The 115,343-nt window shown below is 72.1% G+C and carries 87 protein-coding genes, 3 tRNA genes and 7 pseudogenes (1 of these 97 running past the window's edge); 47 read left to right on the top strand and 50 right to left on the bottom strand.

What is annotated here, in order from left to right; all coding sequences use genetic code 11:
- A protein-coding gene (gene dusB / locus ABZ861_RS18515; protein ID WP_361631292.1) for a tRNA dihydrouridine synthase DusB crosses the window boundary here: on the top strand, positions 1-717 show its 3' portion. 435 nt of this gene lie to the left of the window's left edge; the window shows 717 of its 1,152 coding nt (coding positions 436-1,152); its start codon lies off the left edge, out of view; the stop codon is at positions 715-717.
- A gap of 209 nt (positions 718-926) precedes the next feature.
- Here dusB and ABZ861_RS18510 read toward each other — a convergent pair whose 3' ends face one another.
- Positions 927-2,510, bottom strand: a complete 1,584-nt coding sequence (locus ABZ861_RS18510; protein ID WP_361631290.1) for a CDP-alcohol phosphatidyltransferase — start codon at positions 2,508-2,510, stop codon at positions 927-929.
- A 1,138-nt stretch (positions 2,511-3,648) separates the two neighbouring features.
- Here ABZ861_RS18510 and ppdK point away from each other — a divergent pair.
- Together ppdK and ABZ861_RS18500 are read left to right on the top strand one after the other, a co-directional pair.
- Positions 3,649-6,396: a pyruvate, phosphate dikinase gene (ppdK, locus tag ABZ861_RS18505; protein WP_361631288.1), complete on the top strand. Its 2,748-nt coding sequence runs from the start codon at positions 3,649-3,651 to the stop codon at positions 6,394-6,396.
- Positions 6,397-6,768: 372 nt separating this feature from the next.
- Positions 6,769-7,695: an oxidoreductase gene (locus ABZ861_RS18500; protein WP_361631286.1), complete on the top strand. Its 927-nt coding sequence runs from the start codon at positions 6,769-6,771 to the stop codon at positions 7,693-7,695.
- A 192-nt stretch (positions 7,696-7,887) separates the two neighbouring features.
- Here the strand turns inward: ABZ861_RS18500 and ABZ861_RS18495 are convergent, their stop codons facing one another.
- On the bottom strand, positions 7,888-8,517 hold the full coding sequence (locus ABZ861_RS18495; protein ID WP_361631284.1) for a class F sortase: 630 nt from the start codon (positions 8,515-8,517) through the stop codon (positions 7,888-7,890).
- A gap of 114 nt (positions 8,518-8,631) precedes the next feature.
- Complete coding sequence (locus tag ABZ861_RS18490; RefSeq protein ID WP_361631282.1) at positions 8,632-9,219, bottom strand: hypothetical protein; 588 nt, start codon at positions 9,217-9,219, stop codon at positions 8,632-8,634.
- A gap of 487 nt (positions 9,220-9,706) precedes the next feature.
- Between ABZ861_RS18490 and ABZ861_RS18485 the strand changes: the two genes are divergently transcribed.
- From ABZ861_RS18485 to ABZ861_RS18470, 4 genes are all read left to right on the top strand, one after another.
- A complete protein-coding gene (locus tag ABZ861_RS18485; protein WP_361631280.1) occupies positions 9,707-11,041 on the top strand; it encodes a deoxyguanosinetriphosphate triphosphohydrolase in 1,335 nt (444 codons plus the stop codon).
- A 257-nt stretch (positions 11,042-11,298) separates the two neighbouring features.
- Positions 11,299-12,564 carry an FAD-dependent oxidoreductase gene (locus tag ABZ861_RS18480; protein WP_361631278.1) on the top strand — a complete coding sequence of 422 codons (1,266 nt, stop codon included), beginning with the start codon at positions 11,299-11,301 and terminating at the stop codon, positions 12,562-12,564.
- Positions 12,565-12,665: 101 nt separating this feature from the next.
- Positions 12,666-14,582, top strand: coding sequence for a DNA primase (gene dnaG, locus ABZ861_RS18475; protein ID WP_361631276.1), 1,917 nt, complete (start codon positions 12,666-12,668; stop codon positions 14,580-14,582).
- Positions 14,583-14,875: 293 nt separating this feature from the next.
- Positions 14,876-16,159, top strand: a complete 1,284-nt coding sequence (locus tag ABZ861_RS18470; RefSeq protein WP_361631274.1) for an RNA polymerase sigma factor — start codon at positions 14,876-14,878, stop codon at positions 16,157-16,159.
- Between the two features lie 91 nt (positions 16,160-16,250).
- Here the strand turns inward: ABZ861_RS18470 and ABZ861_RS18465 are convergent, their stop codons facing one another.
- The 4 genes from ABZ861_RS18465 to ABZ861_RS18450 all read right to left on the bottom strand — a co-directional run bounded on the left by ABZ861_RS18465 (position 16,251) and on the right by ABZ861_RS18450 (position 22,861).
- Positions 16,251-18,179, bottom strand: coding sequence for an ABC transporter ATP-binding protein (locus ABZ861_RS18465; RefSeq protein ID WP_361631272.1), 1,929 nt, complete (start codon positions 18,177-18,179; stop codon positions 16,251-16,253).
- The gene (locus ABZ861_RS18460; protein WP_361631270.1) at positions 18,179-19,912 is read right to left on the bottom strand and encodes an ABC transporter ATP-binding protein; all 1,734 of its coding nucleotides are present in this window, start codon (positions 19,910-19,912) and stop codon (positions 18,179-18,181) included. Before ABZ861_RS18460 ends, ABZ861_RS18465 begins: the two co-directional genes overlap by 1 nt.
- Positions 19,913-20,396: 484 nt before the next feature.
- Entirely contained in the window at positions 20,397-21,851 is a 1,455-nt protein-coding gene (locus tag ABZ861_RS18455) for an FGGY family carbohydrate kinase (protein WP_361631268.1), read from the bottom strand.
- 704 nt (positions 21,852-22,555) lie between these two features.
- The gene (locus ABZ861_RS18450; protein ID WP_361631493.1) at positions 22,556-22,861 is read right to left on the bottom strand and encodes a YtxH domain-containing protein; all 306 of its coding nucleotides are present in this window, start codon (positions 22,859-22,861) and stop codon (positions 22,556-22,558) included.
- A 143-nt stretch (positions 22,862-23,004) separates the two neighbouring features.
- On the opposite strand from ABZ861_RS18450, the gene ABZ861_RS18445 reads away from it, so the two are divergent.
- The 8 genes from ABZ861_RS18445 (at position 23,005) to ABZ861_RS18410 (ending at position 39,339) form a co-directional block, all read left to right on the top strand.
- Positions 23,005-23,077, top strand: a tRNA-Asn gene (locus tag ABZ861_RS18445).
- A gap of 5 nt (positions 23,078-23,082) precedes the next feature.
- A tRNA-Asn gene (locus ABZ861_RS18440) sits at positions 23,083-23,155 on the top strand.
- Between the two features lie 289 nt (positions 23,156-23,444).
- Positions 23,445-23,518, top strand: a tRNA-Ile gene (locus ABZ861_RS18435).
- 942 nt (positions 23,519-24,460) lie between these two features.
- The gene (rph, locus tag ABZ861_RS18430; protein WP_361631266.1) at positions 24,461-27,058 is read left to right on the top strand and encodes a rifamycin-inactivating phosphotransferase; all 2,598 of its coding nucleotides are present in this window, start codon (positions 24,461-24,463) and stop codon (positions 27,056-27,058) included.
- Between the two features lie 292 nt (positions 27,059-27,350).
- On the top strand, positions 27,351-27,812 hold the full coding sequence (locus tag ABZ861_RS18425) for an RDD family protein (protein WP_361631264.1): 462 nt from the start codon (positions 27,351-27,353) through the stop codon (positions 27,810-27,812).
- A 370-nt stretch (positions 27,813-28,182) separates the two neighbouring features.
- On the top strand, positions 28,183-31,743 hold the full coding sequence (locus tag ABZ861_RS18420) for a LamG-like jellyroll fold domain-containing protein (protein ID WP_361631261.1): 3,561 nt from the start codon (positions 28,183-28,185) through the stop codon (positions 31,741-31,743).
- A 77-nt stretch (positions 31,744-31,820) separates the two neighbouring features.
- Positions 31,821-38,774 (top strand): polymorphic toxin-type HINT domain-containing protein, encoded by a 6,954-nt coding sequence (locus ABZ861_RS18415; RefSeq protein ID WP_361631258.1) that lies wholly within the window; start codon positions 31,821-31,823, stop codon positions 38,772-38,774.
- Between the two features lie 118 nt (positions 38,775-38,892).
- The gene (locus ABZ861_RS18410; protein ID WP_361631255.1) at positions 38,893-39,339 is read left to right on the top strand and encodes a hypothetical protein; all 447 of its coding nucleotides are present in this window, start codon (positions 38,893-38,895) and stop codon (positions 39,337-39,339) included.
- Between the two features lie 87 nt (positions 39,340-39,426).
- Here ABZ861_RS18410 and ABZ861_RS18405 read toward each other — a convergent pair.
- From ABZ861_RS18405 to ABZ861_RS18380, 6 genes and pseudogenes are all read right to left on the bottom strand, one after another.
- Positions 39,427-40,733 (bottom strand): annotated as a pseudogene (locus tag ABZ861_RS18405) (site-specific integrase).
- Positions 40,733-42,274, bottom strand: coding sequence for a replication initiator (locus ABZ861_RS18400; protein ID WP_361631252.1), 1,542 nt, complete (start codon positions 42,272-42,274; stop codon positions 40,733-40,735). Before ABZ861_RS18400 ends, ABZ861_RS18405 begins: the two are co-directional and overlap by 1 nt.
- Positions 42,275-42,427: 153 nt before the next feature.
- Positions 42,428-43,171, bottom strand: coding sequence for a DUF2637 domain-containing protein (locus tag ABZ861_RS18395; protein WP_361631249.1), 744 nt, complete (start codon positions 43,169-43,171; stop codon positions 42,428-42,430).
- 37 nt (positions 43,172-43,208) lie between these two features.
- On the bottom strand, positions 43,209-44,606 hold the full coding sequence (locus ABZ861_RS18390) for a cell division protein FtsK (protein WP_361631246.1): 1,398 nt from the start codon (positions 44,604-44,606) through the stop codon (positions 43,209-43,211).
- A gap of 1 nt (position 44,607) precedes the next feature.
- Positions 44,608-44,796 (bottom strand): hypothetical protein, encoded by a 189-nt coding sequence (locus ABZ861_RS18385; RefSeq protein ID WP_361631243.1) that lies wholly within the window; start codon positions 44,794-44,796, stop codon positions 44,608-44,610.
- A complete protein-coding gene (locus ABZ861_RS18380; protein WP_361631240.1) occupies positions 44,793-45,146 on the bottom strand; it encodes a hypothetical protein in 354 nt (117 codons plus the stop codon). Before ABZ861_RS18380 ends, ABZ861_RS18385 begins: the two co-directional genes overlap by 4 nt.
- 176 nt (positions 45,147-45,322) lie before the next feature.
- On the opposite strand from ABZ861_RS18380, the pseudogene ABZ861_RS18375 reads away from it, so the two are divergent.
- The 8 genes and pseudogenes from ABZ861_RS18375 to ABZ861_RS18340 all read left to right on the top strand — a co-directional run.
- Positions 45,323-45,535, top strand: a pseudogene (locus ABZ861_RS18375) (winged helix-turn-helix domain-containing protein); the annotation flags it as partial.
- A gap of 83 nt (positions 45,536-45,618) precedes the next feature.
- Positions 45,619-45,795, top strand: a pseudogene (locus ABZ861_RS18370) (hypothetical protein); the annotation flags it as partial.
- 24 nt (positions 45,796-45,819) lie between these two features.
- Positions 45,820-46,194 (top strand): hypothetical protein, encoded by a 375-nt coding sequence (locus ABZ861_RS18365; RefSeq protein WP_361631491.1) that lies wholly within the window; start codon positions 45,820-45,822, stop codon positions 46,192-46,194.
- 557 nt (positions 46,195-46,751) lie between these two features.
- Complete coding sequence (locus ABZ861_RS18360) at positions 46,752-47,999, top strand: helix-turn-helix transcriptional regulator (RefSeq protein ID WP_361631237.1); 1,248 nt, start codon at positions 46,752-46,754, stop codon at positions 47,997-47,999.
- A 157-nt stretch (positions 48,000-48,156) separates the two neighbouring features.
- Entirely contained in the window at positions 48,157-48,495 is a 339-nt protein-coding gene (locus tag ABZ861_RS18355) for a hypothetical protein (RefSeq protein WP_361631234.1), read from the top strand.
- Positions 48,488-48,775, top strand: a complete 288-nt coding sequence (locus tag ABZ861_RS18350) for a hypothetical protein (RefSeq protein WP_361631231.1) — start codon at positions 48,488-48,490, stop codon at positions 48,773-48,775. Before ABZ861_RS18355 ends, ABZ861_RS18350 begins: the two co-directional genes overlap by 8 nt.
- 180 nt (positions 48,776-48,955) lie before the next feature.
- Positions 48,956-49,420, top strand: coding sequence for a YwqJ-related putative deaminase (locus ABZ861_RS18345; RefSeq protein WP_361631228.1), 465 nt, complete (start codon positions 48,956-48,958; stop codon positions 49,418-49,420).
- Positions 49,398-49,838 carry a hypothetical protein gene (locus ABZ861_RS18340; RefSeq protein ID WP_361631505.1) on the top strand — a complete coding sequence of 147 codons (441 nt, stop codon included), beginning with the start codon at positions 49,398-49,400 and terminating at the stop codon, positions 49,836-49,838. Before ABZ861_RS18345 ends, ABZ861_RS18340 begins: the two co-directional genes overlap by 23 nt.
- Before the next feature lie 91 nt (positions 49,839-49,929).
- Here ABZ861_RS18340 and ABZ861_RS18335 read toward each other — a convergent pair.
- From ABZ861_RS18335 to ABZ861_RS18320, 4 genes and pseudogenes are all read right to left on the bottom strand, one after another.
- Positions 49,930-50,399, bottom strand: a pseudogene (locus tag ABZ861_RS18335) (site-specific integrase); the annotation flags it as partial.
- Positions 50,380-50,874, bottom strand: a pseudogene (locus ABZ861_RS18330) (GNAT family N-acetyltransferase). The pseudogenes ABZ861_RS18330 and ABZ861_RS18335, both read right to left, overlap by 20 nt.
- A 136-nt stretch (positions 50,875-51,010) precedes the next feature.
- Positions 51,011-51,715 carry a Clp protease N-terminal domain-containing protein gene (locus ABZ861_RS18325; protein ID WP_361631225.1) on the bottom strand — a complete coding sequence of 235 codons (705 nt, stop codon included), beginning with the start codon at positions 51,713-51,715 and terminating at the stop codon, positions 51,011-51,013.
- Positions 51,716-51,846: 131 nt separating this feature from the next.
- On the bottom strand, positions 51,847-52,245 hold the full coding sequence (locus ABZ861_RS18320; protein WP_361631222.1) for a hypothetical protein: 399 nt from the start codon (positions 52,243-52,245) through the stop codon (positions 51,847-51,849).
- Between the two features lie 241 nt (positions 52,246-52,486).
- Here ABZ861_RS18320 and ABZ861_RS18315 point away from each other — a divergent pair, with 241 nt between their 5' ends.
- The 4 genes from ABZ861_RS18315 (at position 52,487) to ABZ861_RS18300 (ending at position 55,172) form a co-directional block, all read left to right on the top strand.
- A complete protein-coding gene (locus tag ABZ861_RS18315; RefSeq protein WP_361631219.1) occupies positions 52,487-53,215 on the top strand; it encodes an ATP-binding protein in 729 nt (242 codons plus the stop codon).
- Positions 53,216-53,339: 124 nt separating this feature from the next.
- Entirely contained in the window at positions 53,340-53,909 is a 570-nt protein-coding gene (gene sigK / locus ABZ861_RS18310) for an ECF RNA polymerase sigma factor SigK (protein ID WP_361631216.1), read from the top strand.
- Positions 53,906-54,673 (top strand): anti-sigma factor, encoded by a 768-nt coding sequence (locus ABZ861_RS18305; RefSeq protein ID WP_361631213.1) that lies wholly within the window; start codon positions 53,906-53,908, stop codon positions 54,671-54,673. The genes sigK and ABZ861_RS18305 overlap by 4 nt, the downstream gene beginning before the upstream one ends.
- A gap of 247 nt (positions 54,674-54,920) precedes the next feature.
- Positions 54,921-55,172, top strand: coding sequence for a chaplin (locus tag ABZ861_RS18300; RefSeq protein ID WP_361631210.1), 252 nt, complete (start codon positions 54,921-54,923; stop codon positions 55,170-55,172).
- Positions 55,173-55,523: 351 nt separating this feature from the next.
- Here the strand turns inward: ABZ861_RS18300 and ABZ861_RS18295 are convergent, their stop codons facing one another.
- From ABZ861_RS18295 to ABZ861_RS18285, 3 genes are all read right to left on the bottom strand, one after another.
- Positions 55,524-55,706, bottom strand: coding sequence for a hypothetical protein (locus ABZ861_RS18295; protein WP_361631207.1), 183 nt, complete (start codon positions 55,704-55,706; stop codon positions 55,524-55,526).
- A gap of 153 nt (positions 55,707-55,859) precedes the next feature.
- Positions 55,860-56,897: a rod shape-determining protein gene (locus ABZ861_RS18290; RefSeq protein WP_361631204.1), complete on the bottom strand. Its 1,038-nt coding sequence runs from the start codon at positions 56,895-56,897 to the stop codon at positions 55,860-55,862.
- 407 nt (positions 56,898-57,304) lie between these two features.
- Positions 57,305-58,789: an acyl-CoA synthetase gene (locus tag ABZ861_RS18285; protein WP_361631201.1), complete on the bottom strand. Its 1,485-nt coding sequence runs from the start codon at positions 58,787-58,789 to the stop codon at positions 57,305-57,307.
- Between the two features lie 555 nt (positions 58,790-59,344).
- Between ABZ861_RS18285 and ABZ861_RS18280 the strand changes: the two genes are divergently transcribed.
- Entirely contained in the window at positions 59,345-60,235 is an 891-nt protein-coding gene (locus tag ABZ861_RS18280; protein WP_361631198.1) for a hypothetical protein, read from the top strand.
- A 150-nt stretch (positions 60,236-60,385) separates the two neighbouring features.
- Here the strand turns inward: ABZ861_RS18280 and ABZ861_RS18275 are convergent, their stop codons facing one another.
- Positions 60,386-61,033 carry a hypothetical protein gene (locus ABZ861_RS18275; RefSeq protein WP_361631195.1) on the bottom strand — a complete coding sequence of 216 codons (648 nt, stop codon included), beginning with the start codon at positions 61,031-61,033 and terminating at the stop codon, positions 60,386-60,388.
- Positions 61,034-61,355: 322 nt separating this feature from the next.
- On the opposite strand from ABZ861_RS18275, the gene ABZ861_RS18270 reads away from it, so the two are divergent.
- Positions 61,356-62,129 carry an IclR family transcriptional regulator gene (locus ABZ861_RS18270; RefSeq protein WP_361631192.1) on the top strand — a complete coding sequence of 258 codons (774 nt, stop codon included), beginning with the start codon at positions 61,356-61,358 and terminating at the stop codon, positions 62,127-62,129.
- The gene (locus ABZ861_RS18265) at positions 62,126-62,983 is read left to right on the top strand and encodes an SMP-30/gluconolactonase/LRE family protein (protein ID WP_361631189.1); all 858 of its coding nucleotides are present in this window, start codon (positions 62,126-62,128) and stop codon (positions 62,981-62,983) included. Before ABZ861_RS18270 ends, ABZ861_RS18265 begins: the two co-directional genes overlap by 4 nt.
- Positions 62,984-63,032: 49 nt before the next feature.
- Here the strand turns inward: ABZ861_RS18265 and ABZ861_RS18260 are convergent, their stop codons facing one another.
- The 14 genes from ABZ861_RS18260 to ABZ861_RS18195 all read right to left on the bottom strand — a co-directional run bounded on the left by ABZ861_RS18260 (position 63,033) and on the right by ABZ861_RS18195 (position 83,297).
- Positions 63,033-64,439 carry an FAD-dependent monooxygenase gene (locus ABZ861_RS18260; RefSeq protein ID WP_361631186.1) on the bottom strand — a complete coding sequence of 469 codons (1,407 nt, stop codon included), beginning with the start codon at positions 64,437-64,439 and terminating at the stop codon, positions 63,033-63,035.
- Positions 64,440-64,491: 52 nt separating this feature from the next.
- The gene (locus tag ABZ861_RS18255; protein ID WP_361631183.1) at positions 64,492-65,724 is read right to left on the bottom strand and encodes an MAB_1171c family putative transporter; all 1,233 of its coding nucleotides are present in this window, start codon (positions 65,722-65,724) and stop codon (positions 64,492-64,494) included.
- A 61-nt stretch (positions 65,725-65,785) separates the two neighbouring features.
- Positions 65,786-67,105, bottom strand: a complete 1,320-nt coding sequence (locus ABZ861_RS18250; protein ID WP_361631180.1) for an MAB_1171c family putative transporter — start codon at positions 67,103-67,105, stop codon at positions 65,786-65,788.
- On the bottom strand, positions 67,102-67,611 hold the full coding sequence (locus ABZ861_RS18245) for a toxin (RefSeq protein WP_361631177.1): 510 nt from the start codon (positions 67,609-67,611) through the stop codon (positions 67,102-67,104). The genes ABZ861_RS18250 and ABZ861_RS18245 overlap by 4 nt, the downstream gene beginning before the upstream one ends.
- Before the next feature lie 541 nt (positions 67,612-68,152).
- The gene (locus ABZ861_RS18240; protein ID WP_361631175.1) at positions 68,153-71,104 is read right to left on the bottom strand and encodes a beta-galactosidase; all 2,952 of its coding nucleotides are present in this window, start codon (positions 71,102-71,104) and stop codon (positions 68,153-68,155) included.
- Between the two features lie 214 nt (positions 71,105-71,318).
- Positions 71,319-73,499, bottom strand: a complete 2,181-nt coding sequence (locus ABZ861_RS18235) for an aminotransferase class I/II-fold pyridoxal phosphate-dependent enzyme (RefSeq protein WP_361631172.1) — start codon at positions 73,497-73,499, stop codon at positions 71,319-71,321.
- A gap of 91 nt (positions 73,500-73,590) precedes the next feature.
- On the bottom strand, positions 73,591-74,832 hold the full coding sequence (gene mmsB / locus ABZ861_RS18230) for a multiple monosaccharide ABC transporter permease (RefSeq protein WP_361631169.1): 1,242 nt from the start codon (positions 74,830-74,832) through the stop codon (positions 73,591-73,593).
- Positions 74,829-76,379: a multiple monosaccharide ABC transporter ATP-binding protein gene (gene mmsA, locus ABZ861_RS18225; protein ID WP_361631166.1), complete on the bottom strand. Its 1,551-nt coding sequence runs from the start codon at positions 76,377-76,379 to the stop codon at positions 74,829-74,831. The genes mmsB and mmsA overlap by 4 nt, the downstream gene beginning before the upstream one ends.
- 39 nt (positions 76,380-76,418) lie before the next feature.
- Entirely contained in the window at positions 76,419-77,528 is a 1,110-nt protein-coding gene (gene chvE / locus ABZ861_RS18220) for a multiple monosaccharide ABC transporter substrate-binding protein (RefSeq protein ID WP_361631163.1), read from the bottom strand.
- Positions 77,529-77,811: 283 nt separating this feature from the next.
- Complete coding sequence (locus ABZ861_RS18215) at positions 77,812-78,789, bottom strand: hypothetical protein (RefSeq protein ID WP_361631160.1); 978 nt, start codon at positions 78,787-78,789, stop codon at positions 77,812-77,814.
- 182 nt (positions 78,790-78,971) lie between these two features.
- Positions 78,972-79,988: an alcohol dehydrogenase catalytic domain-containing protein gene (locus ABZ861_RS18210; RefSeq protein WP_361631157.1), complete on the bottom strand. Its 1,017-nt coding sequence runs from the start codon at positions 79,986-79,988 to the stop codon at positions 78,972-78,974.
- Positions 79,985-81,148, bottom strand: a complete 1,164-nt coding sequence (locus ABZ861_RS18205; protein ID WP_361631154.1) for a mandelate racemase/muconate lactonizing enzyme family protein — start codon at positions 81,146-81,148, stop codon at positions 79,985-79,987. The genes ABZ861_RS18210 and ABZ861_RS18205 overlap by 4 nt, the downstream gene beginning before the upstream one ends.
- 660 nt (positions 81,149-81,808) lie before the next feature.
- Complete coding sequence (locus tag ABZ861_RS18200) at positions 81,809-82,216, bottom strand: hypothetical protein (protein WP_361631151.1); 408 nt, start codon at positions 82,214-82,216, stop codon at positions 81,809-81,811.
- Between the two features lie 637 nt (positions 82,217-82,853).
- Positions 82,854-83,297, bottom strand: a complete 444-nt coding sequence (locus ABZ861_RS18195) for a MarR family transcriptional regulator (protein ID WP_361631148.1) — start codon at positions 83,295-83,297, stop codon at positions 82,854-82,856.
- 200 nt (positions 83,298-83,497) lie between these two features.
- On the opposite strand from ABZ861_RS18195, the gene ABZ861_RS18190 reads away from it, so the two are divergent.
- The 5 genes from ABZ861_RS18190 (at position 83,498) to ABZ861_RS18170 (ending at position 88,288) form a co-directional block, all read left to right on the top strand.
- Positions 83,498-84,520 (top strand): NADP-dependent oxidoreductase, encoded by a 1,023-nt coding sequence (locus ABZ861_RS18190; RefSeq protein WP_361631145.1) that lies wholly within the window; start codon positions 83,498-83,500, stop codon positions 84,518-84,520.
- Between the two features lie 502 nt (positions 84,521-85,022).
- Entirely contained in the window at positions 85,023-85,706 is a 684-nt protein-coding gene (locus ABZ861_RS18185) for an HIT domain-containing protein (RefSeq protein WP_361631142.1), read from the top strand.
- A 19-nt stretch (positions 85,707-85,725) separates the two neighbouring features.
- Positions 85,726-86,415: a (d)CMP kinase gene (locus ABZ861_RS18180; RefSeq protein ID WP_361631139.1), complete on the top strand. Its 690-nt coding sequence runs from the start codon at positions 85,726-85,728 to the stop codon at positions 86,413-86,415.
- Positions 86,412-87,524 carry a thiamine-phosphate kinase gene (gene thiL, locus ABZ861_RS18175; protein ID WP_361631136.1) on the top strand — a complete coding sequence of 371 codons (1,113 nt, stop codon included), beginning with the start codon at positions 86,412-86,414 and terminating at the stop codon, positions 87,522-87,524. Before ABZ861_RS18180 ends, thiL begins: the two co-directional genes overlap by 4 nt.
- Positions 87,521-88,288, top strand: a complete 768-nt coding sequence (locus ABZ861_RS18170) for a hypothetical protein (RefSeq protein ID WP_361631133.1) — start codon at positions 87,521-87,523, stop codon at positions 88,286-88,288. The genes thiL and ABZ861_RS18170 overlap by 4 nt, the downstream gene beginning before the upstream one ends.
- A 15-nt stretch (positions 88,289-88,303) precedes the next feature.
- On the opposite strand, the gene ABZ861_RS18165 is transcribed toward ABZ861_RS18170, so the two are convergent.
- Positions 88,304-88,846, bottom strand: coding sequence for an HIT domain-containing protein (locus ABZ861_RS18165; RefSeq protein WP_361631130.1), 543 nt, complete (start codon positions 88,844-88,846; stop codon positions 88,304-88,306).
- 330 nt (positions 88,847-89,176) lie between these two features.
- On the opposite strand from ABZ861_RS18165, the gene ABZ861_RS18160 reads away from it, so the two are divergent.
- Complete coding sequence (locus ABZ861_RS18160) at positions 89,177-90,004, top strand: EI24 domain-containing protein (protein ID WP_361631127.1); 828 nt, start codon at positions 89,177-89,179, stop codon at positions 90,002-90,004.
- Between the two features lie 264 nt (positions 90,005-90,268).
- On the opposite strand, the gene ABZ861_RS18155 is transcribed toward ABZ861_RS18160, so the two are convergent.
- Positions 90,269-91,150, bottom strand: coding sequence for an SGNH/GDSL hydrolase family protein (locus tag ABZ861_RS18155; RefSeq protein ID WP_361631124.1), 882 nt, complete (start codon positions 91,148-91,150; stop codon positions 90,269-90,271).
- 255 nt (positions 91,151-91,405) lie between these two features.
- Here ABZ861_RS18155 and ABZ861_RS18150 point away from each other — a divergent pair, with 255 nt between their 5' ends.
- A complete protein-coding gene (locus ABZ861_RS18150) occupies positions 91,406-91,900 on the top strand; it encodes a DUF3145 domain-containing protein (protein WP_361631121.1) in 495 nt (164 codons plus the stop codon).
- Between the two features lie 252 nt (positions 91,901-92,152).
- On the opposite strand, the gene ABZ861_RS18145 is transcribed toward ABZ861_RS18150, so the two are convergent.
- From ABZ861_RS18145 to ABZ861_RS18120, 6 genes are all read right to left on the bottom strand, one after another.
- On the bottom strand, positions 92,153-93,424 hold the full coding sequence (locus ABZ861_RS18145; RefSeq protein ID WP_361631118.1) for a beta-ketoacyl-[acyl-carrier-protein] synthase family protein: 1,272 nt from the start codon (positions 93,422-93,424) through the stop codon (positions 92,153-92,155).
- Positions 93,425-93,510: 86 nt separating this feature from the next.
- Positions 93,511-93,759, bottom strand: coding sequence for an acyl carrier protein (locus ABZ861_RS18140; protein WP_030341284.1), 249 nt, complete (start codon positions 93,757-93,759; stop codon positions 93,511-93,513).
- Positions 93,760-93,859: 100 nt separating this feature from the next.
- The gene (locus ABZ861_RS18135; RefSeq protein ID WP_361631115.1) at positions 93,860-94,891 is read right to left on the bottom strand and encodes a ketoacyl-ACP synthase III; all 1,032 of its coding nucleotides are present in this window, start codon (positions 94,889-94,891) and stop codon (positions 93,860-93,862) included.
- Between the two features lie 22 nt (positions 94,892-94,913).
- A complete protein-coding gene (locus ABZ861_RS18130) occupies positions 94,914-95,831 on the bottom strand; it encodes an ACP S-malonyltransferase (RefSeq protein ID WP_361631113.1) in 918 nt (305 codons plus the stop codon).
- Between the two features lie 89 nt (positions 95,832-95,920).
- Complete coding sequence (fasR, locus tag ABZ861_RS18125) at positions 95,921-97,126, bottom strand: fatty acid biosynthesis transcriptional regulator FasR (RefSeq protein ID WP_361631110.1); 1,206 nt, start codon at positions 97,124-97,126, stop codon at positions 95,921-95,923.
- Positions 97,127-97,579: 453 nt separating this feature from the next.
- Positions 97,580-98,203 (bottom strand): DJ-1/PfpI family protein, encoded by a 624-nt coding sequence (locus ABZ861_RS18120; protein WP_361631107.1) that lies wholly within the window; start codon positions 98,201-98,203, stop codon positions 97,580-97,582.
- Between the two features lie 88 nt (positions 98,204-98,291).
- Here ABZ861_RS18120 and ABZ861_RS18115 point away from each other — a divergent pair, with 88 nt between their 5' ends.
- Together ABZ861_RS18115 and ABZ861_RS18110 are read left to right on the top strand one after the other, a co-directional pair.
- A complete protein-coding gene (locus ABZ861_RS18115; protein ID WP_361631104.1) occupies positions 98,292-99,629 on the top strand; it encodes a PLP-dependent aminotransferase family protein in 1,338 nt (445 codons plus the stop codon).
- Positions 99,630-99,864: 235 nt separating this feature from the next.
- Positions 99,865-100,536: a pirin family protein gene (locus tag ABZ861_RS18110; RefSeq protein WP_361631101.1), complete on the top strand. Its 672-nt coding sequence runs from the start codon at positions 99,865-99,867 to the stop codon at positions 100,534-100,536.
- A gap of 37 nt (positions 100,537-100,573) precedes the next feature.
- Here ABZ861_RS18110 and ABZ861_RS18105 read toward each other — a convergent pair whose 3' ends face one another.
- Together ABZ861_RS18105 and ABZ861_RS18100 are read right to left on the bottom strand one after the other, a co-directional pair.
- Positions 100,574-101,449 carry a serine hydrolase domain-containing protein gene (locus ABZ861_RS18105; RefSeq protein ID WP_361631098.1) on the bottom strand — a complete coding sequence of 292 codons (876 nt, stop codon included), beginning with the start codon at positions 101,447-101,449 and terminating at the stop codon, positions 100,574-100,576.
- 19 nt (positions 101,450-101,468) lie between these two features.
- Positions 101,469-101,936 carry a GNAT family N-acetyltransferase gene (locus tag ABZ861_RS18100; protein WP_361631095.1) on the bottom strand — a complete coding sequence of 156 codons (468 nt, stop codon included), beginning with the start codon at positions 101,934-101,936 and terminating at the stop codon, positions 101,469-101,471.
- 234 nt (positions 101,937-102,170) lie between these two features.
- Between ABZ861_RS18100 and ABZ861_RS18095 the strand changes: the two genes are divergently transcribed.
- Both ABZ861_RS18095 and ABZ861_RS18090 read left to right on the top strand, forming a co-directional pair.
- Positions 102,171-102,677 (top strand): MerR family transcriptional regulator, encoded by a 507-nt coding sequence (locus tag ABZ861_RS18095; protein WP_361631092.1) that lies wholly within the window; start codon positions 102,171-102,173, stop codon positions 102,675-102,677.
- Positions 102,674-103,690, top strand: a complete 1,017-nt coding sequence (locus ABZ861_RS18090) for an aldo/keto reductase (protein ID WP_361631089.1) — start codon at positions 102,674-102,676, stop codon at positions 103,688-103,690. Before ABZ861_RS18095 ends, ABZ861_RS18090 begins: the two co-directional genes overlap by 4 nt.
- A 27-nt stretch (positions 103,691-103,717) precedes the next feature.
- On the opposite strand, the gene ABZ861_RS18085 is transcribed toward ABZ861_RS18090, so the two are convergent.
- The 3 genes from ABZ861_RS18085 to ABZ861_RS18075 all read right to left on the bottom strand — a co-directional run bounded on the left by ABZ861_RS18085 (position 103,718) and on the right by ABZ861_RS18075 (position 106,783).
- A complete protein-coding gene (locus tag ABZ861_RS18085) occupies positions 103,718-104,602 on the bottom strand; it encodes a DUF4429 domain-containing protein (RefSeq protein ID WP_361631086.1) in 885 nt (294 codons plus the stop codon).
- A gap of 67 nt (positions 104,603-104,669) precedes the next feature.
- Positions 104,670-105,887, bottom strand: a complete 1,218-nt coding sequence (locus ABZ861_RS18080; protein ID WP_361631083.1) for an alpha/beta hydrolase — start codon at positions 105,885-105,887, stop codon at positions 104,670-104,672.
- 227 nt (positions 105,888-106,114) lie between these two features.
- Positions 106,115-106,783: a TetR family transcriptional regulator gene (locus ABZ861_RS18075; protein WP_361631080.1), complete on the bottom strand. Its 669-nt coding sequence runs from the start codon at positions 106,781-106,783 to the stop codon at positions 106,115-106,117.
- Positions 106,784-106,922: 139 nt separating this feature from the next.
- Here ABZ861_RS18075 and ABZ861_RS18070 point away from each other — a divergent pair, with 139 nt between their 5' ends.
- Together ABZ861_RS18070 and ABZ861_RS18065 are read left to right on the top strand one after the other, a co-directional pair.
- Positions 106,923-108,539 (top strand): MFS transporter, encoded by a 1,617-nt coding sequence (locus ABZ861_RS18070; RefSeq protein ID WP_361631077.1) that lies wholly within the window; start codon positions 106,923-106,925, stop codon positions 108,537-108,539.
- Positions 108,540-108,820: 281 nt separating this feature from the next.
- The gene (locus ABZ861_RS18065; protein WP_361631489.1) at positions 108,821-109,129 is read left to right on the top strand and encodes a small hydrophobic protein; all 309 of its coding nucleotides are present in this window, start codon (positions 108,821-108,823) and stop codon (positions 109,127-109,129) included.
- 159 nt (positions 109,130-109,288) lie between these two features.
- Here the strand turns inward: ABZ861_RS18065 and ABZ861_RS18060 are convergent.
- A pseudogene (locus ABZ861_RS18060) lies at positions 109,289-110,005 on the bottom strand (potassium channel family protein); the annotation flags it as partial.
- A gap of 198 nt (positions 110,006-110,203) precedes the next feature.
- Positions 110,204-112,951: a pyruvate dehydrogenase (acetyl-transferring), homodimeric type gene (gene aceE, locus ABZ861_RS18055; RefSeq protein WP_361631074.1), complete on the bottom strand. Its 2,748-nt coding sequence runs from the start codon at positions 112,949-112,951 to the stop codon at positions 110,204-110,206.
- Positions 112,952-113,377: 426 nt separating this feature from the next.
- Here aceE and ABZ861_RS18050 point away from each other — a divergent pair, with 426 nt between their 5' ends.
- The 4 genes and pseudogenes from ABZ861_RS18050 to ABZ861_RS18035 form a co-directional block, all read left to right on the top strand.
- The gene (locus tag ABZ861_RS18050; protein ID WP_361631071.1) at positions 113,378-113,815 is read left to right on the top strand and encodes a DUF3052 domain-containing protein; all 438 of its coding nucleotides are present in this window, start codon (positions 113,378-113,380) and stop codon (positions 113,813-113,815) included.
- 182 nt (positions 113,816-113,997) lie between these two features.
- Positions 113,998-114,465, top strand: a complete 468-nt coding sequence (locus ABZ861_RS18045) for a peroxiredoxin (RefSeq protein WP_361631068.1) — start codon at positions 113,998-114,000, stop codon at positions 114,463-114,465.
- Positions 114,466-114,636: 171 nt separating this feature from the next.
- A complete protein-coding gene (locus ABZ861_RS18040) occupies positions 114,637-115,212 on the top strand; it encodes a TerD family protein (protein ID WP_361631065.1) in 576 nt (191 codons plus the stop codon).
- 38 nt (positions 115,213-115,250) lie between these two features.
- A pseudogene (locus tag ABZ861_RS18035) lies at positions 115,251-115,343 on the top strand (1-acyl-sn-glycerol-3-phosphate acyltransferase); the annotation flags it as partial.

The raw sequence follows: 115,343 nt of genomic DNA, 5'->3' as shown, positions 1-115,343 counted from the left end.
CCGGTGACCATCAAGATGCGCAAGGGCATCGACGACGACCACCTCACCTACCTCGACGCCGGACGGATCGCCGTCGAGGAGGGCGTCACCGCCATCGCGCTGCACGGCCGCACCGCCGCACAGCACTACGGCGGCGCCGCGGACTGGGAGGCCGTCGCGCGGCTGAAGGAGCACGTCCCGGAGATCCCGGTGCTCGGCAACGGCGACATCTGGTCCGCCGAGGACGCGCTGCGGATGGTGCGCGAGACCGGCTGCGACGGCGTGGTCGTCGGCCGCGGCTGCCTGGGCCGCCCGTGGCTGTTCGCCGACCTGGTCGCCGCCTTCGAAGGCCGCTGCGAGGCCGGCGAGGCCCGCACGCGGCCCGCCCTGCGCGAGGTGGCCGACGTCATGGTCCGGCACGCCGCCCTGCTGGGGGAGTGGATCGGCGACGAGGCGCGCGGCGTGATCGACTTCCGCAAGCACGTCGCCTGGTACCTCAAGGGCTTCGCCGTCGGCTCCGAGATGCGCAAGCGGCTCGCGGTCACCTCCTCGCTGGAGGCGCTGCGCGCCGGCCTGGACGAGCTGGACCTGGACCAACCGTGGCCGGCCGGCGCGGACGGCCCGCGCGGCCGCACCTCCGGCAACAACCGGGTGGTGCTGCCGGACGGCTGGCTGAAGGACCCCTACGACTGCGAGGGCGTCGGCGAGGACGCGGAGCTGGACACCTCCGGCGGCTGACCGGCGCGCTCGCCTCGGTCGCCTTCCATGGCGACTCCGCCGCGGTCGCCGTTCACCGAGGTCGTCGCTCGCCGCGGCCGGTCCTCATCGCGGTCGCCTTCCCTCGCGACCCGCCGAGGTCGCCGCTCGCCGCGGCCGGTCCTCGTCGCGGGCGCGTCCCCTCGCGACTCGGCCGCAGTCGCGGCTCGCCGCGGCCGCCTCGGGCGCGCTCAGTCCTTGGTGGGGTGCGGCGTGGAGCCGTACGCCGTCAGGAAGCGGTCGCGGAAGGCGCTCATCTTCCACACCGGGGCGCTGTGGGCGGGCCGCAGTCCCTCGGTCCAGCCCCAGCCGGAGATCCGGTCCAGCACCTTCGGGTCCTTGGCGACGATCGAGACCGGCACGTCACGGCTGGCGTGGTCGCCGCTGACCCGGGCGATGGGCTGATGGTCGCCGAGGAAGACGAGCACGGTGTCAGCGGTGCCGTAGCGCTCCAGCCACTGGGTCAGGACGGTCACCGAGTACTGCACCGACTTGCCGTACTCCTCCCGGGAGCGGGTCGGGTCGGTGATGATGTCCTGCGGCCGGGTGCCCGCCGCCTCGATGCCCTGGAAGACCGAGCCGTCGCCGAGCCCGTCCCAGCCCACCGTCTTGGGGATCGGCGCCCAGGGCTGGTGGCTGGAGGTGAGGATGACGAACGACGTCAGCGGCTTGTCGTGCTTCTTGCCGTGCGCCAGCCGCTGGAACGCCTGAAGGGCGTACTGGTCCGGCATCGTGGACCAACTGAACTTCGGGCCCCGGTAGCCCATCTGGAAGGCGTTGTAGACCTTGTCCAGGCCGTACCACTTCGCCTCCGGCCAGCCCTTCTGCACGCCCGGCATGACGCCGACCGTGTCCCACGCGCCGGTCTTGCGGAACGCCTCGGTCAGCGTGAGGTGGTCGCCCGAGGTCACCGTGCGGTAGCGGTTCTGGTTGTCGACCCACAGGCCCGACATGAACGTGGAGTGTCCGAGCCAGCTCCCCCCGCCGTACGTCGCCGAGGTCAGCCAGCCGCTCTTGGCGCGGAAGCCCGCCTTCGCCAGCGCCCGGCTGCTCGCGTCCAGGGTCCGGTCCACGCCCGGCGCCATGATCGGGTCCTCGATCGCGCTGCGGCCGTAGCTCTCGATGAACGTGAAGACCATGTCCTTGCCGCGCAGGTCGGGCACCAACTGGCTGCCCGGGGTGCCGCCGAAGGCGTCCGCCCTCGCCGTCCGCGCGAACGCCCGCTCGTCGCGGATCGTCGACCGCAGGGCGTGCGCGTGGTACTTGAGCATGACCACCGTGTGCTCGGCGGCCACCGGGACGCCGTGGAACACCTGGAGGTTCAGCGTCGAGCAGGTCATCCACAGCGCGCTGACCAGCAGCAGGCCGCGGGTCGCGCGGGACTTGTCCCGGCCGAGGAAGTTCCCCACGCGCACCGTCGCCAGCGCCAGCACGGCCGGCACCGCCAGCACGAGCAGGACGGCGACGGCGGCGGCGAGCAACGCGACCGTGCCGCCGAGGGCGTCGGCGAGGTAGGACCGGGCGTCGTCCAGGAGCTGCCAGTCCAGGATCACGTTGAAGCTGCGCCCGAGGTACTGGTTGAACTCGACGTCGGTCACGTTCAGCACGGTCAGCACGCCGAGGGCCACGCCGCCGAGCACCGCGGCGACCGCCCGCGGCCGGCGCGGCAGCGCGATCAGCACGGCCGCCCCGAGCAGCGCCTCCACGGGAAGCCGCGCGAACGCCGCGAGATGCATCTGCCCCCGCTTGTTCGGCAGCAGCAGCGCGATCAGCACGACGCCCAGCGCCAGCGCGGTGACGGAGAGGGAGACCGCCCGCGCGGGCCCGGGATGCTCCGCCCGCCAGCGCCGCCACGCGCCGCGCAGGACGCCGGGACGGACGGCGCGAAGGGCGCGGCGCGCGCGAGGGGTGCGTGGGGGGCGAGAGGCGGGTGGGGCGCCTGTCGCCGGGGCGGTCGCAGCCGATTCTGTGAGCGGCTTCGCTTCCGGGTCCCGTACCGGCACCGGCTCCGGCTTCGGCTTCGGCGTGGGCTCCGCGCTCTCCTCGGTCTCGGTCTCCGGCGCCGTGAGCGTGTCCGCCGTCGCTTCCGCGGGCCTCGCTTCCGCGGACCGCTCCGCCGCCGGGCCTCCTCGGGGCGCCGCGTCCGGCTCGTCGGAGGCCGGCGCCCCGGTCGGACCCGTGCCGGGACGCGTGCCCGTGTCCGTACCCGGTGACTGGCGTGTGCTCGTGTGCTGCTGGGGCACCCCGGAGGTCCTTCCGTGCGCGGTGTCGCGGTACGGCGGGCCGCGCGCGAAGGCGGGGCGGGCCCGGGGAGGCGAGCCCGCCCGGCCCGCCGCCGTCCCGTACGGGCGCCCGGCCGGCTCTGTTCACAGCGCCGGGCAAACACCCGGCAAACCGCCGTCGCGCGCCAGCCCCTCCAAGGACCGCACCGCCTCGCGCCCGCCCTCCGCACTGCCTCGCCCCCGCCGCCCGCACCCGGTCCACGGCGCCGCCCGCACCGGTCCGCCGCGCCCCTCGCACCCGGCCCCCTCGCCGTCCGCATGGTGAAAACCGAGCGCGTGTGGCAGCGTGATTCTCACCACCCTTGATACGGGTAGCGCTCAGATGAGCGAATCAGGGGTACCTGCACTTCTCAAAGAGTGGCACTCAGTGCCACCCTTTGATCGTTCATCGATCGAACTCACCCGTGTCTACAGGTGCTCATGTGAGCGATCCAGGCGGCTCGAAGGGGCCCTTCTGTTCAAGAAGTGAACACGCAAGGCCCTGACGGCCAGCCTTGTTGTGACTTTCGATCCGGTGGCGGACGACCGGTTACGGACGCATGACGCGCGAGTGGACGTACCGGCAAGCCTTCGATCTGGGTATGTTCCTGCCCGTCAGGGCAGCCACCGCGTCCTCGAGGAGTCGAGACCCGTGTCGGAAAACAAAGATCTCCAGGTAGCCGATCGCGGCGACGGCGTTGAGGACGTGAAGTTCGTCTACGACTTCACCGAGGGCAACAAGGACCTCAAGGACCTCCTCGGCGGCAAGGGCGCGAACCTGGCCGAGATGACCAACCTGGGCCTCCCGGTCCCTCCGGGCTTCACCATCACCACCGAGGCCTGCAAGGTCTACCTCGACAGCGGCGAGGAGCCCGCGGCACTGCGTGACGAGGTGAGTGCGCACCTCGACGCCCTGGAGCGGACCATGGGCAAGAAGCTGGGCCAGGCCGACGACCCCCTCCTGGTGTCGGTGCGCTCCGGCGCCAAGTTCTCCATGCCCGGCATGATGGACACCGTCCTGAACATCGGCCTGTCCGACGCCTCCGTGCAGGGCCTCGCCAAGCAGGCGGGCGACGACCGCTTCGCGTGGGACTCCTACCGTCGGCTCATCCAGATGTTCGGCAAGACGGTCCTCGGCGTCGACGGCGAGCTGTTCGAGGACGCCCTCGACAAGGCCAAGGAGGCCAAGAAGGTCGCGGTCGACACCGAACTGGAGGCCGCCGACCTCAAGAAGCTGGTCACCGCCTTCAAGAAGATCGTCAAGCGGGAGGCCGACCGGGACTTCCCGCAGGACCCGCGCGAGCAGATGGACCTCGCCATCAAGGCGGTCTTCGACTCATGGAACGGCGACCGCGCCAAGCTCTACCGCCGCCAGGAGCGCATCCCGCACGACCTGGGCACCGCCGTCAACGTCTGCTCGATGGTCTTCGGCAACCTCGGCCCCGACTCCGGCACCGGCGTCGCCTTCACCCGCGACCCCGCCTCCGGCCACCAGGGCGTCTACGGCGACTACCTCCAGAACGCGCAGGGCGAGGACGTGGTCGCGGGCATCCGCAACACCGTCGCGCTGGCCGAGCTGGAGCGCATCGACAAGACGTCGTACGACCAGCTCATGCAGATCATGGCGACGCTGGAGAACCACTACCTGGACCTGTGCGACATCGAGTTCACCATCGAGCGCGGCCAGCTCTGGATGCTCCAGACCCGGGTCGGCAAGCGCACCGCCGGGGCCGCCTTCCGGATCGCCACCCAGCTCGTCGACCAGGGCCTGATCGACGAGGCGGAGGCCCTCCAGCGGGTGACCGGCGCCCAGCTCGCCCAGCTCATGTTCCCCCGCTTCGACGAGGGCGCGAAGATCGAGCAGGTCGGCCGGGGCATCGCCGCGTCGCCGGGCGCCGCGGTCGGCAAGGCGGTCTTCGACTCGTACACCGCCGTCAAGTGGTCCCGGTCCGGCGAGAAGGTCATCCTGGTCCGCCGCGAGACCAACCCCGACGACCTGGACGGCATGATCGCCGCCGAGGGCATCCTCACCTCGCGCGGCGGCAAGACCTCCCACGCGGCCGTGGTCGCCCGCGGCATGGGCAAGACCTGCGTCTGCGGCGCGGAGGAGCTGGAGGTCGACACCAAGCGCCGCCGGATGATCGTGCCGGGCGGGCACATCGTCGAGGAAGGCGACGTCATCTCCCTCGACGGCTCCTCGGGCAAGGTCTACCTGGGCGAGGTGCCGGTCGTCCCCTCCCCGGTCGTGGAGTACTTCGAGGGCCGGATGCACGCGGGCGCCGACGACGCCGACGAGCTGGTCGAGGCCGTGCACCGCATCATGGCCTTCGCCGACCGCAAGCGCCGGCTGCGGGTGCGCGCCAACGCCGACAACGCCGAGGACGCGCTGCGCGCCCGCCGCTTCGGCGCCCAGGGCATCGGCCTGTGCCGCACCGAGCACATGTTCCTCGGCGACCGGCGCGAGCTGGTGGAGCGGCTGATCCTGGCCGACACCGAGGCCGAGCGCGAGAAGTCCCTCAAGCAGCTCCTGCCGTTGCAGAAGAAGGACTTCGTCGAGCTGTTCGAGGCGATGGACGGCCTGCCGGTCACCGTCCGCCTGCTCGACCCGCCGCTGCACGAGTTCCTGCCCGACATCACCGAGCTGTCGGTGCGGGTGGCGCTGGCCGAGTCCCGCCAGGAGCCGCACGAGAACGAGCTGCGTCTGCTCCAGGCCGTGCACCGGCTGCACGAGCAGAACCCGATGCTGGGTCTGCGCGGCGTGCGCCTGGGCCTGGTGATCCCCGGCCTGTTCACCATGCAGGTGCGGGCCATCGCGGAGGCCGCGGCCGAGCGCAGCGCCGCCAAGGGCGACCCGCGCGCCGAGATCATGATCCCGCTGGTCGGCACGGTCCAGGAGCTGGAGATCGTCCGCGAGGAGGCCGACCAGGTCATCGCGGAGGTCGAGGCGGCCACCGGCGTCCGGCTGAAGCTGGCGATCGGCACCATGATCGAGCTGCCGCGCGCCGCGCTCACCGCGGCCCAGATCGCCGAGGCGGCCCAGTTCTTCTCCTTCGGCACCAACGACCTGACCCAGACGGTGTGGGGCTTCAGCCGGGACGACGTGGAGGCCAGCTTCTTCACCGCCTACCTGGAGAAGGGCATCTTCGGCGTCAGCCCGTTCGAGACGATCGACAAGGACGGCGTCGGCTCCCTGGTGAAGGCCGCCGCCCAGGCGGGCCGCGCCACCCGCCCCGACCTCAAGCTCGGCGTCTGCGGCGAGCACGGCGGCGACCCGGAGTCCGTCCACTTCTTCCACGAGGTGGGCCTGGACTACGTCTCCTGCTCCCCGTTCCGCATCCCGGTGGCCCGCCTGGAGGCCGGCCGCGCCGCCTCCCAGGCGGAGGGCAGCGACCACCGGTAGAGCCCCGGAGTCCTCGTCGCGGTCCCCGACCCTCAAGACCGATCGCGACGAGGACTCCGGTCCACGAAAGGGAAGGGGCGCGCCCTGTGAGGGGGCGACGCCCCTTCCGCCGTGCGCGGCGCCGCGCCGTGGGCCGCCCGCTCGGCGGAAAGGGGCAGAGCCCGCCCAGTGCTGTGACCGGAAGGTTCACCGGCTTGCGACGCCCGGCACGACGCCTCGCCGCGTCGTCGCACCGCCCGCGTACGTCCAGTACGCGGGCAGTGCTCCGCCTTGCGAGGCGCCGCACCGGACGCCGCGAGCCTTCCGGCGAAGCTGTCCGGCCACAGCACTAGGCTGGGGCCAAGGCGGATCCGACGGAAGGCGGCCTCGGGCATGGGCGAGTGGAACACGCGGGACGTCCCCGCCCTCACGGGGCGCGTCGCCGTCGTCACCGGAGCGAACAGCGGCCTCGGATACGTCACCGCACGGGAGTTGGCCCGCAAGGGCGCCCACGTGCTGCTCGCCTGCCGCAGCGAGGCCCGGGGGAAGGCGGCGCAGGACCGGCTCGCCGCCGAAGTCCCCGGCGCCGAGGCCCGCTTCGCCCGCCTCGACCTCGCCGACCTGTCCTCGGTACGGGAGTTCGCGGACGCCTACCCGTACGACCGGCTCGACCTGCTGGTGAACAACGCGGGCGTGATGGCCCCGCCGTACGGGACGACCGCGGACGGGTTCGAGACCCAGTTCGGCGTCAACCACCTCGGGCCCTTCGCGCTCACCGGGCGGCTGCTGCCCGCGCTGCTCGCCACCCCCGGGGCGCGCGCGGTGACCGTGTCCAGCGTGCTGCACGCGCTGGCCAACATCGACCCCGGCGACCTCAACAGCGAGCACGGATACCGCCGTTGGACCGCCTACGGCCGGTCCAAGACCGCCAACCTGCTCTTCACCCGCGAGCTGTCCCGGCGGCTGGCGGCGGCCGGGTCGGACGTCGTGGCCGCCGCCGCCCACCCCGGATACGCCTCGACCAACCTCCAGACCGCGGGACCGCGCGCCGAGGGCCGCCGGGGCGCCGAGCGGGCCATGACGCTGGCCAACCGGGTCTTCGCCCAGTCCGCCGAGGCCGGCGCCCTGCCCACCCTGTACGCCGCCACCGCGCCCGGGGTGCGCCCCGACTCCTTCACCGGCCCGTCCTTCGCGATGTGGCGCGGCGCCCCGGCCCCCTCCTGGCGCGCCCCCTGGACCCGCGACGACCGCGCGGCCGCCCGGCTCTGGTCGCTCTCCGAGGACCTGACCGGAGTCCGCTACGACGCGCTGCCGGGCTGAGGGGCGCCCGGCTTCCCGCAGTCCGGCGCGGAGACCGACTTTCCGGGGTCCCGTGCGGGGACCGGCGCCCCGGGGGCCCGCGTGGGACCGGCGTCCCGGAGTGCCGGTCAGCGGCCGCCGGTCGGCCCCCGTGGGTCAGCGGCCGCCGGTCGGCCCCCGTGGGTCAGCGGCCGCCGGGCGGCCGTCCGCGGGTCAGCGGCTGCCGGTCAGGTGGGCGAAGACGACCACGTTGCCCTGGTAGCCGGTCGTCTTGGAGTAGCCGCCGCCGCAGGTGATCACCCGCAGCTCGGGGCGCCGGGCGGCGCCGTAGACCTTCTCGTCGGGGAAGTCCTTCGCCTCGTACGCCTCCACCGCGTCCACGGTGAACACCGCGACGCCGCCGTCACGGCGGTCCACCTCGACGAGGGCGCCCCTCTTCAGCGCGCCGAGGTTGTAGAAGACCGCGGGGCCTTTGGCGTCGTCGACGTGGCCCGCGACGATCGCGGTGCCCGTCTCGCCCGGCACGGTCCCGGCCTCGTACCAGCCGGCGAGGTTCTTCTCCCCGGCCGGCGGGGCGTTCAGGCTCCCTGAGCCGGACAGGGCCAGGCCGGTCAGCGGGGCGTTCACCCGGATCGAGGGGATGCGGATGCGGGTGGGCGGCGACGGCGGCAGAGCGGGGGCGCTGAGCCGCTCCTCGGCGGGGTCGGGCGAGCCCTCGGCCACCGAGGGCTGCGGCGGGGCGTGGACGATCCCGGCGCCGTGCAGCAGCCACACGCCGGAGAACAGCGCGGCCGCGGTGACGGCCGCTATCGCGGAGTTCTCGATCCTTCGCTTCCTTCGCACGCGAACCCCTCTCGGACACGGCGCCCCGTGCCCCCCTCCGGGTCGCGTGGGGCGTCGATGCCCGGAGGGGGGAGGGACGTGCGGTACCGGCTGACGGACAGCGGAGAGCGTCCGTCAGATCCCGTCGCCTCTCGCCCGGCGATGCAGGAGCCAGGTACCGCCCGCGGCGGCGACGGCGAGAGCCGCCACACCGGCCGCGGTCTGCGCGGGGTCGGCGCCCAGCGCGCCGCCGACCCCCGTCTTGACGCTTCCACGGGGCTGCGTCTGCCCCTGCTCCGCGGCGAGCGTGACGACCAGGTCGCCCGTGACCCGGCGTCCGCCCTCGGCGCACTCCGCGACGATCTCGTACGTGCCCGGCTGCGCGCCCTCCGGCACCCGGAACTGGCCGATCGCGTCGCCCTCGTGCGTGCTGGGCGCCAGCGTGAAGGGCCCCGCGCCGACCGCGCTCGCGTCGCCCGCCGCCGCGCTCTTGTCACCGCAGACCTTGGTGTTCACGCTCACCTGGCCGCCCGGCGCCACCGAGGAGGGGTACACCTCCAGGCCGCTCACCGCCGTGCCCTCTCGGGCCTCGGCGCCCCGGAGGCGCGTCGTCACGGGCGCGGCGTCCGCACCGTAGGCGGGCACGGTCACACCGCTGACGGCGACGACGGCGAGCGCGGCGCCGGTCACGGTCCCGGCCGCCAGACGAGCGGTACGTCGCATCGGTGCTCCTCCGAGCTGTGCGGTGGGGACACGGCCCGCGGCACTCGCTTGTGCCGCCGTCGTCGCGTCCCTGCCTCTCCGAGGAAAGCGGCAGCCGCCCCCGCCCGCTCTCTGAGACATCGTCAGGAATACGGAGAACGGGTGTCGCCGCGGCCCGGCGAGGAGGCCGCCGCGGAGGCGTTTGAGCAGGTCATCGGGGGTCGCTTGACGGAACGTCGGAAACTGCGCGAAGACCGCGCGACGCGGGGGTGAACGGGTGATCAGGGGCGCCCGAAGGGCGCCGGGCGTACCCCGGGGAGGGCGCCGGGCGTACCCCGGGGAGATCCAGGAGAGCCCCGGGGGCCGGAGGCGGCGGGGATCGCCCAGGGGCGGCCGGGGTCGGAGGCGGCCAGCGCCGCCGCCCACCGCGGGGGAGCCTCACCCCGAAACAGGCGCGTCACCCCTCACCGCCACCCCCGCTGTCACCCCCTGCGCTTACTGTCGAAGCATGGACGGCACGGAAGCAACCGCCCCCGGGGCGGCACGGCTGCACGAGAACCACCTCCCGCCCGACGGCTACCAGGTGTCGGCGGTCGAGCGGTGGGTCGCCGAGCCGGACAAGCGGCCGGGCCGCACCGCCTTCCAGCGCGACCGCGCGCGCGTGCTGCACTCCGCGGCCCTGCGCCGGCTGGCCGGCAAGACGCAGGTGGTCACGCCGGGCGAGCGCAGCCAGGTGTGGGACGCCAGTCCCCGGACCCGGCTCACCCACTCGCTGGAGTGCGCCCAGGTGGGCCGGGAGCTGGGCGCCGCGCTGGGCTGCGACCCGGACCTGGTGGAGGCGGCCTGCCTCTCGCACGATCTGGGCCACCCGCCCTTCGGGCACAACGGCGAGCAGGCGCTGAACGAGTTCGCCCGCGACTGCGGCGGCTTCGAGGGCAACGCCCAGTCGCTGCGCCTGCTGACCCGCATCGAGCCCAAGCGGTTCGTCTCCGGCGGCCCCACCGGCGAGCCGGTCAGCGTCGGCCTCAACCTCACCCGCGCCGCGCTCGACGCCGCCACGAAGTACCCGTGGCCGCGCGGCGCCCACCCCGCCGATCCGGCGTCCGGCAAGTTCGGCGTCTACGAGGACGACCGGCCGGTGTTCGACTGGCTGCGCGAGGACGCGCCCCGCGACCGGGCCTGCTTCGAGGCGCAGGTCATGGACTGGGCGGACGACGTGGCGTACTCGGTGCACGACGTGGAGGACGGCCTGCACGCCGGGCACATCGACCCCAACTGCCTCCAGGCCGACCCGGAGCGCGAGGCGGTGTTCGCGGTGGCCGTCGGCCGCTACGTCCCCTCCGGCACCGACCCGGAGGAGCTGGCCGCGGCCCTCGACCGCCTCCTGGAGCAGGAGTGGTGGCCGCACGGCTACGACGGCTCCGCCGTCGCCCAGGCCCGCCTGAAGGACGCCGCCAGCCAGCTCATCGGCCGCTTCTGCCTGGCCGCCGAGGGCGCGACACGGGAGGCGTACGGCGCGGGCCGGCTGACCCGGTACGCCGCCGAGCTGGTCGTCCCGCGCACGGCCCGCATGGAGTGCGCCGTCCTGAAGGCGGTCGCCGACCGCTACGTCATGCAGCGCGCCGAGCAGGAGCTGCTGCGCGCCGACCAGCGGATCGTGGTCGCCGAGCTGGCCGAGGCGCTCACCGCCCGCGCGCCGGAGGGCCTGGACCCCCAGTTCCGCGCCCTGTTCCACCACGCGGCGGACGACCGCGCCCGCAAGCGGGTGATCGTCGACCAGGTCGCCTCCCTCACCGACGCCTCGGCCCGCTCGCTTCACGCCCGCCTGACGGGGAACGCGTGACTCCGCAGCATCCCGCAGCATCCCGCAGCACCCAGCAAGCAGCACCCAGCAGCACCCCGCACAGCGCTGACAGCGCCCTCACCGGCGCACGTGATACCCGTAGAGCCGTGATACCCGTGGGACGCGGGTGACCTCGACGGGCCCCGCCCAGGGCCACGGGGTGACCCTCCGTGGCCTGATCGGGCCACTCCCTCTTCCCGCATCACGCTCCGTGCGGGACGCTCGCATATGGCGGCACCGTAACGAGGAGGCATCAAGTGGTCGACGCGGATCAGACATTCGTCATCGTCGGAGGCGGACTGACCGGAGCGAAGGCGGCCGAGACCCTCCGCGCGGAGGGCTTCAGCGGCCGCGTCATCCTCATCTGCGACGAGCGGGACCACCCCTACGAGCGGCCGCCGCTCTCCAAGGGCCTCCTCCTCGGCAAGGAGGAGCGCGACACGGTCTTCGTGCACGAGCCCGCGTGGTACGCCCAGAACGACGTCGAGCTGCACCTCGGCCAGACCGTCGACGCGATCGACCGCGCCGCGAAGACCGTCCACTTCGGCGACGACGGCACCGTGGTGCGCTACGACAGGCTGCTGCTGGCCACCGGCGCCGAGCCGCGCCGCCTGGACGTCCCCGGCACCGACCTGGCCGGGGTGCACCACCTGCGCCGCCTCGCCCACGCCGAGCGCCTGAAGAACGTCCTGACGCACCTCGGCCGGGACAACGGCCACCTGGTGATCGCGGGCGCCGGCTGGATCGGCCTGGAGGTCGCGGCGGCGGCCCGCCAGTACGGCGCGGAGGTCACCGTCGTCGAGGCGTCCCCCACCCCGCTGCACGGCGTGCTCGGACCCGAGCTGGGCGAGGTCTTCGCCGAGCTGCACCGCGAGCACGGCGTCCGCTTCCACTTCGGCGCGCGGCTGACCGAGATCGTCGGCCAGGACGGCATGGTGCTCGCCGCCCGCACCGACGACGGCGAGGAGCACCTCTGCCACGACGTGCTCGCCGCGATCGGGGCGGCCCCGCGCACCGCGCTGGCCGAGGCGGCGGGCCTGGAGCTGGCCGACCGGGCGGCCGGCGGCGGCATCGCGGTCGACGAGCGGCTGACCACCTCCGACCCCGACGTCTTCGCCGCCGGCGACGTCGCCGCCTTCCCGCTGGCCCTGTTCGACTCCCGGCTGCGCGTCGAGCACTGGGCCAACGCGCTCAACGGCGGCCCGGCCGCGGCCCGCGCGATGCTCGGCCGGGACGACGTCTACGACCGCGTGCCCTACTTCTTCTCCGACCAGTACGACCTGGGCATGGAGTACAGCGGCTGGGCGCCGCCGGGCTCGTATGACGGGGTGGTGATCCGCGGGGACGCCGGGAAGCGCGAGTTCATCGCGTTCTGGCTGAAGGAGGGCCGGGTCCTGGCCGGGATGAACGTCAACGTGTGGGACGTCGCCGAGCCTGTCCAGCACCTGATCCGCAGCAGGGCGCGGGTGGACGCCGAGGCGCTGGCCGACCCCCGCGTGCCGCTGGACGCGCTGACCGCCTGACCGCCTGACCGCCTGACCGGCGCCCGCTGACCGCCCCGGTCGCGGGCGCCCGCCGCGGCGACGGCTCCCGGACTGTCGGCGGGGCCCCGTAGAATCGCCTCGTGGCAGGACGGATCAACGACGAGGACGTGAAGGCGGTACGGGACGCGGTCCCGATCGACGCCGTGGTGTCCGAGTACCTCCAGCTACGCAACGCGGGCGGCGGCAACCTGAAGGGGCTGTGCCCGTTCCACGACGAGAAGTCCCCGTCCTTCCAGGTCAGCCCGAGCAAGGGACTCTTCCACTGCTTCGGCTGCCAAGAGGGCGGCGACACCATCACGTTCGTGATGAAGATCGACCACCTCTCCTTTTCGGAGGTCGTCGAGCGCCTGGCCGCCCAGGCCGGCATCACCCTGCGCTACGAGGAGGGCGGGTACAACCCCTCCCACCAGCGCGGCGAGCGCATCCGCCTGGTGGAGGCGCACAAGCTGGCCGCCGACTGGTACGCCGAACAGCTCGCGCAGTCCGCCGAGGCCGAGACGGGCCGGGTCTTCCTCGCCGAGCGCGGCTTCGACCACGGCGCCGCGGTGCACTTCGGCGTCGGCTACAGCCCGCAGGGCTGGGACCACCTCACCCGCTTCCTGCGCGGCAAGGGCTTCAGCGACAAGGAGCTGGTCCTCTCCGGTCTCGCCCAGGAGGGCCGGCGCGGCCCCATCGACCGCTTCCGCGGCCGGCTGATGTGGCCGATCCGCGACATCGGCGGCGAGGTGGTGGGCTTCGGCGCCCGCAAGCTGTACGAAGCGGACAACGGCCCGAAGTACCTCAACACCCCCGAGACGCCGATCTACCGCAAGTCCCAGGTGCTGTACGGCATCGACCTGGCCAAGAAGGAGATCGCCAAGGTCTCCCGCGCGGTCGTCGTCGAGGGCTACACCGACGTCATGGCCTGCCACCTGGCGGGCGTGACCACCGCCATCGCGACCTGCGGCACGGCTTTCGGCGGCGAGCACATCAAGATCCTGCGCCGGCTGCTGATGGACAACGGCTCGGCCCGGGTGATCTTCACCTTCGACGGCGACGCGGCCGGTCAGAAGGCCGCGCTGCGGGCCTTCGAGGACGACCAGAAGTTCGCCGCCGAGACCTACATCGCCATCGCCCCCGACGGCATGGACCCCTGCGAGCTGCGGCTGGCTAAGGGCGACGAGGCCGTGGCCGACCTGACCGAGCCGCGCACCCCGCTCTTCGAGTTCGCGCTCCGCCAGATCGTCGCCCGCTACGACCTGAACACCCCGGCGGGCCGCGCCGCCGCCCTGGACGAGGCGGCGCCCGTGGTCGCCCGGATCAAGAACAGCGGCGCCCAGCACGAGGTCGCCGTGCAGCTCGCCGGAATGCTCGGCATCCTGGACACCCAGTTCGTGGTCAAGCGGGTGGCCCAACTGGCCCGCTGGGCGCGCGAGCGCGGCGGCCGGGGCCCGGCACCCGACCGCCAGCCGCCGCGCGGCCCGCAGCAGCCGTACGCCGCGGCGGGGCCCGCCGGCCACCGCGGCCCGGCGCTCACCCTGCGCAACCCGGTCTACGCCACCGAGCGCGAGCTGCTGAAGCTCGCCCTCCAGCGCCCCGAACTGGTCTCCCCGGCCTTCGACGCCTACGGCGTGGACGAGTTCACCGCGGCCCCCTACGCCGCCGTGCGCCAGGCCGTCCAGGAGGCGGGCGGCGCCGAGGACGGCGTCGCCGACCCCCAGGAGTACCTGGTCCGGGTCCGTGAGGCCGCACCCGACGACGCGGTCCGCGCGATGGTCACCGAACTCGCGGTCGAGGCGATCCTGCTCCGCCGGGAGGTCGACGAGGCGTACGCGGGCGCCCAGCTCGTCACCGTCCGCCGCCGCGCCGTCGAACGCCGCATCCGCGACGTCCAGAGCACCCTCACCCGCCTGGCCGCAGGCGGCGACCCGGCCCAACTGGCCTCGGTGCAGAACGAGTTGTGGATCCTCCAGCAGTACGACCAAGCGCTGCGGGAGCGGGGCGCGGGCGCGCTGTGACCGGCCGCCGGGGGATGTGACCGCCGCCCGGGAAGCAGGCGAGCCGCGTAATCGTCCGGTCACGGTGCGGACTCAGAAAGTCGCCGCACGACCCTCGTGGCCGTGTTGTGTCGTACGCCACACTGGGGGCGGTGCCTGAGTCCTCGGAACGCGGCCGATCCGTCCCCCCACGGGTCCCCCACCCCCGCGATCCGGTCATCGCGTACGGGACGGACGGCGGGGAGGCCGCCGGATCCGTCCCCCGAGTACCGCTGCCGCGCGTTCAGCAGCGATCATCCTGGAGGTCGCCCCCCGTGCAGACCCGGACGCTCAGCCAGACCGAGATCCCCCCCGGCCGCGCCCTCTCCGCGGCCGTCCCTCCGCAGGACCGGGCAGCGCACCACCCCGAGGCCGGGCCGGCGTCCGAGCCGGAGGCCCCCCCGACCGACGCGCCGCAGCAGGACGACCCCGAGAGCGCGGACGGCGCCCAGAGCCCCGACGCCCCCGACGCTCCCGACGCCACGGGGAGCCCCGACAGCGCGGACGGCCCCGGGAGCGCGGAAGACCCCGAGAGCGGGGAAGAACCCGACGGCCCCGGCGAGGCGTCCGGGCCGACCGGACTGGCCGAAGCGGCCGGACGGGCCGGAGCGGCCGGGCCCGCGGCGCCCGCCCGTACCGAGAGCGGCGGCCCCTCCTCCGACCTGTTCCGGCAGTACCTGCGCGAGATCGGCCGGATCGCGCTGCTCACCGCCGCCGAGGAGGTCGACTTGGCCCGGCGGGTCGAGGCGGGCCTGTTCGCCGAGGAGAAGCTGGGCACCACGCCCGACCTGGACAGCAGCCTGGCCGGCGACCTGGACCGGCTGGTGGTCCTGGGCCGGGTGGCCAAGCGCCGGCTGATCGAGGCCAACCTGCGGCTGGTGGTGTCCGTGGCCAAGCGGTACGTCGGCCGCGGCCTGACCATGCTCGACCTCGTCCAGGAGGGCAACCTGGGCCTGATCCGGGCCGTCGAGAAGTTCGACTACGCCCGCGGCTACAAGTTCTCCACCTACGCCACCTGGTGGATCCGCCAGGCCATGTCCCGCGCCCTGGCCGACCAGGCCCGCACCATCCGCGTGCCGGTGCACGTCGTGGAGCTGATCAACCGGGTGGTGCGGGTGCAGCGGCGGCTGCTCCAGGAGCAGGGCCACGAGCCCAGCGCCGCCGAGGTCGCCGCCCAGCTCGACCTCGCGCCCGAGCGCGTCGGCGAGGTGCTGCGCCTGGCCCAGGAGCCGGTCTCGCTGCACGCCCCGGTCGGCGAGGAGGACGACGTCGCCCTCGGCGACCTCATCGAGGACGGCGATGCGGCCAGTCCCGTGGAGTCGGCGGCGTTCCTGCTGCTGCGCGAGCACCTGGAGGCGGTGCTGTCCACGCTGGGGGAGCGGGAGCGCAAGGTGGTGCAGCTCCGCTACGGGCTCGACGACGGGCGCCCGCGCACCCTGGAGGAGATAGGGCGGCTGTTCGGCGTGACCCGCGAGCGGATCCGGCAGATCGAGTCCAAGACCCTCAACAAGCTGCGCGACCACGCCTTCGCCGACCAGCTCCGCGGCTACCTGGACTGACGCGCCGAGGGCCGCCCGCCCCGGCGCACCGGGAACGGACGGCCCTCCTGAGCGCGCCGCGGCGGCCGCCCCTTACGGCGCGGCCGGCGGGTCAGTCGACCTCGGCCACCGCCTGCGCGAACTGCGCCTTGTACAGCCGCGCGTAGGCCCCGTCGGCCTCCAGCAGCTCGTCGTGGGCGCCCTGCTCGACGATGGCGCCGTTCTCCATCACCAGGATGGTGTCCGCGTCCCGGATCGTGGAGAGCCGGTGCGCGATGACGAACGACGTCCGGCCGTGCTGGAGCTTGGCCATCGCCTTCTGGATCAGCACCTCGGTGCGGGTGTCCACCGAACTGGTCGCCTCGTCCAGGACGAGGATCACCGGGTCGGACAGGAACGCCCGCGCGATGGTGATGAGCTGCTTCTCGCCCGCGCTGACCCCGGCGCCGTCGTCGTCGATCACCGTGTCATAGCCGTCGGGCAGCGTGCGCACGAACCGGTCGGCGTGCGCGGCCCGCGCCGCCTCCTCGATCTCCCCGCGGGCGACCTCCCGGGAGGCGCCGTAGGCGATGTTCTCCGCGATCGTGCCGCCGAACAGCCAGGTGTCCTGGAGCACCATGCCGATCCCGGAGCGCAGCTCGTCGCGCGACATGCGCGCGACGTCCACGCCGTCCAGCGTGATGCGCCCGCCGGTGACCTCGTAGAACCGCATCAGCAGGTTGACCAGCGTGGTCTTGCCCGCGCCCGTCGGGCCGACGATCGCGACCTTGTGACCGGGCTCGACCGCGAGCGACAGATCGTCGATGAGCGGCTTGTCCGGGTCGTAGCGGAACGACACGTGCTCCAGCGCGACCCGTCCGCGCAGCTCGTCCGGCCGCAGGCCCGGCGAGGGGTCCGCCTCCTGCTCCGGGGCGTCCAGCAGTTCGAAGACCCGCTCGGCGGAGGCGACGCCGGACTGCACCAGGTTCGCCATCGAGGCCACCTGGGTCAGCGGCATCGAGAACTGCCGCGAGTACTGGATGAACGCCTGCACGTCGCCGATGGACAGCGCGCCGGAGGCGACCCGCAGCCCGCCGACGACCGCCACCAGCACGTAGTTCAGGTTCGACACGCACATCATCAGCGGCTGCATGATCCCGCTGTTGAACTGCGCCTTGAACCCGGCCTCGTACAGCGCGTCGTTCTGCTCGGCGAACTGCCGGGCGGACTCCTGCTGCCGGCCGAACACCTTCACCAGGGTGTGCCCGGTGTACATCTCCTCGATGTGCGCGTTGAGCGCGCCCGTGGTGCGCCACTGCTGCACGAAGTGCGGCTGCGACCGCTTGCCCACCCGGGTCGCCACCAGGAACGACAGCGGCACGGTCACCAGCGCCGCCAGCGCCAGGATCCAGGAGACGTAGAACATCACGATCAGCACGCCGACGATGGTCAGCACCGAGTTGATGAGCTGGCCCATCGACTGCTGGAGCGTCTGCCCGATGTTGTCGATGTCGTTGGTGGCGCGGGAGAGCACCTCGCCGCGCCGGCGCTGGTCGAAGTACGACAGCGGCAGCCGCGACAGCTTCGTCTGCACGTCCTCGCGCATCCGGAACATGGTCCGGTTCACCGACCGGTTCACCAGCCGGGTGGCGACCGCCATCAGCAGACCGGCCGCCAGGAACGTGCCGAGCGCGAGCAGCAGGACGTGGCCGACGGCGGTGAAGTCGATGCCCTTGCCGGGGGTGAAGTCCGTGCCCCGCAGCACGTCGGCGACCGCGCCCTTGCCGTGCGCGCGCAGCGACGTAAGGACCTGCTGCCGACTAGCCCCGGCCGGCGTCCTGCGTCCGATGAGACCGGCGAAGATCAGGTCGGTGGCCTTGCCGAGGATCTTCGGCCCGAGCACGCTGAGCGTGACGCTCGCCACCACGCACAGCACCAGCGTGTAGATCGTGACCCGCTCGGGCCCGAACCGGGCGAGGAGCCGCCTGCCCGACTTCTTGAAGTCCATCGAGCGGTTGTCGGGCCCGCCCCCGGACATCATGCGCCCCATGGGCCCGGCCATCAGGCAGCCTCCGCTTCCGTGAGCTGGGAGAGCACGATCTCCCGGTAGGTCTCGTTGTCCGCCATCAGCTCGTGGTGGGCGCCCGTGCCGACGACGCGCCCCTCGTCCAGGACGACGATCCGGTCCGCGTCCCGGATGGTCGCCACCCGCTGGGCGACGATGACGACGGTCGCCTCGGCGGTCTCCCGGGCCAGCGCCGCGCGCAGGGCGGCGTCGGTGGCGTAGTCGAGGGCGGAGAAGGAGTCGTCGAAGAGATAGATCTCCGGCCGCTGCACCAGCGTGCGGGCGATGGCCAGGCGCTGGCGCTGCCCGCCGGACACATTGGCGCCGCCCTGGGCGATCGACGCGTCCAGGCCGCCGTCCAGCTCCCGCACGAAGCCCGCGGCCTGCGCCACCTCCAGCGCGTGCCACAGCTCCTCGTCGGTGGCGTCCGGGTTGCCGTAGCGCAGGTTCGTCGCGACCGTCCCGGCGAACAGGTACGGCTTCTGCGGGACCATGCCGACCGTGCGGGCCAGCAGCACCGGGTCCAGGGTCCTTACGTCCACGCCGTCGACGAGGATCTCGCCGTCGGTCGCGTCGAACAGCCGGGCGACCAGCCCGAGCAGGGTGGACTTGCCGCTGCCGGTGGAGCCGATCACGGCGGTCACCTCGCCGGGACGGGCCGCGAGGTCCACGGTGCGCAGCACCGGCTCCTCGGCGCCCGGATAGCGGAAACCCGCCCGGCGCAGCTCCAGCCGTCCGTGGCTGGGCAGCTCGACGACGGGCGCGAGCGGCGGGACGACGCTGGACTCGGTGCCCAGCACCTCCTGGATGCGCTCGGCGCACACCTCGGCGCGCGGCACCATCATGAACATGAACGTGGCCATCATCACGGACATCACGATCTGCATCAGATACGCGAGGAACGCCGTCAGGTCGCCGATCTGCATCCCGCCGCTGTCGATGCGGTGGGCGCCGAACCACACCACCGCGATGGAGGACACGTTCACCACCGTCATCACGATCGGGAACATCAGCGCCAGCAGCCGGCCGGTGGCCAGGGCCATGTCGGTCAGGTCCCCGTTGGCCTCGCGGAAGCGCCGCTCCTCGTACTCGTCGCGGACGAAGGCGCGGATCACGCGGTTGCCGCTGATCTGCTCGCGCAGCACCCGGTTCACCGTGTCGAGGCGCCCCTGCATGGACCGGAACAGCGGCCGCAGGCGGCGCACGATCAGCGTCACGCAGACGCCGAGCACCGGCACGACGGCGACCAGCACCCCGGACAGCGGCACGTCCAGGCCGAGGGCCAGGACCACCCCGCCCACGCACATGATCGGCGCCGACACCATCAGGGTGAAGGTCATCAGGACCAGCATCTGGACCTGCTGGACGTCGTTCGTGGTCCGCGTGATGAGCGAGGGCGCCCCGAACTGGCCGACCTCGCGCGCCGAGAAGGACTGCACCCGGTCGAAGACGGCGGCCCGCACGTCCCGGCCGAGCGCGGAGGCGGTCCGGGCGCCGAAGTACACGGCGCCGATGTTGCACACCACCTGCACCAGCGAGATGCCGATCATCACGGCGCCGAACGTCAGGATGTAGTCCGTGTCGCCCTTCACCACGCCCTGGTCGATGATGTGGGCGTTCAGGGTGGGCAGGTAGAGCGTGGCGCAGGTCTGCAGGAGTTGCAGGAGCACCAGTAGGACTATGGGTTTCTTGTAGGGCCTGAGACAGGTCCGCAGGAGTCTTATGAGCACGCTGGGTCTCTCGGTCGGCGGTGGGGGAAGGCGTCGCTGTCCCCTGGCCCCTATCGTCCGACACGCTGCCTGTGTTACCCCAACGGGTTTACCGTATCGCCGCCTGCCGACAGATGTCCGACGTCCGCCGACCGACGGGCGCTGTCAGGCGGTGGACGGCGGATCTGCCGCCGAGGCGGCGGGACGTAGGGACGCAGGGCTTCCCGCCCAGGGGCCGCGACCTCGGGACGGAGGGCCTGCCGCCGAAGGGGCTGTGGCCTTACGGCCGGGGGCGCGCCAGCAGGGGCCGGGGGCTGTGACCTCGCGTCCCGGAGGCGCGACATCGGGGCCCGGAAGCTGTGACCTTACGGCTCTGGGGCGGGACATCAGGGCCGGGGGACTGTGGCCTCACGGCTTCGGGGGCCGCGAACCCGTCGGGTCCGGCTCGGGTTCCCGGCCGTGCGGGTCGCGCCGGTCGTGCGGGTCGTGCGGCGTCCAGCCCGCGTCATCCGGAGAACGCCCCGGGATGCGCCTGTTCGCGTACCGCCGCGTACTGCTGGCGTACCGCCTGGCCCACCGCCAGTTCCTCGCCCGGCTCCAGCACCTGGGCCGCCGCGCCCTGCCAGGCCGGCGGGTTGCGCGGGTCGAGGCCGCCCTGGGAGGCGCCGAGCGCCCAGGCGGCCTGCCGGGCGGCGCCGATCGCGGCGTAGTCCGCGGGCTGCGGCACGACGACCTGCGCGCCGAACAGCGCGGGCGCCGCCGCCCGTACGGCCGGAAGCCCGGCCGCCGCCCCCAGCAGGAAGATCCGCCGCACCTCCACGCCCCGCCCGCGCAGCACGTCCAGCGCGTCCGCGAGCCCGCACAGCATGCCCTCGAACGCGGCCCGCGCCAGGTGCTCCGGCCTCATCGACTCGCGCCGCAGCCCGGCCAGCGTCCCGGCGGTGTGCGGCAGGTTCGGCGTCCGCTCGCCCTCCAGATAGGGCAGCAGCACCAGCCCGTGCGCGCCCGGCGTGGACTTCATCGCCAGGTCCGACAGGCTCTCCAGGTCGGGCTGGCCCAGCAGCTCGGCGGCGCCGCGCAGCGCCCGGACCGCGTTCAGCGTGGTGACCACCGGCAGGTGCATGCCGGTGGCGTCGGCGAGCGAGGTGATCATCCCGCTCTGGTCCACCAGCGCCTCGGGATGGACGGCCATCACCGAACCGGAGGCGCCCAGCGAGACCACCGCGTCCCCCAGGCCGATGCCGAGGCCGAAGGCGGCGGCCATCGTCTCGCCGGTGCCGGCGGAGATCAGCAGCCCCTCCGGCGTCGTGCCGGCCGCCTCCGCCGGGCCGATCACCTCGGGCAGCACGGCTTGCCGCCCGAGGGCCAGTTCGACGAGGTCGGGCCGGTAGGCGCCGGTCGCCGCCGACCAGTAGCCGGTGCCGGAGGCGCCGCCCCGGTCGGTGGTCCGGCGCACCGGACGGCCGAGCAACTGCCACACCAGCCAGTCGTGCGCCTGGAGCAGCAGGGAGACGCGCCGGGCGGCGTCGGGCTCGTTCTTCGCGAGCCAGCGCAGCTTGGTCACCGGCTGAGCGGCCTGCGGCACGCAGCCGACCGCCTGCGCCCACGCCTCCCGGCCGCCGAGCGCGTCGATCAGATCGGCCGCGGCGGCCTGGGCCCGCCGGTCCCCGCCGACCAGCGCGGGCCGGACGGTGGCGCCCTGGGCGTCCAGCGGGACCAGCGCGTTCTGCTGGGCGGAGACGCCGATGGCCTGCACGCCCTCCAGCAGCCCGCCGCCCGCGGCCTCCCCGAGCGAAAGCAGCCACGCCTGCGGATCGACGTCGGCGGGCCGGCCGCCGCCCTCGGGGCCGTCCACCGGATGTGGCGCGTACCCCTGCCGGAGCACGGCTCCGCTGTCCGTGTCGCAGACCACGATGCGAGTGAAATCAGGTGAGCTGTCCAACCCGGCGACTATCCCCATGGCCGAAATTCTGCCGCACGCCACGGGGTGGGCGTGCAGGGTCTCCGCGCATGGCGTGGCAAGCGGGTGGCGGGGACTGGATCGCGGCCGGATCCGAGGGCCGGGCGGGGCGGGGCGCGGGGGTCGCTGGGGGTTAGGGCGTGGGTGTCGCCGGGGGTGAGGCGTGGGTGTCGCTGGGGGTAGGGCGTGGGCGCCGCTGGGGACAGGGCGTGGGTGTCGCCAGGGGGTAGGCGTGGGCGTCGCCAAGGGGTAGGCGTGGACGTCGCCGGGGGCGGCGTGGGGCCGACTGGGAGCGGCCGGAGCGGTTGACGGGTAGCCCGGAGCGGCTGATGGAGCGGTTGACGGGCTGCCGGAGGGGCTGCCGGAGCGGTTGGCGAGCTGCCTGGAGCGGCGGAAGGAGCGACTGGCGGGTTGCCCGGAGGTGCTGATGGAGCGGTTGACGGGCTGCCTGGAGCGGCGGAAGGAGCGACTGGCGGGCTGCCTGGAACGGCGGACGGGCCGTCCGAGAACAGCGGACGGCCGCCCGGAGCGATCCGTGGATCGCCGCGAGCGGCCGAAGCGGTGCCGGGTGCGGTGTCGGATGCGGCCTGCGCGGCACCGCGTGCGGTCTTCCCGGTGTGCCGCGAGCGGCACGGCGAAGGCAGCGCAGCGAACGGCGTACCGGCGTGGCGTCCGGCTACCGGGGCCGATGCCCCGGTTCCGGATTACCGCGGGCCGGTGCCCCAGTCGTCCGGGCCGCCGCCGTTCGTCCGGCGCTCGCGCAGCGCGCGCACGCGCTGGGCCACCGAGTCCGGCATCCGGTCGCCGACCTTCTCGCTCACCGCGTGGACGGCCTTGCCCGCGAACTGACGGCCCTGCTGCGCCGCCGTCTCCGCGGTGTTGCGCACCGCGGGGTTCTGCGCCACCTGACGCGCGGACTTCCTGAGCTGCTCGTAGCGCTCACGTCCCGCCTTGGAGCCCAGTACGTAACCCACAGCCAGCCCTGCGATGAACACGAGCCGGTAGCGCATGGTGGCCACCTTTCCTTGCCTCTACGTCGGAGCGGGGGAACCGATTGGCGGAGCACCCCCCTGCTTGCGCTAATGTATGTGTCGCAGCGAGCGCACGCCCCCTGGCGCATACCCAGGCAGGTGCGTTCGATGCGACGAGGCATTCCTCCGTAGCTCAATTGGCAGAGCAGCCGGCTGTTAACCGGCAGGTTACTGGTTCGAGTCCAGTCGGGGGAGCTCGGTCCTCCGTAGCTCAATTGGCAGAGCAGCCGGCTGTTAACCGGCAGGTTACTGGTTCGAGTCCAGTCGGGGGAGCATGCTGAACGAGGGCCCTGCGGGGCCCTTTTTCATGCCCGGACCACAGGTGTGCGCAAGGCGCGGCGAGGGCCGGGTGCGGGGCGGATTCGCGGCCGCGTTCCTGACGGAGGCGCTGATCGGGCCGCGTGCGCCGACCCCGGCCCGCCGGTGCGGAACCGCCGGGGCCGCCACGGAGTCCTCAAGGTCAGGCGGGCCGCGGAGAAGACGACCATGGCGAAGCAGGAGATCGTATGAGCGGCTATGCTGCGGCAGACGGCGCGCACACTTGTACGCGGCGCGCCGCAACGGGGCGGTAGCTCAGCCGGTTAGAGCAGCGGACTCATAATCCGTCGGTCCTGGGTTCGAGTCCCAGCCGCCCCACACCAGAAGAATCGTCGCAAACTGCGAAAAAGATCGGCCTCACGCTAACACCGGTGTGGCGTTCGCCCTACGGACGCCACACCGCGGCGCTGAAGCGACTTCCGTCAAGCTTCGCCCAAGGCCGATTAACGAAGTCCGGCCGACGTCTCCCGCACGGCCCAGCATCGGGCCCCCGCCACCCAGATGGGGCGTCGCGGACGGGATGACTCACCACGCGTCCGAGCAGTCCGCCCTTGCCCCGGGTGGACAGGTACGTCGTCTTGTCCCTAGTCCATTTGGCCCCACGGTGACTGCGCCCAGCCCGGAGGAGCCGCGCCACGGCTGTGAAGGCCGCGTCGCTGACCAGAACTTGAGGCACCGTGCCCTTGACCAGCGGGAACGCGGCCGCAGTTGACGGCTGCCCGGGATGCGCCGACGACGCGTAGGACCGCGTGCTCGTCCCTCGTCCCTCCGGACCATCTGATCCAGTGCCAGCGGGACGGTGCCGCGACGACGAAAGGAAAAGGCGCGACGGCGAAAGGAAAAGGCAAGAAGCTCACGCTCCTCGCCACTTTCAAGGTATAGCGCGTCGGGGGGCTTGCGGCAAGGCCCCGGTCGGGGCGCAGAATCGTCGGCCGAGGCCGCGACCTGCGGAAACGGGCGACGACGTGCACGTGTGGCGCCGTCGACGTCGACGTACCGGGGACGCGGTGACGCGGTGACGGCAGAAAGAGTGGCGGAGGACCGGCGGTGCGGGCGTGGGCGCTCGGGGCGGAGGCGCGAGTGTGCTCGCCTCCGCCAGAGGGTCCCCGCCCCGAGTGGGCCGGTCCGCTCGGCGGAGGAAGGGCGAGGGCGACGAGAGGTGAGGACGTGCACCACAAGGAGTGCGACACGGCGGGAGGCGCCGGGGACGCGATCGGCCGACGCGGTGCGACGGAGCACGGCTGTCCCGGAGGCACGGCGATGAGCGGGCCGTATATCCGAGATATCCGGGACGTCGACGAGACGCAGGGCGCGGTCGTCGGCGGCAAGGGCGCGCACCTGGGCGGGCTGTCGCGGATCGAGGGCGTCCGCGTGCCGCCCGGCTTCTGCGTGACGACGGACGCCTTCCGGCGGATCATGGCGCAAGCGCCGTCAGTCGGAGATCGGCTCGATCAGCTCTCGCGCCTCGGTCCGGACGACCGGGAGGCGATCCGCACGCTCAGCGCGGAGATCCGCCGGACCGTCGAAGGAATCGCGGTCCCCGGCGATCTCGCGGCCGCGATCACCGGCGCGCTCGCCCGGCTCGGCGAACAGGCCGGCTACGCCGTGCGATCCAGCGCGACGGCGGAGGACCTGCCGACGGCCTCCTTCGCCGGTCAGCAGGACACGTACCTGAACGTCGTGGGGCCCGCGGCGGTCCTCCGGCACGTCAGCCGGTGCTGGGCCTCGCTGTTCACCGAGCGGGCCGTGAGCTACCGCCAGCGCAACGGCATCGACCACCGGACGGTCCGCATGGCCGTGGTCGTGCAGCGGATGGTCGTCCCGCACGCGGCCGGCGTCCTGTTCACGGCCGACCCCGTCACGGGCGACCGGACGGTCGCCGCCGTCGACGCGGGCTTCGGCCTCGGCGAGGCGCTGGTCTCCGGCCTGGTGAACCCGGACGTCTTCAGAGTGCGGCACGGCGAGGTCGTCGCCAAGGCGGTCGCCGCCAAGCAGCGCGCCGTGCGCGCCGCGCCGGACGGCGGTACGCGCGTCGTGGCGATCGACGCGGAGCGGCAGCGGCAGCCGGCGCTGACGGATGCGCAGGTCGTACGCCTCGTGCGGCTCGGACGGCGGATCGAGGCGCACTTCGGGCGCCCGCAGGACATCGAATGGTGCCTGGCCGACGACGGCTTCCACATCGTGCAGAGCCGGCCGATCACGACACTGTTCCCCGTCCCGGAGACCGGCGACCGGGAGAACCACGTCTACCTCTCCGTGGGCCATCAGCAGATGATGACCGACCCCATGAAGCCCCTGGGGCTCTCCGTGTGGCAGATGACGGCCCTGGCCCCGATGCACGAGGCCGGCGGGAGGCTGTTCGTCGACGTCACCCGGCGCCTGGCCTCGCCCGCGAGCCGCGCCGCCCTCCTGGACGCGTGGGGGAGGGGCGATCCGCTGACCAGGGACGCGCTGGAGACCGTACTCGACCGCGACGGCTTCGTCCCCTCGCTCCCGGACCCGGAACCCGGCGGACCGCCGCCGGGCGCCGTGCCCGCCCCGATCGCGACGGATCCGGCGGTCGTCGCCGCGCTGATCGAGCGCAGCCGGGCGTCCGTCGCCGCCCTGCGGAGCGGCATCCGCACGAAGACCGGACCGGCGCTGTTCGCGTTCCTGCTGGAGGCGTTCGAGGAGCACAAGCGGGTCCTCAGCGATCCGCTGAGCATGCGGGCGATCATGGCGGGGATGGAGGCCACGTGGTGGCTCAACGACAAGCTGCTGGCGTGGCTGGACGAGAAGAACGCCGCCGACACGCTCACGCTGTCCGCCCCCGGCAACGTCACGTCGGAGATGGGACTGGCGCTGCTCGACGTCGCGGACGTGATCCGCCCGCACCCGCGGGTGGTGACGTTCCTTCAGGGAGTCGAGAGCGACGACTTCCTGGACGAGCTGGCGAAGCTCCCGGGCGGCGCCGCGGCGCGCGACGCCATCGACGCCTACCTCGACCGGTACGGCATGCGCTGCGTCGGCGAGATCGACCTCACGAGGCCGCGTTGGCGCGAACGCCCCAGCACTCTCGTCCCGGTGATCCTCGACCACGTCAGGAACTTCGCGCCCGGCGCGGCCGAGCGGCGCTTCGCGCGAGGACGGCAGGAGGCGCGGAAGAAGGAACAGGACGTGCTGTCGCGCCTGCGGGCCCTGCCGGACGGCGACCGGAAGGCCGACGAGACCAAGCGGATGATCGACCGGGTCCGCACCTTCGTCGGGTACCGGGAGTACCCGAAATACGGCATCGTCACTCGCTACCTCGTCTACAAGCAGGCCCTGTTGGCGGAGGCCGAGCGCCTCGTGCGCGCAGGCGTGCTGCCGGAGAAGGAGGACGTCTTCTACCTCACGTTCCAGGAGTTCCACGACGCCGTGCGCGCGAACGAGGTGGACGACCGGCTCGTCCAGCGGCGCAAGGAGGCGTTCCAGTCGTACCGCGCGCTCACCCCGCCCCGGGTCCTCACCTCGGACGGCGAGGCGGTCGCCGGGGCCTACCGGCGCGAGGACGTGCCGCCCGGCGCCCTGGTCGGCCTGCCGGTCTCCGGCGGGACCGTCGAGGGCCGGGCACGCGTCGTCCTCGACATGGCCGGGGCCGCTCTCGAGGCGGGCGACATCCTGGTCACGACCTACACGGACCCGAGCTGGTCGCCGCTGTTCGTCGGCGTCGCGGGCCTGGTCACCGAGGTGGGCGGCCTGATGACCCACGGCGCGGTGATCGCCCGCGAGTACGGCCTGCCGGCCGTCGTCGGCACGGAGCACGCCACCCGGCTGATCCGCGACGGTCAGCGGATCCGCGTGCACGGGACGGAGGGGTACGTCGAGATCCTCGCCTGACCGACCCCCTCCACCTGAACTGGGCATCTACCGGGAGTTCGTCTAAGTTGCCATGTCCCTGGTCATGTCGGCCGGTCTTCTTCGGAGCATGGGGATGCGAATGAACAGTGAGTCAGCGGTGCAGCGTGAGGGCGTGGAGGCGGTTGCTCCGATGGTCGCCCGAGCCATGGGGCCTGCGTGGCGCCGCGAGTATCTCGCTGGGATGGATCCGTTGCGCGGGGCGAGACCCGACGGGGCTTCCGTGGAGTACGTCCTCGACGGTGCGCCAGCGGAGGGGACGAGCGGTGGTCCTGTGCTGGTGCTCGCGTCCTGCGGGCGGCGGGTCGCGGCGCGGCTCGTGGACACCGTGATCGCGTCCGTGTTCGCGCTCTTCGGCTTCATGGCGGCGGCCGCGTCAACTGACGGGGTGGCGTTGTTGTTGGCGGTTCCGGTGGGGTTCGCCGCCGGGGGCCTGGTCTACTTCGTTCCTCTGGTGCACTGGTGGGGGACGACCGTGGGGAAGCGGCTGTTCGGGCTGCGGGTCGTCCGGCTGTGGTCGGACGGGACGCTCCCGCCGTCCTGGAAGGACGCGTTCATCAGGGAGTTCGACATGGGCGCCTTTCTCTCGCTCCCGGTCCTCAACCTCCTGGTCGCGGCGATCGGGTTGGCGCAGATGTCGAAGAACTGGGGCTCGTACCACCAGAGCAAGTACGACCGGGCGGCGCGCACGGTCGTCGTGCGGTGGCCCGCACGAGCGGTGGGGAGCGCTGAGTGACCCGGTCGTCCGAGGCGTCTTAACTGATGGAACGTCATATTTGACGTTCGGTGGCCCCCGCCCTCGCCTCCGCTCCCGCCCAAGTGATGGGGAAGTCCGTTTGGTCAAGCCCTAGTTGAACAGCCGTGACCGGTACATGCGAGACCTTGAGCACTTCTGAAGACTTGGTCGTCTCTTTGCTTCACTTGATCTCTCCATGTGCAACTCTTCCGGTTTTCTTTACCGAATTCATGTGTTCTATGGGTCGATTTGGCCGCTTGGCGGCTGCGGTATGTCGTTGACGCCTGCGCCCGACTGGGTTTTGATCACCCGGCTGTAATGAACATGTGAACACGGGGTGAGGTTCGTGGGGTGGGGTGGAGTGCGTCGTGTGGTCATCGCAGCGGCGCTTCTCACGCAACTGCTGGGCGCCGCGGGAACGCAGGCGGTCGCCGCGACCGCTTCGACGTCCGAGCGAGCTGCCGTCGACGACGGGAGCGACGACCTGTCGCCCGAGGCCGCGGCGTCCCAGAAGGCTGCGGCTTCGGGCGCGCCCGTGGAGGTGAGTGCGGAGACGACGCCCACGCAGCTCGTCACCGCACAGCCGGACGGCGCCTTCACCGTCGCGTTCGATCCGGCGCCGGTGCGGGTGAAGCGGCCGTCCGGGTGGGCGCCCGTCGACACCGACCTGCAGACGGGCCCTGACGGGGGCGTCGTGCCGAAGGCCGCCGCCGCCGACGTCTCGTTCTCCGGCGGCGGATCGCAGGACCGGCCTCTGGCGACCATCACGGAGGGAGGCAGGGTCTACAGCGTCAGCTCGCCCTGGAAGCTGCCTGCCCCCACGCTGGCCGGCCCTACTGCGACCTACTCGAATGTCATGCCCGCTACAGACCTGACAGTGCGTGCCACACCGGACGGCTTCAGCGAGAATCTGGTGGTCAAGTCGCGTGAGGCGGCTCAGAACCCGGACCTCGCCAGCATCCGCTTCCCCGTCTCCGTCACGGGCGTCACCGCACGCGACACCGGCGCGGGCGGAGCGGCTTTCGTGGACGACGGAGGTCGCCCGGTCTTCACCACGGGTACCGCGTTGATGTACGACTCCGCGGCGGCCTCGGCCCCCACAGCGGCGCTGACACGCGGCACCCTTCGCGCCGCCTCCGCACCCATCGTCGCGAACACGGACGGGCCGGCGCCCGGCGCGCACACCGCCACGATGGACGTGACGGTCTCGGACGACGATCTCACGCTGAAGCCCGACCAGTCCTTCCTCCGTGACCCCGACACCGAGTACCCCGTGGTCCTGGACCCGCAGACGACCAGCGCATCGCTCTCCGGCTGGACGACGGTGTGGACCAGTTCGCCGTCCACGTCCTTCTGGAAGACATCGCACGCGCTCGGCGTCGGCTACGACGCCTGGGTCGACAACAAGAAGGCACGCTCGCTGTACCAGTTCGACACGCACACCCTGGGCGGCAAGAAGATCCTCTCGGCGACCTTCACCGCACTGGAGGAGTGGTCGGCCAACTGCACGGCCAAGCCCGTGGAGTTGTGGCGCACCGGGGCGATCTCCTCGTCGACCACGTGGTCCGCCCAGCCCGCTTGGTCCTCGCGCGTCGACACGGTGACGACAGCCAAGGGCTACTCGACCTCCTGCCCCGGAGGGAACGTGTCCTTCGACGCGACCAGTGCGGTCGGCTACACCGCCGGCCAGTCCGCGTCGACGACCACGCTCGGTCTACGTGCTGCCGACGAAAGCGACGAGATCGCCTGGAAGCAGTTCGCCTCGCCGTCCGACCACAAACCCACCCTGTCCGTGACCTTCGTGTCCAAGCCCAGCGACCCCACCAGCGTGAAGATGTCGAACCCGAGCCTGGCGTGCGCCACGACGTACGGCGCCGCCGTGGTGATCCGGTCCACCGCGCCGACCCTCGCCGCGGCGCCGAGGTCCGCCGACGGCTCTCAGTCGACACTGCGGCCTGACTTCGAGGTCTACAAGTACGACCCCGACGCCGCCGACCCGCGCGTCGCCTCCGGCAGTCCCTCGGCGTACACGACGTCCGGCACGACCGGAACCTGGACGACGTCCGCCCTCGCCAACGGCCAGACCTACTGGTTCCGCGCGCGCAGCGAGTACAAGTACTCGTTCAACGGCACTACCGCGTCCATGTACTCGGGGTGGTCCGCGGGGTGCTGGTTCCGGATCGACACCTCGCGCCCCGTGCAACCGGACGTCGATTCGACGGCCTACCCCGAGTGCGCCAGTCCCGACACTCCCGACGTCTGCGCGGCGGCCGGAGGAGTCGGCGCCCCCGGCTCGTTCACTCTCAAGGCCAACGGCGCCGGCGATGTCGTGAAGTACACCTACCAGTTGAACGACGACGAGGTTCGGACGAAGACGTTCAGCACTCCCACGTCGAGCTACACGACGCCTCTTGCGCCCGACGTGCGAGGTCTGAACACGCTGACCGTCGACACCTGGGACGCGGCAGGCAACGAGTCGACCAGCTATACCTACTTCTTCAAGGTCGCGCCCGGCGCCGGACCAGTCGACCGGTGGACGTTGGACGAGGGAACGGGAGCCACGGCGGCCGACGGCGTCGGCGGCAAGGACGCGACCCTGCACGGACCGATCGCCTGGACCGGCCGGGCTCGTCTGGGCGACGCCTTGCAGGGAGACGGCGCCTCGGCCTACGCGAGCACGGCCTCGTCCGCTCTGGACACCAGTAAGAGCTTCACCGTCTCCGCCTGGGTCCGTCTGAACTCCCTGGCCGCCAACAGCACCTTCGTGGCTCAGGAAGGCGTCAACGCGGACGGCTTCCAGCTCTACTACTCGACCCAGTTCGGCTGGGTGTTCAACCGCCACGCCACGGACGTCACGTCGCCGGCGATCGTCAGAGCGCAGTCGTCCGCCACGCCGGTCGCCGGTGTGTGGACCCACCTGCTCGGCGTCTACGACGCCCAGGCGCAGCAGATCCGGCTCTACGTCAACGGTGTGAACGACGAGACCCTGAACGCGTCGTTCACCACGCCGTGGAAGGCCGGCGGCCCCGTCGACATCGCCCGTCGCCTGTACCAAGGCGGATTCGGCGAATACGCGAACGGAACCATCGACGACATCGTCCTCTGGAACCGCATCCTGTCGCCCGAAGAGGTCGCCGACCTCCAGGCGATGACCGACCCGAGCACCGGGCACGCACGCCCCGCGTTGTCCGCCGAGTGGAGCATGGACGAGACCTCGGGGTCCAGCGCCTCGGACTCCTCCGGCTACGGCCACACCGCTGCCGTGACCGCCGGAGGAACCTGGACCGCCGACGCCGACGGCGGCAAGGGCGCGGTGCTCTCCCTGAACGGGACGTCAACGGCCAACGCCACGGCGACCGGTCCGATCGTCGACTCGCAGGGCGACTTCACCGTGGCGGCCTGGGCCAAGCTCGACGCCGCCGCCCTGTCCGACACCACGGTGGCCCACCACATGCGGATCGCCGCCCAGTCCGGCGCCGTCCGAGACTCCTGGGGCCTGTGGTACGACCAGGCGGCCGGATCCAGCCAGGGCATGTGGGTGTTCGGCCGCACCACCGCGGACACCACCAGCGGATCCGTCGTCGAAGTCCCCGCCGGACTCGCGTCCGCGCAACTGGTCGACCCCGGCGCCTGGACCCTGCTGACCGGCGTCTACGACGGCGCTCACCACCAGTTGTTCCTCTACGTCAACGGCGTCCGCCAAGGGGCGCAAGGAGACACCGACACCGACGACGACACCGGCGACGGCGTCGTCTTCACCAGCCCCTGGCAGGCCACCGGCGCCTTCACCATCGGCCGGGGCCGCATCAGCACCGGCGCCTACGGCGATTACGCACACGGCCTCGTGGACGACGTGCGGGTGTGGACCGGAGTGATGTCCGACACCGCCGTCGACCAGATGTACGTCACCGAAGTGCCCATCCCGCTGTGACGCGGCCCCGCCGGAACGGCGGCCCCGCCACACACGCAGCGGACCCCTACGCATCCCACACGATCAGGAGAGCAGTCATGGATGGGCTACGGCGGACACGCCTGTGGGTCGTCGCCGTCACCACCGGCGCCCTGGTGGCCACCGGGCTGGGCACGGCCCCCGCCGTCTGGGCCGCCCAGCGGCACGGACACCGCACGGTCGACGTGCCAGAGGTCAAGGACGGCGCCGCCGTCCCCTTCCGGGCGAAGCAGTCCGCCCGGAAGGACCCGGCCAAGGCGGCTGCCGCCCTTACGGCTGCGGCCGGGAACAGACCCCCCGCCTGGCCGACCGCCGCCACAGCCACCCTGCCCGTCGCAGGCGAGGCGTCGCCGGCGAAGACCACAGCGGTGGGCAAGCTGCCCGTCCGGGTGAGCGCCGTTTCGAAGAACGACGCCCCCGCCCAGGTGACAGTCCGGGTGGCCGACCACAGCACCGCCACGACGCTCGGCGTCGACGGAGCCGTCCTGTCGATCGCCCGTGCCGACAAGCGCAGAGGCGCAGGCAAGGCCCGTCTCACCCTGGACTACTCCGGCTTCGCCGACGCCTTCGGCGGTGACTACGCCTCCCGGCTCACCCTCGTGCGCGTCCCCGCCTGCGCACTCACCACACCAGCCGCCGAGAAGTGCCGGACCGCGACTCCGGTCGCCGCCACGAACGACGTCGACCACCACACCCTCACGACCGTCGCCCCGGTCTCCGCCTCCGCCGCCACGGCATTCGCCGCGACGGCCGCCGCCAAGTCGGGCGCCGGCTCGTACCAGGCGACCTCGCTGAGCCCGTCGGCCGCCTGGAACGCCGGCGGCTCCAGCGGTGACTTCACCTGGTCCTACCCGCTCACAGCACCCCCGTCCAACGGCGGCCCGACCCCCAACCTGGCGCTCACCTACGACGCGCAGAGCGTCGACGGCCGACTGCCGTCCACGAACAACCAGCCGTCCTGGGTCGGCGAGGGCTTCGACCTCTCCACCTCCTACATCGAGCGCTCCTACGACTCCTGCGACGACGACGGCCAGACGGGCAAGTACGACGAGTGCTGGGCGAACGACAACGCCACCCTCGTCCTCGGCGGCAAGTCCAGCCCCCTGATCAAGGACAGCAAGACCGGCGCCTGGCACCCCAAGACCGATGACGGCGAGCGCGTCGTCCGCTCCACCGGCGCCGTGAACGGCGACAACGACGGCGAGTACTGGACCGTCACCACCCAGGACGGCACCCAGTACGTCTTCGGCAAGAACCACCTGCCCGGCTGGACCACCGGAGCCGCCGTCACCAACTCCGTGTGGACCACGCCGGTCTTCGGCGACGACTCCAAGGAACCGGGCTACGACCAGGGAACGTCCTTCTCCAGCCGTGCCCTCACGCAGGCTTGGCGCTGGAACCTCGACTACGTGGTGGACCCGCACGGCAACGCGATGTCGTACTGGTACGCCAAGGAGACCAACTACTACGCCAAGAACGGCGCCACCACGGTCAACGGCGCCGCCTACGACCGCGGCGGCTACCTCAGCCGCATCGACTACGGCATCACCTCCGCCACGGTCTTCGGCGCCGCCCCCGAACAAGTCGCCTTCACCACCGCCGAACGCTGCCTGGTGACGAGCACCGAGCAGTGCTCCTCCCTCACCTCCAGCACCGCCCCGCACTGGCCGGACGTGCCCTTCGACCAACTCTGCGACTCGGGCAAGGTCTGCAAGTCCACCGGCCCCACGTTCTTCTCCCGCAGGCGCCTCACCGGCGTCACCACCCGGATCTGGGACGCGAGCCTGGCCACACCGGCCTACCGGGACGTGGACGCCTGGGCGCTCGACCAGTCCTTCCCCGACCCCGGCGACGGCACGTCGGCCGGTCTGTGGCTGAAGTCCATCACCCGCACCGGCAAGAACGGGACCCCGGTCACCATGCCGCCCGTCGCCTTCGGCGGCGTCCAGCTCTACAACCGCGTCGACACCACGCACGACGACATCGCCGCGCTGGTCAAGTGGCGGGTGCGCACCGTCACTTCGGAGACCGGTTCCGTACTCACCGTCAACTACTCCGCCCCGCAGTGCGTCGCCGGCACGTCCATGCCGAGCAGCCCCGACTCCGACACGATGCGCTGCTTCCCCGCGTACTGGCAGCCGCCCTTCACCTCCGCCCCGCAACTGGACTGGTTCCACAAGTACGTCATCACCCAGATCACCGAGTCGGACCCCACCGGCGGCGCTCCCCTGGTGGAGACGGACTACACCTACAACGGCGCTCCGGCCTGGCACTACGACACCGACGACGTCACGTCGCCGGACAAGCGCAAGACGTGGTCCGTCTGGCGCGGCTACGGCAGCGTCACCACGACCACGGGCAACGACCAGTCCACCCGCACGAAGAACGTCTCGACGTACTTCCGCGGCATGGACGGGGACAAGCAGTCCGACGGCGCCACACGCAGCGTCAAGGTGACCGACTCCCACAACGTCCAGGTCACCGACTCCGACCCGCTGGCCGGAACGGTCCGCGAGGCCGTCTCCTACGACGGCGCCGCCGAAGTCTCCGGCGTCATCACCGACCCCTGGACGCACCAGACCGGCAGCGACGGAACCCGCGCTTCCTACTACACCCGGTCGGGAACCGTTCACCACCGCACCGACCTGTCCGCCGGCGGCACCCGCGACACCACCGTCAGCACGACCTACGACGACACCACCGGCGCCGCACTCGCGGTCGACGACTCCGGGGACGCGGCGGTCACGGGCGACGAGCAGTGCACGCGCACTGCTTTCGCCAACGACACCGCCGACTGGCTGATGGCCTTTCCGGTACGGGTCGAGACCGTCGACGTGAGCTGCGGCGCCTCCGCCAGCCGGCCCGACGACGTGATCTCCGACGTCCGGACCCTCTACGACAACCAGACCTACGGCGCCGCGCCGACACAGGGCGACGAGACCTCCACCCAGCGGCTCACGTCGTACAGCAACGGCAACCCGGTCTACCAGACCGTCTCCACGAGCCACTACGACAGCCAAGGCCGCGTCGACTCCGTCAAGGACGCCAACTCCGCCGACGTCAGCACCACCAAGTACACCCCTGCCACCGGTGGTCCGCTGACCAGCACCGTCACCACGGATGCCGCCAAGTACGCCACCACGACCAACTTCGACCCCGGTCGAGGCACAGCCACCTCGGTCGTCGACCCCAACGGCAAGCGCACGGAGTACGCCTACGACGGACTCGGCCGTGCCACCAGCCTGTGGCTGCCGAACCGCAACAAGGCATCCGGTCAGACCCCGAACCTCGTCTACCAGTACTCGATCTCCAAGACCGCGGCATCCGTGGTCTCCACCGGCAAGCTCAACAACGACGGCGCCACGTACGACACCGCCTACGCCCTCTACGACGCGCTGCTGCGCGCCCGGCAGACCCAGACGCCCGCCCCGGGCGGGGGCCGGGTCATCGCCGAGACGAAGTACGACAGCCGCGGCCTGGCCGTCGAAGCCGACGCCGACTACACCGATGCCAAGAACCCGTCCGGCTCTCTGGAAACCATCACCTCGGCCGTTCCCTCGCAGACCCTGACCGCATACGACGGCGCCGGCCGCCCCACCGCCGCCGACTTCTCCGCAGGCGGCGTGAAGCGGTGGACGACTTCCACCGCCTACGGCGGGGACCGCACCACCGTCACGCCGCCTCAGGGCGGCATCGCCACCACGACGCTGGCGGACACCCTCGGCCGGACCACCGAAGTCCGCCAGTACGACAGCGGGACCCCGACCGGCCCGTACACGTCGGTCAAGTACGCCTACGACGCCAAGAGCCGTCTGAAGGAGATATCCGACGACGACGGCGACAAGTGGTCCTACGACTACGACCTCATGGGCCGGCGGACCAGCTCCACGGATCCCGACACCGGCAAGACCACCACCTCCTACGACGCACTCGATCAGGTCGCCTCCACCACGTCCGCCGTCGGCACCGCCGACGAGAAGACCCTGAGCTACTCCTACGACGCGCTCGGGCGTCAGACGGCCAGGTACGACGGCGCCACCCAGGACGCCGCCCACCAGCTCGCCAAGTGGACCTACGACTCGATCGCCAAGGGACAGCCCACGTCCACGATCCGCTATGTGGGCGGCAGCACGGGCAAGGCGTACATCAGCCAGGTAGGCGCCTATGACAGCCTCTACCGGCCCACGCTCACCCGCGTCACCATCCCGTCCGTCACCGGCGAAGAGGCTTTGGCCGGCTCGTACACCTCAACCGTCGGCTACAACCTCGACGGCACCGTCCAGGTCGCCTCGGACCCCGCCGTCGGCGGACTGCCCGGCGAATCCCTGGAGTACGGCTACAACGACCTGAGCATGCCCACGACGCTGAAGGGCGCGACGGGCTACGTGCAGAACACGAGCTACACCAAGCTCAGCGACATCGGGCAGGTCATCCTCGGAGTCTCCGGCTCCGACACCGCCAAGTGGCTGCAGATCACCAACACCTACGAAGACGGCACCCGCCGCCTGCAACGCGAACTCGTCACCGACGACGCCCAGGCCGCCCCCGTCCAGGACAGCTCCTATACCTACGACGACTCCGGCAACCCCACCAAGGTCGCCACGCACGCCGACGCCACGGACGACGTCCAGTGCTACCGCTACGACGGACACGACCGCCTCACCGAGGCATGGACCCCCACCGGCGGCTGCGCGTCCGACCCGTCGACGGCCGTCCTGGGCGGCCCGGCCCCGTACTGGCAGAGCTTCGCCTACGACCACCTGGGCAACCGCACCACGCAGGTCGACCACGCCACGACCAGCGGCGGCGACGACAGCACCACGTCCTTCGCCTACGCGAACGCCGGCGCTCAGCAGGCCCACGCCCTCACCTCCTCGACCACGGTCACCGGTGACAAGGAAGTCCAGAACGCCTACACCTACGACGCGTCCGGCAACACCCGCACCCGCACCTACGACGACAAGACCCAGACTCTCGACTGGGACGACGAGAATCACCTGGCCAAGGTCGCCAACGCCGACGGCACATCGGCCTCGTACCTGTACGACGCCGACGGCAACCGTCTCCTCGCCCGCGACGACTCCGGGACCACGCTCTACCTCGGCGACACCGAAGTCCGCCTCGCGAAGGGCGCGAGCACGACGAGCGGGACTCGCTACTACTCGTGGGGCGGCCAGACGATCGCGGTCCGCACGAGCACCGGTGGCCTTCAGTGGCAGGTCACGGACGCACACGACACGGCCGAGACCGGAGTCGACGCCACTACGCAGGCGATCACCCGCCGCCGTCTCGACCCCTTCGGCAACCCCCGCGGCGGCCAGCCCGACTCCAGCGCCTGGCTGGGGAGCAAGGGCTTCGTCAACGGCGTCCGGGACACCGGCACCGGCCTCACCCACCTCGGGGCGCGCGAGTACGACCCTGCCATCGGCCGTTTCATCTCCGTGGACCCCGTCCTGGAACTGACCGACTCCCAGCAGATCGACGGATACACCTACGCGGCCGACAACCCCGTCGCCGGAAGCGACCCGGCAGGGCTCTGGCTGGACGACGGAACCGGGCACAACGAGCCGCGCACCGACGGCGGCCCCGCCGGACCGGCCAGCCCCACCCCCGGCATCCCCGGGGGCGGACCGGGCAAGGGAGGCTGCTACTACTCCTGCGGAGGCAACAGCGGCGGCGGCGGTGGCGGCGGCCACGGCGGAGGCTCCCACGGCGGCGGAGGCCATCACCATAGCTGCGGCTGGTCGTTCTCCTGCCATGTCTCCGACTTCGGGCACAAGGGCTGGAACTTCGTCAAACAGCACCCGGTGATCGCCTCGGTCGTCGCCACCGCCGTGGTCGTGGGCGTGGTCGCCTGCATCGTGGCCTGCGCGGCCGTCCTCGTAGCCGGAGCAAGCGGGTTCACCGCGGGCGCCGAGGCCGGCAGCCTCACAGCCGCGGTCACCGGCGCCGCGGCAGGCGTGATCGGAGAGGGCGGCGCAGTCGTAGCGGGAGCCTCGGGCATCGCCGCAGCCGGCGCCGCGGCAGTCTCCAAGGGAACGAAGACAGCGGCCGCGTCCGAGGCCGCGGCCGGCGCCGGGGCGAAGACGGCCAGCACGGCCGCCGAGGACACCGCGTCCTCCGGCGCCGCGAAGAGCGGCGACCGCGCCGAGACCGCCGAACCCAAATCCGGCGCCAGGGGCTGCGAACACAGCTTCCTGCCGTCGACCAAGGTCCTCATGGCCGACGGACATGAGAAGAAGATCAAGGACATCAAGGCGGGGGACGAGGTCCGGGCCACCGACCCGGTGTCCGGCAAGAGCACGTCCCGCACCGTCGAGAAACTGATCACCACAGAGCACGACAAGGACTTCGTCACTCTCACCGTCCGGGACGGCGCCAAGTCCCCGAAGATCGTCGCCACTGTCACGCACCCCTTCTGGGTCACGTCCCAGCGAGCCTGGCTCGACGCGGGCGACCTCCAGCCCGGCATGCACCTCCGCACCCCCTCGGGCACGGAAGCCACCGTCACCCACATAGTCATATGGCACCACCCGCACCTGACACACGACCTGACGGTCGCTGTGACGCACACGTACTATGTGCTGGCGGGGCAGACGCCGGTTCTGGTTCACAATTGTGGTGAGTCCGATGTCACGACGGTTTATCGAAAGCAGGACACTTCGATTCCGGAAACCCAGAGGCTGTCTGTTGATGCGGACGGCAATGTCTCGCACGCAGGGTCGGGATCGCTGTACCTCAACATGACTGGCGATATTAGTCATTCGCTTGGATTCAAGGGTGATCAGCTAGTCGCCTTCGACGTGCCCACCTCCTATGTTCGCGAGCTTTCGGAAGCCTCCCTGCCTCAACGTATGCCACGCGGATGGACGGGGATGAAGCGCGAATGGAATCGGGCTCTCAAAATGGCCCCGGACCAGTCTGATGGGCCTGGGCTCTTTGGTCTTCGTGATCACCATATTCCTGGGCTACTGGATGCCATCATTCCGGGATCGGGCCGGATCGTTGGATAGGACGGATTTGATGAGTCGTTACGATCTTGCAAGTGAGGGGCGTCGCCTGGGGCGGCGCCCGTCGGAAGGCCCGATCGCCCTGCTTGGGTTGTTGGTGGTCACACCCGTGGCGGACGGGGTGGAGTACGCCCAGCGTCTTAGGGACTTGATTGCCGCAGCTGTGGAGATCTCCGGGTCTGTCGACTTTGAGAGTGACGACGTTTCGGAGCAAACTCTTCCGTCCTGGTTCCTTGCGCTTTCTGGTGGTGCGGTTGGAGATGTTCCGGGAGACCCGATTGGGAGTGCAGGGAAGCGTGGATATCTAGTGGCCAGAGACGACCGGCCGTGGGATTCGGGGGATTGGATCTACTGCTTCGATCCCGATCTCCGGTCGTGGTCTTGGTGGGACGCTACCGTCGATGAGAATGGGAAAGTTTACGTTTGGGTCGACACGAAGGGCGAGGCTCATATTCCCTGCGAAGAGCTCTGGTGGGCGATTTTCGTGTCAGGGGCAGTAAGTGTTGATCCGTTGACGCTTGAATTCGCCTCAGTGTGGAGTGGGCAACGGAGCATTGGCCTCGCGTAGTAGGCTCATCCGGAATTGAGGGAGCCCCGCCGGGATCGGTTCCGGCGGGGCTCCCAGGGTGTCTGACGGCAGTAGTTGACGGCAACGTCAGCGGACTGGGGTTGCGCAGAGGGGTGGTTCGTTGCCCTCGTCGGGCTTGCCGGTGATCTCGGCGGGGCTGCGGAGGGCGTGGCCGAGGAGGTCGATGGCGTCGCGCTGGAGGCGGAGCCGGACGTGGGCGTAGACGGTGGAGGTGACGCCGATGTGGGCGTGCCCCAACAGCTCCTTGATCAGCACGAGTTCCACCCCCTGCTCCAGGAGGAGGGTGGCCGCCGAGTGTCGAAGATCATGGAAACGGATGCGGCGGAGCCTGGCCTGGCGGAGCAGGGTGTTGAAGTGTCGGGTGAGGGTTGCCCCTTCGATCGGGGCGCAGTCGGGGCGGGTGAACACGTAGCCGTTGTCCTTCCAGTCCGTCCCTGCTGCCTCGCGTTCCTTGAGTTGTCGGTCGCGGTGCTGTTCGAGGGAGCGCAGGCATGGCGTCGGCAGGGCGATGCGCCGTTCGGAGCTCTTGGTCTTGGTCGGTAGGGCGGTCAGGCCGCAGGAGTTGGTGCGCTGGAGGGTACGTCGGATGCTGGCGGTTCCGCCGGCGAGGTCGAGGTCTTCCCAGCGCAGTCCGAGGAGTTCGCCCTTGCGGAGGCCGGTGTGCAGAGCGAGCTCGAACAGCGCCTGCAATCGGTGCCGGCTGGTGACAGCCAGGAACTTGCGCGCTTCGTCGACGGTGAGGGGTTCGAAGCGTCGGGGCCGGGGCGTGCCGGTGCGGACGTTGCGGGCGACGTTGCGCGGGATCTCCTCCTCGCGCACCGCGTGCTCCAGGGCGGACTTGAGCACGGAGTGCACGTAGGCGAGGGTCAGGGGCGAGAGCCGCTTGGAGCAGCACTTTCCGGCGGCGCAGCAGAGGGGTTGGTTGCGGGCAGCGTCGAGGCCGCGGGTGCAGCACTGGCAGGTGGTGCGGAGCTGGTTGAGCCAGGTGCGGACGTCCTTGGCGGTGAGCTTGGCGAGCTTCTTCCGTCCGAGGCCGGGGATGAGGTAGAGCCGGGCGACGGCGGTGTAGCGGGTGTGGGTGTTCTCGCGGAGGTGGTGGACGGCGACGTTCTGAAGCCAGTAAGTCAGGTACGCGGCCAGGCTGCCCTGCGCGGACGGAACGGGGAGGCCGCGGTTGCTGGCGGCGATCTTCTCGGTGAGCTTGGCCAGCGCTTCCTTGCGGGTGGGGCCGTAGACGCGAACGCGGCGACGGGTGTTGCCGGGGCGAGGACGTATCCGGCGGCTTCCCAGCGGCTGTCCTTGCGCTGGTAGACGGTTCCGTCGCCGTTGGCCCGGGTGCGGTGGGAGGCGGGGGTGTCGCGGGGCGTGGTCATCATGCGGCTTCCTGGTCGAGGCGGGTGCGGATGAAGTCGGCGAGCGCGTGTGCGGGGATGCGGCGGGCGCGGCCGAGGGTGATCGAGGCGAGCTGGTGGGTGCGGAGGAGGTCGTAGACGGTGGAGCGGCCAAGTTGGAGGCGGGCCATGACCTGTGGGAGGAGTGCGGCGCCGGGGCTGTAGCCGGTGCCGAGGTAGGCCCAGTGGCCGGCGACGAGGGTGGTGTCCGGGTCGTGCTCGGGCAGGCCGGCGTGGGCGCGGGCCTGTTCGGTGCGCCAGGCGCGGCGGGCGTCGCGCAGCGCGCCGAGGGTGGTGGAGTAGGAGCGGGACTTGGTGGAGAAGTGGCCCCGGAAGCCGAGCATGTGCGCCCACTTCCAGAGCTTCAGGTGGGCGAACTCCGGCAGATTGCCCAGCTCCCAGCAAGTGCGGATCATCTGCCGCACGTGCCGCGCAACGCCGAGGCGGGGCAGGGGCCGGGCCTGTCCGGTGCCGTCGCACGCGGTACAGGGGAGCGGGGTGCCGTGGGGGAGGACGGTGGCGCCGCGTCCCTGGCAGGGGCGGCAGAACAGGGCGCGGTCGAGGGTGCTGGAGGCGTCGGCGGATTTGGTGGCGTACTTTGCCACGTAGGCTGCCACGGCCTGGTCGGTGAATTCGGCATCAGCGCCGAAGGTCGTGATCTCGCGTACGTCGAGCTGTTCGCCCCAGGAGAGTTCGCGTTCCCCGACCGCGTCCGACTCGACCGTGACGCGGACCCGCGAGGCCGCGGCCCTGATGGCGTCGGTGAGCACGGCGATGGTGGCGTACGGCGGCGGGGGCTGGCTGGTGCCGTCCGGGCCGTCGAGTCGGACGACGGCGTGGAAGTGGACCAGGCCGCGCTGCTGGTACTCGGCGACCTTGGCGAAGGAGATCCGCAGGACCGCGTGGGCGGATTTCTGGGTCATGCCGAGTCGGGCGGCGAGTTCGCGGCGCAGGTAGGTGGTGAAGCGGGCCCACAGGGCGGAGGCGTGGGCGTTAAAGAGGACCGCGCCCGCGTAGTCGTACGTCGCGGGGTTCAGGGGCGTCCCGATCAGGGCGTCCGCGGGTTCGTGGAGCTTGCGGCAGTGGCAGGGCCGGATGTCACCGCCGGGGGTGGTGGGGCGGTTGTGGACCGGGCCGAAGGACGGCGGGGTGAGAGTGACGAAGACACGGGGGTGGGTGCGGACGGTGTCAGGCACGTTCTTGCCGCCGGACAGGCCGGCGCGGATGAGGTGGTAGGTGTCGGCGGCGTAGAGGCGGGAGCAGGCCGGGCAGCGGGAGGAACGGCGGTTGCCGCATGCGGTGAGCAGGCTGCCCGTGGGCTCCTCGGAGGTGGTGTAGGAACGCAGTACCTCGTCCGTCGTGGTGTCGACGGTGGTGGTGCGACCGGTCAGGCGGATGGGGTCGGTGCAGCCGCCGAGGCGTTCGATCTGCTGCTGTGCGCGGTCGAAGTCCGGGTGGTTGACGAGGCGGAGCAGGTCCCGCACGGCGGGGCTTGCCACGTGGCGCAGGTCCAGGGTGACCATTCGGGGCGTGTCCCTTCTGTCAGGTGGGTGGCCCCCGAGCAGCAACCAGCCAGGCAGAAAGGCGTGTTGGTGCTGATGGGGGTATGACGAACCAGGCCCATGGACGGGCGTGGGGTTCAGGGAGGGGTGATGCGGACCGCGTGGGCGCGGGGCTCAGAGCTGAGCGAGCGCGGCGGTGGCCACCGGAAGGGCAACGCCCACGCGAGTCCCCAACTGGGCCGCTGTGATCGGCGCTTCGTGATCGGCGCGGTAGGTGTCCGCGATGCGCCGAGCCGCGTCCAGCAGGGCGGCCGGCAGGGCCGGGCCGGAGGCTGACCGGGCCGTCCTGGCGACGGTGGCGGGAAGAGCGGCGGCCGGAGCCAGTGCGGGCTGCGGTTCCTTGGCCCGGGCGGCGACCACGTCCGGGATGAGTGTCGGGAGCTTGATCGCGGATGCCTCGTCGGGCACCGGCTCGGAGACAGAAGCGGGAGTGTCCTCCAGGTGCTGGGCGGGGTGGGTGAGGGTGTGGAACTGGGCGAGGAAGGCGGGTCCGACGTGGCCCCAGCCGAGCTGCAGGAGCGGGGCGACGGTGTCCAGGCAGGCCCGTCCGTAGCGTCCGGTCAGCAGCGGTTCGGCGGTGTTCAGGGTGAGGGTGAGCAGGCCGCACAGGTGCAGCAGCCGGGTACCGGCCCGCAACTCCGCCTTGGACGTGCCGCGCAGTGCCAGCAACCGCAGGGCGACCAGGAGTCCGACGACGGACAGGTCCACCATGGGGGCGATCAGCGGCGCGATCGGACGGGGGACACCGAGGCGCAGGGCGAGCGCCCAGACGTTGCCGAAGGAGAAGACGAAGGCCAGGGCCGCGATGACCGCCATGACCACGGTCACGGTGCGCCGGGTGAACCGTTCCTCCGCCATGGTCTCAACCTCCTTTCGACGTACGGGGTGTTCGGGGCTACTTGGCGAGCGGAACAGGGGTGTCGTCGGGTGCAGTACGGCCAGCGGTGTCGAGCAGGGCGTCCAGGAGGAGGGCGGGGTCGGCGGTCAGGTGTGAGGTGTCCTCGGCGATACGGGCGGCATCGGCGTCGGAGACGTAGGGGGTGCGGATGCGGGTGTAGCCGGGTCGGCCCTGCATCGCCATCACCGTGACTCCGACGTAGGCGGGGTCCTGCAAGGTCACCGGGCTGGCGTCCGGCCAGTTGCGGATGTCGTCCCCCAGCGCGGCCACCGCGGCTTCCACGGTCTTCTGCGCGAAGGAGAGCCCGATGGGGCACACGTCGCGGATGAAGGTGGGGATGGCGTCGCCGGTGGTCTTCTGGCTGATCAGGATCACCAGGATGCCGACGCTGCGGCCCTTCTTGACCAGGTCCTCCACCAGCCGGGCATTTTCCGCCGTCAACGCGGCCAAACGTTTCGTCTCAGCGTCGCTGCCCTTGTACTCGCGGAAGAACGTATGCGCCTCATCGATGATCAGGACCGTGAGCGGCCACTCCGGAGAGGGGCCGACGTGCCACAGGTTCTTCACGCCCAGCACGTCCCGGATGGTCGCCGAGCGCCGCTTACGCAGCTCCACCAGGCGCTTGAACAGAGCGTTCGCTTCGTCGAGGTCGTCACCGCAGAACGCGAACATCCGCTTGACCAGGTCGGCGTAGTCGCCCTCCGAGGCCCGCGACACTTTCCCGTCCGCCGTCGCGATCTGAACGGACGGGGACGGCGCGAAGTCGCAGACGAACTTGTTGACCCCCGAGGTCTTGCCCGCACCCGGGACGCCAGCCACCGTCACCCCGGGCAGGTTCGCCAGGGACACGAACACCCGGGCGGCGTAATCGTCCACGCCCAGCTCCCAGCGCGTCAGGTCCGTGAGTGGCCGGCCGGTGGGCCGGTGCGTGGTCGACATGGTCAACGGGTCGGAGCGCACACCCCGGATCACCACCTTGCCGGGGCCGTCCGGCAGCACGGAGACCCGTGTGCACCGCCAGGCGTCGGCCAGGAACCGCGCCGACTTCTGGTACTCCTCCAGTCCGACCTGCGGCAGCGTGCGCGCCCGGACGATCACCCCGAACTGGTCGGGTTTGACCTTGATCTTCGGAGTCAGCACCCGGGGTGCGGGGGTGGGGCCGTCCTTCTGTGCGGTGATCTGTGCGAGCAGGCTCGGGGTCTTGTCGGTGACCGTCAGCCCGGCCATCCGCGCGAGGCGAACCCAGCCCCAGCGGACCCGGACGGCCTGCCGCATGCTGACCCGCGTGCCCCGGTCGGCCTGTACGTAGCGCACCACCGTGCACAGCAGCCACACACTGATCAGCACGACCACCGCCAGCAGTGCATCCGGCGCGTACTCCGTCACGGCTTCCATGTCACGCCCCCTCTTCGCGTATCAGGCGGAGCATGTGGCCCAGGTCGAGGCGGGCCGCGTGCTCTGGGCTCAGGCCGAGCAGATCGAGCACCGCCGCCGAGGCGGCGAACGTGACCTTGCCCTCGGTCCCCGGCAGGGGCCGGAGCGGGTACAACTCCCTCTCCGGCACGGAGTTTTCGAAGCGGATCACTGTGCCGCCTCCACCGTCACCAGCTCCAGGCGGGCGGCCCGGTAGGCGACGCCGTCGGAGAGCTGCCCGTTGAAGATCCGCGCCCACGGGGTCGCGAACAGCTCGACCGGCCGCACCATCGCCCCGGGCTTGAGTCCGGCGGCGAGGCCCGTCTCAGGGACCGTGATCTTCAGGACCTCGGCCCGGCCGTCCTCCATGAGCATCACGGTCACCGTGTACAGCGACGCTCCGGTCTCCCGGTCGGTGGCGACCTCCCCGGTCTGCTGGTCCTTGATCTTCAGCACAGGGACGGTGCCCGCGATGCACACCGCCGACGGCAGCAGGGCAACACGAATACGGGTCATGACCATGCCATCACATCCTCGTTCGATGGAGCCGCTTGATCGGCTCGATATGGAGCGAGGAGATGATCGCTCAACTTGCAAGATCGATTAGGTCGTGACTTCGATCAGGTTGGTAGGTGGTCAGGTGGGGAACCCGGGGATGTGCCCGTATCGCTACGGCTTGCTGGCGATACCGCGGGATCATGACTCTGCCCTTGGACGAGGACCCCCGGCCGCCGTACCTCCAGGCCGCCGAGGCGCTGCGGGACGCGATCCTCAGCGGCGAGTTCCGCCCCGGCGAGCGTCTGCCCTCGGCCAACGTGCTGCGCGACCGGTTCGGGGTCTCCAGCTCCACCGTCCAGAACGCCCTGCGCGTGCTCAAGCAGGAAGGCCTGGTGTACTCCCAGCTCGGTCGCGGCAGCTACGTCAGCACCTCCGTCGGCGGGAGCGTCGAGGAAGCCGATGGCGATCACGAGGACGCCGACACCGAAGGGCCGGACTGGCCAATCGACGTCATCCGCAACGAAGACGCCCGACCGCCATACGCCCAAGTCGCCGACATCCTCCGCCGAGAGATCCTGGAAGGCACCTACCCTCCGGGCTCCCAGCTCCCCCCCCCGCCCGGGAGATCCAAGAGCGGTTCAAAGTCGCCAACTCCACCGCGCAGAACGCCTATCGAAGCCTCAAGCAAGCGGGACTGGTGTACGCGGTCAAGGGGCGTGGTGTCTTCGTCCGCCAGGAACCGGAGCCGGGCAAGTACCACGGGCCGATCACGAACTACCTGCTGCGGGATGAGATCGATCGCGAGGCGCGCGCAGCCGCCACCGAGTTCGCCGACCTCAGCGACGAGGAGCTGCTGGCGCGGGAAGCGGAGCTAGACCGGCGATGGGACGTGGTTCGGGAGGAGCATCAGCGACTCTTCAGCGAGCGCCGCAAGGTCAAGCGGGAGAAGAGCCGACGCGGACTGTTCCTGCCACCCCTCCAGGACGACGGCGCCGAACAGGGCGTATCGCCGAGCGAGAAACTGAAGGCCGCACTGGCCGAATCGAAGAGGCGTCGGCAGCAGCGCCCCTGACCATCGGCCCGGCAGCTCGATCGGTGGGTGAGCTGTTCAGAGTTTCTTTACTTGATCAAGGCGGCCCGCTGTCGCGGGCCGCGCGCGCTCCGGCCCTGTGGGGCCGCCGCCCGCTCCTGTCTCCGCCCCGCTTGCCGTCGGCCCCGCCGGTCCGGGCGCGCAACAGCCGTACAGCGAACCACCTGGGGCTCTGCCCCAGACCCCGGCCCTCCCTCCGAGGGGCAGGGGGACCGCGTGCGAGTGCGGCTTCGTCGTGGTGTGGGGTTTGAGGGCGCGGGAGGGGGTCCCTCGCCGCCCGGTCACCGGAGGCGTACCAGGAACCCCCGGGGGCCGCCAAGGCCGAGCGCACGCGTCACGAAGTGAGCCTTGGCGGCCCCCGGGGAACCCTGGCACGGCGAAGCTGCCCGACCGACGAGGGACCCCCTCCCGCTCCGACCGTGATCCTGCCGGAGCCCGGCCCGCCACGTGCTGGGGTACCCCTGTGGGAGGGTGTCCGCCGGATCACCCCCGGGTGATGTGTCGGCCGGGCGTACCGTGGAGTGGGAGGTGGTGAGTTGATGATTACGGAGCTGGCCGACAACGTCCGCAAGTACCGGCGTCGGGCCGGGATGAGCCAGGAGGAACTAGCCCATGCCGCAGATGTTTCCCCGGGTACGGTACGCAAGGCCGAGCAGGGTGGCACTCTCCGCATGGAGACCCTGCACACGCTCGCCCGTGCGTTTGGAGTGACCACGGCCGCCTTGATGGTGTCCGATGCCCCGGAGCCCGTCGGGCGGCCCGAGGAGCCGAACCTCGTCAACCTGATCCAGCTCCGCGCCGCCCTCACTCCAGCCGTCGGGCTCGTGGACCAGGACGCCGAAGCCGTGGCCGAGGAACCGAACCTGCGCATCTTCCGGCGGACGCTGCAAGACGCACGGGTGCTGTACTTCTCCGACAGCTACAAGAGCGTCGCGGCCCAACTGCCGGGCCTGCTGCGTGATGCCGCACAGGCCGTCGCCTACTACGACAGCGGGGACGAGCACCGGCAGGCCCTGTTGGCCCGCGCCGAGGCGCTGCGTCTGGCCGGCACCTACCTCACCCAGGTACGGCAGTACGACATCGCGTACGCCGCTGTGCGTGGCGCCATCATGGACGCCCGTCAGGCCGGAGACATGCTTGCGGCGGGCTCTGGTGTCGGCTGCATGTGCTGGCTGCTGGTGAGGCAGGGACGGTTGGACGAGGCGGAACAGGTCGCCGCCCAGAGCATGGACGCGGTAGAGCCGAAGATCACCGGGGCCGAGCCGGACCACTATGCGGTGTGGGGCGGCCTGGCGATGGAGGCCGCCGCCGCAGCCGCGAGGAACAACCGTCCCGACGAAGCGAAGGAGTACCGTCAAGCCGCCCGGGTCGCGGCAACCGCTGTCGGCATGGCGCATCGCAACGTCTCCCGGCACTGGTCCGTCTTCGGGCCGGTCACCGTCGCGGTCAAGGCACTCGAAGACTCCCTGGTCATCGGCGACGCCCGCGCGGTGGTGCGCAAGGCCGGCGAGCAGGAGGAGTTGTCGCCCAAGGCATGGAAGCGCTTGGGCAGGCCCAGCACCAACGACGGGAACCGCTTCACCCTCGATGTGGCGCGCGCCCACACCCGGACCGGAGACTTGTCCGCCGCCATGGACGAGTTGACCCGTGCCCGGGAAGCCGCCCCGCAGTGGCTGCGGCACCAGAACGGGGCCGCCGAGACCATGCAGGAGATCCTGCGCAAGCGCAAGCGCACCCTCACGACCGAGATGCGCGAAATGGCCGACTACCTGGACGTTGTCGGGTAGCTGCCACGCAGCGTGGCAGTTTGTGAACCAAGAGTCGCGAACTGCCATGATCCCCAACTGGGGTGACGATCAGTCAGCACCTACGGTCAGTGCGTCCATCGTCAGTGACCCAGGCCGGGGGTGCCCAGTGAGCCAGCCCAGGAGCGATGCCGACCGCATGCGTCGCAGAGAGCTGTACGACGCCGCATCGGGCAGGGGAGGTCCCCCCTTACTGCCGTGGACCAGCCCGGAGGGGAAGCCCTGCTACCTGAGCAGTGACGGCCGGGGTTACCTCTCCACCCTCGCCGACAGCATCGAGACGGTACAGCTCAGCATGGGCCAGGAACTTTTGACGTACGCCCGCGACGCCACGGCACCCGGCGCGAAAGCCCTGTCGGCGAGCGAATGCCGCTGGTTGGCCTGCCGGTTGGCAGAAGCCCTGGCGGACGCGCTCAGGGTCGCGGACTCGCGCGGACAGCGCATCCCGGATCAGGAAGAGGCGGCCGCGGATGCCTGACTCTTCGAACGCCGGCGCACCAGTGCGCAACTCCTCTCGGGGGTGCTACCGCTTCCGTGAGTACCACATGACCACCGTCCCCGACTCCTTGGCGCTGCCAACGTTCGAGGCGGTCTGCGTCACCGGCGAAGAGCACCACTGCGGCGCCACGTCAGGCACGCTGCACACCTCGGACGAGCTGACCCGTTGGATCACCGGACACTGCGCCCAGAGCAGCCACGAGTTGTACGAGCAGACCGTCCGCGCTCTTGTCCGTGCCGAGCCTGGCGCGTGGCAGTAGAGTCCCGCTGCACCGACACCAGACAGCGGCAGCGCAATCGTGTGCCCCGAGCCGTTGACGGCAGTAGCGACGGCAACACCCACGGATTTCCCCGCACAACCGCGGACACCGGCGGAACGCAAAACCCACGCTGACCAGCGAAGAAGCAGGTAGAGGGGTACCGCGTAGCACACGTACTATGTGCTGGCGGGGGCCACGCCGGTTCTTGTGCACAATTGCGATGACGGCGACCTTGTATCGGCGGTCCAGGGCCGGTACAACGAAATTACTGACCCGAATAGCTCTGGATATCAGTCGATTCGGCAGCGAGGGCCTGTGCTTACAGGCGTAAAGGACCGTCTCACGGGAGATGTGAAACTAGGCCAGAATGGTGGCGACTTTCCGAATAACCTCCACCCGAGCCTAGCGGCACGTTTGGAGGGCGACGGGGCTGATGGTTGGTACCCTGGAAGCTCTGGGGTGCACGGAGAAATACATGCACTCAATGATCTCCTCTGGGGGCGAGAGGCGGCGGGCTTGAGCACTGAAATCGATGACAGCTTTGTCTTCTACAGCATGAGGCTGAGAGGGTCGGCGCAGGGGCAGCAGATTCTTCGGTGCGGAAGTTGTTTCACTCTGACTGGTGGTGCCGATGAGCTCGGATGAAAATGCAGGTCACGAGGCTCTGCGGGTGCCAGATGGTCAACTCGACTATGACGAAGAGTTGATCTACTGGTTTTGCGGAGAAAAGTTCACCGGAATCGGGTATGAGGAAATTTCGGGGCGAGGGGTGTCGGAAGTCTCCTACCGGGACGGACTGCAAGACGGTCCCGCTCGCGATTGGTATCCGTCGGGGGCGCTAAAGGGCGAGTCGATCTATCAAAAGAATCTTCTCCATGGGCACGTTCGAGAATTTCGGGAGAATGGAGGTCTGATTTCCGATAAAGAGTACGAGCATGGAATCCTTGTTCGGAGTGCCGAATACGATGCTTCCGGAGAGATGACTTCCAGCTCTACCCTTGCGGAGGGTAGTCCAAATTACTCTCGATTGCAGCGGCTCCGCGAGCATTTCTCTTCTGACTGAATGTCAGACGCGGCCGAGGCCCCGCCGGATTTATGTCCGGCGGGGCCTCGGCTGCGTCTGGCGTGTCTGACGGCAGTAGTTGACGGCAATGTCAGCGGACGGGTGCTGCACAAAGGGGTGGCTCGTCGCCGTCGGCGGGTCGCGTGGTGGGCTGGGCGGGATTGCGGAGGGCGTTGCCGAGGAGGTTGATGGCATCGCGTTGGAGGCGGAGTCGGACGTGGGCGTACACCGTCGCAGTCACACCGATGTGGGCATGGCCCAAGAGTTCCTTGATCACGACGAGTTCGACACTCTGTTCGAGGAGGGGGGTCGCCGCCGAGTGCCGTAAATCATGGAACCGGATGCGGCGGAGCTTGGCCCGGCGGAGCAGGGTGTTGAAGTGTCGGGTGAGGGTGGCTCCCTTGCTCGGGGAGCCGTCGGGCCGGGTGAAGACGTAGCCGCTCGCCTTCCAACCCGCCCCGCAGTTCCGCGTTCCTGGCGCTGCCGGTCACGGTGATCTTCGAGGGAGCGCAGACACGGCGTGGGCAGGGCGATACGGCGTTCAGGAGATGGTGTCTTCGAGGCTGCGGAAATACGTCAGGCCGGGCCGGCCGGAGAGGTGGGTTTTGCCAGTGGTGGTGAAGCCTGTGCGGGTCAGGACGGTGTGGGATGCCGCGTTGTCGAGGGTGGTGGCGGCCCGGAGGGCGGTCAGGCCGTATCTGTGGGCCGCCAGGCCGCACACGTCCCGTACCGCGGAGGTGGCGACGCCCCGGCCCGTGGCCCGTTCCGCGATCCGGTAGCCGAGCGTGGCGCAGCCGTCCGACACGTCGACCAGGTTGACCCGGCCCAGCACCTCGCCCTCAGCGCCGATCAGCACGTGGAAGTAGCAGCTCCCGGCCTCCTATTCGGCCAGCAGGTCGCCGAGCAGTTCGTCGAACCGGGCGAAGTACTCCTCGCCTCGGTCGGGGATGGACGCCGCGAAGTACGCCCGGTTCTCCCGTTCGAAGGCGAGGAGCGCGGGGGCGTGGTCCGGATGAAGCAGTCGTAGCTCGGCCATAGGGCGGACGGTAAGCCGCCTGACCGTCCTCCCGCCATGGGGGCGACGGCACGAGCGCACCGTCCCGAGGCGGGCGGGAACACCGCGCCCGCCCAGTCCTCCGCGGCGGCTGATCGCCCCGCTAATGATCGCTCCGCTACTGCTCGTCGCGCGTGGCGAGCCGTCGGGCGACCTCGGTCTCGACCGTCTCGCGCAGTTCGTCCGGCGTGCAGCCGAGGTCGCGCAGGATCCGTGCGGCCGGGCTCTCCTCGGTGCGGATCAGGCCCAGCAGCATGTGCTCCGTGCCCACCCAGTCGTGGCCGAGATCCGCCGACGCGCGGTGCGCCTGCTCGATGGCCTCCTTGCTCTCCGGGTGGAACGGGATGTGACCCCGCGGCGCCTTCTTCCCGGCCGGCGGCAGCGCTTCCATGACGGCGTCGCGGACGCGCTGCTTGGACCCGGTGTGCGCCACCAGCACCTTGTACGCCAGGCCCTGCGGTTCGCCGAGCAGGCCCAGCAGGAGGTGTTCGGTGCCGATGGAGTCGTGCCGGTGCGTCCGGGCGGCTTCCTGCGCCAGCACGATGCTGTGCCGGTTCAGGTTGGTGAACCGCTCGAACGCGTTGGGCGTGTGGCGTTGCTGGGCGGCCTGCTTGGACACCCCGATGGCGTCGCCGATCTCGGTCCAGGACGCGCCGGTCCGCTTGGCCTTGCTGACGTAGTGGTCGATGAGCTGGTCACCGAGGGCGGACAGGGTCTGGGCGCGCAGTCGCGCCTCACGGACGCGGGCCAGTTCGTCCGCGGCGGGGAGTTCCTCGTCGAGACGGGCGATCAGGTCGGCGAGGCTGATGTCGAGAGGGCTCATGCGTCAACTTTAAATTGACGATCCTCTATCGTCAACTTCTTATTGACGATTTCTTCTGGCGGTGTGCGGGCCAGGGCGGTCGCCGCTGACGGCGGCGGCCGCCCTGCCTCGGCGTTCAGGGGATGGCCGGGTCAGTACCAGTAGCCGGAATGCCAGTAACCGTCGCCCCACCAGCGGTCGTGCCAGCGGTGGTGCTTGCCGTGGTGCGAGTAGTCGTACCTGTCGTTGTAACGACCGTCGTGCCGGTAGTCGTACCGACCGTGGTGCCGGTTGTCGTACCGATTGTCGTACCGGCCGTCGTGCCGGTCGCCGTACCGACCGTCATGCCGGCCGTCGCGATAGCCGTGGTTCCGGTCGCCGTGCGAGCCGTCGTGGCCCGAGCCGCGATCGCCGTGGTAGGCGCTCAGCGAGGCCGGCGCCGACGTGGGCGCCGCCGAGGCGGCTCCGGCCGTGCTTATGGCGGCGCCGCCGGCCAGCATCATGCTGGCTGCCGCCAGGACGGCGGCCCTTTTCGCCCTACGTGCGTGCATTGCGTACACCTCCTTCCGGATGTCCGGGGAAACCATGCCTGTCATTCGGAATCAGCGGTTCCGTGGTTTGCGCGCTCCGCCGGGTTTCTTCGCGAGGGCGTTCAGCTCCTCCCGGGGCGTTCGGCGGGTCCGGGACCAGCGCATCCGGGACCAGCGCATCCAGAACCGGCGCATCCAGGACCGGCACATCCAGAGCGCCTCCGGCGACGAATGACTCGGACAGTCAGTGAAGGTGTGCGTCATGAAGCGTGATCTATGCCGTCTTCGGTACGACTCGGCCGACCCCGCCGGCGAGGTGCGCGACGATCTTCGGGCCCGGCTGGCGCGGTGGCGGGCGGAGGACCTCACGGACGACGCCGCGGTGGTCGTCAGCGAGTTGCTGTCCAACGCCCTGCGTCACGGCCGGCCGCCGGTGCGCGTCGTGTGCGCGCTGCGGCGCCGGTCCGGCGACCGGGCCACCCTGCACGTCGAAGTCGCCGACGCGGGACACGGGTTCGACGCCGCGCGCATACGGGCCCGGTGGCGACGCCCCTCCTTCGCGCTCGGGGAGTCCGGCCGCGGTCTGTACCTCGTCGACGCCCTGGCCTGCCGCTGGGGAGACCGGCCGACCCGGACCGGACACGTCGTCTGGGCGGACCTGCGCGTCGACGGCGGCGAGGCGCCGTGGTCCGGCGGCCGTTGCGCTGTCCGGGCCGCCGTCCGGTCCGTCGTCAGATCCCGCGCCCGGTCCCGAGCCGAGTCCCCGACCAGGTCCCGAGTCCGCTCCCCGACCGAGTCCCGAGCCCGGTCCGCAGTTCGGTCTCACGCCCGGTCCGCTGCTCGATCCCACGCCGGGTCCGCAGCCCCGCCCCGAGCCGGGTCCGCAGCCCCGCCCCACGCCCGGTCCACGGCCCGGTCCGCCGTCCCCGCCCCCGACGCATGCGCCATTCGGGCGGGCGGCGGACCCGATCGGACCCACTTCACGGCCTGACGGCGTCCAGCGGGCGCGGGGACGAAGGGAGGCCATCAGGCTGGAAGCTCTGGAAGCTGAGGATCCGGCCGAAGACGAGACGAGAGGATCCGGCCGAGGACGGACGAGCGGAGGGTGGGGACGGATGCCCGGACACAGGTCCGCCGCCGACAAGGATCTCGACAGGTACCTGACGGAGACCGCTCAAGGCAGCGAGGAGGCGTTCGCCCTGCTCTACGACGGCTTGTCCGGCTCCGTGCGAGGACTGGTCCAGCGGGTGGTGCGGGACGCGGCCCAGGCCGAGGAGGTCGCCCAGGACGTCATGATCGAGATCTGGCGCACCGCGCCGCGCTTCCACCCCGAGCACGGGTCGGCGCGGGCCTGGGCGTTCGCCCTGGCGCACCACCGCGCGGTCGACCGGGTCCGCTCGACGCAGGCGGCGTCGGACCGGGACCGCAGGGCGGCCGCGTGCAACAGCGAGCGGCCCTTCGACCTGGTGGCCGAACTCGTGGAGGACCGGGACGAGCGGCGCAGGCTGTACCTCTGCCTGGAGTCGCTCAGCGAAAGCCAGCGGATCCCTCTGGTGCTGGCCTACTACGAAGGGCTGACGTACGAGGAAGTCGCTCGGGCGCTGGGCAAGCCGACCGGCACCGTGAAGACGCGGATGCGCACCGGTCTGCACCGCCTGCGCGCGTGCCTGGAGGCCGGCGAATGAACCGCGGACCCGATCCCCATGACGCGGTGGGCGCCTACGTCCTCAACGCCCTCCCCCCTGACGAGCGGGCGGCCTTCGAGAGCCACCTGTCCTCCTGCCCGGCCTGCCGGCAGGAAGCGTCGCAGCTCATGGACGCGGTCGTCGGACTCGCCGAAGCCGCCGCCGTGCCCCCCGACAGCGCGGTGCGCGCCCGCGTCCTGGACGGCGTCCGGCGCACCCCGCAGGAGGCGCCGCCTACGCCCCCGGAGGCGCCGCGCACGGCAGCCGCGGCGCCGTCCGGAGGCGTACGGCGCACGCAGCGGTGGGTCCCCTGGGCGCTGGCGGCCTGCCTCGCGGGGACGGCGGCCGGCGGGTCGCTCGCGTGGTGGCAGTACGAGCAGGCGCAGGACGCCCGCCGCCTGGCGTCCCGCGCGGAGTGGCACGGCGCCGAACTCGCCGAGGTGCTCACGGCCCGGGACGCCGTGCTGCGGACCGGTGACCTGAGCAAGGGCGGCTTGGCGTGCGTCGTCGCCTCGCGCCAGCAGCGGAAGGCCGTGTTCATCTCGTACGACCTGCCGACTCTCAGCCGTCAGCGGGTCTATCAGCTCTGGTACTCCGATCACGGCGCCTACCGGTCGGCCGGCCTGCTGGCCGGCGCGGGCGGACAGCAGGCCCGCGTCCTTCTGGGGACGCTCGACAGTGCGACGGCCATCGGGATCACGGTCGAACCCGCGAACGGCTCCCCCCAGCCGACGACTCCGCCCCTGGGCATGGTCCAGATCTGACGGGGTTCTGACGTGGTCCCAGAAGCGTGCTGCCGCGCTGGGGAAGGCGACCGGACTGGGAAGGCGACCGCGCTGGGACGTGCGGCCGCGCTCGGAGAGCGGACCCGTTAGCGCGATCGGGTGATCTCCGCGCCGATCAGCAGTCCGCGGGCGACGCCGGGCCGGATCACCCGTGTCCGCCGCAGGAGGCGACGGACCGGCGGTGCTCGCCGCCGTAGAGAGTGCAGAGGGTGAGGAAGGAAACGTGATGACGTACCTGGGTTCTCGTTCTGTGAGGGCTGCCGCTCTGGTGGCGGCCGCGGGCGCGGTTCTCCTCGGTGGGGCCGCGGCGGCGTCGGCGGACAGCGGCGCGCAGGGGGCGGCCGTCGGTTCGCCCGGAGTGCTGTCGGGCAACCTGATCCAGGTCCCCGTGCACATTCCGGTCAACGCCTGCGGCAACACCGTGAACGTCATCGGCGCCCTGAACCCGGCCTTCGGCAACGCCTGCGCCAACGGCTGACGTTCGGGACGTACGGGCGGCCTGCGCGCAGCAGCCGCTCAGCCCGGCGTCCGCGCTCCGCCACTCGGGGCGCGGACGCCGGGCGCCGCACACGGACGCCGGGCGCCGCGCGCCGCCGGGGCGAGCCGGTCGGGGACGGACGCCCGACCGCCGCTTGGCCTGCCGCCTCTCCATACGGCCGGCTACCGGCGCGGACACCGCGAAGAAAAGCGCGGGCGCGAGACGGCGGTGCGAGGGATCATCGGCGCGTCGGATACCGGCCGACCGCCGATTTCGCGTTGCACGACTTCTGCCGCACGGCGACGTGCCCCGCCGCAGGTCGGGCGTTGCGGGGGCGGTCGGTGGGGGACGTCAGGGCCGGGAGCCGGGGCTGTCGTCGTCGGCGGCGTCCGCGGTCTCCGGGAGGTCGTCGCGGTCGCCCTCCGCCTGGGAGGGCGTCGGGTACGGGGTGTCGGGACGGGTGGCGGCGCGGCTGGCCTCGGCGTCGTCTCGTTCGCCCTCGGCCTGGGACGGGGTGTGCTCTCGCATGGTCATGGCGGTGACTCCTGTGAGCGGATACGGTCGCTCGGCCGCCGGGTACCCCGTACGGGCTCGCCTCACCGCCGTTCTGCCGCCCCTCGCGCGGGGAGGGAAGAGCGGGCGCCGGGCGGAGCCGGTCTTCCCCCGGGGCGGGCCGGGGCGCGGGCGTCACGCGCCCAGCGGCTTCAGGACCAGCGGCTCGATGTTGCCCTCCAGCATCTCGCCCAGGCCGCGGACCGCGCACACGTCGGGACGCTCCGCGATGGAGACCGGCATGCCGGTGGCCTCGCGGACCATCTGGTCCAGGCCGGGGAGCAGCGCCGAGCCGCCGACCATCGTGATCCCGCGGTCGCCGAGGTCGGCCACCAGGTCGGGCGGGCACTCCCGCAGCACTCGGTAGATGCCGTCGAGGACGGCGGTCAGCGGGGTCTGGATCGCGTCGCGCACGGCGGCGGTGTCGATGACGACCGACCGGGCCAGGCCGGTGGCCACGTCGCGTCCGTGGATCTCGGTGGCCGAGGGTCCGGAGAGGTTCAGTCCGTTGCCGTGCAGGGCCAGGTGCAGGGGGCGTACCGACTGGCTGGGCAGCATCAGCGCGTGCTCCAGGCGCAGGTGCTGCACGATCGCGTGGTCGACCGCCTCGCCGCCGACGGGGACGCGTTCGGCGGCGACGATGGAGCCCAGGGAGAGGACGGCCACCTGGGTCGCCGCCGCCCCGCACACCATGATCATGGTGGCCTCGGCCCGTTCCACGGGCAGTCCGCAGCCGACGGCCGCGGCGATGAGGGTGTCGACGAGTTCCACGCGGCGGGCGCCGAGGCCCACCAGCGTCTCGACGGTGGCCCTCCGGGCGAGCGGATCGGCCTCGTGCGGGGTGCAGGCGGCGGCGCGCAGCCGGGGTTTGCGGCGCAGCGACCGGCGCATCCGGTCCCCGAGCAGGTGCCGCAGCATGCGCTGGGCCATCTCGATGTCGATGACCGTGCCGCCGGTGACCGGGCGGACCACGCGGATGTAGTCGGGAGTGCGTCCCGTCATCCGCTCCGCGAAGTCGCCGACCGCGATGAGCGCCCCGCTGCGGGTGTTCACGGCGGCCACCGAGGGCTGGTCGACCACGAGTCCGGCGCCCTTGACGTACACACGGGTCCGGGCCGCTCCCAGGTCGACGGCGAAGTGGCAGCGGCGCAACTGCTCCAGAGTGGCGGGCATGGCGGATCCTCCCGAGCACGGACCGAGGCGGCCGCCGGGCGCGGCCCCTCTGGCATCGTGCGCGGCACGGGACGGTGGACGCCTGTTCTGGGGGGCCGGGCGGGGCGCCGCTGGACGAGTGCTCTTCGCGCTCCCGCGCCGCGTCAGTGCTGGACGACCGCCGGATACGCGTAGGGTGGTCCGCCGCATCCGCCGCATCCGCCGCATCCGCCGCATCCGCCGCATCCGCCGCATCCGCCGCATCCGCCGCATCCGCCGCATCCGCCGGGGGGGAGCCTGCCACGGCGGCCGTCCGTCCGCCTCGCCGGTTCTCGTGCGCCGCAGTCCTCCTGGCGCTCCGCGCGCGGCGTCTCGGTGCGTGCGGGCGCGCGGCGCAGTCGCCTTGTGCGTACGGGGCCCGCGCCCGCTCAGCCCCGCGGCAGGGCCCGCTTCATGATCTTGCCCATGTCGTTGCGGGGCAGGGCGTCGAGGAGGCGGAGCGCGCGGGGACGTTTGTGCGGGGCGAGCCGGGCGGCCACGTGGGCGGCCAGTTCCTCCAGTCCCGGCGGGGAGTGGGGGTCCGCCGGGACGACCCAGGCGACGATCCGCTCCCCGAGGTCGCCGTCCGGCTCCCCGGTGACGGCGGCCTCCCGGACGGCCGTGTGCTCCAGCAGCGCGTTCTCGATCTCCCCGGCGCCGATCTTGTAGCCACCGCTCTTGATCAGGTCGGTGGCCTTGCGGCCGACGATGCGGACGTAGCCGTCCGGGTCGCGCACCGCCATGTCCCCGGTGCGGAAGAACCCGTCGGCGGTGAAGGCGGCGGCCGTCGCGTCAGGCCGGTTCAGGTACGCGGTGAACAGGTTCGGGCCGCGCACCTGGATCTCCCCGACCGTCTCGCCGTCGAACGCCGTGAGCGGCGTGCCGTCCTCCTCCGTCAGGCGCAGCTCCACGCCTGGCAGCGGCGTGCCGACCGTGCCCGCGCGCGCCTCGCCGTCGGCCCGGACGCTGGTGTTCATCAGCGTCTCCGTCATGCCGTACCGCTCGATCACCCGTCGCCCGGTGGCCGCCGCGATCCGCTCGTGGTCGTGCACCGGCAGCGCGGCCGATCCGGATACCAGCAGCCGGGCGCCCGACAGCGCCCTGGCCAGCCCGGGATCGCCGGGCAGCGCCTCCGCGATCCGGTGGTACATGGTGGGCACCCCGAAGAGCATGGTCGCCCCGCCGTCCAGCTCGCGCGCCACGCCCTCGGGAGTGAACCGCCCCAGGTGCCGTACGGAACCGCCGCGGCGCAGCGGTCCGAGGACGCCCAGCACCAGCCCGTGCACGTGGAACAGCGGCAGCCCGTGCACCAGCACGTCCTCGGCCGTCCACTGCCACGCGTCGGCGAGCGCGTCCAGGGTCGCGGCGACGGCCCGGCGCGGGAGGACGGCGCCCTTGGGCGGTCCGGTGGTGCCGGAGGTGTAGACGACGAGGGCGGGATCGCCGTCGCCCGCGTGCGCCTCGGGGGAGAGGGCGGGGGCGGGGGTCTCGGCGGGCGCGGCGTACGCGGCGCCAGTGTCGTGTACGTCGACGTCGGCCCGCTCCCGCTCCGCCAGCGCCTGCGGAAGCTCCTCGCCGGGTCCCGCCAGCACCAGCGACGGCGCGCTGTCGCCGAGGATGTGCTCCAGCTCCTTCGTGCCGGACCTCGGGTTGAGCGGCACCGCCGCGACCCCGGCGAGCAGCGCGCCCACCACCCCGACGGCCGTCTCCAGCGTCGGCGTCGCCCACACGGCGACCCGTTCCGCCCCGCGCACCCGCGCGGCGACGGCGCCGGCGGCCGCCGCGAGTCCCGCGTACGTCAGCGACCGGTCGCCGAAGCGCAGGGCGACACGCGCCCCCGGATCATCCGTGAGGGCCGGAAAGAGAGAGGACACGGGACGCACTCCTGATGACGGGAGGGACGGCTGGGAAACGCACCCCGTTCCTACCCCACCGGGTTCCGGACCGACCGCGTTCCGGTCCCACCGGGTTCCGCCCTCACCGGCTTCCGCCTGCGCCGCGCTCCGGCCTCCCCAGGTTTCGCCCTCACCACGTTCCGGCCTCACCACGTTCCGGCCTCACCATGTTCCGGCCCCACCACGCCCCGCCCTCACCGCGCTCCGGACCGACCGCGTTCCGGTCCCACCGGGTTCCGCCCTCACCACGCTTCGGTGCCACCACGCTCCGGCCTCACCACGCTCCGGCCTCACCGGGTTCCGCCCTCACCACGTTCGGGCCCCACCGCGTTCCCGCCTCACCGAGTTCAGACCCCGCCGAAGGCGACGGTGGTCGTCGCCGTTTCCGGCCTGGCTGTTAGCGTGCCAGGCGGGCCGCCCCGGACCGCGCGCCGCCGCGACCGCCGCCGCGCGGGTCGCGCCGGTCGCGCCCGCCCGCGCCGGTCCGCCGAGACCGTCCCGTCACGACCGCGCCACGCAGAGGGAGCCGCCGCCGTGCCCCGAGTCGCCATCGCCACCTACGACCCCGGCGCCGCGCCCAGCCACGACCGCGACCTGGACACCCTGGTACGGGCCCTGCGCGCCGCCGGGGCCGACGCGCAGGCCGTGTTCTGGGACGACGAACGCGTCGACTGGGCCGGGTTCGACCTCGTCCTCATACGGTCGACCTGGGACTACAGTTGGCGGGCTGCCGAGTTCACGGCCTGGGCCGAGCGGTGCGCGAAGGCGACCCGGATCGCCAACCCGGCGCCCGTCGTGCGCTGGAACGCCGACAAGCGCTACCTCGCCGACCTCGCCGCGGCCGGCGTCCCGGTCGTGCCGACCCGCTACCTCGCCCCGGGAGAGACCCCCGGCCCGCACGACCTGCCCGAGGACCACGACTTCGTCGTCAAGCCGACCTTCGGGGCCGGCGCCCGTTTCGCCGCCCGCTACACGCCCGCGGAGCGGGAGACGGCCGTCGCGCACGTGGCCCGGATGCACGCGGACGGGCTGACCGCGATGGTGCAGCCCTACCTCACCCGCATCGACGTCAGCGGCGAGCGGGCGCTCCAGTTCATCGGCGGCCGGCTGCTGCACGCCAGCCGCAAGCGCGCCGTACTGTCGCCCGGGACGGCCTACGACGCGGAGAAGACGCCCCACCCGAACTTGGAGCCCTGGTCCCCGACCCCGGAGGAACGGGCCGTGGCCGAGCGGGCGTTGGCGGCCGTCCCGGACGGCGGGGCCGCCGGGCTTCTGTACGCCAGGGTCGACCTGGCGGACGGCGCGGACGGCTCGCCCCAGGTGATGGAGCTGGAACTGGTCGAGCCGAACCTCTTCCTCTGGCTGCACCCGCGGTCGCTGCCCGAGGTCGTCGCCGCCGTCCTCCGAGCCGCCGCCGCGGCCTGACGGCCGGATCAAGCGTCGGCCGCGCGCGCCTCTGCCGGCGGTCCACCCGCCTCCGCTACGGCCCCTGCCCCGCCTCCGTCACACGCCCGCACGCGCCTCCGCCACGCGCCTGCCTCCGTCTCCGCCACGCGCTTACCGCCCCCGCCTCCGCTACGGGCTCTCCACCCGCATGCGCTGCAACAGGCCCCACGTGAACTCCGCGACCGCCTCGCGCGGCACGCCCCCGGCGTCGGGGGCGGTGAAGGCCAGGCCCCAGCGGGTGGGCGCCGTGCCCTCCAGCGGGCGGGCCGGGGGGAAGGCGCGGGCGGCCTCGTCGACCGTGCAGGACCAGGGGGTCAGATCGTCCACGGTGCGCAGGTCCGGCCCCTGGGCGCCCGGCGCACGGACCAGCCACGCGTTCCACACCCGGCCCTTGGGCGCGGCCAGCACCTCGAACCGCAGGGTCGGCCACAGCGGCAGCGGCCACCGCCACGCCTCGCAGTCCAGGTCGCCGACGCGGACGGCGGCGGTGGACTCGGGCGGCCCGAGGACGGAACGGTAACGGGACGCCTCGGCACGCGCCCGCGGCGACCGGACCATCGCCTGCCAACGCTTGTTGGCCTCCCGCATCCGCGCGAGCGGGACGCCGAGGGTGCGGCGTGCGTCCTCGACCAGGTCCGGATTGTGGTCCGCCATCCGACGCAGCAGCACGAGCTGGAAGTCGAGCGGCGTGAGCCCAGACGCCGAGGATGACGAGGACGGTGAGGACGACGAGGACGACGAAGAGGACGACGGGGGCGGCGGCGTAGGGGCGGGCATGCGCCCATCGTCCACCAACCCGCACAGGAACACGCCGTCCACGCCCGCCCCGGGGCGCGGGCCCGGGACCGTACGTCCGAACCCACCGTCCGCGCTCGGCCCGCGCCCCGCCCGCGCCCCGCTCGCACCCGGCCCGCGCCCGTTCCGGGCCGTACGCCGGGCCCCCGACCCCCGCCCCGGGACCCCGCCCCCGGGACCCCCGCTCCCCGGACCCCCCACCCCATTGCCCCCGCCCCACCCCCTGACTAGCCTGTGTTCGCTATGACGACCGCCTGTTGAGATTTCGAACACGCAGGCATGGACTCAAGGGAGGGGGCCGGCCGTGGGACGCCTCGTGCCCGCCGTGACCCGGGCTCTCGACATCCTGGAGCTGTTCCTCGACGGGGACGGGACGCTGTCCGCGCCCGACATCGTGCGCCGGCTGGGCCTGCCGCGGACCACCGTGCACGAGCTGGTCACCACGCTCGCCGCCCGCCGGTACATCGTCCCGGCCTCCGGCCAGCCCGGACGCTACCGGCTCGGCGTGCGCCCCTACCAGCTCGGCAGCCGCTACGCCGAGCAGCTCGACCTCGCCGCCGAGGGCGGGCAGGTCGCCCGGTCGGTCGCCGAGACCTGCGACGAGACCGTGCACGTGGCGATCCTGGAGGACGCCGACGTCATCTACATCGCGAAGGTCGACTCCACCCAGGCGGTGCGCATGGTCTCCGCGGCCGGACGCCGCCTGCCCGCGCACTGCACCTCGGTCGGCAAGATGCTGCTCGCCTCCCTCCCGGAGGAGGAACTCGCCGCCCGCGTCCCCGACGGCGCCGAACTGGCCGCGATGACCCCCGACAGCATCACCGACCCGGCCGCCCTGCGCGAGGCGCTGGCCGCGATCCGGCAGCGGGGCCTGGCGGTGGAGAACCGGGAGTCCAACCCGGACGTGAGCTGTGTGGCCGCGCCCGTGCGCGACCGCACCGGGCGGGTGGTCGCGGCGCTGTCCATCTCCGTGCCCATGATCCGCTGGAGCGAGGAGCGCCGCGCCGGACTGGAGCGGCTGGCCGCGCAGGGCGCCGCCGAGCTGTCGGAGCGCCTCGGCCACCGGAGCCCGCGATGACCGCGACCCGGCGGGTCCGCGAGGTCGCGGTGCACGCGCGGGCCGAACTGGGGGAGGGCCCCACCTGGGACGCGGCGGCCGGACGGCTGATCTGGGTGGACGTCCTCTCCGCCCGGGTGCACACCTACGACCCGGCCACCGGACGGCGCACGGTGCGCGCCGCCGGGCAGCACGTCGGCGCCGCCAAGCCGCGCGTCGGAGGCGGCCTGGTGCTGAACCTGCGCGACGGGGTGGGCCTCGTCGACGTCGACGGCGCCTTCCGCTGGCTGCACCGCGACCCGGCGCCCGGCCGCCGGGGCAACGACGCCGCCGTGGCGCCCGACGGCGCCCTCTGGGCCGGCACGATGCGCTACGACGAGGCCCGCGGCGGCGGCACGCTGACCCGGCTGGCCGGGGACGGCTCGGCGCGCACGGTGCTGAAGGACGTGACGGTGAGCAACGGGACGGGCTGGAGCCCCGACGGACGCCTCATGTACTACGTCGACAGTCCGACCCGCCGTATCGACGTGTTCGACGTGGACGGCGAACGCGTGGGCGACAGGCGGGAGTTCGCGCGGATCGAGGAGGGCGCGGGCTTTCCGGACGGGCTGGCCGTGGACGCCGCGGGCTGCGTGTGGGCGGCCCTGTGGGACGGCGGCGCGGTCCGCCGCTACACCCCGTCCGGCGAGCTGGACCAAGTGCTCCGCGTCCCCGTTCCCCGCCCCACCGCCTGCGCGTTCGGCGGCGCGGACCTGACCGACCTGTACATCACCACGGCCCGCGTCGGCCAGAGCGCCCCCCACCCCCTGGCGGGCTCGGTCCTGGTCGTCCCGTCGGCGGGCCAGGGGCTGCCCCAACCGCCCTTCCAGGGCTGACCGGAGACAGTCCCGCCGCCGTGGCCGGCGGACCGTTCCGGCCGCAGGGCTAGGCCGGATCCAGCTCCCCGAGGATCTTGGCCTCCGCCGGGGTCAGCGGGGGGCCGGAGAGCGGGGGCAGCAGCGGGCCGGCGGCCACGTCCAGGAGGGTGCGAGGGCGGAACAGGCGCTCCGGACCGGCCTGCACGCTGGTGACGTCCCACAGGGCGCTCGCCGCACGGTAGGAGCCGGTGGCGGCCCGGGTCAGGCGGCGGCTGTAGCGCGTGACCAGACGGTCCGTGAGACCGGGCCGGGCGCCCCGCGTGCCGGGGTACCAGACGTCCTGGCCGACCGCCGCCGCCCAGGCCGCGTCGACCGGCCGGGCCGCCCGGCGCTGCACCCGGCGGGCGAGGCCGGGCGCCGTGACGCCGCCCGCGCGCCGCACCTCCTCCGCCAGCGCCAGCGCGCCCAGCGCCGCCACCGACATGCCCTGCCCGTAGGCGGGATTGAAGGTCGCCACCGCGTCGCCCAGGGCGACGAAGCCCTCCGGCCAGCGCGCCGCCCGCTCCAGCCGGCGGCGGGTGTTGCTGGTGCTGCGGCTGACGTGCACGTCGGTGAGGGGTTCGGCGTGCCGCACGAGTCGGCCCACGATCGGGCTCGGCAGACCGAGCGCGTAGGCGAGGAAGCCCTCCGGGTCCGACGGAGGCTCCGCCCCCCGGGTGCCGGCCAGGCTGACCATCCAGCGGTCGCCCTCGATCGGCAGCACCATGCCGCTGCGGCCCGGCTTCCCGGCGTACGGGTCCGCCTGCACGAGGGTCAGCGGGAACTGCTCGGCGCCCGCCGGAATCCGGTAGACCCGGGTGGCGTTGGCCAGCCCGGGGTCGACGGTGCGCTCGCGCACCCCGGTGACGCCCAGCTCGCCCAGGCGGCCGACGACCCGCGAGCCGCGCCCCGCGGCGTCGACCACGAAGTCGGCGTCCAGCACCGTCTCCCGCCCGCCGGGCCCGGCGATCCGGACGCCCCGCGCCCGGCCCGCGTCGCCCGCGAGCCCCACCGCGTCGGCCTTGCGGATCTCCGCGCCGGTCGGTGCGAGCACGGCCTCCCGCACCGTCCAGTCCAGCAGCGCCCGGGTGCAGGTGAGCATGCGCGGCCCGTCGTGCCGCCAGCGCCGCAACCAGCCCTCGGACGTGTGCGCCAGCATGCCCCAGCCGAGGGCTATCTCCTGGGCGCCCGCCGCCAGCAGCCGCCCGCGCACGTCCGCGTCCGGCGCCAGCTCCTCCAGCGCGGCCAGGCCGCCGGCCATCAGCAGGTGGGCGTGGCGCCCCTGCGGCAGCCCCTTGCGGTGCTCAGGACCGCCGGGCAGGTCGTCGCGCTCCAGTACGACCACCTCGTCCACGGCGGGACGCAGCGCCGCCGCGGCCAGGGCGCCGGCCAGGCCCGCGCCGATCACGACGGCCCGGCGATGAGTGGGGGACATGCGGCTCCTCGGAGTAGACCACGGGCTCAGCTCCTCGGAGTAGACCATGGGATCAGCCATGGGAGGTGCTCACCGTCCCCTCCTCTCTGCCCTCCCGGTCTTCCGGGCCTTCCCGGCCTTCCCGGCCTTCGCGAACGGCGGGTTCGGCGGGTTCGGCGGGCGAGCGGAGCACGGCCTGCGCCAGTTCCACCAGCCCGCCCGTGCCGGACACCTCCGTGGCGTGGAGGCGGTACCCGCTCGGCGCCTCCAGCGGCTCCTCGCGTGCGGCGGCCCGGCGGGCGGCGTCGGCGACCATCGCCGCCTCCGCCGCGATCCGCGCCTCGTGCCCGCCGCGGCCCGCGTGCCGGGCGGCGCTCAGGGCGCGCTCGCGGACCCGGTCGTCGAAGTACGGCGCGAGCCCGAGCAGGGCGTCGTGGATGGACATCTCCCGCCAGTGCAGCCGCGCCCGGGGCAACTGCCACAGGGAGCTGGGCGGCTTGGGCGCGGTCGACACGAACCGCACCCGCGACCACAGCGGGCCCAGCCGCCGGTAGTCGCGCAGCACGCCCAGACGCGCGGCGGCCGCCGGCTGAAGCCGGGGCAGCGCATACCCTGCCGAGCACAGCAGGGCGCCGAGCGAGGCCAGCGGCGGCGCCACCTGCGTGGACAGCACGTCCAGGTCGTGGCCCGCCCACCGGGCGGCCACCGCCGTGTACTTGCAGAGCTGGAAGCCGACCACGTCCAGCAGCGACCCGGCCAGGATCAGCCGGATCCCGGCCCGCAGCAGCCCGGTGACCTCCCGGCTCCACTTGACGCACAGCACGCACATGGTCAGCGTGGCCGCGCTGTGCCCGATCAGGTAGAGCAGGATCATCTCGCGCAGATACGGGGTGTTGGCGTAGTAGGTGTCGAGGTCGTTGAGGCGTTCGGAGCGGGCGTCGCCCAGCGCGAACAGCACGACGATCGCGACGATCAGCGCCGCGTACGCGGCGACGCTGCGCAGCACCATCCGCCGCACCCGCTCGCGCGGCCCGCCCCGCCAGTGGATCAGCAGGATCACCAGCGAGCAGCTATACGCGCTGAGCATCCCGTACGTCACCGGGGCGCCGAAGTTGGGGACGCCGGTGAGGCTGTTGACCGCGGCCAGGGTCAGCGGCGCCGAGCACACGAAGACCAGCGAGCCGAGCACGATCGCCGCGCAGGTGGACAGGGTCAGCGGATCCCGCAGCGCCATGCCGGGCCGCAGCAGCAGCACCACGGCGGACAGCCCGAACAGCCCGGCGGCCAGGTACACGATCAGACTCACGCCGCCCACCCCCGCCTCGCGGCGCGCGCAGGCCGCGCGGACGCCGCCCGCGCCGTCCCGCTCACAGCGCTCCCGACGGCGTCGTCCCGCCGCGTACGCCCCCGGCGGCCACGCCCTCGGGGGGCGGCGGCCCGGCCGTGCTCAGCGCCTCGGCGATCCGCACGAGCGCCGCGGGTCCGGGGACCCGCTCGCCGGGCCGCCCCCGCGACGCGGCGTACCCGGCTTCCTCCAGCCGGTCCAGACGGTCCAGGCGGTCTGATCGGTTCAGCGGGTCCGGCCGGTCTGATCGGCCCAGCGGATCCAGCCGGTTCAGCCGGTCGGCGGCCTCGGGGAAGACCGGCGTGTCCGGGTCCGCCGGGGTGCGACGCTCGCGGACCGCCGCCGTGATGACCGCGGCCCAGGCGACGGCCTCGGCGAACTCCTGGTCGCCGGTGGTCTCCAGGGCCCTCGCCCGGGTGCACTCGAACAGGGAGCGGTCCAGGGAGGCGTCCAGATAGCCGAGCGCGTTGTGGATGCTGGTCTGGCGCCACATCAGCCGGGTGGTGGGGGAGGACCAGCGCGGGCGGGGCAGCCGCAGCGCCCGCCGGGTGAGCAGGTCGTCGAGTTCGCGCTCCAGCGGCGCCAGCCGGGCGTACGTGCGCCAGGACCGCCGCCACTCCGTCAGCCGGGGACCGCCCAGCGGCACCAGGATCCCCACCGAGGTGAGCACGGCGCCGAGCCCGGCCGCGGCGGGCGAGACGTTCGTGCCGAGCGCCGCCCAGTCCCGCCCGCACCAGCGCGCGACCACGGCGACCAGCTTGGACACGCTGTACCCGGCGTTGCACAGCGACCCCAGGCCCAGGACCACCAGCCCCGCGCGCAGCCAGCCGCCGACCTCGCGGGCCCAGCGCAGCGACGAGACCGTGGTGACGCTCGCGGCGGTGAGGTGCCCGAGCAGGTACAGCACGATCATCTCGGCGATGAACGGCGTCGTCGCGTAGTAGGTGTCCAGGTCGGTCCGGCGCTCCACCGGCGCCGTGCCGAGGGCGAAGGCGACGGCGATGCCGACGAGCACCAGCGCGTAGGCCACCACCCAGCGGCGGGCCACCCGGTGCACCCGCTCGCCGCCCCGCCAGTACACGATGAGCACCTGGGAGGCGGCGCAGTAGGCGGTGATGGACGCGTAGGTCAGCGGCGCGGCGAGGTTGGGCACGCCGCTGAGGCGGTTGACCGCGCCGACCGTGGGCGCGGCCCCGAGCAGGAAGCAGGCCCCGGCCAGCCCCAGCACCACGCAGATGGCGCGCAGATAGGGGTCGCGCCGGTTGCGGACCAGGTCGGGGGTCTTCACCGCGAGGCCCAGCCACAGCGCGCCGCAGCTCCCGTAGTTGATCAGACTCGTCATCTTCGCTGTGTTCCACGGTAGTTGAGCGCGGCGCCGATCCGTCCCGCGAGGTCGCCCTCGGCGGCCGGATCCGCCGCGGGCACGGAGTCCGCCTGGCCCTCCTCCAGCCAGGCGCGCAGCCGGCCGCCCATGAGCATGCCGAACTGGTCGGCCTCCTGCTCGTCGGCCAGGCTGAAGTCGGTGCGCGCGGCGACGGGCCGGGGCGCGCCCGTGACCGGCGCCGAACCGCGGTCCTGCGCGCGGCGGTTCATGTGCCACACCTCGTGGCAGAAGATCACGATCTGGTGCCATACGGCGGCCCGCCGGTCCACGACCACCACGTCCTGCGCCTCGCCCTCCAGCCACAGGCCGCTCGCGGTGTGCGGCGGGAACACCTCCCGGCGGACCACGACCGGCCGGCCGCGCCAGGCGCCGACGGACTCGACGAGCGCGGCGAACAGCGTCTCGGGATCGGCCGGGGCCGGCACCGAGACGCGGTCGACGAGAGCGTCGGCGAGACGCCGCATCTCCCTTTTCCTTCGCACCTTTTCCCCTCGACCCCCGCCTGACGTGTCGTCCGCCGCGTTCCGCGGCGCTCTCCGCGCCCCTTCCGGATCCTTCGCGCCGTGCCTGCCCTTCAGCCTCCCTGTCCGCCCCTGCGCGCCCTTCCCATCATCCCCGTGCCGCGGACGGCGCGGGGCGATTCTCCTGCGGCTTCACGGCATCCCCTCATGGAGGGGATGCCCCCGGGCCGACGACGACTCGCACGCGGACGCAAGTCTCCTCGCCCCGCGGCGCGAGGGCCGTGGTTCGACCGCAGCCGAACCGAGAACGGCCGGAAAACGACCGCGGTCCCGCCCTCCGGCCACGGCATTCCTCCGGGTGACGGCTCCCGGCAACTGTCCCTCCGGGGCGACGGTTCGCCCTCGCGGCGGTCCGGCTCGGCGTGGTCCGGCGCCCCGACGCGTCCGGCCGCGTGAGGGCGCCGCGCTCCGCGACGGTCCGTTCTGGCGACGCGTCCGGTTCCGGGGCGGTCCGGCGCCACGGCGGTCAGCGTCCCGTGACGGATCAGCGTCCCGGCGCGGCGACCGGCGTCACCGGTACGCCGCCCGCCGCGCGGCCCAGCAGCGTCAGCCGTACCTGTCCCGGGCCCGACAGCGTGGTCAGCTCCGACAGGACGGCCAAGGCGAGGGTGTTGGCGCCCCGGGTGCGCAGGATGCCGTTCGGCAGCACGAACGTGTGCTGCGGCCCCACGTCGTTGACGTACTGGCCCAGGTTCCAGCCGTTGAGGAAGATCTGCGCGCGGTAGGCGCGGGACGGGTCGTCGTCCAGGGTCAGCCCGATCGAGGCGTCCACGCCGTCCGGCACGGCCAGCCGGAACTCCGTCCGGTACCAGGTCACCCCCTGCCGCCGCACGGAGCGCGGGAAGGCGACGGGCCGCCAGTCGCGGTCTGGGAAGCCGGGCAGGTGCCAGCCCTCCCGCTCCCCGTGCAGGCCGCCGTTGTTCAGCGGTCCGCGCACCGGGTCCGGCGCCGCCTCGCCCTGCACGCGCCAGCGCACTGTCGGCGTGCTCCCGCCGAAGGCGACGGAGGTCAGCCCGCGCGCCGCCTTGTGGGTGTCGGCGCCCCCGCCGTCCTGGTCGTGCGCCATCCGCCGGACCAGGACCGACAGCACATGGGGACCGTCCGTGCGCAGCCGCTCGCGCACCGGGAGGACCGCGTCGGCGGTCCACGTGCCCCGGCGCGGGGCGGCCCGGTCCGGCACGGGCATCCGGTGCACGCCCAGCGGCTCCCCGTCCAGCCACGCCATCAACAGCCCCTGCGTGCCGGTGCTGTAGCCGAGGGAGACGGACTCGACGCCGGCCGCGCCGGTGAAGGCGCCCCGGTACCAGACGTCGCCGTAGTGGAAGCCGTAGTCGTCGGCGAACAGCACCGGCTGCCCCTTGGGCACCGCGGTGGTGCTGTGCGAGGCGGCGCGGTCGGCGGTCCGCCACCCGGAGTCGTCGAAGCCGGGGTCGGCCTCCGGGTTCCCGGAGCGCGCCCGCCAGCCGCCGAGCACCGGCAGCTCCACCGCCGGCGCCCCGGGCAGCGGCGCCGTGGCGCGCAGACTGCCCGAGCCGGTCGCGACGACGGGCGCCGCCCGGCCGTTCCACGTCACGGCGCCGATCCCGCGCGGCGCCCACACCTCCAGTCCGGCCGGATCCACGGTGTCCCCGGTCAGATGGACGGCGCCGCCGCGCACGTCGGCGGAGCGCAGCAACCGGGGGCCGTGCACCAGCACCGGGCCCGAGGGCGTCTCGCGCGGCCACAGGCGCAGCGAGGTCGCCTCGTCGGCGAACAGCAGCAGCAGCGGCCGGTCGGCGCCGCCGCCCTCGACCCGGACCCCGATCAGCCCGCCCGCGCCCAGCGGCACGGTCACCCGCAGCAGCCCCTGGTCCCAGACGTAGGCGGCCTGCCGGCTCAGCCGGGTCACCTGCGGCTCCACGGCGCACTCCAGGACCACCCGGGCCTGCTCGCCCAGCCGCCCGCAGAACACGGCGACGTCCTGGCGCCCGCCGCTCTGGAACAGCATCGGCTGGGCGGTGGCGGAGCGCAGCGTGCGCGGTCCGAGCGCCAGGCGGGAGACCAGCAGCCGGGCGTCCCGCGCGGGCACGGTCACCGGCAGGTCCTCTCCGCCGGCGCGCAGCGTGGACGACACCTCCCGGTCGCCGTCGTTGCGCAGGACGTAGACGTGCGCGCCGGTGTCCGGGTTGGCCAGGCTGTAGGCGGTCAGTCCGGGCGCCGTCACGTCCGCGCCCCGGTCCAGCTTGGCGAAGTCCGGGAAGCTCTGGAGCATGTGGCCCGTCTGGTGCATGGGCGCCAGCTTGCCGGTGGCCTGGCGCGCCTCGTCGAAGGCGGCTCCGTAGTCGTAGGAGGTGTAGACGGCAGGGGCGGGCAGCCAGCCCCAGGAGGTGCCGCCGAAGGTCATGTAGACGTTGTGCAGGGTGATGCCGTCGGCGAGGTTGGTCAGGTGGAACCGCCGCTCGTAGGCCGCGTCCCGGGTGCGCCGCACCTCGGCGTACCCCTCGCCGCCCCACGGGTCGTACCAGCCGCCGCCGAACTCCGGCAGGAAACCGGGCGTGCGCGGGCTCGCCGTGGCCCCTCCGGTCTTCCCGCCGGGGCCGAACCGCCCCCAGTCGGGCGGGGTCCGCGCCGGGGACGGGTAGCCGTCGAAGCCGTACAGCCAACGCCCCCGCTCGCCGCCGGTGTCGAAGGTCCCCGGCGCCCAGTGGCCGTGGCGGCCCTTGTCGTTGTGGAAGAGGGGGACGTCGATGCCGTCGGCGCGCGCCTTGCGGTACAGATGGCTCATGTAGGCGCGGCCGGTGGGCTCGTCGACGTGGGCGTCGTACTCGTTCTCGATCTGGTAGAGCAGCACCGTGCCGCCGCCCCGGGTGAACTGGCGGCGCGAGACGACGGCGTCCACGCGGGTCAGCCACGCGTCGACGTGCTTCAGGTACGCCGGGTCGGCGGTGCGGGCGCGGCCCTCCGCGGCGGTCAGCCAGCCGGGGAAACCGCCGCCGTCCACCTCGGCGTTGATGTACGGGCCGGGCCGCACGATGACGTACAGCCCGGTCTCGGCGGCCGTGCGCAGGAACAGGTCCAGGTCGCGCACGCCGGTGAAGTCGTACTGTCCGGGGGCGGGGGAGTGGTAGTTCCAGGCCACGTAGAGGCTCACCGCGTTGTAGCCGTGCGCGCGCATCTTCTCCAGCACGTCCCGCCACAGCGACGGGCTGGGCAGCCGGAACGGGTGCAGCTCGCCGGACCACAGCACCAGCCGCCTGCCGTCGACGAGCAGCGAGTAGCGGTCGAACCCGACGGTGTGCCGCCGCCCGTCGGCGCGCGGCGGAGGCGGCGGCGGGCCCGTGGGCGCCTCGCGTGCGGCATAGGCCGACGGCGCCCCCGGTCCGTTGCTGCCGCCCAGGGCCAGGCCGAGGGCGGCGGTGCCGGCGAGGGCCCCGAGTGAACGTCTGCTGAGCGCCAAAACGTGCCTCCCGGGCGGATCTTACGGGGCGCGGGCCCCGCCATTGTCCATGGCTCGGGCGCCCCTGCCGGACCCGAGGGACCTGGGGGCAGACGCCCCGACGACAGGTCCGAGGGGGCGTAGGGCGTGGTACGGGCGGTTGTGGGGCCGCTCGTCCGGCGGAGGCGGGGTGAAGGGGAGGCGGAGGCGGTCGTCGCGGACGGGCCGCGCGCGCTCAGCCCATGCCCGCCGCGCTCGGCCAGCTCTGCGGGCTGGGCCAGCCCGTCGCCGGCGCCAGGCCCGGCGCCGGGGCGGTCATGCCGCGCACCTGTGCGGCGGTCAGACCGCCGCGGGCCGGAACGCCCGGCGGCGTCGGCACGGGGGACGGCGGCGGCCCGGGAACGGGCGTGGGGAAGGGGACGGGCGCCGGGACGGGGAACGGGGTGGGCGAGGGCATGGGTGCGGGGAACGGCGTCTGCGGGGTCGGCGAGGGCACGGGTGTGTGGAACGGCGTCTGAGCGGGCAGCGCGACCCCGGGTGCGGGGAACGGCGTCTGCGCGGGCAGCGCGGGCTCGGGCGTGAGGAACGGCGTCTGTACGGACGCCGCGGGCATCGCGGGCTCGGGCATGGGGAACGGTGTCTGGGCGGGCATGCCGAACGGTGCGGGCTCGGGTCTGGGGAACGGTGTCTGCGCGGGCATGGGGAACGGCGCGGGCTCGGGTCTGGGGAACGGTGTCTGCGCGGGCATGCCGAACGGTGCGGGCATCGGGGGTCCGGGGGACGGAAGCGGTGCGGGCGCTGGGGCGGGGGCCGGTGTCGGCAGGGCGGTCGCCGGTACGGGGACGGGCGCCGGCGCCGGTGTCAGGGGGGCCGGAAGCGGCGCCGCCGCGGCGGCCGCCGGAGGCTGGACCGCCGTCATGGGCATCGGCGCCGCCGCCGGTGCGGGGACCGCCGCCGCGGGCGCCGTCGCCGTCAGCGGCTGCTGGAACGGGATCGCCGCCGCAGGCGTCGCGGCGCCCGCTCGTGCCGCGGGCGCGACGGAGGCGGCGGCGGGAAGCGGCATTCCAGCACCTCCCGCACCTCCCGCGGCCACGGGACCTCTCGCGCCTCTCGCGGCCACAGCGCCTCCCGCCGCCCCGGCGACCGCCGCGACCGCCGCGCCACCGGCGGCGTGGGCGGCGAACCGCGCGCCGGCCCCGTTCGTCTCGCTGACCAGCCGGTCGACCGCCGCCGTGCCCGAGCTGTAGCCGGTCCCGGCGGCCCGCGAGGGGGCGTCGGCGCCCCCGTCGGCGCCGTAGAGCACCTGTTCCAGCGCGGACACCAGGCGGCGCACGTCGGCCTCGGGACGCACCACGAGGCGCAGGAAGCGGCTGGAGGCGCCGATCGTGTCGCCGCACTGGCGCACCCGGATCCGGTGCTCGGCGAGCAGCCGGTCGCGGACCACGGGCCCCGTCGCGCCCACGGGCAGCCGGACGAAGAGGAAGTTGCCCTGGGACGGGTAGACCGTCAGGCCGGGCAGCGCGGAGAGCCGGCCGGCCATCTCCGCGCGGTCGCGGCGCACGCGGACGAGGCTCTGCGCGTAGTGCTCGCCGTGCTCCCTGAGCAGGAACACCATGTGCTCGGCGAGGGCGCCGAGGTTCCACTTGGGGAGCATGGAGCGGACGCGGCCCGCGAGCGCGGGGTTGGCCACCAGGTAGCCGAAGCGGACGCCGTGCAGCCCGAAGTTGTCGCCGAGGCCGCGCAGGACGACCACGTTGGGGCGCAGCACGGCCTCCTCGGCCACGCTCGCCTCGGCCCCGGCGTCGGCGAACTCCAGGAACGACTCGTCCACCACCACCAGGTCCAGGTCGGCCATGGCGTCCAGGAACCCGGCCAGCGCCTGCCGGGTCAGGAAGCCGCCGTCGGGGTCGCTGGGGTTGCAGACGACCGCGGCCCTGGTGCCGCGTCTGCGGATGAACTCGGCGTACCCGGCCAGGTCCAGGGCGAAGTCCCCGGCCTCCTGGAGCGGGAACATGTCGACGCGCTTGCCGGTCCGGGCGGGCTGCTCGGTCCAGCGCCCGAACGCGGGCACCGGCACGGCCAGCGAGTCGCGGACCAGGAGGTGGTCGATCCAGGTGACGAGTTCGCCGGCGCCGTTGCCCAGGGCCACGCACTGCGGCGGCAGCCCCAGCAGCTCGCACAGCTCCGAGGCGACCGTCTCGGCGCCGCTCGGGCAGGACGTGACGATCTCGCGCAGCCGGCCCGCCATCTCCTGGAACATCGCCGGAGTGGGGAAGTACGGGTTGCACGACACGCTGAAGTCGCCGCCGTCGGCGCCCTCGACCGGGGCGACCTCCCCGTGGCCGCCCTCCGGCCCCTCCGGGGAGGCGCCGTGCGCGGAGGCGCCCCGGAAGAGCGAGGTCACGTTGCCGGCCAAGGGAACCTCCGTAGCTGAGCGGCCCGCGCGGGGGGAGCGCGGGCCGTCTCTCCATACGGACGTGTGCGGGGCGGCGTTCAACCGCGCCGGTTCAGGAACCGGAGCGGCGCTTGTTCCACACGTCGAAGCCGACCGCCGCCAGCAGGGCCAGTCCCTTGATGACCTGCTGCCAGTCGGTGCCGACGCTGAGCAGGTTCATGCCGTTGTTGAGCACGCCGAGGACCAGGCCGCCGATGATCGCGCCGAGCACGGTGCCGACGCCGCCGCTCATGGACGCGCCGCCGATGAACGACGAGGCGATGGCCTCCAGTTCGTAGTTGACGCCCGCCTTCGGCGAGGCCGCGTTGAGCCGGGCGGCGACCACCAGACCGGCCAGGGCGGCGAGCACGCCCATGTTCAGGAACACCTGGAAGGTGACCCGCTTGTCCTTGACGCCGGACAGCTTCGCGGCCGGGAGGTTGCCGCCGATCGCGTAGATGTGGCGGCCGAAGACGGCGTTGCGCATCACGTAGCCGTAGCCGGCGACCAGCGCGCCGAGCAGGATCAGCACGATCGGCGCGCCCTTGTAGGACGCCAGCAGCAGGGTGACGACGAGGACCGCGGCGATGAGCGCCACGAGCTTCAGCGCGAACAGCCGCGCGGGCAGCACCTCCAGGGCGAACTCCTGCTGGCGGCGCCGGTCGCGCATCTCCTGCCACACCACCGACGCGATCAGCACCAGGCCGAGCAGCAGGGTGAGGTTGTGGTAGTTCGTGGAGGGGCCGACCTCGGGCAGGAAGCCGTTGCCCGCCTTTTGCAGGCCGTCCGGGAAGGGGCCCAGGGTCTGGCCCTTGAGCAGGATCTCGGTCAGCCCGCGGAACAGCAGCATCCCGGCCAGGGTGACGATGAACGACGGTATCCCGAGATAGGCGATCATGAACCCCTGCACGGAGCCCGCCACGGCGCCGACCAGCAGGCACAGCAGCACCGCGAGCGGCCACGCCACGCGGTGGTCGACCGTGAGGACGGCCGCGGTCGCGCCGACGAACGCGGTCAGCGAGCCCACCGACAGGTCGATGTGGCCCGCGATGATCACCAGCATCATGCCGATCGCGAGGATCAGGATGTAGCTGTTCTGGAGCACCAGGTTCGAGACGTTGCGGGGCAGCAGCAGGTCGCCGCCGGTCCAGATCTCGAACAGCACGACGATCAGGCCGAGCGCGATCAGCATGCCGTACTGGCGCATGTTGCGGCGCAGCCCGTCCAGCATCAGGCGCAGCAGCCCGTCCCCGCCGGCGCCGTCACCGCCCGCCGGCGCCGGGGCCGGGGTCCTGGCGGTCACATCCGTGCTCATCGCGTTACCTCTTTGTCCTTGGTCATATGACGCATCAGCACTTCCTGGGTGGCCTCGGCGCGCGCCACCTCACCGGTGAGCCGCCCGGCGGCCATCGTGTAGATGCGGTCGCACATGCCGAGCAGCTCCGGCAGCTCGGAGGAGATGAAGACGACCGCCTTGCCCTGCGCGGCCAGCCGGTCGATGACCGTGTAGATCTCGTACTTGGCGCCCACGTCGATGCCGCGGGTGGGCTCGTCCAGGATCAGCACGTCCGGCTCGGCGAAGATCCACTTGCTGAGCACGACCTTCTGCTGGTTGCCGCCCGACAGCTTGCCCACCGGCTCGAACACGGTCGGCGCCTTGATGTTCATGGACTTCCGGAAGCCCTCGGCGACCTGCCGCTCCTCGTGCTCGTCGACCAAGCCCCGCCGGGCGACCCGGCCCAGCGCGGTCAGCGAGATGTTGCGGTGGATCGTGTCCATCAGGTTCAGGCCGTAGTGCTTGCGGTCCTCGGTGACGTAGGCGATGCCGTGCCCGACCGCCTCCGCGACGGTCTTGGTGCGGATCTCGGCGCCGTCCTTGAGGACCGTGCCCGACGCGTACCGGCCGTAGCTGCGGCCGAAGACGCTCATGGCGAGTTCGGTGCGGCCCGCGCCCATCAGGCCCGCGATGCCGACGATCTCCCCGCGCCGCACCTGGACCGAGACGTCGTCGACCACCTTGCGCTGCTGGTCGATGGGGTGGAACACGGTCCAGTCGCGGATCTCCAGCGCCGGGGCCGCGCCCTCCTCGGCCTGGTGCGGGGTGCGCTCGGGGAAGCGGTGGTCGAGGTCCCGGCCCACCATCCCGGAGATGATCCGCTCCTCGGTGGTCTCGGCCGCCTTCACGTCGAGCGTCTCGATGGTGCGGCCGTCGCGCAGGATGGTCACCGAGTCGGCGACCCTGCGGATCTCGTTCAGCTTGTGCGAGATGACGATCGAGGTGATGCCCTGCTTCTTCAACTCCAGGATGAGATCGAGGAGTTTGCCGCTGTCCTCGTCGTTGAGCGCGGCCGTCGGCTCGTCCAGGATGAGCAGCTTCACCGACTTCGACAGCGCCTTGGCGATCTCCACGAGCTGCTGCTTGCCGACGCCGATGTCGGACACCCGGGTCTCCGGATGCTCGTTCAGCCCCACCCGGCGCAGCAGTTCGGAGGCGTGCCGGAGGGTGTCCCTCCAGTCGATGAACCCGCGCTTGGCGTGCTCGTTGCCGAGGAAGATGTTCTCCGCCAGCGACAGGAACGGCACCAGGGCCAGCTCCTGGTGGATGATGACGATGCCGCGCTGCTCGCTGGCCCGGATGTCCCGGAAGCCGCAGACCTCTCCCTCGAAGAGGATCTCGCCTTCGTAACTGCCGTGCGGATGGACGCCGGAGAGCACCTTCATCAGGGTGGACTTGCCGGCGCCGTTCTCCCCGCAGATGGCGTGGACCTCGCCCTGGCGGACGGTCAGGGTGACGTCCGACAGCGCTTTGACACCGGGAAAGGTCTTGACGATCGAGCGCATTTCCAGGACGGGTCCCGCCATGGTCGTGCCTTCCAGTCGGTGGGTTCGGTGGGCGCCGCGTTACTTCTTCAGCTCGGCGTCGGTGTAGTAGCCGCCCTTGACCAGGACGTCCTCGTAGTTCGACTTGTCGACGCTGACCGGCTGGAGCAGGAAGGCGGGCACGACCTTGGTCCCGTTGTCGTAGGTCTTGGTGTCGTTGACCTGCGGCTTCTTGCCCTTGAGGGCGTCGTCCACCATGGTCGAGGCGACGTCGGCGAGCTTGCGGGTGTCCTTGTAGACGGTCTGCGTCTGCTCGCCCGCGATGATCGACTTCACCGAGGCCAGCTCGGCGTCCTGTCCGGTGACGACCGGCAGCGGCTGGCTCTTGGACCCGTAGCCGTCCGACTTCAGCGCCGACAGGATGCCGATGGAGATGCCGTCGTAGGGGGAGAGGACCGCGTCGACCCGGCCGGACTTGTAGGACGAGGTGAGGATGTCGTCCATGCGCCGCTGCGCGGTGGCGCCGTCCCAGCGCAGGGTGGTGACCTGGTTGAGCTGGGTCTGGCCGGACTTGACCACGAGCTTCTTGCTGTCGATGTACGGCTTGAGCACGTTCATCGCGCCGTTGAAGAAGTACTTGGTGTTGTTGTCGTCGTTGGAGCCCGCGAACAGCTCGATGTTGAAGGGGCCCTTGCCGTTCTTCAGGCCCAGCTTGTCGGCCATGTAACCGGCTTGCAGCTCGCCGACCTTGGTGTTGTCGAAGGAGGCGTAGTAGTCGACGTTCTTGGTCCCGAGGATCAGCCGGTCGTAGGCGATGACCGGGATGTTCGCGTCCTTGGCCTCCTGGAGCACGTTGTTGAGGGACTTGTTGTCGATGGCCGCGATGATCAGGCCCTTGACGCCCTGCGTGATCAGGTTCTCGATCTGGGAGACCTGGGTGTCCGGGTCGTCCTCGCCGTAGACCAGCTTGGTCTTGTAGCCCTTGGCGGTGAGGTTCTTCACCACGTTGTTGCCGTCGGCGATCCAGCGCTCGGAGGACTTGGTCGGCATGGCGATGCCGATGGTGGCGCCCTTGACGTCGCCCGACTTCGCCTTGCCGCCGCCGTCGCTGTTCTGGCCGCAGGCGGAGAGGGCGAGGGCGAGCGAGGCGGCGGTGGCCGCCGCGGCGAGTGCGGCTCTGCGGTTGCGCATGGTCATCATCCTTGAGGTGTGTGCGAGGTGCGGGAGTCACGGGACGTGCGGGGGTGCGGCGCCGGGCGAGCGGTGCGGTGGTGCGGACGTGCGCCGTACGGGAGGTGCGGTGTGCGCGGTGCGGACGTGCGGTCGTGCGCGGTGCCGTGGTGGTGCGCGGTGCAGGACGTGCGGTCGTGCGGTGGTGCGCGGTGCGGGCGGAGGCGCTTGGTGCGTGCGCGGCACGGATATGTGGGATTGTGCGCGACTGTGTCGTCTTCTGTGAAGCCGGATTTCCGGAACGTTATGACGGTGTGTCAAAGCGAGTGAGGACGCCCGGCGTCCGGGAGCCCAGCGGGGCCATGTCGCCGCCCGCGCCGTGCCGGTCGAGCAGGTCCAGGACGAGGCGGCCCCGGCGCACCCGTTCCCGGGCGGTGGACAGGGCCGCCTCGCGCAGATGGCGCCCGTACGGGTAGATCCCGGGGGCCTTGGAGAGCCCGAACTTCAGGTACAGCGGGGCGCCGCGCCGGATCAACTCGGCCGCCTCGTACATCCGGACGCACCCGCCGAGGTCGTCCGGCGCCTCGATGTACAGGTCCATGGGCGCCGCCGAAACCCGCCGTATCTCGGTGAGATGGTCCAGCGTCAGGTCGCTGGGCACGTTGACGGAGTCGGCGCCCAGGCGCTCGTAGACGGCGTAGGAGGCCGGGTTCACCGGGCCGATCAGGGCCGACACCTTCAGGGTGGTGTCGGCGGGCAGCAGGCCGGCCGCGCGCGCCCGGTGCAGCGTCCACAGCACGCCCTCGTCGGCCACCAGCAGGCACTGCACCCCCGACTCGGTAGCGCGCACGGCGTCTTCGACGCATCCGGCGACGGCGTCGTGGCCGCGGGCGCGCAGTCCGGCGCCCCCGGAGTCGGAGCGCACCGAGCCGCCGGTGTCCCAGGTGCCGCGCGGCCCCGTGAACAGGCACAGCTCGACGTCCCGTTCGCGGGTCGCCGCGACCATCTCGGCGATCTCGGCGTCGGTGAGCATCCACACGCCGCTGCCCTGGCTGATCCGGTGCACCGGGACGTCCAGCCGGGCGGACTCCTCCAGGACCGCGGCCAGCGCCTCGGGGCCCTCGCAGGAGGGGATCTCGGTACGCCAGCGGCCCCCGCCGGGAAAGGCGTGCGGCGAGGCGTCGCGGGGGTCGGGCGCGGGGGCGCCCAGACCGAGCGCGGCGAGCGTCCGCTCCCCGGGTCTGCGGGCGGTAGGGGCTGCCGTGGCGGAACCGTCGCTCATCAGCTTTCCTTCGGTGTCGGCCGGCCGCGGTCGGTCTGCCGGACGCGGTGCGCGGATCGGGAGGCGGGGGGACTCGGGGAACTCAAGTGCTGTAAAGATGACTTGGGGTGTCAGTGGCGATCCGGGGTCAGTGGCGGTCCGGGGCCGGTGCGGCGCGGGCGGAGGGGCGGCCGGCCCGCCGGTCAGGGATGGAGCAGGACCTTGCCGACCCGGGGGTCGCCGGATCCGACCAGCTCGACAGCGCGGGCGAACTCGGTGAGCGGCAGACGGTGGGTGACCAGCGGCAGCGGGTCCAGCAGTCCGGCGGCGAACATCCGCACGGCGTGCGCCCAGGCGCGCGGCGGGGCGCCGAAGACGGTGTGCACCTCCAGTCGCCGCAGGACCAGATCGGCCGGATCGAGCCCCTGGGCGTCCGGCCCCGGCAGACCGGTCAGCACCAGCCGCCCGCCCCGGGCGAGCAGCGCGGCGGCGTCGCGGGCCGCGTCCGCGGACCCGGCCGCCTCGATGACGGCGTCGAAGCCGCCGGGCGGCTCCTGGTCCCGGGTGCGGAACGCGGTGGCCCCGAACCGCCGTGCCAGCGCCTCGCGTTCGTCGTCGACGCCGACGACCAGCAGTTCGGCCGGGGAGACCGCCCGCAGGAACTGCACGGCGAGCATCCCGAGCGTCCCCGTGCCGACCACGGCGACCCGCTCGCCCGGCCGGACGGCCGCCTTCAGCGCCGCCGCGGCGACGCAGGCGGCGGGCTCCAGCAGGGCCGCCGCGGTGAGGTCGGCGTCCTCGGGCAGCACGTGCAGCAGCCGGGCCGGCAGGGTGAGGGTGGGCGCCATCGCGCCGGGCTGGGTGAAGCCGGTCTCCTTGTACCCGGCCCCGCACAGCGTGGTCTCGCCCGCGTGGCAGTAGGCGCACACCTGACAGTTGCGGAAACCCTCCCCGACGACCTTGCGGCCCACCAGGTCCCCGGGCGCCCCGGCGCCGACCGCCCGCACCACGCCGGACCACTCGTGGCCCGGGATGAGCGGGTAACGGACGTACGGCGCGGGCCGGTTGCCCCGGTACACCTCGCGGTCGCTGCCGCAGAGGCCGACCGCGTGCACGGCGACCAGCGCCTCGCCCGGACCTGGCTCGCGGGGGACGTGCGGGGCGAGCCGGTGCGCGCCCGGCGCCTCGACGACGACCGCCGACTCCGCCGCGGCGCTCACCGGGCGTCCCGCGGCCTGCGCTGCTCCCAGCCCTCGGCCCACAGGTCGAACCGGGCCTGCTGCTGCGGGAATTCGGCCGCCGCGTCCACGTCCAGCTCCACGCCGAGGCCGGGGGCGTCGGACAGGTGGAAGCAGCCGTCCTGCGGGTCGACCTCCGGCGCCCCCTTGACCACCTTCTTGATCTCCGCGTCGGCGAAGTCGTTGAAGTGTTCGAGGATCTTGAAGTTCGGTGTGGTGAAACCGACTTGGAGGGAGGCGGCGGTGAGCACGGAGCCGCCGACGTTGTGCGGGGCCACCAGCAGGTAGTGCGTCTCGGCGGTCGCGGCCAGCTTGCGGGTCTCCCAGATGCCGCCGATGTGGCCGACGTCCGGCTGGAGGACGTCGGCGGCCTGGCTCTCCAGCAGCTCGCGGAACTCGGCCCGGTCGTGGATGCGTTCCCCGGTGGCCACCGGGACGTCCACCTTGGCGGCCACCTTCTTCAGCGCCTTCAGGTTCTCCGGCGGCACCGGCTCCTCCAGCCAGGCGGGCTTGAAGGGGGCCATCTCGTGGGCGAGCCGGACGGCGGTGGCGGGGGAGAAACGGCCGTGCATCTCCAGCATCAGCTCCGTGGCGGGCCCGACGGCGTCCCGCACGGCCTCGATCAGGGACACCGCGTAGAGGGTCTGCTCGTGGTCGAGTTCGAGGCGCCCGGCGCCGAACGGGTCGATCTTCAGCGCCCGGTACCCGCGCTCCACGACCTGCCGCGCCGCCCGGTGGTACGCCTCCGGGGTCCGCTCGGTGGTGTACCAGCCGTTCGCGTACGCCTTCACCCGGTCGGTGACCTTGCCGCCCAGCAACTGCCACACCGGAACGCCGAGCGCCTTGCCCTTGATGTCCCAGCAGGCCGTCTCCACGACCGCGATCCCGGACATCACGATCTCGCCCGCGCGGCCGTAGTCGCCGTACTTCATCCGGCGGACCAGGTCCTCGATCGCGAACGGGTCCGAGCCTGCCACGTGGTTGGCCTCGGCCTCCCGCAAGTAGCCGATCAGCGCGTCGGTGTGACCCAGCATCCGGGTCTCGCCGACGCCCGTGATCCCCTCGTCGGTGTGCACCTGGACGTAGGTCAGGTTGCGCCACGGCGTCCCGACCACGTGGGTGCTGATTCCGGTGATGCGCACGGCAGTTGCCTCTCCGCTGTTCCGGCCGTCCGGGACGGCCGGCTCCTCTGTCCCGCTGCTGTACGGCCCTGCTGTGTGTGCCGTGTTCGATATTTCGACACACGTTCGAAATGCTGGCGCGACAGTAGGGACGAGGCGCGGGGAGTGTCAATGGGTCCGACAGGTAACGGTTTCGGCGGCCCTCCCGAACGTCCTTTCTCTCTTCGCACAGAATCTTCACAAAGGCGTCTAGGAACGCGTCGCGCACGGAACTTACTCTTCCGGCGTCATGAACTACTGCCTCCCGTGCCGACGGCACCTCAACGGCGCCCTCGTCTGCCCGGGGTGCGGCACTCCGGTCAAAGCCGTCCCCACGCCTCTCGGAACACCCGAACGGCCTTACGCAAGCCAGGAGTTCGTCCAGGCGACGGACGGCGCCGAGGGCCCGAGGGTCCCTGGAGTCCGGGGCGTTCCGGGAGCCCCGAGCGTTCCTGGAGTCCCGGGCGGTCCAGAAGTCCCGAGCGTTCCTGGAGTCCGGGGCGGTCGCGAAGTTCCGAGCGGTCCTGGCGTTCAGGGCGGTCCCGGCACCCTCGGCGGAGACGGCGCCGGTGACGAGGACAGTGCCGGTCGCGACGACAGCGGCGGTCGCGGCGACAGCAGCGATCACGGCGATAACAGCGATCACGGCGCCGCGACCAGTGCGGACCGGGCCGCTCCCGCCGGGAGCCGTCGCGACCGGAAGGCCGCCGTCCACCGCAGGCGGCGCCGCCGGACCCTGCTGATCGGCGCGGGTTTCGTGCTGGCGGCGGCCGGGCTGGGCCTCGCCGAGCTGGGCGCCGAGGCGCCGGGCCTGCCGGGCTTCGCCCGCCCGGCGCCCGCGCAGGCCGGCGACCAGTCGCCCGGCGGCGGCCCGGCGGGCGCCGGAACCGGAGCGTCAGGGACGGCCCGGCCGCAGGCCGACGCCTCCGGCGGCGCCGTGCGGGCGCGTCCGGCGGCGGCGCAGACGTCGGCGTCGCCGTCCGCCTCGGCGCGGGACGGCGAGCCGACGCCGGGACCGAGCGGGTCGGGCGCGTCGCGGCGGTCGCCCACGGCCCGGCCCTCCGGGGCGGCGGGTGCCGTGGGCGACGCAGACTCCGGCGGCGCCGGTTCGGCCCCGACGCAGGCGCCCCCGCGCCCCACGTCTTCCCGAAGCTCCCGCCCCACGCCCACGCCCCCCGCGCCCCAGCCCACCCCGACCCCATGCCGGCGAATCCTGTGGTGGTGCTCCTGACCTGACCCGCGAGCGGGCGCGGGGCAGGCACGGACCTCCGGGCGACGCGCGTTCGGCCTCCGTGCGACGCGGGCCCGCACCTCCGGCACGGAAGAACGCCACTCGACCCGCCCCGGCCGTGAGGCGCCGTGCCCGTTCACCCCGGGTCTTCGGCGCCCACGCCCGTTCCCCGGTCGGACCCCGAGGCCGACCGTCACCCGCATCACCCAGTCGGTCGCGGATGTCCAAGGTGTCCCAAAGGCGACCGAGGTGCCCCGTTCTCAGGTCGAGTCGGGCGCGTCCAAGGCGCCCCGGGGCGACCGCGACCCCCGTTCCCCGATCGAGGCAGGCGCATCCGGGGGCGCCCCGAAGGCGACCGCGACCCGCGTCACCCCGGGCCGCCGCCCCGGTTCAGTCCCCGCTCTTCACCACCGCGCGCCGGTTCACGCTCCGCTCTTCACCGCCGCGCGCCGCGGTTCACGCTCCGCTCCCCAGCATGCGTCGCAGCAGGTCTCTGAGGGTCAGGCGTTCGGCGTCGCTGAGGCCCGCCAGCGGCTCCCGGGCGAAGCGCAGGCCCTCCCGCAGCTCGCGGGCGGCCTGGGCGCCCTCCTCGGTGGCCGCCGCCAGCTTCACCCGGCGGTCGGCCGGGTCGGGGCGCCGCTCCGCCAGGCCCCGCGCCTCCAAGCGGTCCACGATCCCCGTCACGTTCGACGGCTCGCACTTCAGCTTCTGGGCCAGTTTCCGCATCGGCAGCGGCTCCAGCGCCAGCGTGCTCAGCAGCCGCGCCTGCGCGCCGGTCAGCGCGTGCTCGGCCGCCGCCTCCTCGTAGTCCTCGTAGAAGCGGGCCACCACGTCACCGATCAGCTCGACGACCTCCTGGGTGAGCGGGTCGAGGCGGCGGGGCTGCGGGGGAGTGGCCATGGCGTCCAGGGTACCCGCTTGCTTGACAAGCTGAAATATTCAGGAGCATGGTTGTTTCAGATAATGAAGCATTTCCGTCGCTTTGAAGCGACCGTCCCACCCGCGTCCCCCTACTCCCACCCCCCCCGTGTCCCCACATCCCCCGCACCCCGTAACACCACCCCCCACATCTCCACCCGCCACCGACGAGAGGCGCCCCCGTGTCCGAGATCCCCGCACTGCCCGCCGTCAGCCGTGAATGGCACCTGCTCAGCCGCCCGGTCGGCTGGCCCGAGCCGAAGGACTTCGCGCTGGTCGAGGCCCCGATGCCGGAACCGGCCGAGGGGCAGGTCCTGGTGCGCAACGAGTACCTCTCCGTAGACCCGTACATGCGCGGGCGGATGAGCTCCGCCAAGTCCTACGTGGCGCCGTACGAGCTGAACGAGCCCATGCAGGGCGGCGCCGTCGGCGAGGTCGTCGTCTCCCGCGCCGAGGGCATCGAGCCCGGCGACCACGTCCTGCACTTCGGCGGCTGGCGCGAGTACGCCGCCGTGGACGCCCGGCAGGCGGTCCAGGTCGATCCCGAGGCCGCCCCGCTGTCGACGTACCTCGGCGTGCTCGGCATGCCCGGCCTGACCGCGTACGCGGGCCTGCTGCACACCGCCTCCTTCAAGGAGGGCGACACGGTGTTCGTGTCGGGCGCGGCCGGCGCCGTCGGCAGCCAGGTGGGCCAGCTCGCCCGCCTCAAGGGCGCCGCGCGGGTGATCGGCTCCGCCGGCTCGGACGAGAAGGTCGCGCTCCTGGTCGACGAGTACGGCTTCAACGCCGCCTTCAACTACAAGAAGGGCCCCGTCTCCCAGCAGTTGCGCGCCGCCGCCCCGGACGGCGTCGACGTCTACTTCGACAACGTCGGCGGCGACCACCTGGAGGCCGCGATCGGCGCCCTCAACCGGGACGGGCGCATCGCGATCTGCGGCGCGATCTCCGTCTACAACAACACCGAGCCCGCCCCCGGCCCGCGCAACCTCGCCCGGCTGATCCAGACCCGCGGCCGGATCGAGGGCTTCCTGGTCGGCGATCACTACGACCTTCAGCCGCAGTTCGTGCGGGAGGTCGGCCCCTGGGTGCGCTCGGGCGAGCTGAAGTACCGCGAGACCGTCGTCGAGGGCGTCGAGAACACCCTGGAGGCGTTCCTGGGCGTGCTGCGCGGCGACAACACCGGCAAGATGATCGTCAAGCTCTGACCGGGTCGGTCAGCGCACACGACGATCGAAGGTCCCGTGCCGGCGAGCCAGTTCTCGCCGGCACGGGACCTTCGCCGTCGGGACGGGCGTCCGCGCCGTTGCGGCGTCACCAGTGCGGCGCCCCACAGGACGCCGGATGATCCGCACGAGACTCCAGGGGCGAGACGTGTCCGGGGACCCCTGGAGTACCAGCGCGCTCCAAGAGACTCCCGCACGCGCCTGCCGGTCGGGCTGTTCACGAACCGCCAGTGCGTCGAGTCCGGCCCGGGGCCCCGACCGGACCGTCGCCGTACGCGGCCGTCCCCCTGGGAGACGGCCGTCCACTCTGCGTGGGACGCGTGGGGCGGATTTCCTAGTTCTCCTGTATGACTCGTCATCCAGCCAAAAAGCAGGGAAGGGGAGGCAATAGGGAGAGTAATTCGCTTGTGCCGCGGTGTGGCGCCCGGTATGGTCCTCATGTCGTTTCTCTCTTCTCGACCGCGCCCTCGGGTAAGGGGTAGGCATGCGTCGTGGGCCTCATTGCGTCGATTCCGATTTCTGTGAGGAGATCGCGGGCGCACCGGACACCACGTTCTCCGCGGTGTACGAGGGAGATCCGGCGAGCCGTGTCATAGGGGAGACGCCGCGGTTCCGGCTCATCGCCGACATGTCTCCTCTGTGTGTCGGGCACCTGCTCTTTTCTCCGCTGGAGCATTATCTCAGTTTCGCCGAGTTCGTCGACGCGTTCCATGCGGAGTTCGCCACCGCGTTCGCGGCGATCGGGTCGCTGTACCGAGCCGCGTTCGGAAGGCTCACCGTGCTGGAGCACGGTTCTTCCGACGCTATGCGGGCGCGGGCGTGCATCTCCCATGCGCACTGGCACATCCTTCCGGTGCAGGGAGCACGCGTCGACTCCCTGATCAGCGCGGACGGACTGTCTTCGCGATGCCTGGCCGATTTCTCGGAACTGGCGGCCTTCAAAGGCGAACCGTACTTCCTCTGCGCTCACGAGGACGAATGGCGCGTGTACGACGGGAGCACCCCGATGCGAAGCCAGTATCTCCGTTCGGTCATCGGCCGCCTGCTCGGCATTCCCGACCCGCTCTGGGATTACGCCTTGGTCGTCCGCAAGGAACTGCTCCGCGAGACCATGGCCCTCACCAGCGGTTGGCACGACACTCTGCAAGGCATCGGCGCATCATCCTGAGAACGCGTGAAGGACGCACATGCCGCACACCTCGATTTCCATCGACGGTCCCACGGCCAGTGGGAAGACCACGCTCGCGACGAGCCTCGCCCAGTCTCTCGGACAGGCTTTCCTGGACACCGGACTCACGTATCGAAGCCTTGCCTACGCACTGTCCCAGGAGCCCGAGGAGAATCTGCGCGAGCGACTGCACTCCGTTCTGGAACACCGGCCCGTCGTGTACGACGGATTAGGGGAGACGGTGCAGAGTCATGCCGTCCTTCTCCATGGGAAGGACATCGGCGAGGAGATCTGGGACCCGTCTCTGGACGGCATTCTCAAGACGATCTCCAAGGACGCGGCCTGGCGGCAGGAGATCCTGCGCATGCACCAGGACGTCGTCGCGCGGCACGGGGCGGTCGTCGCCGTGGGGAGGGACGTGGCCATGACCCTGCTGCCGACGGCACGCCTGCGGATCTATCTCACCGCCAGTCTGGCCGTGCGCAGAGAACGGCGGCGGGCGCAGTACCGCGACAGGCACGACCGCTCCACCACCGTGGGACCTCCCACGGAACGCGACGCGGAGAACCGCTCCGCCGTTCGCTCGCTTCCCGACTCGCTGGAGATCGACTCGACTTATCTCCCCGCGTCGGCTGTGTTCGCGTGCGCCGTGAACCGTCTGAGGAACGCTCAGGGCCAGGAGCGCGGAGAGAGGGGCGAGGAAGCATGACGCCACAGGAGCCGGTCTTCTCGGACGAGCCGACGCGGGTGAGGCAGCTCGTGAGCGAGTTCTTCACCGGCCAGTCCGGCGCCGACGTGGGAGCGAGCGGTCTTGACGTGCTGCTGAGCATGGGCGCCGACGCCAGAGACGATTGCGCGGTGTTCGACATCGGATCCCCGCTGACTCTGGTCGTGGGGTCCGACTACATTCGCGGATCGAAGTTCATCCTGCACGAGATGGGTCTCCTGTCCGACTTCGACATCGGCTACTACCTGGCTGCGGCCAACATCAGCGACGTCGCGGCCATGGGCGCGACCCCCATCGGCCTGCTCAGCGTCATCCGCTACCCGCACGAGTTGGACGACGAGGGGTTCCGGCAGACGGCGGCCGGCGTCCACCAGGCGTGCACGGACTTCGGCACCCTCAACGTGGGCGGGGACATCGGCAACGCCGAGCGCCTGATCCTCTCCGGAACCGCTCTGGGCGTCTGCCGACCGGGAAAGGCGCTGAAGCGCAGTGGCGCCCGCCCGGGAGACCTGCTCTGCGTCACCGGTGCGTGCGGCCTCCTGGGGGCCGCGGTGGCGTACTTCCCCAAGAAGGACTCGTTCGCGCCGCGAGGACTTCCAGCGGACGCGGAGCAGAGACTCCTGGACAGTTGGCGCAAGCCCCGGGCGCGGGTCGCCGAAGGGCGCGCCCTGTCCGAGAAGCCGTACGCCACGGCCTGTCAGGACACGTCGGACGGCCTCAAGGCCACCATCGAGCAGATCATGCAGGCCAGTGGGGTGGGATTCCGTGTCTGGGAGCGGGACGTCCCGGTGGACCCCGTGGTTCGCATGGTCGCGGAACTGATGAAGGTCGATCCTCTCGCCCTGACCATGAGCGCCTCGTCTGACTTCCATTTGGCCTTCACCGTCGCCGCGGACGATCTCACGGCGTGCCGGGCGGACTTCACGGCCCTGGGGCTGGACTTCTTCGTGATCGGTGAGGCGACGGACGACGAGCGGGCGCAGGCGGTGAGCGACGAGGGAACCCGGCCGCTGCCCGGTGTGGCGTGGAAACACCAGAAGTCGGACGTCAGCCTGCTGGCCACCGGCGCTTCGGACGCGCACGCCGGATGAGAGCGCTGACGGCCAAGTTCATGGACCGGTCCGTACTGCTCGCGGCGACCCTCGCACTGGTCGCCCGGCAGTACGACATACCGAGCGAGCCGTTCTGGTCCGATGCCGCGCTGCGGCATCCGTACGTCGTCGTCGCGCTCGTCTGCACGGTCGCGGTGTTCGGGGCCCTCACGCCGTTCCAGAGCCACGCGGACAGGCGGAAGGCGGAGCGCCGAGCCGTCGTCCGCCAGCAGGTCCTGGCGCACTTCGGAAAGATGCTGGCCGTGGCGCGCACCGCGCAAACGCCCGTGGAAACAGGCGACCTCGGGCTTCACATATGGCAGATCCGGCGGTCCCTACGGCACCCTCTGCACGGGTATCTCCGGCGCACCGTCGCGTATCGCCTCGGCAACACGCCGGTCACTCGGTCCTTCGCCCCCACCAAGGGCGTGGGCGTCGTGGGACTCTGCTGGAAGCGCAACGAAGAAGTCTCCTTCGACGTGCGGGAACTGATGTCCAGGCTGACCGACCGGCAGGCGTTCGAACGCTACCGCGACACGCAAGGCGCTGACGCCGTCATGGGCCTGGACTGGGAAGAGTTTCGGCGGGTGGCCCACCGTGGGGCCGTCTTCGCGAGTCCCATCAGAAGCCGGAGCGGCGACTTCATCGGCTGCGTGAGCGTAGACGCCCGGCATGGTCATGATTCCATGAACGTGGAAGATTTCTGGCACGAGTTGAACTCGTTGTGCTCCCGTATCGTGCAGGACGACTTCGACATCCTGTGATCCGGATCAGGCCCCTCAGTGCCGGCTGGAATGAGCTTCGGTGAGCTGCTTGAGCGCCGACTCGTCCTCGGGTTTCCGAGTCCACAGGTCCGGATCGCAGTTCGGAACCGCACGCCGGATCCCGCCGCGAGGATCCTCGACGTCTCCGACGCGGCGGGGAATCAGGTGAATATGGAGATGGTCGACGGTTCGTCCCGCTGCCCGCCCCTCGTTGACGCCGATGGTGAACCCGTCGGGACGGTGTTCATCCGTCAGGCGCTGCCGCGCTGCCAGAATGAGGGAGTACGCGTCCTTCACTTCTCTGGCGGTCAGGTCGAAGAACGATTCCACGTGTCGCTTGGGGACGACTTCCACATGACCCGCAGTGGCCGGGAAATTGTCGTAACGGACGTAGAACGTCTTGTTCTGCTGCATGATCTGGTTCAGGCGGGGCTGGTTCCGTTGGCAGAAGATGCAGGCTGATTCGCCTTCTGCTCTTGTCTCCCGGAGAATCCAATGACCCAGTCGCCGGAACAGGGAAAGGGCGGGGGCCATGACGTTTGACAGTTCCTGGCTCATCGATCGCTCCGCTCTCTGTGAGGCTGACTCCGCGCACCCTGTGTGCACCATGATGCCGTGGCTGACGGAGGGGTTGCGCGATGTTCGAATAAGACCTTCCGGGTCGCCCATGGGTGATCTGTCATCGGCATGCATTTCATCCGCTTTTAGAATGGCGGGCGAGGGATGCGCCCACCGTCTGGCTGGCGACAGTCATATCAGAACGGCGACGACGCCCTCGAGGGACGCGTGGACGAGGCGCCGCACGCGCGGCTCTCGCGGCGCCGCCCCCGTCCCCCCTTCCCGTCCCGAAGCGAACACATGGCCGAGTCGCGTCGCTACAGTGGGCCCATGCGTGATCTCGGGGCGGGTTTCGGTTATCTCCTCAAGGGCCAGCGATGGATAGCCCGGCACGGGCGGTCGTACGGCTTCGGGCTGCTTCCCGGTCTGATCACCCTCGTGCTGTACGCGGCGGTCCTCGTCGCCCTGGCCTGGTGGGGGGAGGACGCCGTCGCCTGGGCGAGCCCGTTCGCCGACGGGTGGGCGAGTCCCTGGCGCGGGATCTTCCGCGGCCTGCTCACCGCCGTGCTGTTCGCCCTCGTGCTGCTGCTCGCCGTGGTCACCTTCACCGCGGCCGCCCTGCTGGTCGGCCAGCCGTTCTACGACAAGATCTCCGAGCAGGTCGACCGGGACGTCTCCCCGGACGGGACCGCGCCCCAGTCCTCGCTGCCGCTCTGGCGCGAGCTGTGGGTCTCCGCCCGCGACAGCCTGCGCGTGCTCGTCCGGGCCGCGCTGTGGGGCGTGCTGCTGTTCGCCCTGGGGTTCCTGCCGGTCGTCGGCCAGACCGTCGTGCCGGTGGCCGGCTTCTTCGTCACCGGGTTCTTCCTCACCGAGGAGCTGGCCGCGGTCGCCCTCCAGCGCCGGGACGTCGAGCTGCGCGCCCGCCTGGCGCTCCTGCGCTCCCGCCGGACCCTGGTGTGGGGCTTCGGCGTCCCGCTGGGACTGGCCTTCCTGATACCGGTCGTCGCCGTGTTCCTGATGCCGGGCGCGGTCGCCGGCGCCACCCTGCTCGCCCGCGACCTGCTGGGCGAGGAGACGGCGGACGGCCGCACGGCCGATCCGCAGACCTCGGCGCCCCGGGCGTCCGCCGCGCCCCTGGAACCGCCCGCCGGTATGTGAAAGGTTCGTACGAGGTGACGGCCGGGGGCCGGATCGGCGGCCCGCGCGGCGGCCCCGGCGATTAGGTTCTGATCCGGAACGAAGTCCCCACGAGCAGCCCCGGTCCGGGACCTGACCCCTGGACCGGGGCTCGGGGGACGGACCGTCATCGCGTTCCGGTCGCCGCCGCGTCCCGGTAGTCACGGCGTTCCGGTCGTCACGGCGGTCCGGCTGTCACGGCGGTCCGGTGGTCACAGAGGTCCGGTCGTCATGGCGGTCCGGCTGTCACGACGTCTCGGCCGTGACCGTGCGGTAGGCGATCTCGGCGAGCCGGGCCTGGCCGTCGCGGCTCGGGTGGAACCAGTCCCAGTGGCTGATCTGCTCGGTGCCGAACTGGTAGTCGAACACGGCGTTGTGGTCGAAGCGGCAGCGGCTGTCCTTCGCGCACACCTCCTGAAGCACCTTGTTGTACTCCACCACCCGGGTCTGCACCGTCTCGCGCCGCGCCGTCGCCTCCGCGTCCAGCGCGTCCGCGTCCCCCAGCATCGACGGGCAGATGCCGAGCTTCCACACCTGCTTGCCCAGCACGTTGGTCCGCCCCTCGGACCACAGCCGCTTCAGGTTCGGCACGCTGGAGACGTACACCTCCGTCTTCGGCAGCGACCCGCGCAGCGCGTCCATCGCCTTCTGGAAGTCGCGGCGGAAGTCCGCGACCGAGGTCATCTCGGAGGTGGACGAGCGGCAGGCGTCGTTGGCCCCCACCATCACCGCCATCAGGTCCGGCCGGTGCCGCGCCGCCCGCGCGATCTGGCCGCTCAGGTCGGCCATCCGGGAGCCGGTCACCGCGTCGTTCCAACTGCTCCGCGCCGCCTCCGCCGTACCGAGCAGCCGCACCGCCAGGCTGTCGACCGAGCTGTCGCTGCCCGTCGCCCACGACACCTCCGGGCAGTCCGTCAGCACCATGCACGCGTCGAACCCCCGGGTGATGGAGTCGCCCACCGCGGCCACCGAGTCCGGGCTGCGGTCCCAGGCCGCCGCACGGGCCGCCCGCTCGGCGGCGTCCCGTCGCGCCGTGGCGCCCCCCGCCGCGTCGCACCCCGCGGCGGCCAGCAGGGCCACCGCCACGACGGCATGAGCGACCCGCATACGGCTGCTTCGCTTCCGCATCCCTCGTGATCCCCTCGATCGTCGTGCCGTGCTCCACTGCCCTCCATGAGAACGTGCGATCGTTCCCGCCCCCACTCGAGATGACCGAGCGCCCCGTACAAGCGTCCCCATGGGTGAATGGGGCGCCATTCCCGGCACCGGGACCGACGGTACGTCACACTCCTCGGCCCCTCGCACGGTAGCCTCGCCCTCAGCAGGGCAGTCGCGCCGCTGCCGCCCTGCCCGCACCCTGTCCCGCTCTGCCCGGAGGTCCCGGTGACGACACGTGGAGTCCTGTACGTGCACTCCGCGCCGCGCGCGCTGTGCTCGCATGTCGAATGGGCCATCGCCGGGGTGCTCGGCGCCCGCGTCAGCCTCGACTGGATCCGGCAGCCCGCCGCCCCCGGCGCCTGGCGCTCGGAGTTCTCCTGGCAGGGCCTGGCCGGCACCGCGTCCAAGCTCGCCTCGGCGCTGCGCGGCTGGCACCTGCTGCGCTTCGAGGTGACCGCCGAGCCCTGCGCCACCGCCGAGGGCGAGCGCTATAGCTGCACCCCCGGCCTCGGCATCTTCCACGCCGTCACCGGCATGCACGGCGACATCCTGATCCCCGAGGACCGGCTGCGCGCCGCCCTGGTCCGCTCCCAGCGCGAGGAGACCGACCTGGAGGCGGAACTGGCCAGGCTCCTGGGCAAGCCCTGGGACGACGAGCTGGAGCCGTTCCGGTACGCCGGGGAGGGCGCCCCGGTGCGCTGGCTGCACCAGGTGGTCTGACGTACGGCGCAACGGCGTACGGGGGTCGACCGCATCCGCACGCTCTACCGCCCCGAACACGCGACTCGCGCCCGCACGCTCGACCGTCCCGCACGCCGGACTCGCCCACACGCTCGAACGGCCGACCGCCGAACGGCTGATCCCGCGGAATCGAACGGATGATCCGTCAGGACTGACGGCGCCACAGCAGGCGAAAGGGCCCCCGACCGGTGGGGGCCCTTTCGTACGTCTCCACGCGTCCGCACAGGCGGCTCAGACGCTGCGGAAGGCGAGCACCACGTTGTGGCCGCCGAAGCCGAAGGAGTCGTTCAGCGCGGCGATGCGGCCCTCCACGGGCAGCTTGCGCGCCTCGCCGCGGACCACGTCCGCGTTCGCCTCGGCCTCGGGGTCGATGTTCTCGACGTTGATGGTCGGCGGGGCCAGCCGGTGGTAGAGGGCGAGCACGGTCGCCACCGACTCCACGCCGCCCGCTCCGCCGAGCAGGTGACCGGTCATCGACTTGGTGGCGGAGACCGCCATGTGGTCGGCGTCGTCGCCGAACACCTTGCGCAGCGCCTTCAGCTCGGCGATGTCGCCGGCCGGCGTCGAGGTGGCGTGCGCGTTGACGTGCACGATCTCGGCCGGGTCCAGGTCGGTGCCGTCCAGCAGGTTCTTCAGGGCCTGCGAGATGCCCCGGCCTTCCGGCTCGGGCTGCACGATGTCGTGGCCGTCGGCGGAGATGCCCTGGCCGACCGCCTCCGCGTAGACGCGGGCGCCGCGCTCGGCGGCGTGCTCGGCGGACTCCAGCACCAGCACGCCCGCGCCCTCGCCGAGGACGAAGCCGTCCCGGGCGGTGTCGTAGGGGCGGGAGGCGCCCTCGGGGTTCTCGTTGTTCTTGGACATCGCCATCATGTTGCCGAATGCGGCGATCGGCAGCGGGTGGATCGCCGCCTCCGTGCCGCCGGCGACGACCACGTCGGCGCGGCCGGTGCGGATCATCTCGATGGCGTAGCCGATCGCCTCCGCGCCCGAGGCGCAGGCGGAGACCGGGGTGTGCACGCCCGCGCGGGCGCCCACGAGCAGGCCGACGTTGGCCGAGGGGCCGTTCGGCATCAGCATGGGGACGGTGTGCGGGGAGACGCGGCGCACGCCCTTGTCCCTCAGCACGTCGTACTGGTCGAGGAGCGTGGTCACGCCGCCGATGCCGGAGGCGATGACCGTGCCGAGCCGGTCGGGGTCGACGGCGGGGTCCTCGCCGGCCCTCGCGGTGAAGCCGGCGTCCTGCCACGCCTCCTGGGCGGCGATCAGCGCGAACTGCGCCGAGCGGTCCAGACGGCGGGCCTGCGGCCGGGGGATGGTCTCGGTCGGCTCCACGGCGACCGGGGCCGCGATGCGGACGGCCTGCTCGGCCGCCCACTCCTGCTTCAGGGGCTTGACGCCGGACGTGCCGGAGATCATGCCCTCCCAGGTAGAGGCTGCGTCGCCACCCAGCGGTGTGGTTGCGCCGATACCGGTGACGACCACAGTGCGATTGGTCGAGCTCACGGGAATTCTTTCTCCAACGGATGCGAGGATTCAACGGCGCCACCGCCGGGTGGCGGGGCAGTCAGCCCACGGCTGTGATCGGCAGATCAGGCCTGGTGCTTGAGGATGTAGTCGGTCGCGTCGCCGACGGTCTTGAGGTTCTTGACGTCCTCGTCGGGGATCTTGACGTCGAAGCGCTCCTCGGCGGCGACGACGACCTCGACCATGGACAGCGAGTCGACGTCCAGGTCGTCGGTGAAGGACTTGTCCAACTGGACGTCCTCGACGGGGATCCCGGCGATCTCGTTCACGATCTCGGCGAGACCGGCGACGATCTCTTCCTGAGTGGCGGCCATGTCGGCGCTCCTTCGTTGATTCCAGAGGGTGTGGCGCCCGCCGCCGGGGCGGCGGGTGTGTGCGGCGCCCGTACCGGACGCATGATCCGGCACGGAGTGCCTAGGGGAGGGTAACGACCGTCGCGGCGTACACGAGACCCGCCCCGAAGCCGATGACGAGCGCGGTGTCGCCGCTCTTCGCCTCGCCGGTCGCCAGGAGCCGCTCCATCGCCAGCGGGATCGAGGCGGCCGAGGTGTTGCCGGTGGTGCGGACGTCACGGGCGACCGTGACGTGCTCCGGCAGTTTCAGCGTCTTCACCATCGAGTCGATGATCCGCACGTTGGCCTGGTGCGGGATGAAGACGTCCAGGTCGTCCGGGGTGATCCCGGCCGCGTCCAGCGCCTGCTGGGCGACCTTCGCCATCTCGAACACGGCCCAGCGGAACACCGCCTGGCCCTCCTGCGTGATCGCGGGGAACTTGACGTTGCCCTCGCGGTCCAGCGGAAGCTCGGACACGTCGCCGACGGCGTAACGGTCCCACGGGACGGTCTGCTTGATGGTCTGGGACTTGTCGCCCTCCGAGCCCCACACGGTCGGGCCGATCGCCGGCTCCTGGGAGGGGCCGACCACCACCGCGCCGGCGCCGTCGCCGAACAGGAAGGCCGTCGCCCGGTCCTCCAGGTCCGTCAGGTCGCTCAGCCGCTCCACGCCGATGACGAGCACGTACTCGGCGGAGCCCTCCACCACCATGCCCTTGGCGAGGGTGAGGCCGTAGCCGAAGCCCGCGCAGCCCGCCGAGATGTCGAAGGCCGCCGCCTTGTCGGTGCCGAGCCTGTCGGCGATCTCGGTGGCGATGGCCGGGGTCTGGCTGAAGTGCGAGACGGTCGAGACGACCACGGCGCCGATCTGGTCGGCGGCGATCCCGGCGTCCGCGACGGCCTTGCCGGCGGCCTCGACGGACATCGCCGCGACGGTCTCCTCCGGGGACGCCCAGTGCCGGGTCTCGATGCCGGAGCGGGAGCGGATCCACTCGTCGGACGAGTCGATCTTCTCCAGGATCACCTCGTTGGGCACCACGCGCGTGGGACGGTAGCCGCCCACGCCGAGGATGCGCGCGTACGGGGCGCCCTTGCCGGGCCTGATCTTCGCCATGGTCGGACGGCTCCTTCGGTGGTCAGGCGTTCGCGTGCTCGGCGATGACCTCGCGGGCCGCGTCGAGGTCGTCGGGTGTCTTCAGCGCCAGCGTCCTGACGCCGGGCATCGCGCGCTTGGCCAGACCGGTGAGCGTGCCGCCGGGGCACACCTCGACCAGGGCGGTGGCGCCGAGCTGCGTGAAGGTCTCCATGCACAGGTCCCAGCGGACCGGGTTGGCGACCTGCCCGACCAGCCGCTCGACGATCTCGGCGCCGCTGCTCACGGACCGGCCGTCCTTGTTGGAGACGTACGTGATCTTCGGGTCGGCCGGCGTGAGCGCCTTGGCGGCCTCCGCCAGCTTGTCCACCGCGGGGGCCATGTGGGAGGTGTGGAAGGCGCCGGCCACCTTCAGCGGCACGACCTTGCGCACCCCCTCGGGCTTGTCCTCGCTGAGCGCGGCGAGCTGCTCCATGGTGCCCGCCGCCACGATCTGGCCCGCGCCGTTGACGTTGGCCGGGGTGAGGCCCAGCTTCTCCAGGTGCGCGACGGAGACCGCCGGGTCGCCGCCCAGCAGCGCCGACATGCCCGTCTCGGTGATCGCGGCGGCCTCGGCCATCGCCAGGCCCCGGCGGCGCACCAGGGCGAGCGCGGCGGTGTCGCTCAGGACGCCCGCGAAGGCGGCGGCGGTGATCTCCCCGACGCTGTGGCCCGCGACCGCGTCCGGTGCGATGTCACCGAGTGCCGCGACCGACAGCAGACCCGCGGCGACCAGCAGCGGCTGCGCCACGGCGGTGTCGCGGATCGCCTCCGCGTCGGCCTGCGTGCCGTAGTGGACGAGGTCCAGACCGATGGCGTCCGACCAGGCGGCGACACGGTCGGCGGCCCCGGGCAGTTCGAGCCAGGGCGTCAGGAAGCCGGGCGTCTGGGCGCCTTGGCCGGGAGCGACGAGTACGAGCACTCTCACACTCTCTCTTGGGGACGGCCGGGGCCGCCCGTGAGGACAGGGACGAAGAACACGGAGGGCTTTTGTGGGCCTTCCACAAAAGACTAGGACTGGGGATCTGCGTCGGCCAGACGCCCCAGGATCAGCGCGATCCGCAGCGTGAACGCGGATCGTACATCGGAGGGCGACCAGCCGGTGACGTCAGTCACACGTCGAAGCCGGTAGCGCACAGTGTTCGGGTGAACGAAGAGCATCCGTGCGGCGCCCTCCAGGCTGCTCGCCTGCTCCAGATACACGCTCAGCGTCTCCAGCAGCGCGGAGCCGGCCTCCTCCAGCGGTCTGTAGATCTCCTCTACCAACTGCTCCCGGGCGCTGGGGTCGGAGGCGATGGCGCGCTCGGGCAGCAGATCGTCCGCCAGCACCGGCCGCGGGGCGTCCTGCCAGGCGAGACACGCCTTGAGCCCGGCCGCGGCGGCCTGCGCGGACCGGGTCGCGGCGAGCAGGTCGACCACGACGGGACCGGCGACGACGGGACCGGCGGCGAACGGCCCGATCAGCGACCTGGCCACGGCGAGCGGGTTGTCGTTGCCGCCCGCGATCACCACCAGCCGGTCCCCGAGCACCCCGGTGAGCACCTGGAGCTTGGCGTGCCGGGCGGCCCGCCGGATCGCCTCCACGGTCAGCTCCGAGTCCCCGTCGGGCGCGGTCCCGAGCACCACGCACACGTGCTCGGGGGAGTTCCAGCCGAGAGCGGCGGCCCGTGACACGGCCCCCTCGTCGGCCTCCCCGCTGAGCACGGCGTTGACGACCAGCGACTCCAGCCGGGCGTCCCAGGCGCCGCGCGCCTCGGCGGCCTGGGCGTAGACCTGGGCGGTGGCGAAGGCGATCTCCCGGGCGTACACCAGCAGCGCCTCGCGCAGCGCGGACTCGTCGCCGGGCGCCGCCACCTCGTCGATGGCGGACTCCATGACCTCGATGGTGGTGCGCACCATCTCCACGGTCTGCCGCAGCGTGATCGCCCGGGTCAGCTCGCGCGGGGCGGTGCCGAACACGTCCGTCGAGATCGCCTGGGGGGCGTCCGGGTAGCGGAACCACTCGGTGAACGCGGCGATGCCCGCCTGGGCGACCAGGCCGATCCACGAGCGGTTCTCCGGGGGCATGGCCCGGTACCACGACAGCGTCTCGTCCATCCGCGCGATGGCCTGGGCGGCGAGCGATCCGGAGGACCGCTCCAGTCGTCTCAGGGTCGCCACATGCGGATGGACGGGGCGCGGCGCGGGGTCGGCGTCGCGGGATTCGGGTTCGGGCACGGGGACAAGACTGCCTCATTGGGACTTCCCCGCGTGCCGCCGGGTCCACGCGGGGACGGTCCGGCCCTCGTCAGCGGCCCTGCCACGGGGTTTCCGGCAGGTCCGGGGCGATGGTCCGCGGCCGGTGCGGGTCCGCGTCAGGGGCTACGGTGCGGGTCCCCGGCCGGGGCTACGGTGCGGGTCCGCGTCAGGGTCTACGGTGCCGGTCCCCGGCCGGGGCTACGGTTCGGGTCCGCGTCAGGGTCTACGGCCTCGGGGAACATCGGTACAGCGGTTAACGCCAAGCCGGTGATCATGGCCTCTAGCACGGACGGCTGCCCGGCGGCGAGGTTCGGCGGCGCTCTGCGCCCCCTGCGCGACCCAGACGCGCCGGAGCTGGACGAGGACGACGACGGAGGCGTGCAGGACCAGGAGACCGGGTCCGGCAAGACGTGCAGAGCCTGCGACTGGTCGTCAGACGAGGGCCGGGGCGGGAGCGGGCAGGTAGGGGGTGATGTTGCGCCAGGCGCGCTCGATGTACTCCTTCTTCTCACCGACCGGGGCGACATAGTGCAGCGCGCTTTCGGCAGCGTCGTTGCCCTCAAGACGGGCGATGATCCAGGCGGCGAGATAGTGCGAGGCCAGGCAGCCGCCTGCGGTGGCGATGTTGTCCTTGGCATAGAAGGGCTGGTTGAGCACCTCGACGCCGGCGGCGACGACCCACGGCTTCGTGGTCAGGTCGGTGCAGGCGGGAATGTCGTTGAGCAGGCCGAGCCTGGCCAGCACGAGCGCGCCGGAGCACTGCGCCGCGATGAGCTGGCGCGAGGGGTCCAGGCCCCGCAGGATGTTCATGATCGCCGGGTCTTCGGTGACCTCGCGGGTGGCGATGCCGCTGCCGACGATGACGGCGTCGGCAGCGCACGCCTCCTCCAGCGTGGACATCTGCTCGATGACCACCCCGTTCATCGACGTCACCTTGGGGCTGGGGGTGGCGATGGTGACGTGCCAGTCGTCGCTCTTGATGCGGTTGAGCACACCGAGGGCGATCAGGGAGTCGAGCTCGTTGTAGCCCTCGAAGGTGAGGATGGCGATGTGCACGGCGGCTGTCCTTTCCAGGTGAGTGGACTCGAAGGTAAGGACCCGCGAGCAGGACAGTCAAAGAATTGTCATGGATACAATCCGGTGCATGGCGGTCTCGCGATACAAGAAGCTGGTCGACGCGCTCGCAGCCGACATCCGGACCGGGCGGCTCGCCCCGGGGGTTCGGCTGCCGACCCACCGCGCTCTCGCCGCCCGCGAGGGCATCGCCGTGGTGACCGCGACCCGGGTGTACGCCGAGCTGGAAGCGATGGGCCTGGTGAGCCGGGAACAGGGCCGCGGCACGTTCGCGCGGGACATCGCGGTCCCCGCCGGTCACGGCATCGATCAGCAGGCCGTCGCCACGGACGCGGTCGACCTCAACTTCAACTACCCCTCGCTGCCCGGCCAGGCGGATCTCCTGCGACAGGCCCTGCGAGAGGTGGCCACCTCCGGTGATCTCGACTCGCTGCTGCGCTACCAGCCACACCGAGGGCGCCCCCAGGACAGAGCCTCCATCGCACGGCACCTCACGCGCCGGGGAATCACCGCCGACGCGGATCAGATCCTCATCGCCAACGGCGCCCAGCACGGCCTGGCCATCACCGTCATGGCCGCGCTGAGCGCCGGCGACGTCGTCGCGGTCGACGCCCTCACCTACCCGGGTTTCAAGATCCTCGCGCACGCCTTTCACCTCGACCTGGAGCCCATCCCCACCACCGCCGACGGGCCGGACCTCGATGCCCTGGAGAAACTGTGCGCGACCCGCCCGGTGCGCGCGATCTACACCATGCCCACCCTGCACAACCCCCTGGGCTGGGTCATGCCGGCCGCCGACCGCACCCGACTGATCAGGATCGCCCGACAGCACGGCCCGCTCATCATCGAAGACGCCTCATACGCCTACCTGGTCGAGGACCCCCCACCGCCACTGGCCGCCACCGCACCGGACATCACCGTCTATGTCTCGGGACTGTCGAAGAGCATCGCCACCGGCCTGCGGGTCGGCTTCGTCCTCGCCCCGCCGTCCACGGTTCCGTCCCTCGAACGCGCCATCCGGGCAACTGCCTGGAACACCCCTGCCCTCACCACCGCCATCGCCTGCCGCTGGCTCGACGACGGCACGGCGAACCACCTGGAAGCAGAGAAACGAGACGACGCCAGGGCCCGCCAGGCACTCGTCAGACAGGAACTGGCGGGCCTCCCGCTCATCAGCCACCCCTCGTCCTACTTCACCTGGCTGCCGCTGCCCGACGACGCACGCGCCGACCGTCTCATCGCCACCCTCGCGCGCCAGCACATCTCGGTCGCCACGGCAGAGCCGTTCGCCACCTCGACGCACCCACCACAGGCGATCCGCCTCGCCCTGGGCTCGACCGACCTGGACAGCCTCCGGTCGACGCTGCGCACAGTACGACGAGTCGCCGTCGAGGACGCCTACACCTGAACGCGGGCTCCAGCCCTTCTGTCGGCAAACGATCGTTTGACGACAGGCAGGCGGCGCGTCCAATGAACCCGTGCAGTCCGGGGGTTCGAGGCGGCCCGAATCCCATCAGATCCGATGGTGATTGCTGACAGGGTTTGACGACAGATTAGGGTCCGACCCTCCGTACGGAAGGGGCCCCTCGGTGGCGAACCTGGTCTACAGGGCACCGGTCCGTGGCCGGGTCTACGGTGGGGGCGTGAAGGACTCGACGGACGTCCGCCGCGCGGCGGAGCGCTACCGGGGCGGCGACGCGGCGGCCGGGATCGACACCCGGCACGCCTTCTCCTTCGGCCCGCACTACGACCCCGACAACCTCCGCTTCGGCGCCCTGATCGCCTGCAACGAGGAGCGCCTCGCCCCGGGCGCGGGCTTCGACGAGCACCCGCACAGCCACACCGAGATCGTCACGTGGGTGGTGGAGGGCGAGCTGACCCACCGTGACTCCACCGGCCGCGAGACGGTGATCCGCCCCGGCGACGTCCAGTGCCTGAGCGCGGCGGCCGGGGTGCGCCACGTCGAGCGCAACGCCGCCGCCGTCCCGCTGGCCTTCGTCCAGACGTGGCTGTCCCCGCTGGTCCCCGGCGGGGAGCCGCGCTACGACGTCGTGCGCGGCATCGCCGACTCCACCCCGTACGCCGTTCCCGGCGCCGGGGCCGCCCTGCACGTGCGCCGCCTCGCGCCGGGCCAGCGCACCGCGCTCCCGGCCGCCGCGCACCTGTACGTCCACGTCGTGCGCGGTGAAGTGCGTCTGGAGCAGAAGTCGTTGACGGCGGGGGACGCGGCGCGGCTGACGGACTCCAGCGGGCGGGCGGCGGTACGGGGCGTCACGGCGGCGGAGCTGCTGGTATGGGAGCTGGGAACCGGCTGAGCCGACCGCCCGACCTCGTAAGGCGATACGACGGCGCCTAGCCCCGGCTTCCCGCCTCCGTCAGCACCGCGTCGGTGAACGCCGGCCACGCCTCGGTCGCCCACGGGCCGAAGGCCCGGTCGGTCAGCGCCACGCACGCCAGGCCCGTGCCGCTCCCGGCCGCCGTGCCCGTGCCGCTCCCGGCCGTCCACCGGGCGTCCGGGTCGATCCACAGGAACGTGCCCGACTGGCCGAAGTGGCCGAAGGTGCGGGGCGAGGACGAAGCACCCGTCCAGTGCGGGGACTTGGCGCCGCGGATCTCGAAGCCGAGGCCCCAGTCGTTGGGGTTCTGGTGGCCGTAGCCCGGCAGGACGCCCTTCGTGCCCGGGTACTGGACCGTCGTCGCCGCGGCCACCGTGCGCGGGTCCAGCAGCCGGGGGGCCTGGATTTCCGCGGCGAACCGCAGCAGGTCGTCTGCTGTCGACACCCCGTCCTTGGCGGGGGAGCCCTCCAGCGACGTCGACGCCATCCCCAGCGGCGCCAGCACCGCCTGGCGCAGGTACTCCGCGAAGGGGATGTCCGTCGCCTTGGCCACGTGGTCGCCCAGTTGCTCGAAGCCGGCGTTGGAGTACAGCCGTCGCTCGCCGGGCGGGGCGGTGATCCGGTGCTCGTCGAAGGCCAGGCCTGAGGTGTGGGCGAGCAGATGGCGCACCGTGGCGCCGGGCGGACCGGCCGGTTCGTCCAGCTCGATCGCCCCCTCCTCGTACGCGACCAGCACCGCGTAGGCCGCCAGCGGCTTGGTGACCGAGGCGAGGGGGAAGCGGCGCCCGGTCGGGCCGTGGGCGCCGAGGACCGTGCCGTCCGCGCGGACGGCGCCCGCGGCGGCGGTGGGGACCGGCCAGTTCTCGATCGAGGCCAGGCTGTTCAGCGACATGCGGCCGAGCCTATGCGGCTCACAGCAGGAGGCGCATCGAGGGGTCCGGCTTGCGCACGAAGCCCAGGGACGCGTACAGCGGCTCGGCCTCGGCGGAGGCGGAGAGGTCGACCTGCGCCGCCCCCTGTGCGCGGAACCAGGCGAGCAGCTCCTCCATACAGGCCCGCGCGTGTCCCCGGCGCCGCGCGTCCGGGTCGGTGGCGACGCTGAAGACGTGCCCGACCCGCCCGTGCGGGTCGGCGGCCCGCCCGATCCGGTACTCCAGCGTCCCGGCCGCCAGCGCCGCCAGCCGTCCCGGGGCCGCGGGACGCTCCACGACGAAGGCGGCGAAGCCCGCGTCCGGCTCGGCGAGCCGCGCCCGCAGGGTCGGCAGGGACGCCGCGTGCCAGTCGGTGGAGGGGTCGCCCGCCATGGAGTCGATCATCACCTGGCGCAGCCGCAGGCACTCGGGGGCGTCCTCGGGCCGGGCGCGTCGTACGAGACTCATGAGGCGCACGCTAGCGCCGCGGCCGCAGACGTTCACCGGCTCGCGGCGCCCGGCGGTTCTCCGCGAGCCTTTCCGGCCACGGCCACGGCCACGGCCACGGCACCGGCCCGCCCCGCCCAGCCCCGCCCGGCTCCGCCCCGCCCCCGCTCCCGTCCCGCTCCAGCGCCCGCGTGTCCAGGCGCCGCCGCATCCCCGCTTGCTTGGAGCGCACTCGAAGGTCCTAGCGTGGTGGCCATGACGGTGATGCAGACCACGGCCGAGGTCAGCGCGGCGACCCGGGAGGACGACGGGGCGGCCCCCGCTCACACCGACGTCTGTTCCGCCCCGCCGCCGGGCCACCCGCGCCCGGCGGGGCAGGACAGCTACACGATCAGCGAGGTCGTCGCCTTCACCGGGCTGACGGCCCACACGCTGCGCTGGTACGAGCGGATCGGCCTGATGACCCACGTCGACCGCTCGCACACCGGCCAGCGCCGCTACAGCAACCGCGACCTGGACTGGCTCGACCTGGTCGGCAAGCTGCGGCTGACCGGCATGCCGGTGGCCGACATGGTCCGGTACGCGGAGCTGGTGCGCGAGGGAGAGAGCACCTACGGCGAGCGGTACGAGCTGCTGGAGGCCACCCGCCTGGACGTGCTGAACCGGATCGCGGAACTGCACGACACGCTCGCGGTGCTGAACCGAAAGATCACTTTCTACGCGGACGCGCTGCGGCCGCACGAGGGGGAGGAAACCCGATGACCGACCGCACGATGCCGACGGTCCGACTGGGCGAGAGCGGACCGGAGGTGGGCGTCCAGGGCCTCGGCTGCATGGGCATGAGCTTCGCCTACGGCCCCTCCGACGCCGAGGCGTCCCGGGCCACCCTGGAGCGGGCCCTGGAACTGGGCGTCACGCTCTACGACACGGCGGACGCCTACGGCGCCGGGGAGAACGAGCGGTTCTTGTCGCCCTTCTTCGCGGCGCACCGCGACGAGGTCGTCATCGCCACCAAGTTCGCCCTGTCGATACCGGAGGACGAGCCGACCAAGCGGATCGTGCGCAACGACCCGCCCTACATCCGCCGCTCCGTCGAGGCGAGCCTCGCGCGGCTGGACGTCGACGAGATCGACCTCTACTACATGCACCGCCGCGACGTGAACGTGCCGATCGAGGAGAGCGTCGGCGCCATGGCGGAGCTGGTGCGCGAGGGCAAGGTCAAGCACCTGGGCCTGAGCGAGGTCACCGCCGAGGAGCTGCGGGCCGCGCAGGCGGTGCACCCGATCGCCGCCGTGCAGTCGGAGTGGTCGCTGTTCAGCCGGGACATCGAGGCGCACGTGGTGCCGGCCGCCCGCGAGCTGGGCGTGGCGCTGGTGCCCTACTCGCCGCTCGGGCGGGGCTTCCTCACCGGCGGCTTCACGCAGGCGGACAAGGATCTGAGCGGCGACGACTTCCGCCGCACGATGCCCCGCTTCCAGGGCGAGAACGCGACCGCGAACGCCGCTCTGCTGGCGCCGGTCCGCACCGTCGCGGCGGCGCACGGCGTCTCGCTCGCCCAGGTCGCGCTGGCCTGGGTGCAGCAGCGGTCCGCCGTGCACGGCCTGCCGGTGGTGCAGATCCCGGGCACCCGCAAGCCGAGCCGGGTGGAGGAGAACGCGGCCGCGACCCGGATCGTGCTGACCCAGGAGGAGCTGGAGCTGCTGGAGCCGATCGCCGCCCAGGTGGAGGGCGACCGCTACGCCGACATGTCGTTCACGTCCTTTGGCCGGGAGTAGTCCCGGCGGAGCTGTAGCCGCCGGCGGCTACAGCTCCGCCAGCAGCTCGGCCTTCTTCACCGAGAACTCCTCGTCCGTCACCAGTCCCGCCTGGTGCAGTTCCCCCAGGTGACGGATGCGGTCGGCGATGTCGGCGGGGTCGCGCCGCGGGGCCGGGACCGTCGCCGGCGCCGCGGCGGGCGCCGCCGCCCGCACCGCGGCCAGCACGGCCGCGGCGAACGGCAGCGACTCGTGCACCGGCCCGTAGCCCAGCCCGAAGACCACCGCGGCCGGGTCCTGGTCGGGCTGCGGCGAGTCCGGCGGCGACGGCGGCGCGGCGTCCGGCTGCTCGGCGGCCGCCGCGCGGCGCAGCAGCCGCAGACAGCCGCCGGGCGCCTCCGGCGAGCGCCACCGCACCCCGCCCAGCTCGGTGACCGGAAAGCTCTGGTCGCCGGCCTTCCACTTGGCCGACGACGCCCCGGTCCGCGACCAGCGGAAGCGGACGGCCCGGCCGTCGAAGGACGCCTTGCCGTCGTACGCCTTGAACTGGAGCGGGGCGGCGGGCGCGGCCACCAGACAGCGGTCGGCAGGGCCGGTCGCGGTGAGCCGGGCGCGCAGGTCGTCCGCCCAGGACGCGGCGCGCGTCTCCTGCTCGGCGGGCAGCACCAGCCGGTAGGGGTCGCTGCTCTCCCTGAGCTGCCCCTCGGCCGCGTCCATCAGCGGATCGGCGCCCGGCCGGGGCTCGACGCGCAGGACCGCCGTCCCGCGCCGGCCCGGGACCAGCGTCACCGCGGCCAGCGCCTCCAGGGGCACCCGGCGCTCGCCGAGCGCCTGAAGGAGCCTCGGCGTCCGTATCCCCCGTTCGAAGCGGATGAGCACGGAGTCGGACGCGAACTCCCAGGCAGCGTGAAATCCGGCCAGTACGTCACCCATGCGGCTCATCGTAGGCGGGCGCGGGCGTCTTCGTCCCTCCTCGCGCAGACCGCGCTTCCCGTCGCCTCTACGCGCGTCCGTCCGTCGTCGTGCCGGGCAGACCCGCCCGGCACCCGTCGTCATGGCGGGCGCACCGCACCGATCCGTAGGCGCCGACCCCGATGTCGGCGAGGTTGCTCAGGCTGTCGGTGCCGGGCTCGAAATAGCCGGCGTGGCCCTTGGCCCGCGCGGCGGAGAGCACCCGCGCGCCGAAGGCCGCGGAGACCGGGTCGGCGCCGTGGCCGAGGCCGCCGAGTTCCAGGTAGGGCACGTCCTGGATCCAGTCCGTGGCGTTGCGCATCGCCCACACGTGGGCGGAGGTGCGCAGGCGGGAGGCGCTCCGCACCCGCATGCCGGGGCTGGCGGCGACCGCCACGTCGGCGACCCGGCGCGGCAGCGCGTGGGCCGCGAGGCCGCAGACCACCGAGCCGTAGCTGTGGCAGAACAGGGCCACGGGGGAGTCGCCGGGCAGGCCGCCGAGCAGCCGGTTCAGCCGCACCGCCCCGTCCTCGGCGCGCATCGCGGTGGCCGCGTCCACGCCGAGCCCGCTGGGCGCGGTGTAGTCGGCCCAGGCGATCACCGCCGTACGGGCGCCCGGGTCCGCGGCGCGCTCGGCGCGGTAGAGCGCCTTCGCCATGCCGTACGGCGCCGAGTAGGGGCGGTAGGACTTGCGGAAGGTGAGCAGGTCGCTGTCCACGCCGGGGACGACCACCGAGATCCGGCGGGCGGCGGTGAGGTCGCCGAAGACCTCCGCGACCCGGCCGGAGCCCTCGGGGTCGAAGGCGAGCACCTGGCGGCCGGGCGCGCGCAGCGCGCCGAAGCGGCGGAACCGCGCGGCGGCGTCCTGCTGCCCGGCCGACGTGAGCCGCCTGTCGTGCATGCGGGCGCGTTCGGCCGCGCCCGCCTGGCCTAGCGCGACGCGGTTGGCCCGGTAGCGCAGCGCGACGGGCGCGCCGTTCATGTTGCCGACCGCGAGCGGGTAGCGGCGGGCGAGCCGGTCGCGGTCCTGGCCGCTGAGCGAGGCGAAGAAGCGGTTCAGCCGCGCGGGCGCCGCGCCGGGGTCCGGCAGGGCGTGTCCGTGCAGTCGTCCGTGCTTCCAGGCGGACAGGGACGCCTGGAGCGCGGTGGAGCCGCGGTGGGAGTGCACGGCGGTCCAGCCGCTGGTCGTCAGCATCATGAAGACCACGGCCAGAGCGAGCAGCGCGCGCCAGACGCTGATCGGCGGGGAGGTGTCGAAGGAAGTCACTGGGAGGACACACTAAGAGAACGAGCCGGTCTCGCGTTAACCGTGTGGCGCGAGTCACGTTTCGACCGGCGTGAGCCGGGTCTCAGCAGCGCATGCCTGGTCAAGATCGTGGACACACCCGGCAGTTCGCGACCGGGGAAGCGGTCTCCGCGCGGATGCCGAGCACGCGACGTCCGTCACGCGGTCAGATTCATTGCAAAAACTGACAGATACGGTCATTCGGTGCTTTACGAGCGCCAGTTCCCGGTCAACGCCGGGCCGACCTGGTCGAGGTGGGCGGCCGTGAGCGCCCGGATGGCCTCCAGGCTGAGGTCGTCCCCGGTGCTCCACTGCCGTCCTGTCAGCCGCATCACCCCGCCGAAGGCGGCCACCGCCAGGCGCGGGCGCGGATCGGCGTCCACGTCCAGCCCCTCCCGTGCGGCGAGCAGGCGCGCGATCTCCTCCTCGGTCTCCACCGAACGGCGCAGATGCGCGGCGAGCAGCACGGGCGTCGACTCGATCGCCTGGAACATGCGCAGGTACAGGTCCAGCGGGACGACGCTCGCCACGGCGTCGCTGATCGTGTCCCAGCCGTCCAGCACCGCCCGGCCCAGCGCCTCCATCGGCGGCTCCCCGGCGGGACGGACGCGCAGCGACGCCACGAAGTGCGCCTCCACCATGTCCTGCACGGCGAAGGCGGCCTCCTCCTTGCCCGCGAAGTAGCGGAAGAAGGTGCGCTGGGAGACGTCGACCGCCTCCACGACGTCGTCGACCGTCGTGCCCTCGTAGCCCCGCGTGGTGAACAGCTCCAGTGCGGCCCGCAGCAGCGCGTCCCGGGTGCGCCGCTTCTTGCGCTCGCGCAGCCCCGCCCGCGGCGCCGGTCGCGGCTCCGCCTCAGCGGTCCCCGCCCTCTCCATGTGCCTCTCCGTGCCTGGTGTGCCCGTGCCGTCCTCACCTGGACGGCCTCTCTGGCCAGGCTAAGGCAGGGTGACGTGTCAGTGGCTGTCTAGTGTGGTCGTTTGTCTTTTGTCAGTGGCTGACACTAGCCTCGCTCATATGACTAGTCAGTCCACCGTCGACATCACGGGGCCGGAGGACAAGGCCCCGACTCCCTCCGACCCCGCACCGGCCGCGGGACTGCGCGGGCGCCCGTGGTTGACCCTCATCACCGTCGCCGTCGGCGTCATGATGGTGGCCCTCGACGGCACCATCGTGGCCATCGCCAACCCGGCCATCGCGCGAAGCCTGCACGCCAGCTTCGCCGACGTGCAGTGGATCACCAACGCCTACTTCCTCGCCCTCGCGGTCTCCCTGATCACCGCGGGCAAGCTCGGCGACCGCTTCGGCCACCGGCAGACCTTCCTCATCGGCGTGGCCGGCTTCGCCGCGTCCTCGGGGGCCATCGGCCTGTCCGGGTCCATCGCCGTGGTCGTGACCTTCCGCGTCTTCCAGGGCCTGTTCGGCGCGCTGCTCATGCCGGCCGCCCTCGGCCTGCTGCGCGCGACCTTCCCGGCCGAGCGGCTCAACATGGCCATCGGCATCTGGGGCATGGTCATCGGCGCCTCCACCGCCGGCGGCCCGATCCTCGGCGGCGTCCTCGTCGAGCGCGTCAACTGGCAGTCCGTGTTCTTCATCAACGCGCCGGTCGGCGCGCTCGCCCTGCTCCTGGGCCTGCTGATCCTGCGCGACCACCGCGCCGCGAACGCGCCGCGCTCCTTCGACCTGCTCGGCATCGCGCTGCTCTCCGGCGCGATGTTCTGCCTGGTGTGGGCGCTCATCAAGGCGCCGGCCTGGGGCTGGGGCGACGGCCGCACGTGGGCGTTCCTCGCCGCCTCCCTCCTCGGCTTCGCCCTCTTCGCCCTCTGGGAGACGAAGGTGGGCGAGCCGCTGATCCCGCTCGGCCTGTTCCGCTCCGTCCCGCTGTCCGCGGGCGTGGTCCTGATGGTGCTGATGGCCGTCGCCTTCCTCGGCGGCCTGTTCTTCGTCACCTTCTACCTCCAGAACGTGCACGGGATGAGCCCGATCAGCGCCGGGCTGCACCTGCTGCCGCTCACCGGCATGCTGATCGTCGGCTCGCCGCTGGCCGGCGCGGCGATCACCGCGGTGGGGCCGCGCATCCCGCTGGCCGCGGGCATGGTCGCCACCACCGCCGCCATGGTCGGCATGTCCACCCTGGACACCGGCACCGGCAGCCTCACCATGTCCCTCTGGTTCGCCCTGCTCGGACTGGGCCTCGCCCCGGTCATGGTCGGCGCCACCGAGGTCATCGTGGGCAACGCGCCGATGGAGCTGTCCGGCGTGGCCGGCGGTCTCCAGCAGGCCGCCATGCAGATCGGCGGCAGCCTCGGCACGGCCGTGCTGGGCGCGGTGATGGCCTCCAAGGTGGACAGCGCCCTGCCCGGCAACTGGCAGCACGCCGGACTCCCGCCGCTCACCCCCGCCCAGGCCGACCAGGCGTCCGAGGCGGTGCAGGTCGGCGTGGCGCCCGTGCCCCAGGGCGTCCCGGAGGCCGTCGCCGCGAAGATCACCTCGGTCGCCCACGACACCTTCGTCTCCGGGATGAGCCTCGCCTCCCTGGTCGCCGCCGGGGTCGCCGCCGTGGCCGTCCTGGTCGCGCTGCTCACCAAGCGCGGGCAGAACGCGGAGGCGGGCGCCGGCGTCGGTCACATCTGACCGGAACACATTCCCTCGTTCGGGTGACGGCGCCACGCAACCGTCGACTCCGGCGCGCGCCGCAGGTGACAGTGGGTCACGCCCTCCGCAGGGCAGCGGAGGGTGCGGCCGCGGCGCGCCGCCGGAGGGGGGCGGCGCGCCGGACGGCCCTCGCGGCGATGCCCGGACGGGCTTCGCAGGGATGCCCGGACGGGCTTCGCGGGGATGTGCGGACGGAACCGGGGTACTCGCTCCTCGAACCCCAATGGAACTCCCAACTCGGCAAGGGGTTCGAGGAGTTGATGATGTCGGGCTTCGGACGCGGAACACGCGGGTACCCCCGTTCACATGGCCGGTCGTGGTCACGGAGCGGGCCGGATCGCGCGACGCTCGGGATCATCGGAACCATCTGCGCGGTGGCCGGTTTCTTCGTGCTGGGCATCCTGCTCGGCCCGGTGGCGGTCGTCTGCGGCTGGCTCTCCATGGGCCGCTCCTGGGCGGGCGACCGCTCGATCCCGGCCTTGGTCGCGGTGGTGCTCGGCGCCATCGACACGCTCCTGGCGGTCATCTGGCTGTCCGGGTCGGCGACCTGGGGCAACGGCATGTTCTGACCCAGGACGGTGAGCGACGGGGCCTCCGGCGGTGCGCCGGGGGCCCCGCTCTCTGTCCGCCGCGTCCGCCGCGTCTGCCCTCCTCGCCCCGTACGCCCTCTCCGCGTCCGCCCGGTCCGCCCGGTGCGCCTTCTCCGTCCCGTCCGCCCGGTCCAGCGCTCTGAGCGCGGCGATCTCGGCCCGCAGCCCGCGCACCTCCCCGGCCAGTTCCTCGATCGCCTCCGTCTGCCGCAGCTCGCGCACGTCGTCCCGCTCGAAGCGGGCGATGAACCACGCGGCGATGTTCGCCGTCACCACGCCCAGCAGCGCGATCCCGGCCAGCATCAGCCCGACCGCGATCACCCGCCCGAGCCCGGTGGTCGGCGCGTGGTCGCCGTACCCCACGGTCGTCATCGTCGTGAACGACCACCAGACCGCGTCGCCCAGCGTCCGGATGTTCCCCCGCGGCGAATCGCGCTCCACCGACAGCACGGCCAGCGATCCGAACATCAGCAGCCCCACCACCGCCCCGGCGACGTACGTGGTCAGCCGGATCTGCTCCGCCATCCGGGCCCGCCGGCCCACCAGCAGGAGCGTGGACACCAGCCGCAGCAGCCGCAGCGGCTGGAGGATCGGCAACACCACGGCGCACAGATCCAGCCAGTGCCCGCGCACGAACTCGCGGCGCCGCCGGGCCAGTCCCAGCCGCATCAGGTAGTCCGCCGCGAAGGCGCCCCACACCGCCCACTCCACCGCCGTGCAGCCCAGCGTCACCGACGGACCTGCGGGGCTGTGCACGATCGGCACGGCGTAGGCGGCGGCGAACGCGAGCGCCAGCACCAGCAGAGGCCGCTGCGTGCACCGCTCCCAGCGAAGCTGTGCCGAAAGATCGTCCACGCCCGCATCGTAAGCGCGCCCGGCCCCGCCCACCCGGCCGGAAAGACGCCCACCGGCCCACCGCGCCCACCGGCCCACGCCCGCCCGGCCCACCGGCCCACGCCCGCCCGGACCACCGCGCCCCCCGGCACGCCCGGACGCGGCAGCGGCGGGGGCCCGGGGCCGGACCGGCCTCAGATCCCCGCCGCGCGCGGTGCCTTACGCGTCGCCTCCCGCCGCCCCCGGGTCCGCCGCCGCGACGTCCAGGAGCCGGTAGCGGTCGACGGCCTGCTTGAGGACCGACCGGTCCACCGCCCCCTCGCGGGCCAGCTCCGTCAGCACGGCCACCACGATGGACTCGGCGTCGATGTGGAAGAAGCGCCGGGCCGCGCCCCGGGTGTCGGCGAAACCGAAGCCGTCGGCGCCCAGGGACTGGTACGTCCCCGGCACCCAGCGGGCGATCTGGTCCGGCACCGACCGCATCCAGTCGGAGACGGCGACGAACGGGCCCTCGGCGCCGTTGAGCTTCCGCGTCACCCACGGCACCCGCTGCTCCTCCTCCGGATGCAGCAGGTTGTGCCGCTCGCAGTCCACGGCCTCGCGGCGCAGCTCGTTCCAGGAGGTCGCCGACCAGACGTCGGCCTTGACGTTCCACTCCTCGGCGAGGATCTTCTGCGCCCGCAGAGCCCACGGCACCGCCACGCCCGAGGCCATGATCTGGGCCGGCGTCCCGCCCGCGGCGCCCGCGCTGATCCGGTGCACGCCCTTGAGGACGCCCTCGACGTCCACGTCGGCCGGCTCGGCGGGCTGCTGGATCGGCTCGTTGTAGACGGTGAGGTAGTAGAAGACGTCCTCGCCGTGCGGGTGCTCCGCCGAGCCGCCGTACATCCGGCGCAGGCCGTCTTGCACGATGTGCGCGATCTCGTAGCCGTAGGCCGGGTCGTAGGCCACGCACGCCGGGTTGGTCGAGGCGAGGAGCTGCGAGTGGCCGTCGGCGTGCTGGAGGCCCTCGCCGGTCAGGGTGGTGCGCCCGGCGGTCGCGCCCAGGACGAAGCCGCGCGCCAACTGGTCGGCCATCTGCCAGAACTGGTCGCCGGTGCGCTGGAAGCCGAACATCGAGTAGAAGACGTAGACCGGGATCAGCGGTTCGCCGTGCGTGGCGTAGGCCGAGCCCGCGGCGATCAGCGAGGCCGTGCAGCCCGCCTCCGAGATGCCGTCGTGCAGCATCTGCCCGGTCGGCGACTCCTTGTAGGCGAGCAGCAGATCGCGGTCGACCGACTCGTACTGCTGGCCGAGCGGGTTGTAGATCTTCGCGCTCGGGAAGAAGGAGTCCATGCCGAAGGTGCGGTACTCGTCCGGCGCGATCAGCACGAACCGCTTGCCGATCTCCTTGTCCCGCATCAGGTCCTTCAGCAGCCGGACGAAGGCCATGGTGGTCGCGATGGACTGCTGGCCCGAGCCCTTCTTCACCGCCGCGTACGCGGCGTCGTCCGGCAGCGGCAGCGGCTCGGCGCGCACCACGCGGGTCGGCACGTAGCCGCCCAGGTTCCTGCGCCGGTCGTGCATGTACTGCATCTCCTCGGAGTCGCGCCCCGGGTGGTAGTACGGCGGCGCCCCGGACTCCAGCTCCTTGTCGGAGATCGGCAGGTGCAGCCGGTCCCGGAAGCGCTTGAGGTCGTCGACCGTCAGCTTCTTCATCTGGTGGGTGGCGTTGCGGCCCTCGAAGTTCGGGCCCAGCGTCCAGCCCTTGACCGTCTTGGCCAGGATCACCGTGGGCTGGCCCTTGTGCTCCACGGCGGCCTTGAACGCCGCGTAGATCTTGCGGTGGTCGTGGCCGCCGCGGCCCAGGTGCAGGATCTGGTCGTCGGTCATGTTCTCGACCATCGCGCGCAGCCGGTGGTCGTCGCCGAAGAAGTGGTCGCGGATGTACGCGCCGGACTCGGTGGCGTAGGTCTGGAACTGGCCGTCCGGGGTGGTGTTCATCCGGTCGACCAGGATGCCGTCGCGGTCCTGCGCGAGCAGCGGGTCCCAGGAGCGGTCCCAGATCAGTTTGATCACGTTCCAGCCGGCGCCCCGGAAGACCGACTCCAGCTCCTGGATGATCTTGCCGTTGCCGCGTACCGGGCCGTCCAGGCGCTGGAGGTTGCAGTTGACCACGAAGGTCAGGTTGTCCAGGCCCTCGCGGGCGGCGATGGAGAGCTGGCCCAGCGACTCCGGCTCGTCCATCTCGCCGTCGCCGAGGAACGCCCACACGTGCGAGCCGGAGGTGTCCGCGATCCCGCGCGCCTGCATGTAGCGGTTCATCCGCGCCTGGTAGATCGCCCCGATCGGGCCGAGGCCCATGGAGACGGTCGGGAACTCCCAGAAGTCCGGCATCGAGCGCGGGTGCGGATAGCTGGAGAGGGCGTGCGGCGCCTTCGACTTCTCCTGGCGGAAGCCGTCGAGGTGCTGCTCGCCGAACCGGTCCAGCAGGTAGGCGCGTGCGTAGATGCCGGGGGAGGCGTGCCCCTGGAAGAAGACCTGGTCGCCGCCCCGGCCGTCGTCCTTGCCGCGGAAGAAGTGGTTGAAGCCGACGTCGTAGAGCGAGGCGGAGGAGGCGAAGGTGGCGATGTGGCCGCCGACTCCGATGCCGGGGCGCTGGGCGCGGGAGACCATCACCGCGGCGTTCCAGCGGGTCGCGTTGAGGATCTTGCGCTCGATCTCCTCGTCGCCCGGGAAGAACGGCTCGCTCTTGGTGGGGATGGTGTTGACGTAGTCCGAAGAGCGCATCTCCGGCACCGCCACCCGCTTCTCCCGGGCCCGCTCGATCAGGCGGAGCATCAGGAAGCGGGCCCGCTCGCGGCCGCGCTCGTCGACGGCGGCGTCGAGCGAGTCGAGCCACTCCTGGGTCTCCTCGGGGTCGAAGTCAGGAACCTGACTCGGAAGGCCGCCAATGATGATCGGGTTGCGATCGGATCCGGAAGCCACGCTGTTCCTTACCTGTCAGAGGACTGACATATCTGAGACATCTCTGGGGCTCTTCTGAACTGATTCTGCTGCTCGTCTGAGGTCCGGTAGGTTTGTCCGTCCGCGCCTGCGCCGTTCCCCATCGTGTACCTGGGGCGAGGCGCCCGTCATCTCTACCGCGGGGTAACCGGCTACCCCGGTGCGGGATCTTCCGCTCATCGGGGGTTCCCAAAAGCGCAAAAGCGGGCAGAAGGGTGTGGGTGTGCGTCGCCGCCGCTCGCGATACCGTGTCAGGAGTTGCGGCGACACAGCCGGGAACGTCACTGTTTCGGCGGTCCCGGACGCCGGGTACTTGCGCGATCCGGCCCGCCCGTGTGGACTACGGCCAATGCTTCGCGCACGCGCGTGGCTGAAGACCTATCTCGCAACATCATCAGGAGGCAACCCGTGAGCGCGACCGCGGACCACGCGGAGGAGCGGACTAACCCTGCCGCCAGGCTGGGATTCCAGACCGGGCAGGTGGTCCAGGAGATCGGCTACGACGACGACGTCGACCAGGAGCTCCGCGAGGCCATCGAGGAAGAGATCGGCGCGGAGCTGATGGACGAGGAGTACGACGACGTTGCCGACGCCGTGGTGCTGTGGTTCCGCGACGAGGACGGCGACCTGACGGACGCGCTGGTCGACGCCATCTCGTACATGGAGGAGGGCGGGGCGATCCTTCTCCTCACCCCGAAGACCGGCCGTACGGGCTACGTGGAGCCCAGCGACGTTTCCGAGGCCGCGACGACGGCGGGTCTGTCGGCCAGCAAGAGCGTCAGCGTGGGCAAGGACTGGAGCGGCAGCCGGCTGGTGACGCCGAAGGCCGCCAAGTCCAAGAAGTAGGCCCTTGGGGGCAGGCGCCCCCGGGCGTCTTCCCCCGGCCCGCCCCGGCGCCGCCGACGGCGCGCCCCGGATCCCGGCGGGCCCCGGACGGGCCGACTCGCGTCGGCCCGTCCACCGGCCCTCGGTGATCGCTGCGTAGGGTGGTCCCACCCGAACAGCCCCACCGAAGGGAAGGCGCCACGATGGCGATCCAGGTCGGCGACAAGGCCCCCGACTTCGAGCTGAAGGACAACCACGGCCGCACCGTGCGACTGTCCGACCTCCGCGAGGGAGACAGCCCGAAGAACGTCGTACTGCTGTTCTATCCCTTCGCCTTCACCGGCGTGTGCACCGGCGAGCTGTGCGCGCTGCGCGACAACCTGCCGAAGTTCGTCAACGACGACACCCAGCTCCTCGCCGTCTCCAACGACTCCGTCCCCACCCTGCGCGTCTTCGCCGAGCAGGAGGGCCTGGAGTACCCGCTGCTGAGCGACTTCTGGCCGCACGGCGAGGTGTCGCGCGCCTACGGCGTCTTCGACGAGGACAAGGGCTGCGCCCTGCGCGGGACCTTCGTCGTCGACAAGGAGGGCGTCGTGCGCTGGACCGTGCTCAACGCCCTGCCGGACGCCCGCGACCTCGACGCGTACGTGCGGGCGCTCGACGCCCTGTGAGCCGGTGACCCGGGCGCCGCGGCGGCGCCGGGCGGCCGGCGGGCGCCGACACCAGGCAATCTCCGGCCCTTGGGCCTGCCAGGTGCGGGAACCCGTCACTAGGATCAGAACGTTGATCTCCTATCCGACGCACGACGGGGCGCCCCGCCCCCGGACACCTATGGAGGACTCGTGGGAGTCAGCCTCAGCAAGGGCGGCAACGTATCGCTGACGAAGGAGGCGCCCGGCCTGACCGCGGTCCTCGTCGGCCTGGGCTGGGACGCCCGCACCACGACGGGCACCGACTTCGACCTCGACGCCAGCGCGCTGCTGCTGAACAACTCGGGCAAGGTCGGCAACGACCAGAACTTCGTGTTCTTCAACAACCTCAAGAGCCCGGACGGCTCGGTGGAGCACACCGGCGACAACATCACCGGCGAGGGCGAGGGCGACGACGAGGTGATCAAGGTCAACCTCGCCGGGGTGCCGGCCGACGTCGACAAGATCGTCTTCCCGGTCTCCATCTACGACGCCGAGAACCGCCAGCAGTCCTTCGGCCAGGTCCGCAACGCCTTCATCCGCGTGGTCAACCAGGCCGGCGGCCAGGAGATCGCCCGCTACGACCTGAGCGAGGACGCCTCCACCGAGACGGCGATGGTCTTCGGCGAGCTGTACCGCAGCGGCGCGGAGTGGAAGTTCCGCGCCATCGGCCAGGGCTACGCCTCGGGTCTGCGCGGCATCGCGCAGGACTTCGGCGTCAACGTCTGACGCACGGCTGATCCAAGCCGCACCACGGCTGATCCGCGCGCGACCCGGACGGCTGGCCGATGACCGGCAAGACCGGCGCCGCGCGGGTCGCCCTCCAGACCAAGTGCCCGGTGATCCCGGTCGCCCAGTGG

Source organism: Streptomyces sp. NPDC046985, from assembly GCF_040644415.1.
Taxonomy (GTDB): domain Bacteria; phylum Actinomycetota; class Actinomycetes; order Streptomycetales; family Streptomycetaceae; genus Streptomyces.
The sequence above is the reverse complement of the archived record's forward strand: the minus strand, read 5'-3'. Positions and strand labels throughout refer to the sequence as shown.

Bases quoted from the DNA above. Each gene is read 5' to 3' on its own strand.
- ABZ861_RS18115 (WP_361631104.1), top strand. From the start codon at position 98,292: ATGGCGGTCTCGCGATACAAGAAGCTGGTCGACGCGCTCGCAGCCGAC.
- mmsA (WP_361631166.1), bottom strand. From the start codon at position 76,379: ATGGCGGGACCCGTCCTGGAAATGCGCTCGATCGTCAAGACCTTTCCC.
- ABZ861_RS18160 (WP_361631127.1), top strand. From the start codon at position 89,177: ATGCGTGATCTCGGGGCGGGTTTCGGTTATCTCCTCAAGGGCCAGCGA.
- ABZ861_RS18500 (WP_361631286.1), top strand. From the start codon at position 6,769: ATGGGCGAGTGGAACACGCGGGACGTCCCCGCCCTCACGGGGCGCGTC.
- ABZ861_RS18465 (WP_361631272.1), bottom strand. From the start codon at position 18,179: ATGGCCGGGCCCATGGGGCGCATGATGTCCGGGGGCGGGCCCGACAAC.
- ABZ861_RS18105 (WP_361631098.1), bottom strand. From the start codon at position 101,449: ATGTCGCTGAACAGCCTGGCCTCGATCGAGAACTGGCCGGTCCCCACC.
- ABZ861_RS18095 (WP_361631092.1), top strand. From the start codon at position 102,171: ATGACGGTGATGCAGACCACGGCCGAGGTCAGCGCGGCGACCCGGGAG.
- ABZ861_RS18290 (WP_361631204.1), bottom strand. From the start codon at position 56,897: ATGCCCGCCACTCTGGAGCAGTTGCGCCGCTGCCACTTCGCCGTCGAC.
- ABZ861_RS18170 (WP_361631133.1), top strand. From the start codon at position 87,521: ATGAGAGCGCTGACGGCCAAGTTCATGGACCGGTCCGTACTGCTCGCG.
- ABZ861_RS18400 (WP_361631252.1), bottom strand. From the start codon at position 42,274: ATGGTCACCCTGGACCTGCGCCACGTGGCAAGCCCCGCCGTGCGGGAC.
- ABZ861_RS18075 (WP_361631080.1), bottom strand. From the start codon at position 106,783: ATGGAGAGGGCGGGGACCGCTGAGGCGGAGCCGCGACCGGCGCCGCGG.
- ABZ861_RS18185 (WP_361631142.1), top strand. From the start codon at position 85,023: ATGCGTCGTGGGCCTCATTGCGTCGATTCCGATTTCTGTGAGGAGATC.
- ABZ861_RS18070 (WP_361631077.1), top strand. From the start codon at position 106,923: ATGACTAGTCAGTCCACCGTCGACATCACGGGGCCGGAGGACAAGGCC.
- ABZ861_RS18490 (WP_361631282.1), bottom strand. From the start codon at position 9,219: ATGCGACGTACCGCTCGTCTGGCGGCCGGGACCGTGACCGGCGCCGCG.
- ABZ861_RS18300 (WP_361631210.1), top strand. From the start codon at position 54,921: ATGACGTACCTGGGTTCTCGTTCTGTGAGGGCTGCCGCTCTGGTGGCG.
- ABZ861_RS18180 (WP_361631139.1), top strand. From the start codon at position 85,726: ATGCCGCACACCTCGATTTCCATCGACGGTCCCACGGCCAGTGGGAAG.
- ABZ861_RS18325 (WP_361631225.1), bottom strand. From the start codon at position 51,715: ATGAGCCCTCTCGACATCAGCCTCGCCGACCTGATCGCCCGTCTCGAC.
- ABZ861_RS18090 (WP_361631089.1), top strand. From the start codon at position 102,674: ATGACCGACCGCACGATGCCGACGGTCCGACTGGGCGAGAGCGGACCG.
- ABZ861_RS18135 (WP_361631115.1), bottom strand. From the start codon at position 94,891: ATGGCGAAGATCAGGCCCGGCAAGGGCGCCCCGTACGCGCGCATCCTC.
- ABZ861_RS18250 (WP_361631180.1), bottom strand. From the start codon at position 67,105: ATGACGAGTCTGATCAACTACGGGAGCTGCGGCGCGCTGTGGCTGGGC.
- ABZ861_RS18155 (WP_361631124.1), bottom strand. From the start codon at position 91,150: ATGCGGAAGCGAAGCAGCCGTATGCGGGTCGCTCATGCCGTCGTGGCG.
- ABZ861_RS18275 (WP_361631195.1), bottom strand. From the start codon at position 61,033: ATGCCCGCCCCTACGCCGCCGCCCCCGTCGTCCTCTTCGTCGTCCTCG.
- ABZ861_RS18315 (WP_361631219.1), top strand. From the start codon at position 52,487: ATGAAGCGTGATCTATGCCGTCTTCGGTACGACTCGGCCGACCCCGCC.
- mmsB (WP_361631169.1), bottom strand. From the start codon at position 74,832: ATGAGCACGGATGTGACCGCCAGGACCCCGGCCCCGGCGCCGGCGGGC.
- ABZ861_RS18100 (WP_361631095.1), bottom strand. From the start codon at position 101,936: ATGAGTCTCGTACGACGCGCCCGGCCCGAGGACGCCCCCGAGTGCCTG.
- rph (WP_361631266.1), top strand. From the start codon at position 24,461: ATGAGCGGGCCGTATATCCGAGATATCCGGGACGTCGACGAGACGCAG.
- ABZ861_RS18450 (WP_361631493.1), bottom strand. From the start codon at position 22,861: ATGCGCTACCGGCTCGTGTTCATCGCAGGGCTGGCTGTGGGTTACGTA.
- ABZ861_RS18485 (WP_361631280.1), top strand. From the start codon at position 9,707: ATGGACGGCACGGAAGCAACCGCCCCCGGGGCGGCACGGCTGCACGAG.
- ABZ861_RS18305 (WP_361631213.1), top strand. From the start codon at position 53,906: ATGAACCGCGGACCCGATCCCCATGACGCGGTGGGCGCCTACGTCCTC.
- ABZ861_RS18295 (WP_361631207.1), bottom strand. From the start codon at position 55,706: ATGACCATGCGAGAGCACACCCCGTCCCAGGCCGAGGGCGAACGAGAC.
- ABZ861_RS18245 (WP_361631177.1), bottom strand. From the start codon at position 67,611: ATGCGGCGTCTCGCCGACGCTCTCGTCGACCGCGTCTCGGTGCCGGCC.
- ABZ861_RS18320 (WP_361631222.1), bottom strand. From the start codon at position 52,245: ATGCACGCACGTAGGGCGAAAAGGGCCGCCGTCCTGGCGGCAGCCAGC.
- ABZ861_RS18360 (WP_361631237.1), top strand. From the start codon at position 46,752: ATGATTACGGAGCTGGCCGACAACGTCCGCAAGTACCGGCGTCGGGCC.
- ABZ861_RS18195 (WP_361631148.1), bottom strand. From the start codon at position 83,297: ATGGCCACTCCCCCGCAGCCCCGCCGCCTCGACCCGCTCACCCAGGAG.
- ABZ861_RS18215 (WP_361631160.1), bottom strand. From the start codon at position 78,789: ATGAGCGACGGTTCCGCCACGGCAGCCCCTACCGCCCGCAGACCCGGG.
- sigK (WP_361631216.1), top strand. From the start codon at position 53,340: ATGCCCGGACACAGGTCCGCCGCCGACAAGGATCTCGACAGGTACCTG.
- chvE (WP_361631163.1), bottom strand. From the start codon at position 77,528: ATGCGCAACCGCAGAGCCGCACTCGCCGCGGCGGCCACCGCCGCCTCG.
- ABZ861_RS18140 (WP_030341284.1), bottom strand. From the start codon at position 93,759: ATGGCCGCCACTCAGGAAGAGATCGTCGCCGGTCTCGCCGAGATCGTG.
- ABZ861_RS18395 (WP_361631249.1), bottom strand. From the start codon at position 43,171: ATGGCGGAGGAACGGTTCACCCGGCGCACCGTGACCGTGGTCATGGCG.
- ABZ861_RS18065 (WP_361631489.1), top strand. From the start codon at position 108,821: ATGATGTCGGGCTTCGGACGCGGAACACGCGGGTACCCCCGTTCACAT.
- ABZ861_RS18260 (WP_361631186.1), bottom strand. From the start codon at position 64,439: ATGTCCCCCACTCATCGCCGGGCCGTCGTGATCGGCGCGGGCCTGGCC.
- ABZ861_RS18045 (WP_361631068.1), top strand. From the start codon at position 113,998: ATGGCGATCCAGGTCGGCGACAAGGCCCCCGACTTCGAGCTGAAGGAC.
- ABZ861_RS18415 (WP_361631258.1), top strand. From the start codon at position 31,821: ATGGATGGGCTACGGCGGACACGCCTGTGGGTCGTCGCCGTCACCACC.
- thiL (WP_361631136.1), top strand. From the start codon at position 86,412: ATGACGCCACAGGAGCCGGTCTTCTCGGACGAGCCGACGCGGGTGAGG.
- ABZ861_RS18265 (WP_361631189.1), top strand. From the start codon at position 62,126: ATGACCGCGACCCGGCGGGTCCGCGAGGTCGCGGTGCACGCGCGGGCC.
- ABZ861_RS18355 (WP_361631234.1), top strand. From the start codon at position 48,157: ATGCGTCGCAGAGAGCTGTACGACGCCGCATCGGGCAGGGGAGGTCCC.
- ABZ861_RS18390 (WP_361631246.1), bottom strand. From the start codon at position 44,606: ATGGAAGCCGTGACGGAGTACGCGCCGGATGCACTGCTGGCGGTGGTC.
- ABZ861_RS18380 (WP_361631240.1), bottom strand. From the start codon at position 45,146: ATGGTCATGACCCGTATTCGTGTTGCCCTGCTGCCGTCGGCGGTGTGC.
- ABZ861_RS18455 (WP_361631268.1), bottom strand. From the start codon at position 21,851: ATGGGGATAGTCGCCGGGTTGGACAGCTCACCTGATTTCACTCGCATC.
- ABZ861_RS18085 (WP_361631086.1), bottom strand. From the start codon at position 104,602: ATGGGTGACGTACTGGCCGGATTTCACGCTGCCTGGGAGTTCGCGTCC.
- ABZ861_RS18165 (WP_361631130.1), bottom strand. From the start codon at position 88,846: ATGAGCCAGGAACTGTCAAACGTCATGGCCCCCGCCCTTTCCCTGTTC.
- ABZ861_RS18350 (WP_361631231.1), top strand. From the start codon at position 48,488: ATGCCTGACTCTTCGAACGCCGGCGCACCAGTGCGCAACTCCTCTCGG.